General features: G+C 56.3%; 99 protein-coding genes and 1 riboswitch (1 of these 100 running past the window's edge). Of the genes, 19 read left to right on the forward strand and 80 right to left on the reverse strand.

Annotation, left to right across the window (positions count from 1 at the left end):
* Positions 1–505: 505 nt before the first annotated feature.
* Entirely contained in the window at positions 506–1,447 is a 942-nt protein-coding gene (locus AB1644_09970) for a DMT family transporter (GenBank protein MEW6051371.1), read from the reverse strand.
* 661 nt (positions 1,448–2,108) lie between these two features.
* Here AB1644_09970 and AB1644_09975 point away from each other — a divergent pair.
* From AB1644_09975 to AB1644_09990, 4 genes are all read left to right on the forward strand, one after another.
* Positions 2,109–2,594: a hypothetical protein gene (locus AB1644_09975; GenBank protein MEW6051372.1), complete on the forward strand. Its 486-nt coding sequence runs from the start codon at positions 2,109–2,111 to the stop codon at positions 2,592–2,594.
* A gap of 241 nt (positions 2,595–2,835) precedes the next feature.
* A complete protein-coding gene (locus AB1644_09980; GenBank protein ID MEW6051373.1) occupies positions 2,836–3,210 on the forward strand; it encodes an FmdB family zinc ribbon protein in 375 nt (124 codons plus the stop codon).
* 21 nt (positions 3,211–3,231) lie between these two features.
* Entirely contained in the window at positions 3,232–4,617 is a 1,386-nt protein-coding gene (locus AB1644_09985; GenBank protein MEW6051374.1) for an FAD-linked oxidase C-terminal domain-containing protein, read from the forward strand.
* Between the two features lie 150 nt (positions 4,618–4,767).
* Positions 4,768–6,069, forward strand: coding sequence for a citrate (Si)-synthase (locus tag AB1644_09990; protein MEW6051375.1), 1,302 nt, complete (start codon positions 4,768–4,770; stop codon positions 6,067–6,069).
* A gap of 1,057 nt (positions 6,070–7,126) precedes the next feature.
* Here the strand turns inward: AB1644_09990 and AB1644_09995 are convergent.
* The 5 genes from AB1644_09995 to AB1644_10015 form a co-directional block, all read right to left on the reverse strand.
* A complete protein-coding gene (locus tag AB1644_09995; GenBank protein MEW6051376.1) occupies positions 7,127–7,906 on the reverse strand; it encodes an SDR family oxidoreductase in 780 nt (259 codons plus the stop codon).
* Between the two features lie 6 nt (positions 7,907–7,912).
* Positions 7,913–9,283 (reverse strand): dipeptidase, encoded by a 1,371-nt coding sequence (locus tag AB1644_10000; protein MEW6051377.1) that lies wholly within the window; start codon positions 9,281–9,283, stop codon positions 7,913–7,915.
* A gap of 108 nt (positions 9,284–9,391) precedes the next feature.
* Complete coding sequence (locus AB1644_10005) at positions 9,392–9,907, reverse strand: ferritin family protein (protein ID MEW6051378.1); 516 nt, start codon at positions 9,905–9,907, stop codon at positions 9,392–9,394.
* A gap of 49 nt (positions 9,908–9,956) precedes the next feature.
* Positions 9,957–10,754 (reverse strand): ABC transporter permease subunit, encoded by a 798-nt coding sequence (locus AB1644_10010; protein MEW6051379.1) that lies wholly within the window; start codon positions 10,752–10,754, stop codon positions 9,957–9,959.
* A complete protein-coding gene (locus AB1644_10015) occupies positions 10,751–11,686 on the reverse strand; it encodes an ABC transporter ATP-binding protein (protein ID MEW6051380.1) in 936 nt (311 codons plus the stop codon). Before AB1644_10015 ends, AB1644_10010 begins: the two co-directional genes overlap by 4 nt.
* Positions 11,687–11,850: 164 nt before the next feature.
* Here AB1644_10015 and AB1644_10020 point away from each other — a divergent pair, with 164 nt between their 5' ends.
* The 5 genes from AB1644_10020 to AB1644_10040 all read left to right on the forward strand — a co-directional run bounded on the left by AB1644_10020 (position 11,851) and on the right by AB1644_10040 (position 15,162).
* Positions 11,851–12,552 carry a DUF1573 domain-containing protein gene (locus tag AB1644_10020; protein ID MEW6051381.1) on the forward strand — a complete coding sequence of 234 codons (702 nt, stop codon included), beginning with the start codon at positions 11,851–11,853 and terminating at the stop codon, positions 12,550–12,552.
* A gap of 74 nt (positions 12,553–12,626) precedes the next feature.
* A complete protein-coding gene (locus tag AB1644_10025) occupies positions 12,627–12,830 on the forward strand; it encodes a hypothetical protein (GenBank protein ID MEW6051382.1) in 204 nt (67 codons plus the stop codon).
* 96 nt (positions 12,831–12,926) lie between these two features.
* Positions 12,927–13,379 (forward strand): hypothetical protein, encoded by a 453-nt coding sequence (locus tag AB1644_10030; GenBank protein ID MEW6051383.1) that lies wholly within the window; start codon positions 12,927–12,929, stop codon positions 13,377–13,379.
* Between the two features lie 147 nt (positions 13,380–13,526).
* Positions 13,527–14,276, forward strand: coding sequence for a DUF1573 domain-containing protein (locus tag AB1644_10035; GenBank protein MEW6051384.1), 750 nt, complete (start codon positions 13,527–13,529; stop codon positions 14,274–14,276).
* A gap of 136 nt (positions 14,277–14,412) precedes the next feature.
* Positions 14,413–15,162, forward strand: a complete 750-nt coding sequence (locus AB1644_10040) for a DUF1573 domain-containing protein (protein ID MEW6051385.1) — start codon at positions 14,413–14,415, stop codon at positions 15,160–15,162.
* A 110-nt stretch (positions 15,163–15,272) separates the two neighbouring features.
* On the opposite strand, the gene AB1644_10045 is transcribed toward AB1644_10040, so the two are convergent.
* The 10 genes from AB1644_10045 to cobO form a co-directional block, all read right to left on the reverse strand.
* Entirely contained in the window at positions 15,273–16,697 is a 1,425-nt protein-coding gene (locus AB1644_10045) for a GWxTD domain-containing protein (protein MEW6051386.1), read from the reverse strand.
* Positions 16,698–16,707: 10 nt separating this feature from the next.
* Positions 16,708–18,048 (reverse strand): GWxTD domain-containing protein, encoded by a 1,341-nt coding sequence (locus tag AB1644_10050; protein ID MEW6051387.1) that lies wholly within the window; start codon positions 18,046–18,048, stop codon positions 16,708–16,710.
* A 99-nt stretch (positions 18,049–18,147) separates the two neighbouring features.
* The gene (locus AB1644_10055; protein MEW6051388.1) at positions 18,148–19,398 is read right to left on the reverse strand and encodes an ABC transporter permease; all 1,251 of its coding nucleotides are present in this window, start codon (positions 19,396–19,398) and stop codon (positions 18,148–18,150) included.
* Between the two features lie 6 nt (positions 19,399–19,404).
* Positions 19,405–20,625 carry an ABC transporter permease gene (locus AB1644_10060; GenBank protein MEW6051389.1) on the reverse strand — a complete coding sequence of 407 codons (1,221 nt, stop codon included), beginning with the start codon at positions 20,623–20,625 and terminating at the stop codon, positions 19,405–19,407.
* Positions 20,626–20,643: 18 nt separating this feature from the next.
* Positions 20,644–21,336: an ABC transporter ATP-binding protein gene (locus AB1644_10065; protein ID MEW6051390.1), complete on the reverse strand. Its 693-nt coding sequence runs from the start codon at positions 21,334–21,336 to the stop codon at positions 20,644–20,646.
* Between the two features lies 1 nt (position 21,337).
* A complete protein-coding gene (locus AB1644_10070) occupies positions 21,338–22,654 on the reverse strand; it encodes an efflux RND transporter periplasmic adaptor subunit (GenBank protein ID MEW6051391.1) in 1,317 nt (438 codons plus the stop codon).
* 20 nt (positions 22,655–22,674) lie between these two features.
* Entirely contained in the window at positions 22,675–24,003 is a 1,329-nt protein-coding gene (locus tag AB1644_10075; protein ID MEW6051392.1) for a TolC family protein, read from the reverse strand.
* Between the two features lie 11 nt (positions 24,004–24,014).
* On the reverse strand, positions 24,015–24,734 hold the full coding sequence (locus tag AB1644_10080; GenBank protein ID MEW6051393.1) for a YIP1 family protein: 720 nt from the start codon (positions 24,732–24,734) through the stop codon (positions 24,015–24,017).
* A 249-nt stretch (positions 24,735–24,983) separates the two neighbouring features.
* Positions 24,984–25,937 carry a thioredoxin-disulfide reductase gene (gene trxB, locus AB1644_10085; GenBank protein MEW6051394.1) on the reverse strand — a complete coding sequence of 318 codons (954 nt, stop codon included), beginning with the start codon at positions 25,935–25,937 and terminating at the stop codon, positions 24,984–24,986.
* A gap of 109 nt (positions 25,938–26,046) precedes the next feature.
* Positions 26,047–26,589: a cob(I)yrinic acid a,c-diamide adenosyltransferase gene (cobO, locus tag AB1644_10090; protein MEW6051395.1), complete on the reverse strand. Its 543-nt coding sequence runs from the start codon at positions 26,587–26,589 to the stop codon at positions 26,047–26,049.
* Between the two features lie 255 nt (positions 26,590–26,844).
* Between cobO and AB1644_10095 the strand changes: the two genes are divergently transcribed.
* The 5 genes from AB1644_10095 to AB1644_10115 all read left to right on the forward strand — a co-directional run bounded on the left by AB1644_10095 (position 26,845) and on the right by AB1644_10115 (position 33,735).
* Positions 26,845–27,276 (forward strand): Rrf2 family transcriptional regulator, encoded by a 432-nt coding sequence (locus tag AB1644_10095; protein ID MEW6051396.1) that lies wholly within the window; start codon positions 26,845–26,847, stop codon positions 27,274–27,276.
* Between the two features lie 95 nt (positions 27,277–27,371).
* Positions 27,372–27,926 (forward strand): dCTP deaminase, encoded by a 555-nt coding sequence (gene dcd, locus AB1644_10100; GenBank protein ID MEW6051397.1) that lies wholly within the window; start codon positions 27,372–27,374, stop codon positions 27,924–27,926.
* Between the two features lie 59 nt (positions 27,927–27,985).
* Positions 27,986–31,603: a pyruvate:ferredoxin (flavodoxin) oxidoreductase gene (nifJ, locus tag AB1644_10105; GenBank protein MEW6051398.1), complete on the forward strand. Its 3,618-nt coding sequence runs from the start codon at positions 27,986–27,988 to the stop codon at positions 31,601–31,603.
* 164 nt (positions 31,604–31,767) lie between these two features.
* Positions 31,768–32,610 carry a hypothetical protein gene (locus tag AB1644_10110; GenBank protein MEW6051399.1) on the forward strand — a complete coding sequence of 281 codons (843 nt, stop codon included), beginning with the start codon at positions 31,768–31,770 and terminating at the stop codon, positions 32,608–32,610.
* 99 nt (positions 32,611–32,709) lie between these two features.
* Positions 32,710–33,735: a hypothetical protein gene (locus AB1644_10115; protein MEW6051400.1), complete on the forward strand. Its 1,026-nt coding sequence runs from the start codon at positions 32,710–32,712 to the stop codon at positions 33,733–33,735.
* Between the two features lie 73 nt (positions 33,736–33,808).
* Here the strand turns inward: AB1644_10115 and AB1644_10120 are convergent, their stop codons facing one another.
* The 19 genes from AB1644_10120 to AB1644_10210 all read right to left on the reverse strand — a co-directional run bounded on the left by AB1644_10120 (position 33,809) and on the right by AB1644_10210 (position 61,506).
* The gene (locus tag AB1644_10120; GenBank protein MEW6051401.1) at positions 33,809–35,302 is read right to left on the reverse strand and encodes a leucyl aminopeptidase; all 1,494 of its coding nucleotides are present in this window, start codon (positions 35,300–35,302) and stop codon (positions 33,809–33,811) included.
* A gap of 35 nt (positions 35,303–35,337) precedes the next feature.
* Positions 35,338–36,537, reverse strand: a complete 1,200-nt coding sequence (aroC, locus tag AB1644_10125; GenBank protein MEW6051402.1) for a chorismate synthase — start codon at positions 36,535–36,537, stop codon at positions 35,338–35,340.
* Between the two features lie 44 nt (positions 36,538–36,581).
* Positions 36,582–37,928, reverse strand: coding sequence for an HDOD domain-containing protein (locus tag AB1644_10130; protein ID MEW6051403.1), 1,347 nt, complete (start codon positions 37,926–37,928; stop codon positions 36,582–36,584).
* 68 nt (positions 37,929–37,996) lie between these two features.
* On the reverse strand, positions 37,997–40,927 hold the full coding sequence (locus AB1644_10135; protein ID MEW6051404.1) for a response regulator: 2,931 nt from the start codon (positions 40,925–40,927) through the stop codon (positions 37,997–37,999).
* On the reverse strand, positions 40,924–42,249 hold the full coding sequence (gene miaB, locus AB1644_10140; protein MEW6051405.1) for a tRNA (N6-isopentenyl adenosine(37)-C2)-methylthiotransferase MiaB: 1,326 nt from the start codon (positions 42,247–42,249) through the stop codon (positions 40,924–40,926). The genes AB1644_10135 and miaB overlap by 4 nt, the downstream gene beginning before the upstream one ends.
* 206 nt (positions 42,250–42,455) lie before the next feature.
* On the reverse strand, positions 42,456–44,693 hold the full coding sequence (locus AB1644_10145; GenBank protein MEW6051406.1) for a M1 family aminopeptidase: 2,238 nt from the start codon (positions 44,691–44,693) through the stop codon (positions 42,456–42,458).
* A gap of 199 nt (positions 44,694–44,892) precedes the next feature.
* Positions 44,893–47,271 carry a hypothetical protein gene (locus AB1644_10150; protein MEW6051407.1) on the reverse strand — a complete coding sequence of 793 codons (2,379 nt, stop codon included), beginning with the start codon at positions 47,269–47,271 and terminating at the stop codon, positions 44,893–44,895.
* Positions 47,272–47,578: 307 nt separating this feature from the next.
* Complete coding sequence (lon, locus tag AB1644_10155; protein MEW6051408.1) at positions 47,579–50,053, reverse strand: endopeptidase La; 2,475 nt, start codon at positions 50,051–50,053, stop codon at positions 47,579–47,581.
* Positions 50,054–50,174: 121 nt separating this feature from the next.
* On the reverse strand, positions 50,175–52,862 hold the full coding sequence (locus AB1644_10160) for a DEAD/DEAH box helicase (protein ID MEW6051409.1): 2,688 nt from the start codon (positions 52,860–52,862) through the stop codon (positions 50,175–50,177).
* 32 nt (positions 52,863–52,894) lie between these two features.
* Positions 52,895–53,158 carry a hypothetical protein gene (locus AB1644_10165; GenBank protein ID MEW6051410.1) on the reverse strand — a complete coding sequence of 88 codons (264 nt, stop codon included), beginning with the start codon at positions 53,156–53,158 and terminating at the stop codon, positions 52,895–52,897.
* Positions 53,159–53,384: 226 nt separating this feature from the next.
* Positions 53,385–54,116 (reverse strand): TonB family protein, encoded by a 732-nt coding sequence (locus tag AB1644_10170; GenBank protein ID MEW6051411.1) that lies wholly within the window; start codon positions 54,114–54,116, stop codon positions 53,385–53,387.
* Between the two features lie 177 nt (positions 54,117–54,293).
* Positions 54,294–55,022 carry a TonB family protein gene (locus AB1644_10175; GenBank protein ID MEW6051412.1) on the reverse strand — a complete coding sequence of 243 codons (729 nt, stop codon included), beginning with the start codon at positions 55,020–55,022 and terminating at the stop codon, positions 54,294–54,296.
* Positions 55,022–55,669, reverse strand: coding sequence for a biopolymer transporter ExbD (locus AB1644_10180; GenBank protein ID MEW6051413.1), 648 nt, complete (start codon positions 55,667–55,669; stop codon positions 55,022–55,024). The genes AB1644_10175 and AB1644_10180 overlap by 1 nt, the downstream gene beginning before the upstream one ends.
* Positions 55,670–55,720: 51 nt before the next feature.
* Positions 55,721–56,188: a biopolymer transporter ExbD gene (locus AB1644_10185; protein MEW6051414.1), complete on the reverse strand. Its 468-nt coding sequence runs from the start codon at positions 56,186–56,188 to the stop codon at positions 55,721–55,723.
* Positions 56,189–56,191: 3 nt separating this feature from the next.
* On the reverse strand, positions 56,192–56,950 hold the full coding sequence (locus AB1644_10190; protein ID MEW6051415.1) for a MotA/TolQ/ExbB proton channel family protein: 759 nt from the start codon (positions 56,948–56,950) through the stop codon (positions 56,192–56,194).
* 37 nt (positions 56,951–56,987) lie between these two features.
* The gene (locus AB1644_10195; GenBank protein ID MEW6051416.1) at positions 56,988–57,818 is read right to left on the reverse strand and encodes a hypothetical protein; all 831 of its coding nucleotides are present in this window, start codon (positions 57,816–57,818) and stop codon (positions 56,988–56,990) included.
* 45 nt (positions 57,819–57,863) lie between these two features.
* Complete coding sequence (locus tag AB1644_10200; GenBank protein MEW6051417.1) at positions 57,864–59,789, reverse strand: tetratricopeptide repeat protein; 1,926 nt, start codon at positions 59,787–59,789, stop codon at positions 57,864–57,866.
* A 46-nt stretch (positions 59,790–59,835) separates the two neighbouring features.
* Positions 59,836–60,063 carry a hypothetical protein gene (locus AB1644_10205; GenBank protein ID MEW6051418.1) on the reverse strand — a complete coding sequence of 76 codons (228 nt, stop codon included), beginning with the start codon at positions 60,061–60,063 and terminating at the stop codon, positions 59,836–59,838.
* A 285-nt stretch (positions 60,064–60,348) separates the two neighbouring features.
* The gene (locus AB1644_10210; GenBank protein ID MEW6051419.1) at positions 60,349–61,506 is read right to left on the reverse strand and encodes a hypothetical protein; all 1,158 of its coding nucleotides are present in this window, start codon (positions 61,504–61,506) and stop codon (positions 60,349–60,351) included.
* A 90-nt stretch (positions 61,507–61,596) separates the two neighbouring features.
* Between AB1644_10210 and AB1644_10215 the strand changes: the two genes are divergently transcribed.
* Positions 61,597–63,117, forward strand: coding sequence for an oligosaccharide flippase family protein (locus AB1644_10215; protein ID MEW6051420.1), 1,521 nt, complete (start codon positions 61,597–61,599; stop codon positions 63,115–63,117).
* Positions 63,118–63,188: 71 nt separating this feature from the next.
* Here the strand turns inward: AB1644_10215 and AB1644_10220 are convergent, their stop codons facing one another.
* A complete protein-coding gene (locus AB1644_10220) occupies positions 63,189–65,483 on the reverse strand; it encodes a thiamine pyrophosphate-dependent enzyme (protein MEW6051421.1) in 2,295 nt (764 codons plus the stop codon).
* Between the two features lie 230 nt (positions 65,484–65,713).
* Here AB1644_10220 and AB1644_10225 point away from each other — a divergent pair, with 230 nt between their 5' ends.
* On the forward strand, positions 65,714–67,735 hold the full coding sequence (locus AB1644_10225; GenBank protein ID MEW6051422.1) for a S9 family peptidase: 2,022 nt from the start codon (positions 65,714–65,716) through the stop codon (positions 67,733–67,735).
* Between the two features lie 18 nt (positions 67,736–67,753).
* On the opposite strand, the gene AB1644_10230 is transcribed toward AB1644_10225, so the two are convergent.
* The 12 genes from AB1644_10230 to AB1644_10285 all read right to left on the reverse strand — a co-directional run bounded on the left by AB1644_10230 (position 67,754) and on the right by AB1644_10285 (position 79,790).
* Positions 67,754–68,167, reverse strand: coding sequence for a hypothetical protein (locus AB1644_10230; protein ID MEW6051423.1), 414 nt, complete (start codon positions 68,165–68,167; stop codon positions 67,754–67,756).
* Between the two features lie 191 nt (positions 68,168–68,358).
* Positions 68,359–70,416, reverse strand: coding sequence for a TonB-dependent receptor (locus tag AB1644_10235; GenBank protein ID MEW6051424.1), 2,058 nt, complete (start codon positions 70,414–70,416; stop codon positions 68,359–68,361).
* A gap of 66 nt (positions 70,417–70,482) precedes the next feature.
* Positions 70,483–70,673: riboswitch (cobalamin riboswitch) on the reverse strand.
* 48 nt (positions 70,674–70,721) lie between these two features.
* On the reverse strand, positions 70,722–71,570 hold the full coding sequence (locus tag AB1644_10240; GenBank protein MEW6051425.1) for a retropepsin-like aspartic protease: 849 nt from the start codon (positions 71,568–71,570) through the stop codon (positions 70,722–70,724).
* A 71-nt stretch (positions 71,571–71,641) separates the two neighbouring features.
* Positions 71,642–72,325: a heme exporter protein CcmB gene (locus tag AB1644_10245; protein ID MEW6051426.1), complete on the reverse strand. Its 684-nt coding sequence runs from the start codon at positions 72,323–72,325 to the stop codon at positions 71,642–71,644.
* On the reverse strand, positions 72,294–72,911 hold the full coding sequence (locus AB1644_10250) for an ABC transporter ATP-binding protein (protein MEW6051427.1): 618 nt from the start codon (positions 72,909–72,911) through the stop codon (positions 72,294–72,296). The genes AB1644_10245 and AB1644_10250 overlap by 32 nt, the downstream gene beginning before the upstream one ends.
* 54 nt (positions 72,912–72,965) lie before the next feature.
* The gene (locus AB1644_10255) at positions 72,966–73,691 is read right to left on the reverse strand and encodes a DUF1573 domain-containing protein (protein MEW6051428.1); all 726 of its coding nucleotides are present in this window, start codon (positions 73,689–73,691) and stop codon (positions 72,966–72,968) included.
* 9 nt (positions 73,692–73,700) lie between these two features.
* Complete coding sequence (gene lepB / locus AB1644_10260) at positions 73,701–74,471, reverse strand: signal peptidase I (GenBank protein ID MEW6051429.1); 771 nt, start codon at positions 74,469–74,471, stop codon at positions 73,701–73,703.
* A gap of 82 nt (positions 74,472–74,553) precedes the next feature.
* Positions 74,554–75,624 carry an RIP metalloprotease RseP gene (gene rseP / locus AB1644_10265; protein ID MEW6051430.1) on the reverse strand — a complete coding sequence of 357 codons (1,071 nt, stop codon included), beginning with the start codon at positions 75,622–75,624 and terminating at the stop codon, positions 74,554–74,556.
* Positions 75,615–76,784, reverse strand: coding sequence for a 1-deoxy-D-xylulose-5-phosphate reductoisomerase (locus AB1644_10270; GenBank protein MEW6051431.1), 1,170 nt, complete (start codon positions 76,782–76,784; stop codon positions 75,615–75,617). The genes rseP and AB1644_10270 overlap by 10 nt, the downstream gene beginning before the upstream one ends.
* Before the next feature lie 92 nt (positions 76,785–76,876).
* Positions 76,877–77,554 (reverse strand): peptidylprolyl isomerase, encoded by a 678-nt coding sequence (locus tag AB1644_10275; protein MEW6051432.1) that lies wholly within the window; start codon positions 77,552–77,554, stop codon positions 76,877–76,879.
* Between the two features lie 56 nt (positions 77,555–77,610).
* Positions 77,611–79,041 (reverse strand): hypothetical protein, encoded by a 1,431-nt coding sequence (locus tag AB1644_10280; protein MEW6051433.1) that lies wholly within the window; start codon positions 79,039–79,041, stop codon positions 77,611–77,613.
* Positions 79,042–79,115: 74 nt separating this feature from the next.
* Entirely contained in the window at positions 79,116–79,790 is a 675-nt protein-coding gene (locus tag AB1644_10285; protein MEW6051434.1) for a hypothetical protein, read from the reverse strand.
* 259 nt (positions 79,791–80,049) lie between these two features.
* Here AB1644_10285 and AB1644_10290 point away from each other — a divergent pair, with 259 nt between their 5' ends.
* Positions 80,050–80,955 carry a 3-hydroxyacyl-CoA dehydrogenase NAD-binding domain-containing protein gene (locus AB1644_10290; GenBank protein ID MEW6051435.1) on the forward strand — a complete coding sequence of 302 codons (906 nt, stop codon included), beginning with the start codon at positions 80,050–80,052 and terminating at the stop codon, positions 80,953–80,955.
* Positions 80,952–82,178 (forward strand): acetate kinase, encoded by a 1,227-nt coding sequence (locus AB1644_10295; GenBank protein MEW6051436.1) that lies wholly within the window; start codon positions 80,952–80,954, stop codon positions 82,176–82,178. The genes AB1644_10290 and AB1644_10295 overlap by 4 nt, the downstream gene beginning before the upstream one ends.
* An 89-nt stretch (positions 82,179–82,267) precedes the next feature.
* On the opposite strand, the gene icd is transcribed toward AB1644_10295, so the two are convergent.
* The 14 genes from icd to AB1644_10365 all read right to left on the reverse strand — a co-directional run bounded on the left by icd (position 82,268) and on the right by AB1644_10365 (position 96,652).
* A complete protein-coding gene (gene icd / locus AB1644_10300) occupies positions 82,268–83,512 on the reverse strand; it encodes an isocitrate dehydrogenase (NADP(+)) (protein ID MEW6051437.1) in 1,245 nt (414 codons plus the stop codon).
* A 10-nt stretch (positions 83,513–83,522) separates the two neighbouring features.
* Positions 83,523–84,449, reverse strand: a complete 927-nt coding sequence (gene mdh / locus AB1644_10305; protein MEW6051438.1) for a malate dehydrogenase — start codon at positions 84,447–84,449, stop codon at positions 83,523–83,525.
* 51 nt (positions 84,450–84,500) lie between these two features.
* Complete coding sequence (locus tag AB1644_10310; GenBank protein MEW6051439.1) at positions 84,501–85,724, reverse strand: lactate racemase domain-containing protein; 1,224 nt, start codon at positions 85,722–85,724, stop codon at positions 84,501–84,503.
* Positions 85,725–85,760: 36 nt separating this feature from the next.
* The gene (gene ndk, locus AB1644_10315; GenBank protein MEW6051440.1) at positions 85,761–86,162 is read right to left on the reverse strand and encodes a nucleoside-diphosphate kinase; all 402 of its coding nucleotides are present in this window, start codon (positions 86,160–86,162) and stop codon (positions 85,761–85,763) included.
* A 24-nt stretch (positions 86,163–86,186) separates the two neighbouring features.
* Positions 86,187–86,765, reverse strand: a complete 579-nt coding sequence (locus AB1644_10320; protein MEW6051441.1) for a 2-oxoacid:acceptor oxidoreductase family protein — start codon at positions 86,763–86,765, stop codon at positions 86,187–86,189.
* 2 nt (positions 86,766–86,767) lie between these two features.
* A complete protein-coding gene (locus tag AB1644_10325; GenBank protein MEW6051442.1) occupies positions 86,768–87,616 on the reverse strand; it encodes a 2-oxoacid:ferredoxin oxidoreductase subunit beta in 849 nt (282 codons plus the stop codon).
* The gene (locus tag AB1644_10330; GenBank protein ID MEW6051443.1) at positions 87,616–88,752 is read right to left on the reverse strand and encodes a 2-oxoacid:acceptor oxidoreductase subunit alpha; all 1,137 of its coding nucleotides are present in this window, start codon (positions 88,750–88,752) and stop codon (positions 87,616–87,618) included. Before AB1644_10330 ends, AB1644_10325 begins: the two co-directional genes overlap by 1 nt.
* A gap of 8 nt (positions 88,753–88,760) precedes the next feature.
* The gene (locus AB1644_10335) at positions 88,761–89,024 is read right to left on the reverse strand and encodes a 4Fe-4S dicluster domain-containing protein (GenBank protein ID MEW6051444.1); all 264 of its coding nucleotides are present in this window, start codon (positions 89,022–89,024) and stop codon (positions 88,761–88,763) included.
* Positions 89,025–89,073: 49 nt separating this feature from the next.
* Positions 89,074–90,054: a succinate--CoA ligase subunit alpha gene (gene sucD / locus AB1644_10340; protein ID MEW6051445.1), complete on the reverse strand. Its 981-nt coding sequence runs from the start codon at positions 90,052–90,054 to the stop codon at positions 89,074–89,076.
* 25 nt (positions 90,055–90,079) lie between these two features.
* Complete coding sequence (gene sucC / locus AB1644_10345) at positions 90,080–91,216, reverse strand: ADP-forming succinate--CoA ligase subunit beta (GenBank protein MEW6051446.1); 1,137 nt, start codon at positions 91,214–91,216, stop codon at positions 90,080–90,082.
* Positions 91,213–92,607 (reverse strand): HD domain-containing protein, encoded by a 1,395-nt coding sequence (locus AB1644_10350; protein MEW6051447.1) that lies wholly within the window; start codon positions 92,605–92,607, stop codon positions 91,213–91,215. Before AB1644_10350 ends, sucC begins: the two co-directional genes overlap by 4 nt.
* A gap of 2 nt (positions 92,608–92,609) precedes the next feature.
* Positions 92,610–93,560, reverse strand: coding sequence for a carbamate kinase (gene arcC, locus AB1644_10355; GenBank protein MEW6051448.1), 951 nt, complete (start codon positions 93,558–93,560; stop codon positions 92,610–92,612).
* 43 nt (positions 93,561–93,603) lie between these two features.
* Positions 93,604–94,980: a cyclic 2,3-diphosphoglycerate synthase gene (locus AB1644_10360; protein ID MEW6051449.1), complete on the reverse strand. Its 1,377-nt coding sequence runs from the start codon at positions 94,978–94,980 to the stop codon at positions 93,604–93,606.
* A gap of 178 nt (positions 94,981–95,158) precedes the next feature.
* Positions 95,159–96,652, reverse strand: a complete 1,494-nt coding sequence (locus tag AB1644_10365; protein MEW6051450.1) for an aldehyde dehydrogenase family protein — start codon at positions 96,650–96,652, stop codon at positions 95,159–95,161.
* Positions 96,653–97,038: 386 nt separating this feature from the next.
* Here AB1644_10365 and AB1644_10370 point away from each other — a divergent pair, with 386 nt between their 5' ends.
* Complete coding sequence (locus tag AB1644_10370) at positions 97,039–97,680, forward strand: hypothetical protein (GenBank protein MEW6051451.1); 642 nt, start codon at positions 97,039–97,041, stop codon at positions 97,678–97,680.
* A 1-nt stretch (position 97,681) separates the two neighbouring features.
* Here the strand turns inward: AB1644_10370 and AB1644_10375 are convergent, their stop codons facing one another.
* The 18 genes from AB1644_10375 to gatB all read right to left on the reverse strand — a co-directional run.
* Positions 97,682–98,290 (reverse strand): DNA-3-methyladenine glycosylase 2 family protein, encoded by a 609-nt coding sequence (locus tag AB1644_10375; protein MEW6051452.1) that lies wholly within the window; start codon positions 98,288–98,290, stop codon positions 97,682–97,684.
* A complete protein-coding gene (locus AB1644_10380) occupies positions 98,287–100,242 on the reverse strand; it encodes a glycosyltransferase family 39 protein (GenBank protein ID MEW6051453.1) in 1,956 nt (651 codons plus the stop codon). Before AB1644_10380 ends, AB1644_10375 begins: the two co-directional genes overlap by 4 nt.
* A 43-nt stretch (positions 100,243–100,285) precedes the next feature.
* Entirely contained in the window at positions 100,286–101,410 is a 1,125-nt protein-coding gene (tgt, locus tag AB1644_10385) for a tRNA guanosine(34) transglycosylase Tgt (GenBank protein MEW6051454.1), read from the reverse strand.
* Positions 101,403–102,767 carry a DNA repair protein RadA gene (radA, locus tag AB1644_10390; protein MEW6051455.1) on the reverse strand — a complete coding sequence of 455 codons (1,365 nt, stop codon included), beginning with the start codon at positions 102,765–102,767 and terminating at the stop codon, positions 101,403–101,405. Before radA ends, tgt begins: the two co-directional genes overlap by 8 nt.
* The gene (locus AB1644_10395) at positions 102,767–103,528 is read right to left on the reverse strand and encodes an ABC transporter ATP-binding protein (protein MEW6051456.1); all 762 of its coding nucleotides are present in this window, start codon (positions 103,526–103,528) and stop codon (positions 102,767–102,769) included. The genes radA and AB1644_10395 overlap by 1 nt, the downstream gene beginning before the upstream one ends.
* Position 103,529: 1 nt before the next feature.
* Positions 103,530–104,318, reverse strand: a complete 789-nt coding sequence (locus AB1644_10400) for an ABC transporter permease (GenBank protein ID MEW6051457.1) — start codon at positions 104,316–104,318, stop codon at positions 103,530–103,532.
* 8 nt (positions 104,319–104,326) lie between these two features.
* Entirely contained in the window at positions 104,327–105,757 is a 1,431-nt protein-coding gene (gene dnaB / locus AB1644_10405; protein ID MEW6051458.1) for a replicative DNA helicase, read from the reverse strand.
* A gap of 118 nt (positions 105,758–105,875) precedes the next feature.
* Complete coding sequence (locus tag AB1644_10410; GenBank protein MEW6051459.1) at positions 105,876–106,664, reverse strand: uracil-DNA glycosylase; 789 nt, start codon at positions 106,662–106,664, stop codon at positions 105,876–105,878.
* Positions 106,661–107,899 (reverse strand): bifunctional phosphopantothenoylcysteine decarboxylase/phosphopantothenate--cysteine ligase CoaBC, encoded by a 1,239-nt coding sequence (gene coaBC, locus AB1644_10415; GenBank protein ID MEW6051460.1) that lies wholly within the window; start codon positions 107,897–107,899, stop codon positions 106,661–106,663. Before coaBC ends, AB1644_10410 begins: the two co-directional genes overlap by 4 nt.
* Position 107,900: 1 nt before the next feature.
* Positions 107,901–108,374 (reverse strand): DUF494 family protein, encoded by a 474-nt coding sequence (locus AB1644_10420; protein ID MEW6051461.1) that lies wholly within the window; start codon positions 108,372–108,374, stop codon positions 107,901–107,903.
* A gap of 84 nt (positions 108,375–108,458) precedes the next feature.
* Complete coding sequence (locus AB1644_10425) at positions 108,459–109,097, reverse strand: YceI family protein (GenBank protein ID MEW6051462.1); 639 nt, start codon at positions 109,095–109,097, stop codon at positions 108,459–108,461.
* A 17-nt stretch (positions 109,098–109,114) separates the two neighbouring features.
* Positions 109,115–109,876 (reverse strand): Calx-beta domain-containing protein, encoded by a 762-nt coding sequence (locus AB1644_10430; protein ID MEW6051463.1) that lies wholly within the window; start codon positions 109,874–109,876, stop codon positions 109,115–109,117.
* A gap of 75 nt (positions 109,877–109,951) precedes the next feature.
* Positions 109,952–110,689, reverse strand: coding sequence for a Calx-beta domain-containing protein (locus AB1644_10435; GenBank protein MEW6051464.1), 738 nt, complete (start codon positions 110,687–110,689; stop codon positions 109,952–109,954).
* A complete protein-coding gene (locus AB1644_10440; GenBank protein MEW6051465.1) occupies positions 110,655–111,731 on the reverse strand; it encodes a hypothetical protein in 1,077 nt (358 codons plus the stop codon). The genes AB1644_10435 and AB1644_10440 overlap by 35 nt, the downstream gene beginning before the upstream one ends.
* Before the next feature lie 95 nt (positions 111,732–111,826).
* Positions 111,827–113,398 (reverse strand): bifunctional phosphoribosylaminoimidazolecarboxamide formyltransferase/IMP cyclohydrolase, encoded by a 1,572-nt coding sequence (gene purH / locus AB1644_10445; protein ID MEW6051466.1) that lies wholly within the window; start codon positions 113,396–113,398, stop codon positions 111,827–111,829.
* A 2-nt stretch (positions 113,399–113,400) separates the two neighbouring features.
* Positions 113,401–114,300 (reverse strand): phosphoribosylaminoimidazolesuccinocarboxamide synthase, encoded by a 900-nt coding sequence (locus AB1644_10450; GenBank protein MEW6051467.1) that lies wholly within the window; start codon positions 114,298–114,300, stop codon positions 113,401–113,403.
* Complete coding sequence (purN, locus tag AB1644_10455) at positions 114,297–114,908, reverse strand: phosphoribosylglycinamide formyltransferase (GenBank protein ID MEW6051468.1); 612 nt, start codon at positions 114,906–114,908, stop codon at positions 114,297–114,299. Before purN ends, AB1644_10450 begins: the two co-directional genes overlap by 4 nt.
* Positions 114,909–114,911: 3 nt before the next feature.
* Positions 114,912–115,343, reverse strand: the 3' end of a protein-coding gene (gene gatB, locus AB1644_10460) for an Asp-tRNA(Asn)/Glu-tRNA(Gln) amidotransferase subunit GatB (GenBank protein ID MEW6051469.1). It continues 1,017 nt past the right edge of the window; only the last 432 of its 1,449 coding nucleotides appear in the window; its start codon lies beyond the right edge, outside the window; its stop codon occupies positions 114,912–114,914.

Genomic DNA, 115,343 nt, shown 5'->3' on the forward strand with positions numbered 1-115,343 from the left:
GTGTCAGGTCCTGCCCTCCGCCGACAGGCGAAGGGTGTGACCTGACACGAGATAGGTCGGGTTCCGAGTCCGTTTCGGACGAGAAACCCGACACCACGGTATAATTCTTGTTGAATGTGCCGTCAGGCGTCCCTGCCTGACGGCATACAGAGTGCGGTTGCGATTCGTTTCCCGTTGTGTCAGGTCCTGCCCTCCGCCGACAGGCGAAGGGTGTGACCTGACACGAGATAGGTCGGGTTCCGAGTCCGTTTCGGACGAGAAACCCGACATGAGTTGGTCTCGCTGGGTGCCCCACAGCCGTCGGCCTGAGCGAAGTCGAAGGCTTGCCGTGGGGTTGTTTCAATTCGACGCGTGAGAGTCGTCTCTCAATGATGCAGACGCACGCCAAAGTGTGCGCCACCCAGCCGCTGTCCCCTGCCGTCGGTTCGAGCGAAGTCGAGAACCGCGTAGCAGCCGTAGATCGGTTTCCAAACTCGCTTCGACCCAGAAACCCGATTGCGCAAGATCACACTTCCGTCACCAGCACGCCCGCCAGCACAATCGCGCCACCGACAAGGAACGATACGCCCGGTATTTCGCCGAGGAACACCAACGCAACCAGCGTGGCAATAATCGGCTGGATATTCTGGAACACCGCCAGCCGCGATGCCTCCATGAAATTCAGGAACCAGTACCACAGGATATACGATATCACTGAGCTGCCAATCGCCATATACACTATCGAAAGCCAGGCAGCTCCGGTGGCGTGCGAATAATCGTATTGCAGCGCTCGGTAAAGCCCGAACGGAAAATAGATGACTGTTCCGGAAGCAAGCGCGTACGCGGTCACCCGAAGCGTCCCGTATTTTTCCACCAGCGGCTTGCCGTAGATCGTATACGCTGCCCAGGCCCAGACCGAAACTAAGATTATCAAATCCCCGGTCAGATACTCCGCCCCGACCTTGATTGCACCACCCGTGACGATGATGAAAGCGCCAACAAGGGCAACCGCGATCCCGACTCCCCGTCGCCAATTCAGTTTCTCTTTCAGCACCACGATCGCCAGCAGGAACACCCATATTGGCGTGGTGGCGAACAATATCGAACCATGCCCTGCCGCAGTGAGTGACTGACCCCACAGATACATGGTCTGGTTGAACGGAATGATGATTGCACCCAGCCCGACGATCTTCCAGTAGTCTCGTTTCTCAATCGGCCGACCGCCGTTTTTGAACCGTGTGAGCAGAAGCAGGATCAGCGCCGCGAGTACGAACCGGAAAAATGCAAAGGTGAACGGCTCAATGACCGCCAGACCATATTTCGAGATGGGAAAACAAAGGGCTCCCATAGTTTGCTGAAGGAGTATGAACGGCAACAGAAACCCGATGCCGTGAATTGGTTTGGCTGTGTTAGTCTCCCCCGCTACCATGGTGGTGACGACGTTATCTGAAGGAAATTGGTCGGACATAGTCTGGTGCAACAAGGAAAGGGAGCAAAGGGTTCTTGGCAAGTGTCGCGGTTGTCCGAAGCCAGGTCGCACGAGACCCGACAGAACAGGTAATTTGTCATTCCCGCGCACGCGGGAATCCAGCCGTTGCCCTATGTCTGGACTCCCGTTTACACGGGAGTGACACTGATCAAACATTGCACCATCAAGAGCATAATTGGGTTCGTTTTTTGGTCTCCTAAGGGCTAAGTGGTTGTCGTCCAACAACCGATTTTGGTTCGTTTTGTCATTTTTATTATGTTCAGCAGGCGTAGGGCAAAACCCCCTTGTGGTTCTGCCATTATGCCATTACATCGACGGCGGATCCAGAAGTGACTCCGCGCTACGGCAGCTGGACCGGCAGTTCACACCCGCCCTCGACTGCAACGGCAGTGATGAGAATGCAAGAGTTGTTTCGTCTCGGGCAGTCAAGAACTGCCGGAACGGGCGAACTATCGGTCGCCACGTGACTTGGAGCATGTCACAAAGCACTTGGCATGATCGCAGGTCGTGCGAAGTTCTGCCAGGTCTTGCGGACCGCTCTTGAACACATGTAAGCACTGATCTGTCACGCGGTTCACGACTGCCTGAGAAGGGGATTCGACGCTTGCGGTCCGTGTGACCTGGCAGTATTCTGCCGGTGATGGGACTCCGCTTTCCCGAACAGAAGAACGCCGGTTGCTTTTTCATTACCACAGTTTTCCGGGATCATCAGCCGTACGGGTCTCTCGTGGGTGTATACGAGTTTCTTGCCGAGTCACTTCGGTTCTGTTCCAGAAAATACCATGCGATGATCTCTGGTTACGTGTTCATGCCCAGCCACGTTCACCTACTGCTGTTCATTGATGGCAAACATCTTGGAGATTACATGCGCGATTTCAAGAAATTCATCTCGCAGAAAACCATCAAGGATCTCGGAGTGTCAGATTCACAGATATGGATGCCAAGGTATGACCGTGTGGTAATATATACGGAGCGAGTGTTCCTTCAGAAACTCGGATATATCCACAGCAACCCTGTTAAGGCGACATTGGCTGAAACGCCCGAGCAGTGGAAGTGGTCGAGTGCAGCAACTTACGCAGGATTGGAATCGGGGTCGATAGACATTTGGAAAGACTGGTCCGACTGAGAGACAGGAGGGTAGTGACCGGCAGTTCACTCTCACCCTCGACGAAGCTGTGTCCAGCAACTCGTGAACGTACTCCACGTCTCGGGCGAGCAAGAACTGCCGGAACAGGCGGGCGGTAGATCGAAAGTAGAAAGCCGTAGGGTGACGCAACTCCCGAACTTTTGACTTGCAGGATTGTTACATCAGTCCGATACTGGCGCGTCGGGCCGTGAAGGCCCGTTGTCGTAAGGAGTACGATTGCATGCCGACTTACCAATATCGCTGCCCAACCTGCGGGCATGAGTTCGAAGAGTTCCAGGCCATCAGCGACGAGGCAATCAGCGTCTGCCCTGCATGCCAGGGAAAAACCCATCGCGTGATAACAGGCGGTGTCGGGTTGATATTCAAGGGGACCGGGTTCTATATCACCGACTACAAAAAGAAAAGCGGCGGTGACGGCAGCGGCAAAGAGAGAACGGAAACGAAATCCGAGAAAACGGCCGCCAGATCCGAGAGTTCAGCGACGAAATCCGAGAGTTCATCATCGAGATCCGAGAGTTCATCCGCGAAGAGTGAGACTGGCTCTTCGAAGTTACCCGACAGCAAAGCAAAGCCGGCGGCGCCATCCAAAGATTGAGGCATCGATTGGAGCGGCAATATGGCGACCAGAACAACAAGTGTTGACTTCGAGCCGCTCCGAAACCGCCTTTCCTCCCCCACTCTTCTTCAAACTGACCTGACCGGTCTCGACAAGTACCTCAAAGACGCTACCGAATACGCGGGTCAGCCAACGGCCGTGCTGTTTGCAGAGAATACCGATGACGTAGTGGAGGCGGTTCGGTTCTGCCGAGGGCAGCACATAGCCATCGTGCCGAGGGGTGCGGGGACAGGGCTGTCGGGGGGCTGCGTGCCATCAAGTAACGCTTTAGTATTGTCAACGGAACGCATTAGACACCTTGAGATTAGAGAAGTCGAGTCGGTCGCGCATTGTGGGCCGGGGCTGATCACAAAAGAGCTACAGGATGCGGTGGCCAAGGTCGGTCTGGCGTATCCGCCGGACCCGGCATCGCTCGCGGAATCGACCATTGGCGGAAATGTCGCGGAGAACGCCGGGGGACTTCGGTGCAAAAGGTTTGGGGTGACCAAGGACTACGTAGTCGGGCTTGCGGCGGTGCTGGCGGACGGGAGCGTTCTGAAGACCGGTGCGTTCGGACAACGGGGCGGGTTCGGGGTCGGCGACCTTCTGATAGCTTCGGAGGGGACGCTGGGGATTATCACCGATATCGCTGTCCGGTTGGTTCCACTTACTTCCAGAGGTACGACTATCCTTGCCGCATTTGATTCGCCCGCTGACGCCGGGCGGACGGTGGCGGAGATAACGGCATCAGGCTTGATCCTGAACGTGCTGGAGTTCCTCGATGGGGACGCAGTAGATTGCTCGAACGAGTATGAGAAGACCGAGGGGCTGGAACGAGTGGGGGCATTGCTTCTGATAGAGACAACCGACGAAGACAGGGAGAAACAAACGTGTGTCATCCGACAGATCTGTGAGAAGAACAGGTGCAGCAGCCTTCGCTTGGAGCCGGATGTAGACAAGGCCGAAGCGCTCTGGAAGGTTCGGCGGAATCTGTCGAAGGCGGTCCGTGATAAGGCGAAAGCCTATATCTCCGAAGACGTTGCCGTGCCCAACACGCGGTTTGCCGAGCTCGTATCGTTTGTTGCAGAGATGCGTCGGACGAGCCGGATACGGGTCAATTCGTTCGGGCATGCCGGCGACGGCAACCTTCACGTCTATTTCGTCTCAAATAGCGGGTCGGTGGCGGAGCAACAGGAAATAAAGGCTGGTGTCACGCGTCTCATGCACAAAACGCTCGAACTCGGTGGGACACTTACGGGTGAGCATGGGATAGGCTTGGCCAAACGGGAGTACTTGGCGCTTGAGTTTGACCACCCGACGCTCGATTTGATGCATCGTGTCAAAGCGGTTTTCGATCCTGAACGGATCCTCAATCCCGACAAGATTTTCCCAACGCACGAAAAATAGTCCGTTTTGTCCGTGGTAGCGGCTTGACAAGCGCAAGGCGCGCACGTACTATTTATGCCAGATGAAATGTGAATTGTTTCACATCGCTATGAGAATCCGGGCGCGAAACCAACAGCTTATCATATACCGTTTCTCTGAGAGGAGAGCATGATGGCCAAGACACTGAAACAGAGGCTGGCCGAACAGATTCCGATGTTGCGTGAGGAGCGTTCCACGCTCGTGAAAGAACATCGGGACAAAGAGATTTCCAAAGTCACGATCGAGCAGGCGATCGGCGGCATGCGGGGTGTCCGCGGACTGGTCTGCGACACCTCGGTGGTGGAGCCGGATACCGGTCTGGTAATCCGAGGGATTCCAATCAAGGACCTTACTGAGAAGCTTCCGGAAGAGATTTTCTGGCTGCTTCTGACCAGCGAGATGCCCACCAAGGAAGAGTTGGCCGGGTTCCAGAAAGAACTTCGGAAGTACAGCAAGGTGCCGGATTACGTGTGGAAGGTTCTGAAGGCCATGCCTAAGACCTCACACCCGATGGCTATGCTGGACACGGCGATTTTAGTGATGGAGAACGAGTCAGCGTTCCGGAAACGGTACGACAAAGGGATGCCGAAGTCTGAGTATTGGGAGCCGGCGCTCGAGGACGCGATGCGAATCCTTGGGACGATTCATACGATCGCCGCGGGCATCTATCGAATCAAGTTCAAGAAGGGTCCGGTGATCAAACCCTCGGCTAAGCTCGACTGGGGTGCGGACTACGCGCGCATGCTCGGTCTTGAGAATCTCAAGCCGAACAAAGGGAAAAAAGAAGATATCTACGCCATGATGCGCCTCTACCTCGTGCTGCATTCGGACCATGAAGGTGGAAACGTGTCGGCGTTCAGCTGCCATACGGTCGGTTCGGCGCTGTCCGACCCCTATTATGCCGTCTCGGCTGGTTTGAACGGACTGGCCGGTCCTCTGCACGGACTGGCCAATCAGGAATGTCTCGGCTGGATTCTGGAGACTGTCAAGAAGTTCAAGGGTGTACCGTCCGAGGAAGAACTCAGCAAGTATGCGTGGGAAACGCTGAATGGCGGTAAGGTGGTGCCGGGCTACGGGCATGCCGTACTACGTATCACCGATCCGCGGTTTGACGCGTTCCGTGCGTTCGGACACAAGTACATGCCGGAGGACCCGGTGTTCCAGACGGTGGACCGGGTGTTCAACGTGGTACCGAAGGTACTCGCCGAACAGGGGAAGGCAAAGGACCCGTGGCCGAATGTTGATGCCGGTTCCGGCGCCATTCTGCACCATTATGGGCTGAAGGAGTTCAGCTATTACACGGTGCTGTTCTCGGTGTCGCGTGCGATGGGGATGCTGGCGCAGTTGGTGCTCAACCGCGCGCTCGGCACCGCGATCACGCGTCCGAAATCAGTCAGCACGGAGTGGCTGAAGAAGCAGGCGGCGAAAGCGTAACAGGTATCACCTGTTTCACCGCTTCGCGCGCACTCGTCCGCGGACTCATCCGCTTTACCGCTTCGCGCGGACTAGTCCGATTTGCCGCTTCGCGTCTGATGAAACATTAGTGGATGGCGGGCCACCGGGCCCGCCATTTTTGTTTGGTTTCGTAGTGCCGTCAGGCGTCCCCGCCTGACGGCCTTTACATAGCCATCCATGTCGGGTTTCTCGATCGAAGCGACTTCCGAACCACTCCTCGCTTGCTATTCGTGTTTGCGAGGCAATCGTTTCAATCGCTCTCCACGGCCGGGTATGTGTAGGTCAAGACCCCATCAGAGGCTTTCGCGGAGGGAGGGGTCTTGACATCGCGGGCATCAATTGTCAAAACCCCTTCCCAGCGGGTTTGCAGCGTGGGGGTTTTGACCTACAGCTTGCTACAAGTTACATCGTTCCTTTCGTCGCGTCGAGCGCAGACGAGACGCGTTCAGCCATGGTTCGGTTCTCGACTTCGCTCGAACCGACGCAAGAGGGCTCGAACCGACATCCGGTGGGTGCCGCACACCTCGGTGTGCGGTTGTACCATTGAGAGACAACCCTCACGCGTCGAATCGAAACCATCCCGCCGCAAGCTGCGGTGTCCCCATATCCTGGTTCCAGCATTTTCGCTACGATTTCAGTATTGTTTCCCAAAGCACAACATGTTTGTGTAAAGCGTTGTCTCTGCAACCTGGCCCACCGCGGAAGGGGCCGGTCATCTGGCAACCACCGCCAAAAACCGTCTCGGGTCTCTCCGAACGGGTCGAGGCATCCTATCGGCGCTCCGTGCTCTTGCTCGGATATCGTCCGTCGCTGAGGCGACGAACCACGATAGGCTCCGCCTGTCCGGAAATCCCGCATTCACGTGCCGATTTCCCGCCCGACAGACCTGAGTGACTTGCGCCCGTCAACAGCATGGGTGAAGTGGTATCGGACCAGTCTTGGCATTGACCGTAAGGGATGCTCGGCGTGAGGACGCCGTAAAAATCCTCAGATGACCACACTTGCAGAGACAAAACAAATGAAAGCCATAGAGGCTCTAAATCAAAAACTTGTGGGCGCCGCCGTCGACAGGGATCGAGCAGCCGGTGATGTATGCCGCTTGTTCGCTTGACAGGAATGCGATCATCGCGGCGAGTTCTTCGGGTTTGCCCAACCTTCCGGCGGGGACCCCCTGTCCGAGACCATCAAGTATCTCTTTAGCAGATTTGCCGGACTTGGCGGCCCGGTTCTCTGCCAGCTCAGATAACCGTTCGGTCGCCGTGTAACCGGGACAGACGCAATTAGCGGTGATGCCGTGTTTTGCATACGTGTTTGAAATGCTCTTACAGAAACCGGTCACTCCGGCCCGGAACGTATTCGATAAAATCAGATCGTCAACCGGCTGAAGCACAGCGACCGATGTGATGTAAATGAGTCTCCCCCATCTCTTCTGGACCATCGATGGCAGCAACGCACGGGTGAGATTGATGGCGGAATAAAGTGTGAGTTCGGCAGCCTTCAGCCATGTTTCGGGGGGATGATCCTCGAACAGTCCTTGCGGCGGTCCGCCCGCGTTGGAGACGAGAATGTCAACCGGCCCGCACTGTTGAACAAGCGACTTCAGATCACTCGCAACGGAAATATCTCCCACCAAACAGCGCACGGTGCGATCTGTGGCCGTGTGAATTTTGGCAGCAGTTGCTTCGAGCCGTTGTTTGCTTCGGGAGTTAATCGTAACATCAACACCCTCGGCTGCCAGGGCCATCGCTGCGGCGGCCCCCAAACCGGAAGAGGCGCCGGTAACCAGCGCCTTCTTCCCACGAATTCCCAAATCCATGCGAAACTACTTCTTCACTTTGGCCAGTTCGAACGGCAGCGCCGCTGCGGTTTTGCAGCCGCGCTCAAAATCGATCACGCGGAACCGCTCGTTGGGGGAATGGATGTTGTCATCGTTCTGACCGAAGCCGACAAACAGGGTGTCGATACCGAGTGAGTTTTTGAAATCGCCGGCTACCGGGATCGAGCCACCTTCTTTCATAAAGACCGGCGTCTTGCCAAAACCGGTCTTGATAGCGCGTCCGGCCGCTTCGAGCCAGGGACCATCGGTGGGAACGACCACAGCTTTAGCGCCGCCATGCTTGACCACTTTGATCCTGACCGACTTGGGGGCAATTCTCTTGAGATGCCGCTCAAGCTTGTTGCAGATGTCTTCGGGCTTCATGTCAGGCACGAGCCTCATCGTGATCTTGCAGGAAGCCTCGGACGGAATGATAGTCTTGCCTCCCTCACCCTGGTAGCCGCCTTTGATGCCGTTGATGTCGAGGGTCGGACGGACCCAGGTCCGTTCGTACGTGGAGAAACCCTTCTCGCCATGAAGGGCAGAAATCCCAAGCGCCTTTTTGTACGCGGCCTCTTTGTACGGGAGCTTCTTGAACTGCGCCCGTTCCCATTTGGTGGGGAGCTTGCAATGCTGGTAGAATCCGGGGATCGTTATCTTTCCATTCTTGTCGTGCAACTGGCCGATCATCGAGCAGAGAACGTTGACAGGATTGGCTACTGCGCCGCCGAACGTACCCGAGTGCAAGTCGCGATTCGGGCCGTACACATACAATTCGCAGAAGGCGATGCCGCGCAGGCCGAAGGTGACGGCTGGAAGGTCCTTGTTGAATTGGGCCGTATCCGAGACAACCACGATGTCGGCCGCCAGCATGGTCTTGTTTTCGCGGATAAACTTGCTCAGGTTGGCCGTACCGCCCCCTTCTTCTTCCCCTTCAATCAGCAACTTGACATTGACTGGCAGTTTCCCCTCGGCCTGCAGGATTGCCTCAAGCCCTTTGATCTGAGCAAATGTCTGCCCTTTGTCATCGCACGAACCGCGTCCATAGATGTAACCGTCACGGATCTGCGGCTCGAACGGCGGAGTGGTCCACAGGTCGAACGGCTCCGCCGGCTGGACATCGTAATGGCCGTAATACAGAATAGTCGGGGCCTTCGGATCGGTGATATACTCAGCATAGACGATCGGATGACCGGCGGTTGGGTACACCGAAGCGGTGAAGCCGACATTGTTGAGGTGGTTTTTGAGCCACTCGCCGCACGCCGCGACATCCCCCTTGTGCTCGGACTTGGCCGAGACGGACGGGAACCGCAGGAACTCGAACAGATCGGCTAATCTCTTCTCCTGAGTTTGTTCGAGATATTCGTTAGGGGTCATGCAATTATCTCCTTCGCGTAAACTTGCTTCTGTATGGCGGAAAATATAGAAAGGCGGTTGGCGGCTGTAAAGGGCCAAAGGGGCGAAAAGCGGGTCGATATTTGTGACTTACTGACGTTTCTTGAACCAGGCGGCCGGGTCGCGCGCGAACTGCACGCAGGACTGCAGGACCTTGGCGTGCATCGCCTCCTCGTTTATGAGCCAGCGGTAGAAACGCTTGATATTGACATCGGTGGCCGATTCGATCTGTCGGCTGTAAAACTCCTCGGTGCCGTTTTCGAATTTGAGCGCGGTCAGGTAGGCCTCGACATCGGAAAGCGAGGGCTTGATCTCATCTTTCAGGAGCGCCATGCGGTCGTTAAACGCCACCAGGCGACGGTCGGCGTCGCTGTCCTCGACCTCCGGTACCTGCTGGCCGCCGGTCAGCTCGAGGGACTTGTAGAACTCCTGAATCCGCTTAATGTGTTTCTCTTCTTCCCCGGCCAGAAACTCGAACGTTTGACGCGCCACGCGACCGGTGACGGTGGAGGCCGCTTCGAGAAAAAACTGCCGTCCTTCCTGTTCGAGGCGAAGCGCGATCTCAAGCGGTTCGAGAAGTTCGGATACTTTTCGTGAATCAGTCATCGTTTGGTTTCATCCTTCGTAGTCAGAACAGGTCTTCGCGCTGCAAGGTTCAATAATCATGCCGCTTGAACAGACTCACCGATGCCACCAGGAGCACAAAGGCCACCGGCAGCGTTGTCCAGAGCGGCAGCCAGTCCTTCACTTCGGCACCGTAGGCCAGGGTCAACCCGATGTTCTCGATGGCCGAGGGTTTGGGGACAATGTAGTACAAGCCATCGATCACGTATCCGGCTATCTCGGAGTTGAAGAATCCCTTGAACATCATGTGATAGGAGAGGATTGTCTGAGCGACCCAGACCAGGAAAGCCGCCATAATCGCCATGGCGGTCGACCCACTTATTACGGCCGCCAGAGCCGTTACGCTCAACCAGATCAGAAAGGCGGTAAGACTGCTCGCGAACAGATAGAGAATGTTAAGTCCGGCACTGCCGTGCGCCGCGACCAGCGCCAGGTAAACAACCGCGCCGGACAGCAGGATCATCGTTCCGTATGCCAGGGCAATCCCCGCCAGACGCGCCGTCAGTAAGCGCGTGCGCGTGATCGGTCTGGCCAGATAGAAGTCGATGCGACCCCGTTCGAGCATGTGGGGCAAATGTCCGGCTGAGCCGAGGACCGCCAGAAATATGAGAAATGACAAGTAACTCCCGATCGCCCGGGTGACCGGATTGGCGAGCGTCGCCATCATGTCATTCATCTCGGCGTCACCGGCGGTATCGATCCGGATATTAAACTCGACACCCCGGGTCAGAAACACCACCAGGAGCGAGAACGCGGTCAGCCCGACGAACAGCCAGATTATCTTGCGGTCGAACATCTCGACCACGGTGTCGCGATTGATCCCCCTCATAGCGGACTCTCCCCTCGGCGCTCGGTGACGGTCTCGAAAAACGACTGCTCGAGCGAGATTTTGAGCGGTTTGACCGACCGAATGCTGATCCGTCGAAGCCGGAGTTCATCGATGATACGGTTAATGTCGGTGTCATCCATGAGTTCAACTACCAGACGGTCGCGGGCGATAAAGAGGCGTTTGCCCATTTCAGCAGGAATTTCGATGGATTCTTCCCCGATCTCCGCCTCGATCTCGTACTGGCTCTTCCTGTTGGTGAGCGCGGCAACCGTATCGACACGAAGCAGCTTGCCTCGTACCAATATGGCCACGCGATCCGCAACCGACTCCACCTCGGACAATAGATGCGAGTTCAACAGAACCGTTTTCCCCTGCTGGCGGAGTTTTTGCAACACCTGACGGATCTCCATTTTTCCGACCGGATCGACACCATCGGTGGGTTCGTCGAGCAACAGGATATCCGGGTCACCCATCATGGCCTGGGCCAGCCCGATCCGCTGAGCCATACCTTTGGAGTACTTAGACAGCTTGGTGCTCGCCCATTTGTCCATGCCAACCGTAGCCAGAAGTCCCTCGGCCTGATGGTCTAACTCCTGTTCGGGGAGTCCCTGCAGCCTCCCGGCGAGCTCCAGAAGCCCAAGGCCGGTGAGGTGCGGAGGGAATCGGTGGTTCTCGGGCAGAAAGCCGACCTTGAGGCGGGACTCGGGGTCATGCGGCGAAAGCCCATTGACAAGGACGGTTCCGGAGTTTGAGTGGACGATGCCCAGTAGTATCTTGACGAGTGTCGTCTTGCCGGCCCCATTGGGTCCCAGAAGTCCGAAAATCTCCCCTGGTTTGATAGTGACCGAAACCTGATCGAGGGCCAGAATATTCCCTTTGCGGAATCCGGTCTGGTAGATCTTGGTAAGTTCCTGAACCTGGATACAATCCATCTCTATTATGTCCCCGCAGGTATAGTGGACGCTGTGGGAAAGTACCCTCGACCGGTCTACGACACAAGGTAAAAAAACGACATGGGGCTTGACCTTTTGGCGATGTTATGGTATATAAACAGTTAGGCTGGAACATTTTAGAGGAATGGAACTATAACCGTTACATGAGACCCCTCCTTCTTGCCGCCCTCCTGCTTCTGGTCGGTGTTTTCTCCGGTTTCGGCCAGCCAAAACTCGAGATTCCGAGTAACAAGTTCGATTTCGGCATATCGCCGCAGAACGCCTCGCTGGTCCAGTTTTTCTGGTTCAAATCCATCGGCACCGACACGGTGCGAATTACCAAGTTGACCACCGGCTGCGACTGCGCCACCATGCCGCTTCCCCAAAACTGGCTGGCCCCGGGGGACAGTATGCATGTGGGGCTGTTCTGGCATTCGGAGAGAAAAGTTGGGAATTCGGGTCGTTACCCCTACATATTCACCAATGCTTCGCCTGATCCCTATCGTATATATCTGACGGCGTTAGTGATCAGCGGTATGGACTCAGCACATCCGGTCTCGGTCAAACCGTACAAAGTGGAACTCAGCAAGCTTCCGACCATGTCACTCGATACCACGGCCATTACTTTCACCAACCATTCCAAGGACTCTTTTGCTCTGAGTGTTATTTCTTCACCCATAGCGGAGTGCGAGATCGAATTGCCGCAGGCGCTTGGGGGCAACAGAAGTTCAAACTGTGTCGTGAGGGTAAAGCCGGAGTACCGCGACCAGGAATTTGAGCGGTCGTTCACGGTGCTGTTCGAGGGGCCGGGCGAACTGCGTTACCGCTATACGGTACCGGTTCGGCGCAAGATATACGGGAACTGACAAGATTGGTCGATAGTACTAATAACATACGGATCGCAAGACAGAATTCACGATAGAGCAGAACGGAAACGAGCATGAAACATCGGACCCTTGCGGCGACCTTCCTGATCGGTGCCGCTCTGGTTGCGGGTCGGTCGTCGGCAGCGCCGCGGCTGACCATGCCGGAGACGGAATTCGATTTCGGACTGGTGCCGCAGAACTCCAAGATCTCGCATGTCTTCTGGCTGCATTCAACCGGCGAGGATTCACTGAAGATCATTCAAGTGGTCCCCGGCTGAGGATGCACAAAAGCGCCCCTGGAACGGGACGTTATTGCTGTCGGTGACAGCACCAGACTCGAGATCATTTTTGACACCAAGTCGTACACCACCCCGGTGACGAAGCGGCCGAAGATTCAGACGAACGAGGGCCCGCCGGACAAGTTCGTGCAGATTAGCTGTATCATCTCCACCCGGCCGGACTCCACGTACCCGCTCATCATCAAGCCGTACAAGCTTGATCTGACGCAATTCGGCGATAAAGTCCGAAGCGAGATCAAGTTTACGATTGAGAACGTGGCCGACAAAGACCTCGACCTGACGTCGGTGTACACGCCCAACGAGCTTCTGGACCTCACCTTGCCGAAGCTGGTCAAGGCGGGTAAGACGGCCGAAGGGATCGTCAAACTGACCAAGGCGGGGATCGACCAGGAGTTCGAGAAGGCCATCACCATCTCGGTGTCCGACGAGAAAAACACGCGATTTACTATCCCGGTCAAGCGGACCATCCGCAAGCCCGGGCAGGAGACGGCGTCGACGCCACTACCGGCCGGCAGTTCGGGACATTAACGAGCTGCAGGAGAGCTGTTGTGAGGGTCGCCGCCGTGGCGACCCTTTCCATTTCCAGGTTGCCTTATCCCGCGTGACACGGGATCGAAAACCGACTAAACGCACATAAAGGCAGCCGGTTATGACCGGACAACTCTGGAGGACGGAATGAACGGATTCAAGAAAGTAATCTTAACAACGGCAAGTTTGGTGGCGATCGCCACTTTCATTGCAGCTGCGCCCCAGCTTACCGTCCCGCAGGAGAAGCACGATTTCGGATTCGTGCCGCAAAACGCCAAAGTCTCGCACGTGTTCTGGCTTCGATCAACCGGCACCGATACGGTTCGTATCGCCAATGTCGTTCCCGGCTGCGGCTGCACCCGTACCCCTTTGGAGAAAAGCGTCCTGGCTCCGGGCGACAGCACTCGACTGGAAGTCATTTTCGACACTCGTTCCTACTCGGGCCTGGTGACCAAACGTCCTACGATCCAGTTCAGCGACGGCTCCCCGGACCAGCATGTTTCTTTCGTATGCAGTGTCATGCCCTGTCCGGACTCATCCTATCCGATAGTTGTCAGTCCCTACAAGCTCGATCTTTCTCAGTCAGGCGGCAAGCCGCGCTCGGGAATGAAGTTCACAATCTCCAATGTTGGAACCAGCGATCTGAACCTTACTCTCAGCGATCTTTACGATGACCTATTTACGGTGCAGCTTCCGCGGACTCTCAAAGCAGGCAAGAAGGCCGAGGGGGCGCTGAAATTGACCAAGGCCGGCCAGGAGGCGGAATTCGAAAAGGCGTTCACGATTGTACTGTCGGATCAGCGAAACAGCCGCTTCACTATCCCGGTGAAGCGAACTCTGCCCGGTCCTGGGGAGACAGCACCCCCCGAAACCAAGGTCGGAGCAGGGGGGCGGTGATCGGTCGGCGTAAAGGCCTCAGACCGACGCGCGAGTGTAAAGTCGGAACGAACGTGGAACCGATCCAGTAGGCAATGGGTAGATTGTCATAACTCATCGATTCTGTTATATTAGGAGCGTCGTTCAGGAGAATAGCATGATGGTTCGGAATCTGTTTCTTATTGCCACGATCACGACTTTGGTCGCAGCGAGGAGCGCGGAGGGTGGCCCGAAACTAACCATACCGGGCGACCATTTCGATTTTGGGTTCGTACCCCAGAACTGCAAGGTATCCCACATTTTCTGGCTTCATTCGACGGGCGACGACACTGTCCGGATCGCTTCGGTGATACCAGGCTGCGGCTGCACCGAAGCCCCGCTCAAGAAGACAGCGTTGGCACCGGGTGACAGCACGCCGCTTGAGGTCACGTTCTCGTCCGGCTCCTACGTGGGGGCAGTCGTCAAGGAACCTTCCATTCAGTTGAAGAATGAACTGCCGGAGAGCCATGTTCAGATCAAGTGCCGGGTGGTGGTCCGCCCGGACTCAACCGCACCCATCGTCTTCAAGCCGTATGCACTGAACCTGACCCAGTTCGGCGAGACGCCCAGGACGGAGGCGAGATTCTCGATCACCAACGTGACTGCGGAGGACGTGAGTCTGTCGATCGAGAGTATTCCTGATGATGTATTAGCGCTGGAGCTGGCCACCACCGTGAAGGCAGGCCAGACCATTCAGGGGATCGTGAGGCTGAAACCGGAGGCAATGTCGCGCGGGTTTGACAAGTCGATCACGTTCAGATTATCGGATGAGCCAAGGAGCCGATTCACGCTGCCGGTCACGCGCAAGGCGCCGCCGACCGGGCCGCTCGCACCCACTGTCTCCAAGGTGCCGGGATCTGCTAACTGATTGATCGGACGTCAGTTCACACGACCCGCGTGTGGCGTGACGCAGGAACCGACGCAACTGATTTCACGACTCTTGAGACAGCCTCGCGTACCTCTCCCCTCACCCGCGAATCAGTAGATATCGAGCATTTCATCTTTCAAGCGCTGAGCCCATTCGTCGCTGGAGCGTTCCCCCGGAACATTGGAGTGGACCAGCTTGAAATCGTGGTACCCTTCGACATCTTCAAACACGAACAACTTCCCTTCCCTCACCCCGCGATAGTACCAGATGACGAACGGGTTCCCCTTGCGAGGTGCCTGAACCTCGTCCTTCTGGTCATACGTGCCGTACGTCATGTAGATGCGACCCCGATCGGTCGACCAGCCGTTCGTGTTGTACTCATCAGTCGAGAAGTTGGCCTGCGAATAGCGGTACCGCCTGACATATTCGGAGCGTGGGTCGGCGCCGCTGTTCTTTGGACGATTGTCGTAGTCTTTCCAGTACTGGGACAGAAAATTCTGTTTGCCTGAATCGGACAAACGGTTCAAGGACGCTTTCTCGTTCGGTGTCAACAGGTAAGCGACCAGGTTTATCCGGTCCATATTCGAGAGTGAGTCATAAGGATCACGCGACAACCGCCCGGACAAAGCCATCTTGACATACTCCGGATCGACAATGCGAATCGGCAACGTGGCCGTGTCCTGTTGTCCCGATGCCGGGTCGGCGGCGATGATCCGCAGGGAGTATTTGCCGACCGGCCAGCCGCGAATATCCAAGGCTTCGGCCAGGACCGCGGACGTTCCCGGCTTCCGGCTTGTCCGAACGCCGAAATCACGGTACAGATTTCCCCTTTCGTCGAGCGCCAGGAACGCTACCTCGAACGAACTGTCAGTTGATATCGGCGACAGATTGTACAGCTCCGCATACACGAACGCGACACTATCCGCTATGCCACATACGCCAGCCGGGTTCGGCAGCACGAGATGCTGATTCTTGACCATGCGGTCGTTGGCCGCCGGCGATGAATCAGAGACATACGAGATCCGATAGGCCAAACAGGGCCCGGCGAGTTCGAGATGGTCGCGCTGCGGGGGTGCCACCGAAAAGGGTCCCAGCACCAGGTCCTCGCTGTGTTTATTGACGACATCAATAACCGTCAGTTTCGCCGTGTACACGCCCGGCCGCACGACCAGAAGGAGCTTGTTGAAGATCATGCTTGTCGATGCCCTGGCCTCCGTCATGCTGGCGGCGCGGACCGAGAAATAGGTGTTGGTCGAATCCACGGCATTCGCGGCGGCGTTCATCAATACCACCTGAGCGAAAATACGGGCGTAGAACGCAGGGTCAGCCGAGTCCGGGCGGAAGAACTCGAAATCCGAGCGGTTGAGCGCGAACGGAAACTCCACCAGTGCTGCGGTATCGAGATCGGGATTGTTATAGACGAGCGGAGTGCCGTACACAGCTATGCTCGGTTTCGCGATCGGTCCGTCAGACTGTGCGAACGACAATGCAGGCAGGGCTGCCAGTAGAGCCGACAAGATTATTCTCATGGTCATAGGGGGGCTTTCAGAAATCCGGACGTTGATTTAGTCCGTCGTACGGGTACTGCAATCGATACTCACCGTCATCATTTTCATCGACAAACGCAAATCGCTTGTAGCGGCCCTCTTTGTAGTAGTGCCAGATTTGATAGGGCGGGAGGTTTGGCGACATGGGAAAATCGTCTATCTGGTCGGGATCGCCGTAGGTGATGTAAATCCGGCCGCGATCGGTTCGCCAGCCGTCCTTACGCAGATAGCGGAAGACACGATTGGCGTAATTGACTCGCCGGTAAAATTCGCGCTTCGCTTCATTCTCAGGCGTACCTGCGGTGGGGTCTCGGGCAACCCAGAAGTCGTTGAAAGCATCGATCCGTTCCTCGAGCGTCTCAAGCTTCTTGATCTTGGAGACCTCGGAATTCGGGGCGATATAGGAAAGCTGCTCAATGGCAGCTTTGAAATCGTGCTTTAACAACCCTTCCTGTGTCCACGCGATGGTGAACGCCTCGGTGTGCTCATCCAGTGGCTTGTTACGCCGACCGCGCAGTGACGTCTCCAACTGGTAATCCCCCGGAGCGAAACTCCCAACGGCAATATCACGAAGCTGACGGACCACCGGACCGTCCAGTGTCACGTAGAGCGTATCGCGATACAACATGCCCTTGGAGAGGCTGCGCACAATCGTCTCCATGACCACCTGTGGTACGGAATCTCGCCCGCGATAGATCTCGACGTAAAACAGCAGCTTGCTGCTGTCGGTACCGCCGAAGATGCGGCTGACCGAAGGCACGACATCGACATTAGCCTTCCGAAAGACGGTAGACGCCCCGCTGTCGATACTGTTGGCCGCCTGAACAAACTCGATATCCGAAGTGATCGGCAGGTCTGAGGCGAAGCGACGGAGTTTCACCTTGAAATCGTCGCCAAAAACCGTGTTGCTCCGGCGATCACCAAGCGTTATCTGGACGCGATAATTTCCCGGCTCAAGCACGATATTCAACTGGCTGGTGCGGTAGTCGAACCGTGAGAGCGTGCTGGCATACTCTTGCGTGCGGATGGACTTCTCCTGTTCGATCGCTTTCACCTGGTCGTCATCATCGTCCATGACTTTGGCGGTCAGGGTGTATTCCGCCAGGTAACCGCCGGAGTCCTTGACGAACTGGAGTCCGAAGTTGAATATCTGGTAATAGATTTCGAGCCGGCAACGGTTGGTATCGTCGGCATTGAACACGGCATGGTCAACCACGAAAGTAGGCTGTACGCTGTGCAGCGAGTTCTCGGCGCGTCCGTCGGCGCTCACAGCCGGCACGCCCAACGACGTAACCGCCAGCACAGCGAGAATATGAGACCACACCTGCCGGGAGAACATACTTCTTATACGCTTTAACCTGCTGGTTATCATTCAGTTCCAATAAACCAGTTCAGAGATGGGAGGCAAGCAAAAAAGCGGTGTGGGAGTCCGAGTGCGTTACTCGTAACGGAGCGCTTCAATGGGATCAAGGCGGGCCGCTTTGATAGCCGGGTAAATGCCTGAGACGAGGCCGACCGACACGGCCACTGTGAAACCGAGAACAATCCAGAAAATGGATACGGCAAGCGGGAATCCCAAAAGACCGTTCACGGCCAGGCCGAGACCGATTCCGCAGATGATGCCGATCACACCGCCGGTTCCGGACAGGGTCATGGCCTCTGTCAGAAACTGCAGGATGATATTGGCCCGTTTGGCCCCGATAGCCTTGCGGACCCCAATCTCACGAGTTCGTTCGGTGACGGAAACCAGCATGATATTCATTACGCCGATGCCGCCCACCATGAGGCCAACCGACGTAATGACGATCATGGCCAGATAGATGTACTGCGTGATGTTGCCAATGAACTCTTTGAATTGCTGCTGGGTGGACAGTGCGAAGTTGTTTTCTTTATTGAAAGGCACTTTGCGGAACACCCGCAACGTCCCGATGATCTCTTCCTGAGCCTGATCGATGTCCATGTACGAAGTCGAGCGGGCCGCCAGAAACAGCTCTTTCTCCCACGGATGGATCTTCTCGAAGGTCGACAGCGGGATCGCCGCCACCCGATTCAGTTCGTCGTTACCGAAGCTCGACTTGACCTTCTCGAACACGCCTATGACCTCGAACAGGTTTCCATTCATACGAATCTCTTTGCCGACCGGCTCCTCATCCTCGTATAGAGCGGAGGCGATATCGGCGCCGATGACACAGACCATCGCCCGGAACTGCTGATCGGTTTCAGTCAGGAACCGGCCCGACGTTATGACGCGGTTGTTAACGCGGAGGAAATCCGGCCAGGTCCCCATGATAAACGGGCGGTTCGCCTTTCGATTTTTGTATTTGATTTCATTGCCGCCCGGACGGAAGTAGTAGTTCTGCGGCGAGATGCCATCCACCGAGGGACAATTCGCAAGTATGGCCCGGGCTTCGCCCGACGTGATGGGCGGACGATTCCGTTCCTCTTCGCGGCTCACTTCGTGTTCGACGCTGGGGTGGAATTTGGTGATCCAGATCACGTTGGAGCCGAGTTGGTCGATCTCCTTGTCCATGGCGCCATTCAAACCGTTGATGATCGAGGCCATGCCGATGACAGAGCTGACGCCGATCATCACGCCGAGGATGGTAAGCCCCGCGCGAAGCTTGTTGGCTCGCAATGAGGCCAGCGCCATGCCAACCGCGTCCCGAATTTCGACCAGCGTGAGAATCATGACCGACTACTCATAGCTCAGCGCCTTGACGGGGTCCAGGCGTGCCGCTTTCATGGCGGGGTAAATGCCGAAAAACAGTCCGACGCCGCTGGAGATGGACAACCCGGCCGTGATGGCGAGCGCCGAGGGATGGACATTCATGCCGATCATGCCGATCAGTGAACGCGCGATGAGGAATCCGAGGATGATCCCCACCACGCCGCCGGAAAGCGTCAGCAGCACCGACTCGAACATAAACTGCACCAGGATGTGCTTCTGTTTTGCCCCGAGCGATTTGCGGATGCCGATCTCTCTGGTGCGCTCCGTGACGGATACCATCATGATGTTCATCACGACAATACCGCCGACCACGAGGGATATCGAGGAAATACCGACCAGACCGAACCGAAGAATGCGCGTGAACGAATTAAGCAACTCGAGGATGTTGTCGGCGGTAAGCAGGTCGAAGTCGTCGGCCTTGTCGAACGGCACGTGGCGTTGTGCGCGTAGGATCATCCGGGCCTGGTCCATTGCATCGGGTAGTTTCTCGACGGACAACGCTTTGACGGCAATACCGAGGTCCCGGTCCGGCTGACCGAACTGGGTCACGAACGTCGAGAACGGAACGACCACGAAATTATCCTGGTTTTCACCGAACGCCGAGCCCTGTTTCTTGGCGACGCCTATGACGGTATATCGCTTGGGGCCGATATAGATCTCTTTTCCCATCGGGTCCAGTCCCTCAAAGAGCGATTCCCGAATCTGCTCGCCGATATAGGCGACCGGCCGGCGATACAGATCGTCTTCCGAAGAATGGTAGCGCCCCTGCGCCGCCTCAATATCGACAATGAAAATGCTGTTGTAGGTTCTTCCGAGGATATTGACGTTGCGCAGCGACTGCCCGCCGTACTTGACCTTTGCAGAGGTACTGACCCGCAGCGCCACATGCTCGCAGAGCGGGCATCCTTTTTCGAGCAGTTCACCCGTTTCGATGGTAATCGGTTTGCGTTTTATCTTCTCGAAGAACTCCTCGTCGGACATGACCGTGCCTATCCGCTCGATCACGAACGTGGCGGGACCAAGCCTGCCCAGGTCGGCGGCGATCGACTGCTGCATGCCTTCGAGTGCAGAGATGATCGTCATCACCGAGGTGACACCGATGATCACGCCCAGCAGGGTCAATCCGGACCGCAGTTTATTGGCCTTAAGGGCGTCGTACGCGATATTCAGCAGGGCGCCGGCTATCATGGGAATACCCCTTCGGGGTTATTTCTTCCTGCCGTTGGAGGAATCTCCGGCTATCTGACCATCGAGAATGTGCAGGGTCCGGTGGGCATGCTTAGCGATGTCTGCCTCGTGCGTGACGGTGATAATGGTGTTTCCCTGCTGATGCAATTCATCCAGAAGTGACATGATTTCCTGAGATGTCTTACTGTCCAGGTTTCCGGTCGGTTCATCGGCGAGTATGAGCGATGGGTTGTTCACCAGCGCTCGTGCAATGGCCACACGCTGCCGCTGACCGCCGGACAGTTCGTTCGGGCGGTGCATCATCCGGTCCGCCAGCTGCACTTTGGACAGCGCCACTTTGGCCATGTCATCGCGCTGTTTCGAGGGGGTGCCGTTGTAGATGAGAGGCAACTCGACATTGTGAAGAGCTGTTGCCCTGGGCAGCAGATTAAATGTCTGGAAGACAAAACCGATTTCACGATTACGAATAGAAGCCAGCTCGTCATCGTTCATCTTGCTGACCTGTTTTCCGTTGAGGTAATACTCTCCGGAGCTTGGCGTATCCAGGCACCCTATCAAGTTCATGAGCGTTGACTTGCCCGAACCGGATGGTCCCATGATAGCTACGTATTCCCCTTTTTCGATGACCAGATCGACTCCCCGTAGGGCGTTCACCGTGTCCGCCCCCATGGAGTAGGTCTTCCACAAACCGCGCGTTTCTATCAGGGGCATATTATGCCTGCTTCTCCTTCATCATACCCTCCCCGGTCGGCTTGACCGGGTCCCCTTCTTTGATCGTACGCAGCACCCGGTACGGGCCGGTCACCACCGAATCGCCGACCGCTACGCCGGACGTTATCTCGATGTTCTTCTGGTCGGCAATACCGGTGCCTATTTCCGTAAAGCGGACTTTGCCGTTCTTGATGACAAACACGCCTTTCAGTTCCTTCCGTTCACCGTCGGAGGAGCTCTTGAGCGTTGAATCGCCGGAGGTTTCTGCGGCGTGAACGCCGCCCGAATTTTCCGGTTCTACTTTCGGTTCCCGCATTGCCCGCTCAAGCGAGTCGCGGTCAAAGGAGCGCACCACAATCGAGGCATACGGCACCGACAGTACTTTCTCCTTCTTATGCGTGGTGATATCGACCGTGGCCGACATACCGGGGCGAATCTTGATGCCGGTATCCTTGAAGATGACCTTCACTTTGAAGTTGGTGGACTGGTCCTGCGTTCCCAGTCCTTTGAGGACGGCAGTGTTGCCAATCTCGATCACTTCACCCGCGAACGTGGTATCCGGGAACGCATCGACCGCAATCTTGGCCGGTTGATGCAGCTCGATTTTGCCGATCTCCGTTTCGTCGACTTCAACCTCGACCTCGAACACACTCAGATTGGAGATGATCATCAGGGTCTTTCCCTGGGTGAAGGCGGTCTGGGCGGCGGCGATCTCGCCTACTTCGCAGTCCACATACGTAATGATACCCGCCATGGGCGCGGTGATGCGCGCCTTATTGAAGTTCTCGATCTCTTTTTCGTAGCGCGCCTGCAACTGGCGGGCCGATGCGAGCATCGCTTCGTACGAGGACTTGGCATTCCGGAAATTGTATTGTGAATTATTGTACTGCGTCTCGGAAGTCAGTTTGTTCTCGAACAGTCGCTTCTGGCGATTGAATTCTTCATCCGCCTGGTCGAGGGTCACCTTGGCCCCCTCAACGCGGGCGTTGATCTCGTTCACGGCGAACCGGGCCTGGTCCAAGTCCGACCGAAGGCGCAGCGTGTCGAGCACGATCAGCATCTGGCCGGCCGCAACGGTGTCACCCTCTTTAGCCGGGAGAGCGATGATTTCGCCGTTCACTTCCGAGGTAATGTTGACTTTTGTCTGCGGCTGAATCCGCCCCGAGGCCGAGACAATTTCCACCAGGTCCCGTTGGGTCACCATCTCGGCGTGGACCTCCGTCCCCTTGGTGGTGCTCATCGAGAGGTTGAGAACGATTACGATCACCACAACCAGTGCGGCGCCAATGATGAGCAGCCATTTTTTCTTCTTGGACATCGCCATTGTCAATTACTCCGCTACATTTTCCCCATGGCGTTTTCAAGCTTGGCGACGGCAAGATTGAGATCAAAGTCGGCGGAGATGGATGACACCTGAGCCTCCTTCAACGACACCTGCGCGTTCAACAGATCAAGGATGGTCGCGGCGCCAAGATTGTATTTCTCCTGGGTTATTTTCAAGTCCTCTGTGGCGGCTGCCACGTTTTCGTCGGACACCTTCTTCTGCTCTTTAAGGCGGTCGATATCCAGATAGGCGGTTTTGATCTCGCTGGCCACCAGGTTCCGTTGGTCGGCCAGCGCGGCACGGGCGTTGTTGCGGGCGACGCGCGCCGAGGTGAACCCTTCTTCACGCGCGAAACCATCGAATATGTTCCACGAAACCTGAAAGCCGTACGTTAGACTGGTCAATGACGAAGTTCTGGCGGAATAATCGAAGGGATTAATACCAGTAGACTTGGAGTATCCGTACGACGCGTACGGGCTGAATTTCGGCAAATACTGCAGTTTGGCAACTGTCAGCCGATGGTCGGATGCCTTGACACTTTTTTGTGACGACAACACACTCGGACGGCGGTTCATGCCGAATTCAATGGCATCCGTAAGGGAGCCGTCGTACTGGCGCACGATATATTGAGTGGCGAACGACCATTCTTGTCTTGGGTCAAGTCCTACCGTGTAGGCCAATGCCGCCATCGTACTTGTCACGGCGTTACGGGCGCGCAGCAGCGACAACACATCGTTTCCGGACTGGACCTTTTGCTTGAGCACGTCAGACTTGGCGGCCGAGCCGAGGTCGAATTTCGATTGTATGAGCTTGAGCTGTTCGTCGGAACGTTTGACTGCCTCTTCCTGCACGGACACATTTTGTACGGCCGCAAGGTAGGCGTAGAATGAAGATTTGACGGCATAGATCAAGTCCTGTTCGGATGCGATGACATCAAGACTGGCTCGTTCATGATCCACTCGCGCCGCCAGGTAACTGTGTAACGTCTGAGGAAGCGGGAAACCGATACTGGCGGAGATATTGGTCGATTTGTTGTAATAGTCGATATTCGGCAGACTCGACTTGATCGTTCCGGTATCGGTCTGCACCTCGAGCTTTCGGTCACGGTCTTTGGTCTTTGCGTATTCATAGGTGGCCGATGCCTGGGGCAGGAATGCGCCCAGCGCGGCCCGTTCGCTTGCTTTGGCCAAATCCTCGGCGCCCCGAGCGGCTATAATTGCGGCGCGGTGTTTCAAGGCCAGTTCGATGCAGTCGTCCAGTGTCAGATCGGCAGCGCGTGCCGGCACGGCTGCTGCGAGCGCCATAACCGTAGCACCAAAGATTACGGTTGCAAACCGCGTCATGAATATCTCCTTCATGATATGAGTTTCCAAATACCTACGCCGAGGACATGGAGAATTGACAGCATTCCCATCGACAGGATCGACAGCACAATGCCCCGGCTTCGCGTTACGTTATACAGGACCGAAAGGCCGATGCCTATGACGGCCAGCTCGAAAAACAGGAAAACGTCAAATTTCGACAACAACGTAAAGAGAAAACTGTCGTACCCCTGGCTCGCTCCGAGGATACCAAGTCCAAACGGCGGTACCATCGTCCCCTTAGCCAGCATAATGGGCAAACCCACGAGCATCCCGACAGTGGCAATCACCGTACCGTAGGTCATGACAGCCATGAGTTGCTTGAAGCTTGCTTTGCCCGCGAATACGAAGTTGCCCCAGAACAAACCAAGCGCCGCCGCAATCAGCGGAATCAGCACCTGTGCGATAACGCCAAATGCGACAGTCTGAATCTTGATTATCTGTTGCATGCCCGGTGTCAGCGCCTGCCCGCGCATCCGCTCTTGGAACTCCGGCGTATTCACCTGCAAGTCGTAAATGATGTCCTTCATCAACGCGAAAAAGATCGCTGAGAGGAGCACGACGACCACGAGCGCGACGAGAACTGCCGGCCTCTCCCGCAACTCGGTCATAAACTGTGTTGGTTTGAAGAAGACTTCCCAGAGACCGCGCAACGACAGCCCCTTGCTCCCGGTATCAGGAACAGCATTCTCTGCAGCGTGTGGCTCTGCCATACTTGTTTCCCTCATGGTTCCCATTAACGAATGGGTGACACAAAAGTTTCATTCCGCTTACCCGGTCGGATTATGCTTGCGCAGATCGCTCCGGACAGCACTTTGGTGATCGTGGACTTGACACAAGATTCAGTGCGGTGACGCCAAAGTCAAGCGCCACCGACGGTCGCACGGTGGAAGTGATGTCAGTGAGAAGAAACCCCGCATACGCGGGGTCATTGATCGTATCCGGGATGCCAACGACTGCGTTCATACTCTGTGAGCATGCCGGTCTTCAAGCTGCTCGATGTATTTCTCGGCAGCCACAGCCGCGGTGGTACCGTCGCCGACCGCGTTGGTCACCTGCCGCACCAGTTGTGAGCGAACATCGCCGCAGGCAAAAATCCCCTTAATGGAGGTCTCCATGCGGTCATCGGTGATGACATAGCCGCCGGCATCGACCCGCAACTCTCCACGCACCAGTCCGGCGTTGGGTCTGAAACCGACATAGATGAAAATAGCGCCGATGTCGAGAGTGGATTTGGCTCCGGTCTTCACGTTCTTGAGTGAGAGATTGGACACGCGGTTATTGTCGCCGTTGATCGACTCCACCACCGTATCCCAGATGACGTTCACCTTCGGATTGTCGAATGCCCGCTTCTGGATGATCTTCTGAGCGCGGAATTGATCACGACGATGGATAAGATGAACTTTCGAGCCAAACTTGGTCAAAAAAGTCCCCTCTTCGACGGCCGCATCCCCGCCTCCCACCACCGCAATCACTTTGTCGCGAAAGAAAGCGCCGTCGCAGATAGCACAGTAGGAAACCCCTTTGCCTGAGTATTCCTTCTCGCCCGGCACGCCGAGCTTGAGCGGCGTTCCACCCGTGGAGAGAATCAGCGCTTTGCCGCGAAAGATATTGCCGGATGCACACCTGGCGACCCGGTCCTCGCCATCGGCGTATACTTCCACGACTTCCTCAAGCTCGATCTCGAGACCAAACTTCTTGGCGTGGTCTGTGAATTTCATGCCCAGTTCAGCCCCCGAGATATGTTCAAAGCCCGGATAATCCTCCACCTCGCCGGTGACGGCGATCTGGCCACCGGGAAGATATTTTTCCAGGCAGACGGTTTTCCGCCGAGCGCGGGCCGAATACATGCCCGCGCAGAGCCCTCCCGGGCCGCCGCCGACTATCACCACATCATACGTACGCTCGTTTGCCATTCTCGTTCCTTGTCATCTGTCGGGCGACATTGCGAAGCTGGTCAACAAACAACCGCTGTCGCACATCCCGTTATTAGAGTGCGTCTCGTGTCAAAAAGATTAAGACGATCTACCAGTCCACGCCTTTCTGCGCCATGATCCCCTTTTGATATGGGTGTTTGATCTCCCGCATCTCGGTGACCAGGTCAGCATGCTCTTTGAGCCATTCCCCGGCGCCGCGACCGGTTATGACGAGGTTCTGCTCCCCCGTTCGTGCTGCCACGATCTGTTCCAGTTCCTCCTGGGTTACCAACCCGAGACTGCAAGCGACATTCAACTCATCGAGGATAACCAGCTGATAACGTCCTGAGTTGAGTTTCTCCAGAGCCAGCTGAACCCCCTTGCGTGCGGCTGCGCGATGTTCTTCGAACGATTTGGTGTCATCCACGATGCCTACAAAACCTTCGCCGATGACGTGTAGTTCCACGTTCGGCTCAAGCCGTTTGACCCCTTTCAGTTCGCCGTACTTCCAACTCCCTTTCACGAACTGAATGAGGCAAATAGTCCAATCGTAGCCAATAGCGCGGACGCACATACCCAGAGCGGCGGTGGTTTTGCCCTTACCGTCGCCGGTGTAAACTATTAAGAGACCTTTTGTTACCGTTTTTGTCATCCCGTACAGACCTTTCCTGAGGCAATCTATGATGGCCGGCGGAGCCGGGAAAGCACTTTTTGGCACAATTGGGCTGCCAAACAGGACCCAACCTGTTTTATAGAGAATTTGTGAAAAATGTAACAAAAGTAGTTGACTTAAAGGTCTATGTTCCGTACCATTTGTATATACATACTGAAAGTGTCGAATATGTGGCGTTTTCAGATAACAAACAATCGTGTCTCTCACAGAAGCCTTATCCCAAGGTAGGAGAGTATGCAATTCACAAAGGCCGAAGAGTATGGCATGTTCGGGGTGCTGTACTTGGCCGAAAAGGACCGCTCGGTGATCACACCTTTATCCGAGATTTCCGAAGCGCAGAACATACCTGAGAAGTTTCTCGCCAAGATCTTTCAATCCTTGTCTAAGAACGGGATCGTGCGCTCCCATCGGGGGGTTCGCGGTGGGTTTACCCTGGCGAAGGACCCCAGGGAAATTACGCTTAAGGAAGTGCTGGAGACGATTCAGGGGCCCTACCATCTGATGAAGTGCATCAAAGACATACGGAATTGCGATAACAACGGGCAGGGGTTTTGTGCCCTGCGTGAAGTTATCCTGATCGCCGAAGAGCAACTCTGTGCCGTATTCGAAAAGTATACCATTGCGGATCTGATTGAATGGCAGCGTCGCAAGGAGATCGTCCGCTGAATTGCAACCGGAAACGGAGCGGGCATTTTAGTTTACTTTGAGAAAAAAATCACGTATCTTACGTTGATTTGGCAAACAACGGAGGATACGACGACGTGGCCGCAATGTCAGACCGCTGGATCATCGAGATGGCCCGATCCGGGCCGATGATCGAGCCGTTCGAGGAACAGCAGATTCGCAAGGGGATCAGTTTCGGTGTCTCCTCTTATGGCTATGACTTTCGCCTGGCCGACGAATTCAAGATACTCAACCCCACAGGTATAACAGAGCTCGACCCCAAAGCCGACACGGCCGGATGTTTTGTCGACATCAAGGCCGATTCGGTGCTCATTCCGGCGAATTCGTTCATTCTGGGGAGGTCGGTTGAGTACTTCAGAATACCACGGCATATCGTCACGGTCTGCTTCGGCAAATCTACCTACGCGCGCTCCGGAGTGATTGTCAATGTCACCCCGTTTGAGCCGGAGTGGGAAGGGTACGCGACAGTGAGCCTGGCCAACAGCGGACCGCGACCGGTGCGCGTGTACGCCAACGAGGGGATCGCACAGATATTGTTTCTGGCCGGCAATGAACCGTGTCAGACATCGTATAAAGACAAGAAGGGCAAGTACCAGGCCCAAAAGAAAATAACGTTGTCAAAATCGGAGTGACCGTACCGATACAGGTATACAACGGGCACGCCGGAGAGAATAGAGGTAGGAGCAATTTGATGTTACAGGAAGCTGTAGAGATAAAAGAGAAGACCGCGCATAAACCGGTCAAGCGGCGCATGGTGACGATAGACGGCAACACTGCCGCAGCACATGTCGCCCATGCCACGAACGAAGTGATCGCGATCTACCCCATTACGCCGTCATCGAACATGGGTGAGATCAGCGACGCCAAATCGGCTGCAGGCGACCGGAATATCTGGAATACTATTCCGATCGTAGTGGAGATGCAATCGGAGGGGGGAGCTTCCGGCGCCGTGCATGGAGCTCTGACCACCGGGGCCCTGACGACCACGTTTACGGCTTCCCAAGGGCTGCTTCTCATGATCCCCAACATGTTCAAGATCGCCGGTGAGCTGACGCCGACCGTCTTCCATGTTTCGGCACGTGCAGTGGCAACACACGCGTTGTCGATTTTCGGCGACCATTCCGACGTCATGGCGTGCCGCTCTACCGGGTTCGGCCTGATTGCTTCCGGTTCCGTGCAGGAGGTCATGGACTTCGCGCTGATCTCACAGGCGGCGGCGCTGGCCAGCCGGGTGCCGTTCGTGCATTTCTTCGACGGCTTCCGCACATCGCATGAAGTACAGAAGATCGAAGAATTGACTTTTGAGGACATGCGTGCTCTGATTGACGAGCCTCTGGTTTCCAAGCATCGTCAGCGCTCCCTCTCCCCCGACCGTCCGACCATCAAGGGGACATCGCAGAACCCGGACGTGTTCTTCCAGGGACGGGAGACGGTGAACAAGTATTATCTCGCAGCACCCGGCATTGTCCAGCAGATGATGGACAAGTTCGCCTCGGTCGTGGGCCGCACGTATCGCCTGTTCGATTACTACGGCCATCCCGAAGCGGATCGCGTGGTTGTCATCATGGGAACCGGCTCCGAAGTAGTGCACGAGACGGTGGATACCCTGGCCGCTCGTGGCGAAAAAGTTGGTCTTATCAAGGTCCGGCTTTACCGGCCCTTCTCACTTGAAGCTTTCGCCCAGGCGCTGCCGGCTTCGGTCAAGCGGATCGCCGTGCTCGACCGGACGAAAGAGGCTGGTTCAGTTGGTGAACCGTTGTACACCGACATCCAGGCAGCCGTCAACGAAGCCATGGACAAGGGGCTGGCAAGGTTCAAAGATCGCCCGCTGGTTGTGGGGGGCCGATATGGGCTCGGCTCGAAGGAATTCAATCCGCCGATGGCCAAGGCCGTGTTCGACAATCTCAAGCTCCATACCCCGAAAAGCCACTTCACGGTCGGCATCACCGATGATGTTACGTTTACGTCGCTCGACCCGGACTATTCATTCGATATTGAGGGGGACAATTTCCGAGGGTTGTTTTACGGGCTTGGCTCCGACGGCACCGTTGGCGCCAACAAGAACTCGATCAAGATCATCGGTGAAAACACGGATTACTGGGCGCAAGGGTATTTCGTGTACGACTCCAAAAAGGCCGGAGCGGTGACCGTCTCTCACGTGCGGTTCGGCAAAGAACCGATTCGCAAACCGTACCTCATCAATCGGGCACAGTTCGTGGCCTGCCACAACTTCTCGTTTCTGGAGAAGTACGATATGGTTGAGCAGTTGATCGAAGGAGGGACGTTCCTTCTGAACTCTCCATACGGACCGGCTGAGGTCTGGGACAAGATGCCCCGAGAGGTCCAGCAGACAATCATTGACAAGAAGGCCCGGTTCTGGGTGATCGATGCCATCAGTCTTGGCAAGAAGCTCGGCCTTGGCGCCCGGATCAATATGATCATGCAGACGGCATTCTTCTCGATCGCGGAGGTGTTGCCAAAAGACAAGGCGATCGAGGCGATCAAGAAGGCCATCGTCAAAACGTACGGCAGCAAGGGCGAGAAGGTAGTCAATATGAACTTCGCGGCGGTGGATGCCTCGGTGGCCGCTCTCAATGAAGTGAAATATCCGAACCGGGTGACATCAAAGCTCACGAGGCCGCCGGTAGTACCGGACTTCGCGCCCGATTTTGTTAAAACCGTGACGGCCGATATAATTGCCGGACATGGTGACCGAGTTCCGGTCTCGGCGTTTCCGGACGACGGCACCTACATTACCGGCACCACCCAGTACGAAAAGCGGAATATCGCGGTGGACATACCGGTCTGGGAGCCGGATATCTGCATCCAGTGTAACATCTGTTCCCTGGTCTGCCCGCATGCCGCCATCAGGCCCAAAGTGTTTTCGGCGGACCATATCGACAAGCTGCCCGAAGGATTTAAGTACATCAAGGCGATGACGAAGCAGTTCGACGGGATGTACTACGTCCTTCAGGTGGCGCCCGAGGACTGCACCGGCTGCGTTGTCTGCGTGAACGCCTGTCCGGCGGTGAAAAAGAATCCGGACGGCACCAAATCTGAAGTGAAGGCGATCAATATGGCCCGGCAGGCGCCGCTTCGCGAAAAGGAGAAACGGAACTGGGAGTTCTTCCTGAACGAGCTTCCGGACACCGACCCGAAACTGTTCAATGTCGAGACACCTAAGGGTTCGCAGTTTGTCAAGCCATTGTTTGAATTCTCCGGCGCCTGTGCCGGATGCGGCGAGACACCATACGTCAAGCTGATGACGCAGTTGTTCGGCGATCGTGCGCTATGCGCCAACGCCACCGGCTGCAGCTCCATTTATGGCGGGAACCTGCCGACGACACCGTATTGCCAGCGGTCTGATGGTCGCGGACCGGCCTGGTCGAACTCGTTGTTTGAGGATAATGCCGAGTTTGGTTTCGGCATGCGTCTGACCGCCGACAAGCTGAAAGAGTACGCGCTGGAACTCGTGCATGAACTGGTTCCGGAGATGTATGACGAGATCAAAAACGCCGATCAGCGGTCTCAGGAAGGGATCGAAAAACAGCGCGAACGGGTGGCGCTCCTGGTACAGCGGTTGGATCGCATGGACGGAAGCAGCCGCGTGATGTCACTGAAGAATATCGCCAACTTCCTCGTCAACAAGTCGGTCTGGATCATCGGCGGCGACGGCTGGGCGTATGACATCGGATTTGGTGGGCTTGACCACGTGCTGGCGTCGGGCATGAATGTCAACGTGCTGGTTCTGGATACCGAAGTGTATTCCAACACCGGCGGCCAGATGTCCAAGGCGACGCCACGGGGTTCGACGGCTCAGTTTGCCGCTGCCGGCAAGCCGACCCCCAAGAAGGACCTCGGCCTGATGATGATGTCCTATGGGAATGTCTATGTGGCGCAGGTGGCGATCGGCGCCAGTCACAACCAGGCGGTGAAGGCGTTCGTGGAAGCCGAGAAGTACAATGGTCCCTCGATCATCATATCCTATGGCCATTGTATCGCCCACGGCATCGATATGTCTCATGGTCTCGACCGCGAGGAGGCAGCGGTGAAGTCCGGCCACTGGCTTCTTTACCGGTATAATCCTGATTTGGTCCAGCTGGGCAAGAACCCCTTGCAACTGGATTCCAAGGAACCTTCGATCAAGTTCGAGGAGTATGCTTACAAGGAGAACCGGTACCGGACCCTCCAGGCCAAGGACCCGGAGAGGGCCAAAATGCTCCTTGAACTGGGACAGAAAGACTGTGACCGCCGCTGGAACCTCTACCGGCAGTTGGCAGGGATGGATTACTCGAAGGCGGCCGAATAGCCCCCTACGTCAGGCCGCTAACTGCGTACGATGGGCGGGTCCCGGACCCGCCCTTTTCTTTATCCCGGAAAGGGACCTTCCGGGGCATTGGGGTTATCAAGGACGGGGCCTGGAGCGCCGATAATGGGTCAATAGAACAGAAAGTCGGAAACCAGGAGGAATACATGCGTCGGAATGTCGTAGTACTGACACTCTTTGCCCTGCTGCTGTCTATCGGCGGCGCTGTCTCCGCCCAGGAGACGGAACAGGAGATACTGCAGCGGTATCTCTCCAAGGCAGAGAAGAAACAGATCAAGCACCAGGGGTGGTTCGCGCTGAACTTCGCCATGAACCGCATCAATCGCCACAATGACTACAATAGTTTTGCCGACTATGAGTCCCAGCGGTTCACCGGCACCAATTTTTCGTGGCTGAACATGGCCAAGACGTTCGGCGCTGAATTCGGGATGATGATGAGCCGCCGCATGGCTTTCTCGCTGGGCGGCGAATACTGGCTCAAGATGGGCGAGACAGTCAGCGGCTCGTACTTGTATCAGCCGATCAGCGCGTCGGTCTCCGATCCCGCGTCTGAGATCAAGGTGTATGGCGGGTCAGCATCGCTTCTGTACTATTTCGCCAATCCGCCTACCCCGCAGGATGGTCTCAAAGCACTGGCGTTGCGGTCGAGGGTTACGGTCGGCTATTACCGGGCGAACTGGAGTCTCTGGGCCGACTATCAGAATCTAAACTTGTCTACCTCGCTGCCCGAGCAGTCCAATCTGACGTTCAAAGGCACCGCGCCGGCGTTGACCATGACGTTCGGCGGCGATTATCCGATTGGCACCCACGGGTTTTCTCTGGGAGCAGAGTTCGGTTACCAATACCTGAACTTCAACAACGTCTCATGGTATAATGATCAAGACCAGGAGGTTGTTGTGACCTATGCCGGGACTCCGGAGACACGTGTTGATCTTGGCTTTTCCGGATTCATCGGCAAAGTGGAGTTGAAGAAGCTCTTCACCTGGTGATGAGTAGTTGTTTTAGGAGCGCGGAGGGGGTTGACAGAACCCTCTCCGCGTTTATCTTGGATCGGAATTCAGTACAACATACAATTGGAGTGTCCTTAGTTGAAGAAAACCGCCCTCTTTCTTAAGACTCTGGCGTTTTGTCTGCCGATTCTCGGCATGTCGGGCGCCCCGACCGCGCAGACCCCCAAACTCTCCGCCTTGCAGGCGGGCACGATAAGCCAACCAACCGGTAGAATCGCTTTTATCCGTGAGAAAGCGATCTGGGTCATGGATGCCACCGGCGCCAACCAGATGAAAGTGGTGTCAGCTCAGAACGCCGACGGCCGCATGAGCTGGTCGCCTGACGGCCGCCGGATCGCCTTTACGCGTTCGGGGAGTATTGATTATGCGGAGCCGGACGGCACAGGCGGAGGCAAGCACAAACTCTATGACATTTTCATCGCGTATATCGATTCCGCGCAGGTTGGTAACACATTCTTCTGGCGGCGGCTGACCGATGATCTCGGCAGTCGGGATCCTGATTGGTCGCTCGATGGCAACACGATCATTTTCACGAAGGATGTCAACGCCAACGCCATAAACGCACAGATGCCGAACTACCAGCTCTGCGTCATGAATCCGGAGGGGGGGGATTTTCAGCTGCTTCGCAAAGACTGGGCGAATATGCCGGAGTTTCTGATGTCGCCGTCGATGAACGCCAAGGGAGAGATCGCGTTTGTCCATTTCTTCAACCAGCGGCCGCAAGGACTCGCCGTACTCCCGAGAGAGAGGATCATGACTCCGCTCGATTCTATCGGGAAACAATCGGCGAAAATGCTGACCTGCCTGGTGCCGTCCTGGTCCCCGGACGGCAAGTGGATCGCGTATGTCAAGAATGATCCGGCCAAGCCGGGTATCTACATCGCCACGCCCGACCTTGCCAAGTCGTATCTCGTGTACGAGCCTCCGGCGGGAGTTGGGTTGATAACAATCGCATCGTCGTTCTCTCCCGATTCCAAATGGCTGACATTTTCATCGAGTGATGGCTCGATCTGGATAAGCGACATAACGGGCAGCCAGGTGAAACGTCTGTCGGGACCGGGGCTCGACTTTGCTCCGGCCTGGTCGAAGCAGGTCAAACGTTAGTCTGTCAGGCACATTGAATATCACAAAGCCGGACCTGTTGTCCGGCTTTTTTTATGCAGATAGTCGAGATTGACTACAGCGTTTTCCACTGGGAGAGCATTTCGACCAGCAGCCGCAGACCGAAACCGGTGGCCCCTTTGGGCATGTACGGTTTGCCCGCCTTCTCCAGATCGACATAGGCGATATCGATATGCGCCCAGGGCCAATCGCCGATGAAATTCCCAAGAAAGGCGGAAGCTGTCAGCGTGCCGGCGGGACGTCCACCTGAGTTGACCAGATCGGCCACCGTTCCTTTCATGGCTTCACGGAAGTCATCCCACATCGGCATTTCCCATACCCGCTCGGCCGTAGCGGCGGCGGCCTGACGGAGCCGGTCCATAAGTTCCGGATTGTTTCCCACGATGGGTGCTCCGGCATATCCCAGCACGTACAAGGCGGCGCCGGTGAGGGTCGCAATATCGACCACTGCCTGCGGCTTGAACGTATTCGCGAAATCGAGAGCATCGGCCAAAATGAGTCTCCCCTCTGCGTCTGTGTTGACGATGTCGATCGTCAGCCCCTTACGCGATGTAACGACATCCCCCGGCTTCAGAGCGGTTCCCGACGGCATGTTCTCAGTCAAGGGCATGAGCGCTACCAGATTGACGGGGAGCTTAAGTCGAGACGCGGTTACGAGAGCTGACAGGACGATGGCCGAGCCGGTCATGTCCCCTTTCATCTCGTGCATATCCTGGGCAGGTTTGAGGGAGATGCCGCCGGCATCGAATGTCACCCCTTTGCCGACGAGAAGGACCGGCTTCTGGTTGTCGCGCCTTCCCTTGTAATGGAGGATTGCAAAGCGGGGTGGCTCGGCAGATCCCCTGGCGACCGCCTGAAGGCAGCGCATTCTCTCGCGGGCGATCCCGTTCTCATCGAGTATCCGGCAGGTCAGCCGATGTTTTTTGGCCAGCTCCTGTATCCTTCGAACATAAAGGCGAGGAGTCAGCTTGTTGGATGGTGTGAAGGCCAGCGCGCGAACGAGATTCTGCCCGTCGGCGATGATCTGCCCGCGTTGTGCACTCTGCCGACAGGCCGGGAGTTGGGACCAATTCGTCACGCTCACCGTGATCTCGGAAGGTTCCTGCTTGTCCTTCTTGCCGTCCAAGGTTTTGAAATTCACTTGTACGTATGAGCCGAGGAGATACCCTTCGACCAGTGCCTGCGCATAGGCAGGTTTCAATTCGAAACAGGCGTGAAAGACGGCGCGTTCTCCGGCTGCCAGACTTTTGTGGCGCGAGACAACTCCCGCGGCGCGACGGAAACAATCAGCATCTACCTTCGAACTGTCACCAAGTCCGGCCAGCAGGACGCGACCGGCGCGGAACCCCTGTGGCTTCAGCAGGACCGCCGTCTCCCCTTCCTTGCCATGGAATTCTTTTGAGGCTGCCAATATCGTCAGGGCGCCTCGCGTCGCCCGATCAAGGGCCTTGAGGGTACGATCAGTAATCTTCTCAAAGGACGGTGTAAAGACAACTATCGTGTCGGCGCGAAATTCCTCCAGACGTCCGGAGGTACATATAAAACGCATGGCTGCTCCTCGTTCAATCGATCTACAGGGATAATTCAATACGGCGTGTCAAGAAACGCCCGGTAATTACGCTCCGTTTCGCTCAGGTTGTCGGCGCCGAATTTCTCCAGAAAAGCATCGGCCAGCACCAGGGCGGCCACGGCTTCGCACACAACACCCAGCGCCGGTACAACGCAATGGTCCGTGCGCTCGACCATTGCTTTGCTGGGGCGCTTGGTCTTTACATCGACACTGTCGAGCGGCCGATTCAAGGTCGAGAGCGGTTTCGATGCTACCCTAACAACAATATCTTCCCCATTCGTGACACCGGCCTCCAACCCGCCGGCATTATTGGTACGTCGATAGAACCCCTTTTTCGGCGCGTGCTGCTTGATCGAGTAGTAGATCTGGTCATGCACCTGGGAGCCGTACCGGCGCGCAGATTCAAAACCGAGGCCGATCTCCACTCCTTTGACGGAGTGGACCGCCATGAGAGCCCCGGCGAGGCGGCCATCGAGCCTGTGATGCCACTGCGAAAATCCCCCAAGTCCTACCGGCAGGCCACGAACAATCAACTCCACGACACCGCCGAGCGAGTCACGCCTCTTTCTGGCGTCTCTGATTGCCTGCATCATTTTGCGGCTCGTCTGGTCGTCGATACAGCGGACGTCGGACTGCTCGGCTACCGCAACAAGGCTGTCGAGATCAGCGCGCGACAGTCGCCGGGGCAGCGAAACTTTGCCGATAGCCACAACATGCGAGGCGATTCGGATATCGAAGTGTTGGAGAAGCTGGCAGGCCAGAGAGCCGATGGCAGTGCGTGCGGCGGTCTCGCGGGCGGAAGCGCGTTCGAGCACGTTCCGCAGATCGTAATGGTGCCACTTGATCCCCCCTGCAAGATCGGCGTGGCCGGGCCGAGGAGTGGTAGTATCGAGCGCCAGGTGCTTCTGCCTGAGATTCAACTCGACCGGCAGCGGACTGATCGGGTCCATAATAGCCGACCAGTTGGGCCAGTCTTTGTTGCGCACCGCCAGCGTGACAGGTCCTCCCATGGTCATGCTATGCCGGACGCCGCTCAGTATCTCCGCACGATCTTGTTCGATCTTCATACGGCCACCCCTGCCGTACCCTTTCTGTCGGCGCGCCAGATGATGATTGATCTGTTCGATGGAAACGGACATGCCGGCCGGTAATCCGTCGAGAATAGCCGTCACCTGCGGGCCGTGCGACTCGCCGGCCGTAAGATAGGTCAACATTAACAGAAGGTAACAGGCGGAGGCAAGCCGGTCAACTGTCCGGTTCAGCCGGATATCTGCTCGACATCCGGCAGCACCAGCCCGGATTCGTGCTCCATGGCCGTCAGGCGACGCTCGATTCGGTCATCGATCTTCATCGCCTGAGACATATTATAGAACGAGACCTCATCGATGGGCGAGATCTCTTTGATCTCGGCCAGCACCGCGACGATCTTCTTGATACTCCTATCGATAACGTCGAGACTGGCTGGCAGAAGCTTCTGCAGCTTCTGAGCGTCGCCGCCGGTCATCACCTGACGCAACAGTTGTGACCGCCCGTAGACGGCCATAGTGGCATTGTTCACATAATGGGAGAGTGTTGCGATAGCGATGTTTTTGGACTCGATCGCACCCCTGGCGTGCTCTTCGGCCAGCAGTTTCTGGCTCAACTCCTGGCGCTGTTTGAACAAGTTCTCGAGCATAAGGTAGGTCCGCCACAGCTCGCTGTTGGCCCGCGTGAGTATCTCCTCGATAGAGCCAATGTCGATGTTCAGATAGTTCGCCGTGGTGACGGTCCAACTGAGCAGTGACGACGAAATAGAATCGATCTTCTCCTTGGAGAGATTCATTGCTGATGCCAGCTGATTGATGCGGCAGAGACGGTCTTCCAGTTCGATGAAGCGCGTGGCAGCCATATCCTCGTTCAGGAGGCACGCCAGCCGCAGGATATTGCTGACCGAGGGGCCCGGTTTCACTTCACCGAACGAATGATGGTCGGAGATCGCTTCGCAGATCGAGTGCGGCAGTCGCCATCTCTTGGCCAGCAGATATCCGGCCTCACAGTGGTCGAGACCGAACACTACCTTCTCGGCTTTCAACAGGTCGTGCAACTCTTCGTAGGTGTGCCGCACCTGGCGATACTGCTGGGGGTGATGGTGCACGAAATACAGCGTGCCGATCTCGTGCAACAGACCGGCAATAAACACTTCTTCGATATCCTTGAACGCGACCAATTGGGCAATTTTCTCAGAGGCCGCGCCGACCGACAGCACATAAGCGAACAACTGTTTGGAGTTCACTCCTGTAGTAGCGTCGAGCCTGCCGGCATCGAACACTGAAGTCGAAAGGGCCAGGCATTTGACCGTGGTGACACCCAGAATCTGAACCGCCTGATGAACGGTCGTTATTTCCGTGCGGCGATGATAAAACGATGAATTGGCGACTTTGAGAATTCGGCTGGTCAGCGCCGGGTCTTTGAGGATGATCTTGGCCAGACTGTCGAAATTGAAATTCGGTTTCTCGATCTCCTTGAGAATCTCGGTAAGCGCTTGTGGGAGCGACAGCAGGTCGTCATGACGTTGTATTTCATCCGCAACTGATAGCCGCGTATTCGGGGAGATAGTTGTAGCCATACTGCGGTTATCGGCTGTTCGGCGAAGGTCTTTAATCGCTTGAACTTGCGCCGACCAATATGAGACTGCTACTTGGATTTAGCGGCCGCCGTAATGAGGTCGGTCAACTGCTCGATGCGAAAAGGTTTGTAGAGTACGTCGGAAATCCCGCTGGACGTGAGGGCGGCGCGATCCAGATTCGCTTCCCATCCGGTCACGAGCACGATGGGCGTATCGGAATGAAGCTTGCGGATCTGACGCGCCACTTCGATTCCGGACATATCCGGCATGGCCAGGTCGGTGAGTACGATGTCGAATCTGCCGGACACTGCCCGGCGAATTCCTTCCTGCCCGGACTGTGCCGTCACGACGGCATATCCGAGCGACTGACACATAGCGGCGATCAAGTCAAGTATAACCGGCTGATCATCGATGGCCAGTACTCGAACGGCAGACTCGCTGCCGGATCTTTCAGCCGTTGATGACTCCGATACCGCCGGGAACTTGAATGACAGATAAGCAGGCGACGGGGAAACGCGGTCGGCTGCAAAGTAGCAGACACCCTGGGCAACATGTCGCAGAAAGACATCCCCCGGGTGATCGCGGAACGCCTGCTCGGCGATCTGATATTGACCGAAATCGGCTACTCGCTCGACCGGAGGGAAATTGCGCCGATGGCGCGAGATGTCGAGATAGACGTACTCTTCTTTTGCATAGGTGGCAATGGTGATGATATCGTCATCCGCTGAGACCGCCGCAAATCGATTGAGTAGTTCCTCGAAGAATTCCGTCAGAGCCTCCTCCGCAAACGGCACGGGCCCGATCTGAGACGTTCTCCGGCTGATCTCGCGCGCTTTCCCGCCCGCCAGGTAGAGCCCCGCGGAGACATGGAGACGGCCGAGCACGGCCGAAACGATGTCATTCAGTGTTGGAGTTGGATGAGCACCGGCGGCGCCGGGACTCCCACCCGAATGCAGCGGTGTCACAGCTTCTTTCACAATAGCGGCCGCTCGCTCAGCTTCATCGACAATACTCACCAGCTGCAGACGTACATCACCGGCGAGGTCCTCCCGTTGCGAGGCAAGGTCCGCCGTGCCTATTACTGCCGACAGATGATTGTTGAGTTCGTTCACTGCCTGAGCCAGCCGATCATCGACCGGCATCTCGGACACAAGTGCCATTGACCTCTTCCTGGTCGCCTCAACCGAAAGCAGGAACGAATAGAGATAGACCGCCAGCGTCAGCAATCGCTCCCACTCCATTCGCTCGGCATCGCCGATCCCCCGAATGAAGACGACCAGGAGCCCGACTGTTTTATTGTCATGCGTGACCGGGCAGACAGCCGCAAAATCGGCCGGCCCCTCTTCACCGAACAACTGCTCAAAGACATTTCGGTTGGTTTGGTCCATGCCGGCAAGTCCGGATTCGACGCTCTTGCGTCCGCCGGCGAACTGTGGTTGACGGTTGACCGCGGCCTGGCCGATCAAGCTCTCGCCGGGCTGAACGCACAGGTCCCCCATATCGATTCCGGCCAGAGCAGGGACGGCCGAATGGTAACTTCCCTTGTCATTACGGACGAGCATCAGCAGCAATGACCCGATTGGAAGCAGGTCGGACAGATGACGGGACAAAAAGGTGGGATCGGTGTCAAAGGAGAGCACCCGGTCACCGGCGCGGAGCAACTGCAGCACCTTTTCCAGACCAACACGGCGCGCAAGATCCCGTCGCGCCATGGTCTGCTGCCCCATGATCAGTTTGCCCAGCGACGCCATCAAGCTGAGTGTCTGCAGGTCCTTTTCATCGACTGAGAACGGTCCAGCCTCGCGCCGGAGCATCAGGGCGTCGATGAGGTCATCGCCACCGATCGGAAACAGCAGGGTTGAGCGCGTCACACGACTTCTTCCCCCGCTGTCCACCGCCTCCTGATTGATCACGAGGGGCTTCCTGCGCTCCAGCGCTTCAAGAAGCGCCACGCGGTAGTTTTCGGTTAAGTCGTCAATCGCTTCGCTGCCGCCATGAAACACCAGCCGGGCGTCGCGAACACCACCCAGGAATACTTCGGAACTCCCGAACATGCCCACGATCGATCGACAGAACTGGACGATGGGGTCGATACTGCCGTAGGCTCGCGAGGCGGCCTGCAGTCTTTGCACGAGCTCCTGGTTATTCAGGGTGGCGGTCTCGCTATCCTGCCTGAGAAGCGACATCTCTCGCACCAGGCGTGCCGAGTGAATTTTCTCGGACAACCAATCCGCCACCGGGGCGAGTGAACGCACGTCACTCCTTCCGAACCGATCGGCCTGCTCTGACAACAGCAACAGGACGCCAATGTTCTCAATGCCGGATGAAAGGGGCAGAATCAGCGTCGACCTGAAACGTATCAGCTCTGAGTTGCCCGGTGCGGCGCCGCCGTCAATGGAGCCGGCAATGGCCGGGTCCCCGAGTTCTATAGACTGGCGCACCATGGGAATGTCCAGTGAAAGATGCTCCAACGCGGCGATTTCCGCTTTGGAGAGTCCGTGCCAGGCGCCGAGGATCAATTGTCGCTTCGTGCGATTCATCAGGAATATCGCACCGACGCAATTCGGCAATGGAACAAGAACCTCCTTGAGTGTCATATTCAACAGTTCAAGCAACTGGTGGCGGTGGCGGCCATCCTGCTGAAGGTTGGTGAGCACACTGAGGTGTGTTTCTCGAAGCTGCAACTCCTGTTCTTTGTCCCGGTGCAGGGTTTCCCGCCGGCTCAGGGCCATGGCGATCAGGGCAAGAGCTATCGCCGCTATCAGGAACTGGGCCAGGTCGATCAAGGGATATGCGGTGACTACAAACCATGTCCGATAGTCTTTCACCGCCTCCGCCCATTGCCACGACGCCGCCAGGAAAAGCAACAGTGCACCCACCACGTACAGCACTCGTCCGGCCAGGTCAATTGTGGCAGCTATCCGCAACCGCCAGGCTATATAAGCGAGAAGAAGCAGTACCAGCAGTGGTGCCAGTATATTGGGAAGTGCCGCCGTCATGAATTCGATGCCACCAAGTCGCCGTGCAGGGTGAACGCGTCAGCAGCCGTGATCTTGATCCGAACGATATCGCCGGGTTTCGTTCCATTGGAGGACCGAAAGAGGGCCGTCTTGTTCCCCTCGGTGCGCGCCCGCAGATACTCCTGCGACCGGCGCGAGAACCCTTCCACCAAACCGTACCTGGTTTGAGCCAGTTCGCGCTGGTTCCGCTTATAGCTGATTTGCTGCTGAAGTGCAATGAGCTTGTTGAGCCGACGGATCTTGTCCGCTTCGGGTACGTCGTCCTCATATCGCGCTGCAGTTGTTCCGGGTCGGACCGAATAGCGAAACATGAAGGCGCTATCATATTGCACAGCCCGTACGGCTGCCAGAGTCTGCTCGAACTCGTTCTCCGTTTCCGTTGGAAAACCGACGATCAAGTCGGTCGTAATAGCCACGTAATCGAGCTTTTTGCGGATGTATTCGATGATCTTCAGGTAGTGCTCGACGGTGTACAGCCGGCCCATCTTGCTCAGTACGCGGTTGTTTCCGGACTGCAACGGCAGATGGATGTGCGGCAGCAGTTTGGGCTCATCGGCCATGACTTCGACCAGCCGTTTGGACAAGTCCTTCGGATGGGACGTCATAAATCGGATTCGTCGGATCGGCGTTTCGCCGGCCACTCGAAGGAGCAGGCCGGGGAAATCGAGGTCATGGTATCGATAGCTGTTGACATTCTGCCCGAGCAGAGTGATCTCAACCACGCCCTCATCCGCCATTCGCCTGACGGCATCGACGATATAATCCGCCGAATGCGCCCGCTCTTTGCCCCGCACATACGGTACTATGCAGTAGGTGCAGTAGTTGTCGCAGCCACGGGAGATGGTCACAAATCCGGAGAACGGTGTCTCTTTGATGGGTTGAATCTGATCCAGGTTTTCGTGACCGAACGCGGTCATGACGGCCGACGTCCCCTCGATTCCTTCGATGGCATCGGGCAACTCGAACAGCCGGTCAGTCCCCAGTACAAAGTCCACGTGCGGTGCTCTCCGCATCAGCTCCGATCCCAGGCGCTGCGCCATGCAGCCAACCACCGCGACTTTGAGCCCGGGCCGAGACTTCTTGTAGTGGTACAATTCCCCAAGCCGTCCGAATACTCTCTCCTCCGCCTTCTCACGCACCGAACAGGTGTTCAGGATAACGAGATCCGCCTGGGATTCGTCCTCCACCCGGCGGTACCCGCGGGTGGTTAGAGTAGAAGCAAGAGTGGACGAGTCCGCCAGGTTCATCTGGCAGCCGTATGTCGAGATATGGAATGTCTCAGGACGAGAACTGTTGTTCATCGCAAAATCCCTTGGCAAGTATCCTGTCGCGCCCGGCAACTGGGTCCAATGAAAGGGGATTTGGCCAACCGCGCAACATAATTTGAAGCCGCACCAAGACCCAGCGGTTCGGCTCCGAGGCCGCCCAAAAAAACAGGGCCCTCGATTCATCGAGGGCCCATACAGGCACTTCGCCAGTCAGCCAATAATAGACGTGCCCGACATTTTCACGGCACGCAGCCGATCACCGGCGGCGGTCCGGAAAAGAAGAGGTAATCCACAAGGAGTGTCAAATCGGCGATGTCGACCGCGCAACTGGCATCCATGTCCGCCAGGTCAATCACCACGGGCGCCGGCCCGGAGAAGAACAGATAGTCGATCATCATTTGAAGATCTGAGATGTCCGTGGTGCCGTCCATATTCACGTCACCCGGCACCAACACCCGGGGCTCGATCCGGATCGTGAACTGCGATGAATCGGACGCTCCGCTGTTGTTGTCCGTTACCCTCACCAGGAATGTGAAATTGCCGCTGTCGGCGGTCGTGCCCGAGAGTATTCCCGTGGAACTGAAGGTGATGCCCGATGGAATAGAGCCGGAAGCGATCACAAACGAGCGGTTAGCCGAGCCGCCGCGCGCCAGCACGGTATCGTTGTACGCGGTATACTGAAGGCCATCGGTCAATTCCGAGTCGAGCGTCACGATATGCAGAGTCCAGCTCGCCATGCCTGCATTCTTGAGCACCCACCCGGCGGGATCAAGCGAGACGTTGGTAACGCTGTTGGCCACGATGTATTTGAACAGTTGCTGGCGCTGGTTGATATCGGCGACCACCGTATCCGATGACGCCGCCGCGTGGTCCACGGCAAAATCAACCGGCATCCGAAACACCTGCGGGTTGGAGGTCTGTGTCTGCTTGACGAAGATATACACGTAGTAGCCGCCGCCGATCCTCGCCTCGCTGTACCACTGATACTGATAGGTTGGGCGGAGCGTACCGTATATCCAGTCCTGGATGAAATTGTGGATATTGACGCCGGTCGCGGCCTCAACCACGTCACGGAATTCTTCAGTGGTAGCAGAGCCGTGCTGATACGGCGAGTTGTACCACGCGGTCATGGCATCAGCGAATTCGGCTTCGCCCAAAATGCCGCGCAGCATGTGCACCACCCAGGCGCCTTTGTCATAGACAATTGAACCAAAGATGTTGTTCACTGAGCTGGTGTCACTGATGTAAATGGTGCCTCCGCCGCTATAGGCCATGCCGTTCATGTAGGTGTGGTAGGCCGACCAGCCGTCGCGATTCAGATAATACACTGCCTCGCCATACGAGGCGAACCCTTCGTTCAGCCAAATATGCCCCCATGACTTACAGGTGATCATGTCCCCCCACCATTGATGCGTGAGTTCATGCACCACAACCGGCTCGGAGAACCCGAATGACGAACCGGTCATGGAGGTCATGGTCTGGTGCTCCATCCCACCACCCCATTCGAAATTGGAATGGCCGTATTTCTCGGTCAGGAATGGGTACGGTCCGAAAGTCTGTGATAGCAGACTAATTGCCTGAGGGGTAATACCGTAACGCGGCAGAGAATACGTGTACTGCGCGGGGTACACAGCATGCGTGAGCAGCATGGAATCCTGGTTGCCGTTGTAGCGGTACCAGTCATGCCATACCGTGTAGCGGGAGATAGCCACCGAAAACAGATAGGTGACCATGGGATAATGGACCGAGTAATAGTAGGTCTTCGTATTGGCGCTGGTGGCAATAGTCGAATCGAGTGACCCGTTGGATCCGCAGTAGAAGCCGCTGTCGACTTCGATTGCGATCTTGTAGGAATCAACCTTGTCGTCCGGACGGTCCTTGCATGGCCACCAGGTACGCGCGAAGTACGGCTCCGAAAGCGAGCTGATCACCTTGGATCCATAAATGTTGATGTCGAACGAGAAAGCCTGAAAGCCCCCCTCAATCGGATGCCCCTGATAATAGAAGTCGAATTCGAACTGCTGGCCGGTGTTATACGTCTGGTCCAGGGTAACTGTCACCACGTTCCCGAGGCGAGTATAGGCAAGCTGACCCGTGGGCGCCACGATTGAATCGATCACCATGTTGGAATACAGATCGACTTCCACCTGCGACACCCCGTTCTGGGCGGCCTCGGCCACGAATTTCACCCGGCCGTAAAGAATCTCGGTCGTATCGTTCACGCGGATGTAAATGTCATGGAATTTGACATCGTAATTGGTTTGCGTGCTGGCCGGCACCGCCTGTACGGCCTGTTCGGCGTATTGCTTGTTCAGAAGCGCACGCGACTTGGCTTCCCACATCTGCTGGTGGAGCTGGGCAGGCGTGGCGCTGCTCCAGTCACCCGCGGATTCGGACGGCTGTGACAAGGGGATATCAAACGTGAGGAACAAAAGAATTGTGAGGGTGAGGAGAATACGAAGCCTTCCGGCGATCATGCTCACCGAGTACCTCCAGGGTGTCATAGGTTTACGCCCAGCCTGTTGTCTTGTACATCGGGCGCTCTGAAGTAATCCTGAATAAGATAACGAAATTCCCGATTCTGTCAACCATTCGATACGTCGGTCGGCTGACCGGACAAAACGAGCGCGCCCGAGGTATCCCCGGGCGCGCTTTGTTTCATTCTGACTGAGCAACTCAGTATGGGTTGCCGCAGGGAATCGGACCGCCCTCCCACAGGTACAGCACCATGTAGGTCAGGTCGGCAATATCCACCACGCCATCACAGTTGCAGTCACCGACAATGTACTCCGGGCGCGGCGGTGACTGGTTGCTGAAGAGGTACGACACATACTGCGTTATGTCACTAATATCGAGCACGCCATCCCAGTCCATGTCGCCGTGGAACCGCCAAATGCGCAGTTCCAACACCATCTTCTGCGGACTGTTGGATGCGGTCGGCGCCTCGACGTAGAACGAATCACGATAGGTGCCGAGAGTCAAACTACCCGGGCTCACAAGCCCACCTATAGACCCACGCACGTTACCGGACGTCGCGGTGGGTTCGAACCAGGGTATAGTCTCAACGAAACTCCACGGCATGCATCCGGGATACACATTCTGGATGTCGGTCGCAATTGGGAACGGTCCCGAGTCTTCCTGACGCGGCGTGATAATGGTGGTGCGTGTTATCGACATGACCGGTGTCTGATCGCCGGGTATCTTGTTGTATTCGACTATGACATATTGCGGCGAATTGATGGCATTCAGGGCCGAGAACATGATCGTGTCGTAGTAGGTACCAAGCGGCAGGTTGGTAACTCTGGCCGTCGCATAAAACGTAAACGGTGCGTTGACCTGAGTGGCGTTTAGGAAAAACAGGCTCGATTCGTAGGTGGCGGTCACGGTCAGCGGATTATCCGCACCGAAATTGGCGAGGACGGTGAAATCCGAGGGCACGCTTGTCGAATCGGAACATTCATAGACATTCAAATGGATCGTGTCTCGACTAAAGTGCATGATCGCCGGATTATTGACCACGTGGAACTGGAATACGACCGGGAACGGAGAATTGCTCGCTTCGTTGGAGACGACCCAGAGCGTGTCGTACAGGTTCTGGCCGGCGAGCGCACCGGTCAGGTCGAATGACACCTGCACCGTCTGCGGTTGCGTACCCGACGACGGCACTGCGCCAACGATGCGCGACGAACTCTCCTGGATGGTGAAGTCATACGTACCGCCACCGGCATTGTGCACATAAATGTCCCGCGGAGGGGGCGTGGTCGACGGCAGATCGACGATGATGTAATTGAACGCCGAGTCGACGGCGATAAGCGGCAAGTCAGAGGCTATCGTCAGCCTCACCGGCACTTTGACCGAATCGTTGGTCGCGTTTGGATCCGTGACCAGGATCGTGTCATAGTAGATGCCGATCGGCAGACCGGTGATGTCGGTAGTCACCACCACCTCGCCGGAATTCACGCCTGAGGTCGGATTGAGCGACAACCAGCTTTCGGTATGCGTTACCGACCAGTTCAGGGTCCCTCCCGCACCGTTACTGATCGCCAGCGTGTCGGGGGCAGGATTGGCACCATTGACCAGCGCGTTGAAGAAAAAGGCCGTTGGATTCACAACGATAAGCGACGGCGGCGGCGTAACAGTGAGTTTAACGTACACGAATTGCGGGCTGTTCAGCGCCGGCGGCGCATCGACCTGGATGGAGTCAAAATAGACCCCTGTAGTCAGACCAGTGATGTTTATCGTCACCAGGATATTTCTCGGAGTTGTTCCCTGTATTGGTGCCTTGGACATCCATGTGGCGTTCTCGGTTAGCGTGAAGTTGAGCGGCCCGGCGCTTGATGTGATGTCGAAATTCTGGCTGGCCGGATTCGAGCCGCCTTGAATGGCCGAGAATACGAGCGTATCTTCGGACAAGACAATGTTGGCCGGCGGCACGTAACCGGTGTCGAAGATCAAATAGCAGTGCGGGCCGTCCCACTCCGGAAACCTGTTGATTCCGCCGGAAGCCACCCATTTCCAGGTGCCGCCGGGGCGGAAAAAGGAGGAATCGATACATAGATGGAGATTGTGGGACGCCGTATGAACTTTGTGGGCCGTCACCGCCCAGGCGGTGTCGTTGAATCCGGGCGGCAGACCCGGCGAGGAGATCTTCGCACCGAGAAAGGCGATCGTGTCCGCATCCAGCCCGTCGTTGCTGAATCGATTGATCACATATTGCAGGTCGAAATTCGCCTTGCTCAGGATCGCCTGGCCCGGCGTGGGGTCACCGGGGCGCCAGCCCAGGGTGTCGCCGGTGCTGCTGTCCCATACCGCGCCATCCGGCGAATAGACGCGGAATCCGTTACTGACGGCAAAGTTGAAGCTGTCGTTCCTAAGGCGGAGTATCCACCGGACATCGTTGCCGGCCAAAATCGTATCAGGCCCCTTCAAACCGTAGACGCGGTCGAGCGAGATCGTAAAATAGGGTGAGGCGGGACTCGGACCGGATTGTCCGGACACGGATGCCACCGCCAGCACGAGGACGCCGACCACGGCACACAGCACGTGCGACTTCATATCATTGCCTCCATGCGCAGTATGGTTCTTGCACTGTTTATCGTATGGCGTTTTCTCATACAGTTGGCGAGTCATTCATCGCGCCGTCACCACCCGCCACCGTCAACGATTGCGATGTACGATCTCCCGGACCGGAGCTCACACGCTCTGGGGTGTGACTGCCGCTTACGTAACAAGAAAGTAGTCTGTAGGACACAGGGACCCTATACGTCGTCCTGTTAAATATACCCTGCATAGAGGGCGTATGTCAAGCCTTTATTGACTGTGCTGTGTCAGAGAATCGTTAGCGTGACAGGTGTAAAGTGGATCAGCGTTTTCGTTGCGACCCCGCAGCGACGCTGCGGTTCTTGTGCGTGCGGGTCCGGCGGCGGCGCGCCCGCGCGATCTCGCGCGCGAATATTTTTTCGAGCGTATAGGTAGACGGCGTGTAGTTAAGCAAACACAACTCAAACAGTTGATCCACCCGTTCGATGAAATGGAACTTTGTTTTGCGAACAATATCGCGAGGAAGTTCTTTAATGTCCTTCTGGTTCTCTCTCGGCATCACGACATTAGTAATTCCGGCGCGGTAGGCGGCCGAGACTTTTTCCTTGATTCCGGCCACCGGCAACACCCGTCCCCGCAGAGTTACTTCACCGGTCATGGCGATATCGTTGCGGATGGGACGTTCGGCCATAACCGACGCGATCACCAGACACACGGTCACACCTGCAGATGGTCCGTCCTTGGGGATTGCTCCCGAAGGAAAATGAATGTGAATGTCAAACTCGTTGAAATCATTAGAATCGATACCGAGTACATCAGCTTTAGATCGAACGTAGGAATGGGCCGCTTGAATCGACTCGCGCATGACTTCGCCCAGTGAACCGGTGGTGATGATCTGCCCCTCCCCTTTCATCTTGAGCCCCTCGATGAACATTAACTCCCCACCCGCCCCCGTCCAGGCCAGGCCCGCCACGTACCCGATCTCCGGCTGCTTTTCGATTTTTTCTGGAATGAACGTCGGCGTGCCGAGGTACGATTCGAGGTTCTTTTCGGTGATGTGCCAGGAATTCTTCTTCTTGTCCGCTTTCTCCAGAGCGATCTTGCGGCAGATCTTCTCGATCTGTTGCGAGAACCCCAGCAGGCCCGCTTCCTGGGTGTAGCTGTTGATGATCCGAGCCAGAACCTTCTCGTTCACCTTGAACTCGGATTTCACCAGCCCATGTTTCTTGAGCAGACTCGGGATGATATACCGCTTGGCGATGACGATCTTCTCGCGCTCAATATATCCGGGCAGATCGATGATTTCGAGACGGGGAACGAACTGCTCCGGGATCTCTTCGAACGAGCGCACCGAGCAGATGAAAAACACCTTGCTCAGGTCGAAGGGGATGCCGATGTAGCTGTCGAGAAACCGGGCGTTCCGACGCGGGTCGATTACTTCGAGAAGGGCCATGTTGACCGATGAATCATTGTCAACATTGAAGTAGTCGATGTCCTCGATCAAAATGACGGGGTCGCAGGTGCCGGCTTCGCGCAGCGTGCGAAGGATCTTCCCCGGACTCGCGCCGAGGTACGTGCGGCCCGACCCCTTAATCTCGGCAACGTCGGTGATACCGCCGGCGGAAATGCGAATGAACTCCTTACCGAGTGCGCGGGCGATCGCTTTCGCCAGCGAGGCTTTGCCGGTGCCGGGAGCGCCTATCAGACAGAGAGTCGGACCTTCATCAACACCGCCAAGAAGCTTTCGTACCGACAGCCGCTGGAGAATCTGCTCTTTGAGCGCCACCGGGCCAAAGTAATCCGATGACAGGATCCGTTCGACGTCAGATATCTGGTACTCCTCGGCAGAACATTTCCCCCATGGCAGGTTCAAAAGCCAATCAAGATATCCCTTCGTAGCGCCGTATTCGGCTGAGGCCGGCGACAGCTGCCCAAGGCGGTCGATCTCGATACGGGCGCGCGCGATGACTTCGGCCGGAAGATCGGCGGCATTCTTGACAATATGTCTGAATCGGGCGGCGTCTTTTTCCTCGGTCGGGTCTTCCCCAAGCTGGCGCCGGATCTCATACAACTGCTGTCGCAGGAAATATCGTTGCTGCTCCTCGGCGATCCGCTTCTTTGTGTTCTCGTTGATGTTCAACACTGTGGCCACGCGGTTCAATTCGCCGTTCAGATAGAACAGGAGCCGCTCATAGCGTAGTTCGAGTGTGGCCGCCTCCAGTAGTTCCTGTTTGGCCCCGAGCGAGAAATGGAACAGCGCCGCTACGCGATCCGCCAGAAGCGACGGTTCTTCAGCGTTCACTTTGAGGACATTTGACAACTCCGGAGAGTAGATCGGGTCGAGGTGCGTGATCTCGGTGACGATCGAAATGACCTCCTCCACTCGTGCTTTGATATTCTTGGCCACGTACGGCGGGTCATCGATACCGTACACGGTCCCCTTCATGAACGGCGTGGTGCCGGTGATCTGATTGATCGAGGCGCGGCGGATCCCTTCAAGAGTCACCATTTTGGAGCCGCGCGGACCATCCTTGACGTCACGAATCGCGGCAAACACGCCCACCTGCTGGATCGGTGACTGGTCGGGTGTGGCTACCTCGGCATGAGAATAGGAAGCAACAAACTCCCTGGCACCGTTTGAACAGTGGGCAACAAGTTCAAGGTTCTCAGGTCGACTGACCTGAACGGCCAGAATCATCCCCGGAAACAAAACCCCGGTCATCAGGGGCAGAATCGGGTATTCCGCCTCGACATCCGAAGTGACGATCGGCAACTGGTTGCGGCTGCGAATGATCATACTGGTGCCTTAGCCATCTGTATCGGCTAAGTGACGCTATTTCAACAGCAAAGATCGTCCCGCCGGTCCGGTTGTCAATCGGAATTCTGCCCGTCAATGGTCAGTTGCAACCGACCTGTCGTCAGAGACTTACCTGCGCATTCGAACGACTCTCGGATACCCGTGTCGCCGGAACCAGTTGCCGTAGTTCATAGTCGAAGTGGTTCCGCAGATTCTCGAAGTTGATGACGATCTTGTCCGGTTCGACATCCAGCCGGTAATAGCCAAGCCGGTTGTTTTCGAACACGGGCCAGCTTGAGCGCAGACCAGTGTACAGTTCGCTTTTCATCCGGTACAAATACCGCGCCTGGTTGAATCCGGACTCGATATCCTCTTTGTATATCCAGCCGCCATCGCGGTTGGCGCGGGCCCAGGCCAGCTTGGTGAAGTACTTAAACGATTTGCCAGTTAAACGAAGCGGCACGCCGTTGATTTTCACCAGATACCGGTCGCCGGTCATGCCACCATCGATCTCAATCGAGTCCGGCTTGGAACCGATCATCTCGCACGAGGTCATGTAGGGTGCAGTCATGGGGAGTTCCTCCTTGATTGATTTGAGTAGTTCTTTAATTATGTCTGCTTTGCTATTGGATGATAAAAGCTTCGTAAGTTCGTCGCTTGAAAGCTCCGCGAGCGCTGAGAGTTCCTCAATCCCCGCGGCGTGGAGTTTTGCGAAATCGCCGCGCCGAAGAACACGGCCAAGCTGAACGTGCATCTCCTCCATTGAGACCGGCAGCCCGTGTTGCAGACTGAAGGCATGCTGGCGGAGCGACAGAATGATGGGGTCACTCCGGTCGACCGTTTCGAGGAGTGCGGCAACGCCGCGAACCAAATGCGCGGCGGTCTCGCCAAGATTGGTCAGTTGCCCCAGATGCAGTTGATACCGTTCTTCCAGACGCTGGACCGGGACAAGACGACACCAATCGTCGAGCGCCAGAGTTGCCTTGAGCATAGCGGCGGCCCGGTACGAAAGCGGCTGGCGACGGTGGCTGCCCGGCAAAAACTCGCCGATCTCTTCAACCGCATGGTCGAAACGCTGGTAGAGCGTTTTCACGGCACTGTTGTCCACCAGTTCCCGTCGTGTCAGTATGCCGGCCGGAATGGTCCAGTCCGGCGAACCGAGCGCCAGCGCAGTCCAGCCGAACGGCGTGGACGGGCGATTGTTCGCCATTCCCATCAGAAGGTGCAACCCCTCGCGGCAACTAAGTCCGTTTCGCGCGATGGCGGCACCGACAGGAGTTGCCGCAATGTCACCGTCGTCGCCATGCCGGACGACAAGGCCGTGTTCAGCCAGACGCTCCAGCACGGATAACCAGGAAATGGTGAGCGGCTCACCCCCTCTGTTCCGGAAGGTGTGCACCAGTAGCCGCTCGCAGTCATTTGTCCGTCTCACGAGGCCGGAGACAATCATCGAGAGGAGCCAATCCTCCTGCGGCATCGAATCAAATGCCGAAGACAGCGTGCCGGTTGACTGGTCATCGATATAGTGCCGCCAGAGCAGTTCCTGATCGAAGACCGATTCGGCCAGCACGACTGCGCGTCCGGGTCCGGAAACGGCCATGCCGAGACGCCCGGCGCGACCGGTCATGTTGTCGAATTCCGCCCGCGAAATCGGTATCAACCCGGGGCGTTCGCCGTAAACGCCGGAAGTGAACTTGACTGTCTCCAGAAAGACGGTGTCGGCCGGAAGGTTGACGCCCAGTGCCAAAGTGGTCGTGGAGAACAGCACTTTGATCTCTTTGCGTATAAACGCCTGCTCTATGGCCGCGCGCTGGTCCGCCGACAAATCGGCATTGTGAAAGGCCACCCCGTGTGACAGGGTTGAATGTAAAGAACGAATCAGGAACGACGGTTCTTCATCGAGCAAGGAACTCAACGCGCTCTCAGCCGATGGCCAGTCCACCATAGCGGCCAGACGGAACGCCAGATCGATAGTCTCCCGCCGCGATTTCACGAACACCAGCGTGGAGCCGGGCTGTTCTTTGATCTGTCTCAGGATCGCCGCGTCTGAGTTCTCCCCGCGTTCGGTTTTCAGAAACGGCTCCATTCCATCGCTGCCGTCGTTGTATGAGCGGTATTTGAACTCCCCGTTGGTGGCAACACCCCGGATAAGGTCGACCGGCCGGGTCGTCTCGGCAACCACCTCGGCATTGAGCCAATCTGCCAAACGTGCCGCCGAGAGATCACCGATAACCGCTGAAAGCCCCAGCAGCGTTGGCCGGTAGGTAGCAGCGACGATCTTGGTGAGAAGTCGCTCCAGGAGCGCCCCGCGGCCCGGCTCGGCGATCATCTGAAGTTCATCGACCGCCACCAGCGCCACGTTGCGGAGCGCGTCCAACGAGGCGGTAAGCAGCAGATCGAGCTTTTCGTAAATGGCAATCGCAAGTTGATAGTCACCATCAGCGAAACGCCGATCGTTCTCCGGGTGGTCGCCGGTGACGATGAGGCAATCGACCCCCAGCGATCCAAACACGGTGCTTGCACGGCGGAATTTTTCTTCCGCGAGCGATTTCAGCGGATACAGCAGGATAGCCTTCTGCCGCGACGCAATTGCCCTGGCTGCCGCCAATTCGGCACAGAACGACTTGCCCGACGAAGTAGGCGCAGTGACGATCAAGCTTCTCCCCGGGCCGGTCTCGCCGGGGTTCCCCAAAAGTCCTTTGCGCACCGCTTGCCGCTGAACCGGCAACAGGGTCTCCCCTTGCAGCTCCTTCCATACAGCCAGCAGTCGAGCCGGAATACCGTATCGCTCAAGATCACTCAGTCTCATATCCGCGCCTTTTCTGACCCCGCCTCATTTCTTCATCCACCACAGGTCCCGAACCCGCACGACGGGCAACTGAAACAGAGCCCAGACCGGATCAAACCGCTGCCGCAATCCGGGCAGGTGCCGGCATTGTGAAAGCAGAAGTCCTCATCGTGGTAGGCGGGCGCCGCCTCTATTTCATTGTCCAACGCCACCAGATACCGGCCAATCATCGTTTTGCCCGGAGCCGAATACACAACCGAACCTCTCAGCCCCTGCCCGGAGAACGAACTCCCTGTGTCCATGCTGAAATCCATCATGGCCTTCTTCCTTTTCGCCTAATGCTCGCTGATTATATCGACTTGAACGAAGAATACTGCACACTTGTGCAGTTGTCAAGAGGAAAATGTTGGATTCTCCCGGCCCAGAAATCGCCCCTTGGCGGACAACGAGTTACCGATGCTGCCCGGGAAAAAAAACGGCGCCGATTGTCTGAAACCGGCGCCGTCGTGCTGAAAAGTGGATTGAATCAGAGGCTCGAAAGGATCACTCTGTCAGCACAAACTTCACCCGATAGGATACCCAGCATTTGACGGGATACCCGTTCTGAATCCCGGGCTTGAACTTGTTCTGATGCGCGACTCCAAGCGCCGCGTCGTCCAACACCACGCTTCCAGAGGTGCGATAAACAAATGCATCTGCAACATTCCCCTGTTTGTCGACAAGCGCCCTTATCCAGACTGTCCCGCTTATGCCGGCCAGCCGAGCCATCCGGGGATATTCGGGCTGAACCTCCAAAACGAACTCCGGTTCGATCTCAAGGATGATGAGTGATTCCGGCGATGGAAACGCGTCGGCGGCGGCCCCCGGGACAACAACACTGCCCGCCCCAAAGTCAGAATCCAATCCTGTCCCAATAAGAGCCCGCAATTCCAATTGGCTCGGAATCTGCCCCAGGTCATCTGAAAGCAGATCATCATCGACAGGAACCGGAATGCCTCCTTCGACCACCGGTCTGGCTGGATTTATGGGCTGTACTTCCGGCTTTTCCAGAATCACGGTCGGCGTGGGTAATATCCACGCGGAGACTGTGTCAGCGGTTTTGAGAGGCTGAATCACGAGCGGAGCCTCCTTTGTCATGACCAGACCTGATACGCCTACGATCAGTGCGGTGAAGAGAATCACGAGCCCTTCTGCCAGGATCATGTTTTTCTGATACGCCGCTTTGAGTTCGTATGCACCGTAGGCGAGATACAGTGTCGAGTTGGATGATGTCATAGCCTCAGACCTCCTTTCTGCCCTCGGACCAAAACAGTCCTTTCAAGAGGATGACGTTGAAGCACTCTACTTTGATTAGTGACTGGACGAAGATTCCTTCCCGAAAAACGGAAAATGAAAGCGGCATCGCTGGTGATAGCGACGCCGCTGAAATTGGCGAATTGCGAATAGCGGGGGTCAGTCGGTCAGTTTGAACTCCACTTTGTACGTGACCCAACAGATTACCGGACGGCCGTTCTGAATACCTGGTTTGAACTTGTTCTGGAAGGCCGTCTTCACGGCCGCCTCGTCCAGCGATGGCGTGCCGGAGGATTTGCCCACTTGAGCGTCACGTACATTCCCATCCTTGTCGATCAGAGCCTTTACCCACACTGTACCGGCGAGACCAGCCTGTTTGGCAAGCCGAGGAAACTCCGGTATAACTTCGTGAATCATCTCAGGCTGGATTTCGACCGGCACAAACTCATCCGGTCGTGGAATGTACTCTTCCTCCTGGATGTCCACTACGACATCGCTCCCCTGCGAGGCGCTGATATCGGGCGCCACAATCTCTGCCAGTTCTTCTTTGGTTGCCAGCGTGACATCCTCATCCGCCACCTCTTCGTCGGCCACCGGTTTCGGGATACCGATCTTGGGAGCGGCGACGTTTGCCTCAGGCACCTTCACTTGCGGGGGCCGTTGCGTAATGGTCGGCGGCGGACCCAGTTCAGCTATGGTCTTGATGACCGTCGGTGCGCCATATACCTTTTCACCGGACCGGATGGCCGTTACGACCCAGACTACTATTAGAACCAACACGACCAGCGCAATAACCGAGCCGGTCCCCAACATGAAGTTCTTCTGGTACCTCGATTTCAGTTCATACGCACCGTAAGGCGAGTACAGGGCTTGGTTTGCGTGTGCCATTACATCTCACCTCGATTCCGCGCGGCCGCCTGTGCCTCAAGCATAATGTTGTCGTCCCGCTCTTCCCACTCTCCCATAGCATAACGATAGGAGAATTTCTGGTCCGACGGAATCTGGTCTACTTTTACGCCAAGCTGCTTGGCCGTATAGGCGTTCCAGGAACGCTCGATCAAGTCAATCTCATCCAGAATATTCACCATATCGTTATAGGTGGCCTTTCTGTTAATTAGAACAAGCGTGCTGAGCTTGGAGTTCTCCCGGTTGAGATTGACCAGAAGGTGCTGCAGCGAATCCGAGTTCAACTGGTAGATAACCGAATCAGGCTTGTTCCGGTCGCTCGGAATCAGCTTTGGTAAATTCTCCGGAGTAGCCCGCCTAAGATGCCACCAGTATCTGCCCTGTTCGTCAACACGAAGGGTCAGTAGATTCGACTCTGCGATGTCAATGACTGTATCATCCTTGGGCGGCAGGTTGATTTCCATCGCCTGCGGCATTGCGAACACCGTGGAGACCATATAAAATATCAGAAGCAGAAAGGCGATATCGACCATCGGCGTCATGTCGATACGGATGGCGACACGGCGTTTGGGACGCCTGAGTCCCTTCTTTCCACCTTTTTTCTCTCTCTGTACTACTTCGCCGGCCATGCGGCACTCACACTCCTTTCAATCCGCCTAAGGCGGACGACACCGTTCCTCTTACCCCACCTCATTGTCGGTGATGATCAGGAATCGCTCCAGAGCGTTTTCCTGCATCTGCTTCATGACGTCCTGCATGACCCCGAATTTCGCCCGGCGGTCCGCCTTGATCACCACAAGCGCCTTGTAATTCTTGGCGCGGGCGCGAAGAATCTGCTCGGCCACACGCGAAGGCGGGGTCGTGATCACCTTACGGACGTTCGACGCCACATTCTGACCGTCGATATTGATGGTGTCCTTTTCGACGTAGTCGACATAGATCGAGTCGTACTTGGTGACGGTGATATTGATGATATCCTTGTCGGGCAACTCAATCTGCGAGTGCGACTGGGGCAGTTCGACCGCCCGCGCTTCCGGCGGTTTGAACTGCGTCGTCGCCATATAGAAAATCAGCAGCAGGAATGCAATATCGACCATGGGGGTCATATCGATCCTAATGCCGACGCGACGCTTGCCTTTACCCGACATAGTTTAGATACCCTCTTTCGACTTCAGTATCTGCATCACCTCAAACGTGGCCTCGTCGGTGGTGTAGTTGAAGGCGTCTACCTTATTTACAAAGAAGTTATAGAAGAAGATCCCCAGGATACCGGAGATGAGACCGCCGGCCGTGTTCACCAGTGCTTCGGAGATTCCAACCGCGAGCTGTGAGGCATCGATAACACCGCCCTCGACGTTGCCGGTAGCTGCAAAGGCGCGAATCATACCGATCGTGGTTCCCAAGAGCCCGATCATAGTGGCGATGGAGGCGATGGTCGAGAGGGCGATCAAGTTGCGCTCAAGGAGCGGCCCTTCTAGGGCGTTGGCCTCTTCGATAGCCGCCTGCGTGAGCTGGATGCGCTTCTCGGCGTTCATGGATTTGTCGGTTTTCACTTCACGATACCGCTCGATACCGGCCCGGAGGACGTTGGCGGTGGTGCCGCGCTGCTTGTCACAGGCCGCCAAGGCGCCGTCGAAATCGTCTCCCTGAAGCAGGGTGACCAGCTTCTTGAAGAACACCTGAACGGAGCTCTTACCTTTGGCGTTGCCGTAGAGCGACAGATACCGCTCCACCACGAACACAATCAGCATACACAGGGTCATGATGAGAATGATGACCAGCGGGCCGCCTTTGTAGATCGAATGGACGATGGGGTTGGTGGCGGTACGGAACACGCCGTAGTAGAGGCCGATACCGATCAGAAAGGCCACCAGTGCATTGAGAGTCACGAAAAGCGTTTGTTTAACCATGGGAATTAGCCCTCCAGGCTAAAAGAGACATACACCGTTATATTTCGATACCCTTCGTCGCCAGGACGAGAAAGCCACCCAACGACACCAACATCCCCCACGACAGCGATCCGAGGAAAACCCCCGGGCCATAGCTGGAACCAAGGCTGGTATACAGTGCCTTGGCCGAGAAGCCGTAGTCACCGCCGATAAACGACACGACGAACGCCAGCGCCAGGAGAATCACCGGCAGCCAGTTCAACCGCAGCAGGTATTTGAGTTGCAACGCCAGGTCATCGCCAGTCTTTTTGGACTTCCACATGCCCATGAGCGCCCGGAACGGAAGCCAGACGCAGAGCAGTGTGTAGGCCAGCATGATGACGGCAGTCAGCATCAGGGATAATCCCGAAGAGAACATCTTGCCCGCGACATCGCCGATCGCAATGAGCGAACCGAAACCTGAAAGCTGCGCATACTCGCGGTGGGTCTTCCGGGACGCTCGCGCGGTCGTGATCACTTCTTCCTTCGGCTGACCGGTATCCTCACCGGTGACAGCCTGGGTCGCGGCCGGCGCCGCCGATTCCTCGACAATCTCCTTGTAGGCCGAGTACCACGGCAGGAAGAGCGACAGAAAGACGAGCGCCGCTGCTATGCTCAGGACGATCCGCTCTCGACCGGAGACGCGTTCCTCCAGCAGTTTGCACTCATCGCGCAGCAGGTCTCCCTGCGCTCGTTTAGCCTCGACCTTCCGTACCAACTCCGTTTTCTCAGCGTCATTTCGAAACAGGTCCTTCGGTTTCCCCGGATATACCTCGAAACCGATGTAGTGGAACCGTTCGTCCTGGCTGATCTGGCGCCCGGACGGCGTTTGTTTATCTTGATTTGCCATTCACACCCCGCATAAACGAATCAACCAACCCTTCACTCAAACGAATCAGAATTCAAACTGCGTGTCGTTCTGGCCCTTTTTGGCAACCGCGTTGCCGGGCTGACACTTGAGCACTTTGCCGTACCATTCATTGGCTGCTTTGAAATCGGCCTTGGAGCCGGCCTTGTCACTGGCGGCGCGGTCGGCCGCGCGCGAGTGGTAGGTCTGTGCGATCCACAGTATCAGGTCAACATCGCCGCAGGCCCCTTTGGCTTTAACCGTACAATCGTGCGCTGCCAGGAGAAAATCCAGCGCGCGCGAATAATTTTTCTGACACAAACCACCAAAGTAGGCAAAACCCAGGGACCGCTTGGCCTCGCAGTTATTCGGCTCGACGGTCAACACTTTCTCGAACATCTTCGAGCCGTTCGCACAGTCCTTCAATTGGAACAAGTAGGTGGTGCCGGCCAAGGAGAGCGCCTTGACATCGTTCGGCATGCACACCAGATACTTCTGGAGATACTCGACCGCGACCTCGTAGTAGTTCTTGTTCGGGTCAAGGCCGTTGGATGATACGGCCGCCACCGTGTCGGAACCCGTGGCACCGTCGATATTCATCTCGTCATCGACATTGGTGTTACCGGCGAGGTTCAGCGCGCAGAAACCGGCATTTTTGTAGATGTTGCAGCGTGAAGAATCGATACCGAGTTCGATCCGCTTGTCGTAATAGGTCAACGCTTGCGCGAAACTCTTCAGACTGTGGTATGAGACGGCCAGGTTCTCCAGCACCCGCTTTTGCGTGCTGTCGAACTCCAGCGACTTTTTGTAATATGTTACCGCATTGACATAGTCCCTGGCCTCCCGGTAATAATAACAGTCCCCGAGCAACTGATAGACCTCGCCGGTGGAAATGGTCGGCGTGTACTCCGGCCCCTGCTTGGCAACCCAGTCCAGGTGTTTGAGCAGCGTCTGCGCCGCTTCGTCGAATTTCTTGAGCCCCCAAAGCGCCTTGCCATAATTAAAGTAGATATCGCGCGGCTCGTACGGAATCGACAGCACTTGTTGGAAATAATTGGCGGCCTCTTCATACCCGCCCAAGTTGGAGTAAGCCATGGCGGTTTCGAAATAGGCGCGAACAGTGGAGGAATCCGACTTGGCGTGCGACAATTCAAGATACCGTTTGTACGAACCAATAGTCTCTTTGAAGCGGTTAGCCCGTTCCTCGCGGTTGGTGGTCGAGAGGGCTGCTTTGAAGTAGATACCGCCAGCCCGCATCCAGGCGGGAGCATGTGTAGAGTCCTTGGTGAGCACGATGCGGAGTTTCTCGATCGCGCATGAATAGTCTTTCATCTCGAGGCAGGCTTCCGCCCAATGAAAATAGACCTCGGTAGAACCGGTGTCGGTTTCGAGCGCCTTCTGGTATTCACCGGCTGCCAATGAGGGCACGCCAGAAGCGAGGTTGGCGTCGCCGAGATGGATGTGGAACAGCGCGTTCTTTTCGTCAATCACCAGCGCCTGGCGAAACGCCTTATCGGCCGCCTGGTAATCCTTCTTGGCCATCATCACCAACCCGAAGCCATCCTCGAACATGGCGCGCCCATCTTTGGACTTCTTGCGACCATCCTCCATGGTCTTCTCTGCATTCACCAGATCGCCAAGGTGCAGGTAGCAAAGACCGAGGAAGTACTGCGACTCATAGTCCTTCTTCTTCTTCTCCAGAGCGATCTCAAATTGCTGCCTGGCTTGTTCGTACTGACCCCGCTGATAGTGGATCCGTCCCAGCGTGTAGTAATTGACATTGTAGGCCGGGTCGACGGCAATATCCTTGTTGATAAGATCGATGGCCAAGGTCGTATCGCCGGCATCGAGGGCCTGTCTAATGGGGAGTTTGACATCCTGGGAGATCGCGGCCACAGTCAGAAGCAGCGCCGGCACGCAGGCCAGCCAAGTGGCGGGGCGATTCGAGCGAATTCGGTGCGTTTTATCTTTCATTTCTGTCCCAACAAAGACCATCAAGTTATGGTTCACTCAGTCAAAGTCAAGCGCTAATTTCCTTCGGATGTATGCGCGTAGCACGAACATACGCCCACGACACACGGCGCCCCATCTGGCGAATCCAGAGTGCAAGAAAGACGATGCCGAGGCAGCCGAGTCCCAGCACAAGCGCCAGTGCCAGGATGTCCCAGAACACGACTCCAAGGTAAGCGCATGCCGTCAGTTGCGAGATCGCCGATACCATATCCAGCCACCATATCAGTTTCGCCATCTCCTTCTTCCTTTCATTTATACTGACCAGTCGCCGGCTTCTTTCAGATTACCAATTACTATCAGCAGGCTGGACACGTGGTCACGCGAATATGGAGGTCATGGGGCATGCCTGCCTGGCCAAGAACTTCGCAACTTTTTACAAGACAATTGGTTGGCTGTTGGTCGCGCGCCCCCTCGGAATGTCACTCGGCCGAAAAGCGCAGAAACTGCGGACATGGCTATGGGAAGTCATACGCGAAATGCCCGACAACCAATTGTCGGACAATATGATAGAATCTGGAAACTACATTTCGGAGAACGGCATGAAGAGGTAGTCGATTCGTATGGTCTTAACGCCTGATGGCCTGATTCTGGCAAGCCCGGAGTATTTGATCGGCGAACCATCGAACTTCTGCGCCGGATAAAAGCGCAACTGTCTGGCCAACGCCTGCGCGAATTCGAGCAGTTTTCCAGTGTATGGCTGAATCTGACGAAAGGTAGCCCGCCCCAAGGTGTCGATTTCAAAACGTACTGACATGGAATCCATCGCCGGTACGATCCGCCCCCCCACAGAAAGCTCATCCGTCGAAGCGAGCCGTGGTATCGGGAGCGAGAGGAGGACATTGGTATCTACGACCGTTCGCACTAACAGACGGCGCAGAAGAGGAATGGTGTCGGGGGCATCGGCTGACCAGGTCTGGGACGGATACGACAGCTCTGGGAAAAACGAGATAAGCACCAGACAGTCCGATCGCACGGGGGTGCCATCGACACGAGCAGGGTCATAGCGGGCGTAGTTCGCCGCTGACGCGATCTGCTGGGTGAATGCTGGATAGGTCGAACGAACTGTTTCGATCTCTTCGGGGTGACCAAGGCTGTCGAGCGACACCCTCAGCAGGACGTATCGGTAGACCGCCGAAGTATCCCAGGGTTTCAGGTCGGCATGAAACCAGGGGAATGAAATGAGAGAAGGCGGATCGAATCCGTTTTGCCGAAGTGTTTCCAGATACAGATCGGGATGCGCCACCTGCCCGGTCGAATCAACCGGATAGAGAACGATAGGAAACGGAACACGTGGCTGCACACGAATCCCGATGGACAGGTTCTGGGCTTTCTGAATGCCGGAGACAAGCCCAGGGGCAAAATCGAGTTGGCGGAAATAGTCGTTGAAAGTTGCTACGAGGGCAGAATCGGCGCTGTCACGAGCAATCGGAGGGAAAACGCACCCGGAACTGTCGACTGGAAGAATTGCCGGCAGGATGCGCTCGATGGTAGGCGGCTGCGCCGGTTTCCGGGCAAAGTAGACCTCTTGATTGATGGGATACGCGAGAATACATCCCCGATAATCAACCCGGGAAGCCGCTGCCGGTGGCGTGCAGAGTGCGAGCAGGGCGAGACTAAGACCTGGTTGAGCGCAAAGACGGAAAAGGGCCATCGATGCGTTGACGATTCGTAATGACATGTATCCAGTATGAACGTTTTTCACAGGTTGCAGCGACCAATAGTACCGATTATACTCGACCGGATGCCACACTCAAAGGATTTTTGATCGATGGGATTCTGGCGGCAACTCATCCGCAACGCCACCGCGTTCTGGGGAAGTCTGGCTGTAAGAACCGTCGTCGCGTTCTTCTTCACTCCGTTTATTGCGGCCAGTTTGGGTAGCGCCGTCTATGGCCTGTGGGTCGTCATCTTCCAAACCATCACCTATTGTACGCTCTTCGATTTTGGTCTCGAAAAAGCGCTCACACGTTTCATCGGGTGGTCGGAGTCCGTCTCTGACTACCGTGAGACGAATCGAATACTCAATTCTGCCTTCATACTGTACGGCACCGCCGGGTTTCTGGTGCTGGTGGTCACGCCGATCCTGGTGCAGTTGGTCATACGGTCGATTGCGATGTCAGTGCCCGGGGCAGGAGAGCAACCCGTATACGCATTCTACATAATCGGAGCTTACCTAGCTGTGCGGTTCTGGTTGACCCCGTTTGCCGGGTCACTCGGCGGCTTTCAGCGGTTTGATATCGCGAATGGGCTTGAGATCGGCGAGGAGCTTATCCGCACGCTCCTCATGGTCGCGGCGCTCATCGCCGGCTTTGGCCTGGTGGCACTGGCCTCGATCATCTTTGGCGCGAGTCTGATCCGGCAGGTGGCGGCTATCGTGTGGCTTAGGCGTATTCGTCCCCATACGCGGCTTGACCTGCATCTGGCCGATCGCCGCACCGCCAGAAATCTGGTGGATTACTCCGCTATCGCCTTTGGTATTTCGATTGCGTGGCTGGTGATATTTAACACCGATTCGATTCTCCTCGGTCTGTTGCTCGGTCCGGCGGCAGCCGGCGTCTACGCCCCGGGCGCTCAGATGATGCTATACCTTCGGCAGATCGTCAACGCGGTCGGCAATCCACTCATGCCGGCGATCTCGCAGCTCGAAGGTCGGAGACAAGACGAAAAGATCCGCCAGGTCTATTTTCGTATCAGCGGGTACATGACGTTCGCGGCGGTGTTCGCGTGTGCCGGCGTAGTGTTGTATGCGCACCCGTTCGTGCGTCTGTGGTTGCCACAGGAATTTGCGGCCAGCGGGTCTGTCATGGTTGTTCTGGCGGCAGGTTCGGCGTTTTACCTTCCTCATATCATCGGCAACGCCATGCTGTTCGGCCTTGGCAGACACAAGTTCCTGTTCTATACCCTGGCGTTCGAGGGGAGTCTCAAGCTCGCTCTATCGTTCGTGCTGATTCCACGGTACGGCGTGACGGGAATGGCGCTCGCCGCGGCCGTCCCGCAAGTCGTGACCTATGTTGCGTTCTTCCCCTGGATGATGTCCCGCCAACTTGCTTTTCCGCTCCGGCACCTGGCAGTTTCAATGATCCGCAGCGGTTCGCTGGCTTTGCTTGTGTCGGTGCCGACGGCACTTATCCTGCGATATCTCCTTGGCGTTCAGAATTGGTTCGATTTCGGGTTGAACGTCGGCGTGGTCACCGCCGTTGCCCTTGTCGCCGCGTGGTACGTGCTCATAGACAAGCCCGACAGGGAGCGGCTGACGGCTTATCTACGCGGCGCCTTCCCCAGATCGTAGTCTACGTGCCACGGTCAAAAAAAAGCCGGCCGTGGAAGTCCGGCCGGCGGCAAGTTCAAACGAGAGTTGGCTCAGTATCGATCGTGGATGTCTTCTACAGCCGCTACGATCTTGTCGACATTCGGCAGGCAGGCGGCATCGCCATCCATGCCGTAGGCTACGCGAGAGTCGATTGCCGTCACCAGCTTGACCGGGGCCTCGAGATGGAACAGCCCTTCGCCACCAGTGATAATTGCCGATATGGTGGCCGCAGCGCCACCCGGGAAACGGTCTTCCGTGATCACGATCACTTTGCCGCAATCTTTGGCGGTCTGAACAATAGCTTCTTCATCGATCGGTTTCACGGTGCGAAGATCGACTATGCGGACGTGAATACCGCGTTCCTTGAGGATCTCCGCCGCCTTGCGGCACATCTGGAAAGTGGCGCCATAGGTGATAATGCCGACATCCGTATGCTCAGGGTAGTAAACCTTGGCTACGCCGAAGGGAATAAGCTCGTCAATGTCCGGTACGGATGCCTCCATGGGGACCCCCTCCCAGTCGCGGCGATTATAGAGTGCGACCGATTCGCAGAAGAGCACCGGGTTGTCGGTCGCCCAGGCGGTTTTAAGCAGCCCGGCAGCGTCGTAGGCATTCGACGGTGCAGCGATGAGCAGACCCGGGATATTCATCCAAGTACCGAGGTTTCCTTCGGAATGCCAGAACGCTCCCGCACCCTGCTTATAGCCGCCATACGTGGTGCGAATCACCATCGGCATCGTGAAGAGGCCGCCGGAACGCTGATAGGTCGTGGCGATACGATCTTTGAGCACCTGATATGCGGGTGACATGTAATCCAGAAACTGGATCTCCGGCATAGGTCGTCTACCCTGATAGCAGTGTCCCGCCGCACGCCCCAGAATCCCCACTTCATCGAGCGGGGTGTTGAAACAGCGGTGATTGCCGAACTCGCGTTGGAGATTCTTACTCACCAGAAAAACGCCCCCCTTCCCTTTCAGCTTGGCCTGTTTTTCTTTTTCCTCGATCATGTGGCCACTGAAATCGGCGACATCCTCGCCAAACATGAGAACATCCTCGGTCAGATGGAACAGGTCGAACAGGGTGTAGTTGATGGCAAAGCGCATGGTCATGGGGCCGACATGTTCGGGCAGCTCAGGCGTGGTGAAATATCCCTTCTCATGATACTCCCGGAACTTCTCCGCGCGGTCGAATCGGCAGGCCTGCCGATATTTCTTCCAGGTTTCCCTGGCCTGCTCAAAGTCATAGTGATAGACGAGATTCTTGACAGCCTCGGTAGTTTTCGGCTGAAACGTGGCCACCGCCTCAGTTGAAAGCTCGGTGATCTTCTTGTCGAGCTCGTCCCAAATTTCGGCGATCTCTTTGGGTGTGATAACACCGTCTTCGATAAACGCATTGGATGTTTTGAGAATGCAGTCGTTGTAGGTATGCCAGTCCTGTTCCACTGGATCCATATAGAACGACTGGTCGTCCGAACCGGAGTGCGACCCTTCACGGGTGACCCGGATGTTCATGAGGACCGGACCCTTGCCGGACCGGGCATAATCCACGGCCTCGGCTGCCTTGGCGAGCGCATCCTTGACATCGGTCCCGTCGACATGAAGAATTTTCAGGCCGAAACGCTGGTACCCCTCGAAGGGTGTCGTGGGATCCCCTTCGGGAAACTGCTCTTCGACCGAGACCGAAATAGCCCACCCGCAGTTGTAGATTGCGTACACCGCTTTGGATTTGTAAAAGACGGAATAAAATACGGCACGGGCGAACTCGGCCTCGGAGGTTGATCCCTCACCGATGCAGCACAGCGTGACGGCATCTGCGGGATACCGCCCGCCCGGATACTGTGAGAGCTGCGAGATAGGCACCGGATGTCCGATCGCCTCGGCGATACCGGCCGCTTCGATCGCATGTGACCCGGTCGGTGACGCCTGCGGGATGATCGCCAAATCGGGATAGCCCGGATGGGCCGGAATCTGCTGGCCCTTGTTGGGGGCGCGATAGTCTCCGATGGCCTCAAGCATTTTGTCCCATAAGGACGACCCGCGGTGAATATCAAACGCCTTGTTGCGATAATAGCCGACGAACGGGTCGTTGGGGCGAAGATTTTCGGCGAACGCGACATCCATGAGTTCCTTGCCGCCGCAGCCGATGAAGAACCGGTTGTACCCTTTCCGCAGGAGCAGTTTTTCCTCGCGCTCGACGCGTCGGGCGGTGAGCATCGTGCGCAGCATGCGCTTCAATTCGGCCGGGGTCTTGCCGGAGTACCCTTCCAACGGCTGATTGTCTTTAGCACGGCTCGGCAGTTTGCCGTCATAGTGTTTTAACTTGTCTATAAGTGCCAGGACTTCCAACGAACTACCTCCTGCGGGCCGGATGCACCGACCATCGTACTATATATGGACCGTCATTCTTGACTATAACAGAAGCCTATCGGAAAGGCTCCCGCAAAGATATAGGCAACCCCGAAAAAAAGGCAATCCGATTTTTGGGCCGCGCGAGCGCCTTTTTTCACTTGTCGGATCGTCATATCGGCGGCAGATTGCCTTAGTTATCATACGGTTAGAGAGACGTGAGGAACCCAATGTACCATACCAAAACCAGAGGGCATGTGCGAAAACCGCTCGAAGCCAAGGACCTGTTCAAACTTCAGATCATGACCTCAATCACTATATCGCCGGATGAACGACGCGTTGCCTACACGGTTGAGAGGATCGATGCCGAAGAGAACAAGTACTACTGCAACCTGTTCGTCCGTGACATTGTGAACAAATCGGACCGGCAGTTTACGTTCGGGAAGCAACAAGACGGCAAGCCGTCCTGGTCACCCGATGGCAGCACACTGGCATTTGTCTCCACTCGGGAGAAAAAGACCGGCATCTACCTCATGCCGGCCGCCGGCGGGGCCGAGAACAAGCTGATCGAACTCGACGCCACCATTGGGGAGCTGCTGTGGAGTCCCGACGGTCGCACGCTCATTTTTCCTCTGCGGTACAAAGATTCCCACTTCATCGCCGACGAGAAGAAAAAGACCGAGCCGCCGGTGTACCGTCATGTTACCCGGCTGCTTTACCGGTTGGACGGGGTCGGATTCCTGCCGAAAGACAAGTTCCAGTTATACGCGCTCGAAGTTGCCACCGCAAAGCTGAGACGTATCACCAGTGGTAACCGGGACAACCACTCCCCTGCCCTGTCGCCCGATGGCAAATGGGTGGTTTATGTTTCCAACCGGTCAAAAGACCCGGACCTCGAAAGCCTTCGCGACGATCTGTTCGTCATACCGTTCAAAGGAGGAAAGGAGCGGCTGATCCCCACACCGGCGGGGCCAAAAGGGTCGCCTCGCTTCTCACCTGACGGAAAGCTGATCGCGTATATCGGTCATGCGAATCCACGAGATCCGTGGGGTGTCACCAACCACCATGTCTGGCTGGTGGGTCTGAACGGCACCCCCAGGGCGCATGACCTGATGCCGAAATTCGACCGCATGGTGTACGACCAATCGATCGGGGACCTTGAGGACGTGCACGAACGGCTGCTTCTGGAATGGTCACGCGATGGGAAGCGGTTGTTCTTCCTGTCATCAGACACCGGCACGACCAACTTCTATTACATTCCCAGGGCAGGCGGCAGGCCGACCCGGATATTCAAGGGGAAATGCCATATCAAGAGCTTCAGTGTCGGCAACTACACTGAAACCGCCGCACTCCTGTACGCTGATCTGGAAACACCGTGTGACCTGGTGACCTGCCCCACCGTTTACGGAGGAGAGAAGCGGATGATGGAACACACCCGGCTAAACCGGTTCCTGCGTACCGAACGGAAGCTAGGACGGACGCGGGAGGTACTGTTCCAGTCATTCGATGGCACTGAAGTGCAGGGATGGCTCGTCACACCTCCGAATTTCAAACCGGGTCGCAAGTACCCATCGATCCTTGAGATCCATGGTGGCCCCCGAGTTCAGTATGCGTTCACGTTTTTCCATGAGATGCAGTTCCTTGCGGCCCAGGGCTACGTGGTGTTCTACACCAATCCGCGAGGTGGTTCCGGTCGAGGCGAGACCTGGGCAGACGCTATTTCCGGCGGGTGGGGGGACCTTGACTACAAAGACTGCATGGCGGCGGCCAACTGGCTGGAGAAACAGAGCTTCATCAACAAGAAGCGCATGGGGGTTACCGGCGGCTCTTATGGTGGCTATATGGCCAACTGGATAGTTGGACACACCGACCGTTTCAAAGCAGCCGTCACACAGCGATCGGTTGTGGAGTTGTTGTCCTTTTTCGGGTCATCAGACATCGGATGGTCCTTGGAACGAGAATTTGGCGGCTGGCCGTGGAAAAACAAAGAGAACTACGAACACTCCTCACCGATCAACTACTGTCACCGGGTGAAAACACCCCTTTTGATCCTGCACAATGAGCGCGACCACCGCTGTAACATCGAACAGGCAGAGCAACTGTTCACCCGACTCAAGGTGCTTGGTAAAACCGTCGAGATGGTACGATTTCCGGACGAATTTCACGGGCTGTCGCGCCACGGCCGACCGGACCGGAGGATCGCGCGCCTCGAGTGGATGCTGAAGTGGTTTGACCGGTATCTGAAGAGATAACGCAGCACAGGGAGCCGTTCAGGCTCCCTTCTTCGTCTTGCCGATCCAGTTCTCTTTCAGGTACTGCTCGGCCTCTGCCACGGTACGGAAAATAAGTGATATTTCCTTGGTACCCCCAGCTTCGAACATTTGGTTCAACTGGCGAAACGTACTGGGGTTGTTGAGGACATAGATCGACAGGACGCCGTTATGCTGCCGAGACCACTCCATGTGTTCGCCGATAACATCGACAACGTCAGGAAACGATGTTTTCCAGTTGCTGAGGTCGATCAGTTTGGCCCAGGGTTTGTTGATGATAGGCGCCACCTCGACCTTAAAGTCCTCGTGGTAGCTCCGCGCCGTCTCCCCTTTCCAGATACCGTGCACCTTGGCATAGATGATGCGATTCTTCTTGTCGAGATTGAAGGAATATTCCAGACTCCAGCTTGCCATGGTAAGCAACCCTCTTGCGTTACGGACCGTGACACGCACTCACGGCGTGTTGTCTTTTCGCGAAAGAAGCCCGGAACTCGTGAGGAAAGGCTTCCCGCGTGGGTCTCACCTTTCCCGCCCGGAGAGATGTCACGTGATGCACTTATGGTAACGCACCAACAACGTAAGAGCAAGCAAAAACTGCTGATTCCTCAAAACAGCCCAGCGCGAAGTTCCAATACGAATCGCCGCCCGGGGGACGGATAGTCGCCGTCGGTTAGCGTAAAACCGAACTGGTCTGGGCGCCGCTGGTCAGTGAGGTCAAATCCGGATAAAGTCAACCGAATATGGGCATTAACGACCCATGAGAACCCGACGCCCAATTCGTACACTTGATGGAGGGTCTTGGTTGCCCCGCCCATGCGATTCACCCGATCGGAGGTGTATGCGCAATTCACGTTGGCAGCCATTCGGCTGTTGAGATCGGTGTCAAAATCCAATCGCCATTTCATGCTGGGCACATAAACAGCCTTGGCAAACTGATTGTCACCACCCAAAGTCTGATCCGCATGCTGAACCACGGCCCCAAAAGTGACCCGGTAGGTTTCCGCAGGACTTGCCTGGACAGAAAGGTCAAGACCATCGCTTCTGAACCGGTCGACATTCCGGGGTACCCACCGGAAACTGGTCGGATCCGGACGGTACTGAATCAGTGAATCGACACGTTGGCGGAATACGGTTAGCTCAATTGTCAGTCTGTCGTTCACGGGTTCCCATAGGAGACCGGCGGTGAGAGTTCGCGAGGTCTCAGGATGGAGGGCGCTATTGCCACCGGTATATGGCTCGTTGGCAAACTGTTCGGCAATGGTCGGCAGCCGGAATGCGTATCCATAAGCGGACTTCAGCCGAAGGTCGGAAGTGACACCGTAGATGAGACCGAGATTGTAGCTGGGTTGGGTCTGCCTCCCCCTGACGAGTTGAAGACGCCCGCTCCATTCCAATTGCAGCGCCGAACCGCTCTGCACCAAAAGGCCTGACCAGAGGTCAAGCTGGTTCTGGCCGTCAGCCCAGTAGTTGTAAGCAGCATATTCATAACCGAACGGGCTGGTCGAACCAACGGTACTGGTTACGACATTCCGGTCGGAGCTGGTGGCCCGAAGGTATCCGGAAAGCCAGTCGGCCCCTGCTGAAACGGACAGATGCGAGAACTCGCGCAGAAACCGCGCGCTGACACCCGATGAACGCTTGTTGTAGATGTAGCGCGTGGAGACATCGACCGAATCGACCGTCAGGACGCTGTCGCCGGGGGACGACGGATCGGGGACATAGTATGCCGCCATGTAATTGTAGAGCTGGTGATAATCGAGGTTCTTTTTTTCCCAGAACAGGTCAACTTGAATCTCCCCCACCGTGCGGTCATAAAATCGGTAGCCGGCATCGACTGAGTAATTCTCGTCCTTCTGGTGATCGTACAGACTGTAGGACTCCCGGCTGCCATAGGCAGGTATATAGGCTACGTCCGGGACCGGTCCCGGCACACCCAGCGAATCCGTGAAGTATCGTGCCGAGAGAGTCCATCGGTGATGATTGTCGCGTGACAGATAGTCGGAACGTATGCCGAATAGTGCTCTTTTGGAGCCGGCGTTGGGACGGTGATTATCGGCCTGCCCGTACTCGCCGGACGTCCCCACCCCGAGTGCACCCAACCGGCGGGAGAGATCAACGCGGTATTGCCGGAGTCCGAACGCGCCAAAGCGAGTAGTGGCGTCGATCCGGTCGGCGAGGGCGCTTCGTGAGATGAGGTTGAGAACGCCACCTACGGCATCGGATCCATACAGCACCGATTGTGGCCCCTTCACCAATTCCACCCGCTCCAGTTCATCCGGGCTGAAGTCCGAGAGATTAAAACCGCCGAGAGAGTAGTCTTTCACCACCCGGCCGTTATACAACAGGAGCATGCTTCGGTTGAAGACTCCCCAGTTGGACAGCGTGGCCACTGAACCAACTCCATTATATTGTCGTGTGTCGATCCCGAACCGGCCATCCAGAAGTTCCGGTAAGGACACCGAAACTCCGGATTGCTGCACCTGGACGACCCCAGTCGGCCAAACCGACTGCCCGGCTGTGGCGCCGAAACGATTAGCGGTGACAATGATGGAGTCTTTGAGGAGGCGGGGGTTATCCCGGCTGCTGAGGGTGTCGACTTCCGCGCGGGTTCCCGTCGCTCCCGCGAGCAGAAGCACCACCGGCAAAACAAACGCGTGCCGCATGGCAATCTCCTTTGAAGCTGCCGATGGCGCACGCCGAGATTGTAGTCAGCCCGCGCTGACGGCAGAACAGTGTTATTGGGCCTCGGCAGGTTTCCTGGCTCGCGGCGTCAAACCTCCGTCAGGCGCCTTCCCCGTTTCGACAACGAGTGGCATCCGGCCTGCGGAGTAGCCGACACAGTAGCGGGGCTGCGACGGATTCGCACCGTCTTCCCTATTACCCATCCACTTTGGACGGCACCGAAGCGATGTAACAGGAATTAAGCTTGCGTGTCGCCGGTTGTCAAGCGATCAGACTTTGACAGACATCATTGATGCACGTAGATGACCTTACGTCGGTAATCGATGGTAATGGTGTGATCGACAAGAAATGTTCCGCCCAGTATCCCTTCAAACGAAGCCTGCGGGGCTGCTTTCTTGAATGAATCGAGATTGGACACGACCGCCCGTACCCCGGCGCTTCGTGCGCTCTCGCCAAGCTGGACGGAATCAAGCGTGACCAGATTGCGTTCATCGGGAGTCAAGTGGAGCTTCGATGCCAGCTGTTCGGAAACGGCAGTGTAGCTGGCACAGTAATCGAGAATCATGGGCACGGTCGTGTCCCCATTGAGCGACACGTCGACCAGCACCAGATGCCGCAATTGCCGGAACTGGATCGTCTCGTACCGTTTACCGGCAAGCGAATGAGGCATGTCAGATCGAAGCTCGATCGACTTTTGGGGATAGTCCACGGTCACGAAATACTGCTGAAGTATGTTCTGCCCAATCAGCCCGTCAGGGTGATCCTCTTTCCCCTCTTTGCTTAAGGCGGCAATATCAATCATCGTTGCCGGCACGCTGACCATCATTGGCAGATCGGCGATCTCAAGGGAGCGAAGCGCAATGGTTCGTGCCTCGCTGCTGCCGTCGATGCCGGTCACTTTTCGTTCGGGCGCTCCTGCCTCACCTTTGAGGCCATACTTCTCGGCAAATGACTTGTCGATGTACAGATGGTCGGCACCGGTATCCAGTCCGAACCGGGCAGTGATGTTCCCGTTAATGGTCACTTCCACAATGACCAGCCCGCGCGATGGATCGAATGGGATGACGGCACCCACTAGGTGGCTTGCCAGGGTTACCAGAAATCCCGTTACGAAGGACACAAGTGATAGTCTCATAGTATGAATTCCCATAGCATCAATATCGACGTCGCTAAAACAGTATACAGCGGAATTTTGAGCACGGCCGGCTATTCCAGCCAGACGAAACGAAACAGGAGGATTGAGAGCGTGATCATCACCACCGAGTAGGCAACCAGCCCTTGCAGGTACATCCAAACCTCGCCGAACGATCTGCCATCCATTACCTGGGCTGTCCCCCCTACCAGCAGGAGGAGTATCGGGATAAGAATAGGGAACGAAAGTACAGCGAAGAGCGCTCCTTTCACCGCTGCTTTGGCGATAATTGCCCCGACCAGGGTTGTCGCGGCACAGAGACCGATCACGCCAAGGACCAGAATGACAATGATTACGCCAATTCCAGTTATGGGAGCATCGGTGAACATAAAAAACAGCGGCGTGATGATGGCCGTCATGGCGGACAAGAGCGAGAGGTTAAAGAACAGCTTGCCGAGATAAATAGCGGTTGGGTCGGCGCGCAGTTTGAGCACCAGCGCCGTACCGGTCTCTTCCTCGCGCACGAACGCCTGCGCCAGACCGGACATAGCGGAGAAGAAAATGATGGTCCATAAGAGGGCAGCAAGAAGTTTGGGCGGCAGCCCGGCCTGTCCCAGCGAATACGACACCACCGCCAGCGTGGTTATGCCGAACATGAGGATGGCGTTCAGCGCGTATCGCGTGCGGAGCTCCTGCCGGAGATCCTTGGCGAACACCGCGAACGCTTTACTGGCCAACCCGACAGAGTTGTCCGGCAAGACCCTGCTCCTCCGTTTCGTTGGTGGCGATTATGATGATCGCTTTCGACCGTTGCTCTTCCACCAGGTCAAACACGATCCGCTTCCCGGCATCATCCAGATTGGCGGTCGGTTCATCGATAAACAGAAACGCCGGCTTGTTGAGGAGCGCCACCGCATATTTCAATCGCTGCTTCATTCCCGATGAGTACGCCCCCACAAGATCATCCCCCCGCCCCTCCAGACCGACTCGACCTAACAGGGCGTTGATCTCCTTGCCGGTGATGTTTCCGCCGGAGACGGCTGCAAAGAACGTCAAATTTTCTTCCGCCGTGAGACTGTCATACAAGTTGAGGTATGGGGACACCAGCGATGTCCGCGCACGGATTTCGGCGTCATCAAGCGCCCGGTCGCCATCGGTGTATTCGATCCGCCCCCTGGTCGCTCTCAGGCCGGCCAGAAGAACCATCAGCAGCGTTGACTTGCCGGAACCATTCGGCCCCACCACCGCAAGTGACTGACCGGTAGTCAATTGAAATGAAATGTCGGAGAACACTTTCCGCGGACCAAATCGCTTGGCCAGCCCCTCGACCGTCAGCTTGTACATGGGTGGGAATAAATACCGGGGTTCGGCAAAATCAAATCAAAAACGACGACGCGGCTACTTGTTCGTCGACGCCGCGGTTCCGTCCGTGGGCCGATACAACCTACCCACAAAGACCGATATTCGTGTCCGGTCCTCGCCATCGAACTCGATCGTGATCGACTCCTCAAAGTTCTTCTCGATCGCATTTTCATGGACCATGATCTGGCCTTCGATCGAACTGTTTGCTTTGAGTTTTGGCGGCAGGGTAACATCGAAACTCTTGTGAGACGAATCTACTACCATGACGTTTTGATCGACGTTGGAGTGATTCGTGATTGTGAATTTGGCTTTGCGGCGCAGTTTGTTGAACTGGGAGACATCGACACGGGAAGGCGTGATTGAGATCGGCTGCAGGCTGTCGGTCGCTTTGACGATATCGGCGAACAATTTGAGATAAATCTTCTCGGGGTTAGAGCTGGTGACGAAATAGGGTCGTTTGGCAATACGTCCCACGAATCCCTTGGTTGAAAGGGTGATGTCGAGCCGGGTGCTGTCGCCAGGCGCGAGGACCGAATCGAGCAGCGGCGCTTTGGTACATCCACAGCCCGGTTCCACCTCGACTATGCGGACCGTTTGGTCCCCGACCGACTTGATCCAGAAGGCGTGAGTGAGAATAGTACCCTGAGCCGTCATTCCGAAGTCAAAACTGTCGTCGGTGAACTTTGCCTTGGGACCACCAAACACCTGGCTGGCACAGACAGCAACGAACAGTATGAGCGATGAGAGTATACGCATGCTCATGCGAAATCGTCAGGAGATCAGGTGAAACAGCCTGTTCCAGCGGACCTTTTCGAAGAAATGCACCGCATTGTAGATGAACACCCTCGGCACCGAGAGCGGATCGGACACCGATACCGGCGGCGATTCGTACTTGCTGTCGTCCCATGACCAGTGGATAAGGATCGCTTTGCCGAGGATCATCTCCTTGGAGACGGCCGACCAGTAACGGGAATCATACGAGTTGTCCCGATTGTCCCCCATCATAAAATAGTGGTCGCGCGGCACGATATAGGGGCCGAAATTATCGCGACTGTTCTGTCCGCCGATCGTTCGCGGCATGATGTTCTGGGCGCCGGAGATGGTGGTGTCGATGAACTTCGAATGGGGCGGATTAGGGAATATTTGGCGATTCACGTACAGAACCTTGTCCTTCACCTCAATAGTGTCGCCCGGTTGGCCCACGCACCGCTTGATGTACTTGGTGACACCGTCGCCGGGGAAAATGAAGATCACGACATCGCCGCGCTTTGGCTCCGTGAACCCGGGCAGCCGCCAGTCCACCAATGGGATGCGCGCACCGTACACGAACTTGTTGGCCAGGAGAAAATCCCCGATCAGCAGTGTGTCTTCCATAGAGGAGGTCGGGATTTTATAGGCCTCGACCACTGAGGTCTTGATGATAAGGGCAAGCACGACGGCGATACCGATCTGCTTGACGTTTTCCCAAAGGGACTCGGTTACGGACGGTTTCCGGGGCCGTTCTATCGACTGTCTGCGGGAGTCGGTCCTGGTACTACTCATGCTCGCTTTCACTCCTTTGGCCAACCACATACCGGCGCCAATTATCCACAAATCATTGTACGCGCAACTGGCCGCCGAGTTGTCAGAACCCTCGGATAATTCTCAGGACATCATTATAGGTTACGAAAATGATCAGGCCAAACAAAAAGATGATACCGACCTGCTGCGCCAACGCACGCGCCCGGATAGACAACGGGACACCTCTGATCTTCTCGATCAGCAGGAACAGCAGGTGGCCGCCATCGAGGATCGGGATCGGCAGGACATTGAGTACCGCCAGATTGACGGACAACAGCGCCATGAAGAAGAACAGACTTGATGCCCCCTTCTCCGCTTCCTTGCCCGACTGCTGAGCTATAAAGAGCGGGCCGCCGATCATTTTCGCCGAAACCTGGCCGGAAATCGCTTTCTTGACGAATTTGATCGTCTCCCAGACGATCACGTGCGTGGTGACAAAGCCGCGCTGAATGGATTCGACGACACCGTAGCTCTGGTATCCGAGAACTTTCTGCGTGAACCCGATTATGCCGATCGAGTCTACGCCCCCTTCGATATTGGGAACCTCTTCGACTTTAGTAGTGATGGCGGCACGAATGGTATCGCCGCTGCGGAGCCAGGCCAGCTCAATGGGCGTGGCCAGATGACTGTTAATGCGCGTCCGGAGCGAATCGAAATTGTTGACAACGGCGCCATCGGCCATGATGATCTGATCACCTTCGGCCAAACCGGCCTGGGAGGCAGGACTATCCTTGGCCACCGTGCCAACCAGCACCCGTGTATCATCAAAAAGGGGACGGCCGCCAAACAGGAATATGCCGATCAGGAGCGCGATCGCCAGAACATAGTTCATGAAAGGGCCGGCGAAGATCACGGCTGCGCGCTGGACAATGGTTTTGGACATGAACTCGTATGGTGCACCGCTGGCTTCATCATCCGGGTTTTCTCCGGTCATCTTGACGAATCCACCGAGCGGAATCACCCCAATGCAATAGGTGGTTTCGCCAACCTGTTTTGAGAAAATGTTCGGCGGAAACCCTAATGAAAATTTCTCGACCTTGATTCCCACCTTCTTAGCCACTAGAAAGTGGCCAAGCTCGTGGATGAAGATCAGGATCCCGAGAACGAAGATGAACGATACGATGGTCAACAACATGCCGTATTCTCCACTTGTCGGCGGGCCATGTCCCGCGCTTGTTCATCCACCCGGAGGATATCCTCCAGCGACGGTTCCTGTAACACCGAAACCTGTCCGACCGTTTCCGTAACAATATCGGTTATTTCGGTAAAGCGAATACGCCGTTCCAGGAACGCACCAACCGCTATTTCGTTGGCGGCGTTGTACACGGCCGGCGCGGTACCGCCGGTACGGGCCACCTCGTAGGCGAGCCGAAGGAGCGGGAATTTTTCATAGTCGGCCAATTCGAAGGTCAGTGACTTCAGCATTCTCCAGTTCACCTGTCCAAACTCCGACTGCACACGCTCCGGCCAGAATAACGCATAGCTGATTGGTAGACGCATGTCCGGCTGCGAAAGTTGCGCCATGACCGATGAATCCACAAACTCGACCATCGAGTGGATGACCGACTGCGGGTGCACCAACACGTTCACCTTGTCTACAGATACGCCGAACAGGGTCACTGCTTCGATCACTTCCAGCCCTTTGTTGACCAGGGTGGACGAGTCGATGGTGATTTTTGGACCCATTTTCCAGGTCGGATGCGCGAGAGCCTGCTCCACCGTAATCTGCGCGAATTGCTCAATAGGTAACTGCCGGAACGGTCCGCCGGAGGCGGTCAGAATGAGAGACCTGATCTCGTTCACGCGACCGGCACTGAGCGCCTGCCAGATGGCGGAATGCTCGGAGTCGATGGGAAGCACGTGCGCGCCGCTCTCTTTGATGAGCGAAGGGAAAAGCGGCCCGCCCGCCACCAGTGATTCCTTGTTGGCCAAGGCAAGGTTTTTCCTTTGTCGCAGCGTTTCCAGCGAGACTCGCAGACCGGCAGCCCCAACGACGGCATTCACCACGATCTCGGTTTCCGGAAGCCGCGTCAATCCTATGAGGCCCTCTTCACCTTCGAGGATACGGACCTGCTCTCCGGCGAGGCGGTGTTTGAGAATTGGAACTTGCGAGGAATCGACGATGCAAAGCGTTGAGGGGCGAAACTCGTGATACTGCTCGACCAGCATGGTGGCGTTGTGGTGTGCGGCAAGCGCCGAAACAACGAACCGGCCCGGGTGCCGACGGACCACATCCAGAGTCGACCGCCCAATCGATCCGGTTGAGCCAAGGATGACGATTTGCTTAGGTATCATCCGATCTCACCACTGGGAATCTGTTCGGCCAAAAAGGCGGAGGAGAACCTCCGCCTTGCCGGCGCATTTAATTGATCGAGGAAATCCGTTTGTCAGAGCTTGTTCCCTTCGGCATCGGATGGGTACGCCCGCAGAACTTTGACCGGCACTTTGGGCTTGGATTTCTCTCCGTGTGGTGACGTAACCACTTCCGCCGAGCCGATCTTGTGAAGGACGTCATAGCCTTTAATCAAATGGCCAAAATTCGTGTACTGGCCATCAAGTGCAGCGGCACGCCCAAGACAAATGAAGAACTGCGTGGAAGCCGAGTTCGGGTCAACCGCACGCGCCATAGAGAGTGTCCCTTCGACATGCGGCAGCTTGTTGAACTCCGCTTTGAGTTTGTACGCGGCACCGCCGGTGCCGTCTCCGTTCGGATCGCCCCCCTGAATCATGAAGCCATCGATCACCCGATGAAATATCGTATTGACGTAAAATCCGTCCTTGCAGCGGGCCGCGAACGAATCGGCATGATTCGGGGCGACATCATGGTACAGTTCCAGCACCAACTTCCCTGCATCGGTTTCAAGCGTGGCGAACTTGTTGGCTTTGTCGCGTATCGGATAGCGGAACGTCGCCTGCCCGGCGGCATCTTTGGGTACAGTCACTTTCTTCTCCGTGGCGGGTTGGGATTTAGACTTGACGGAATCGTTCTTCTCGGTTTGGGCCCTGATCCCAGCGGCCGCTATCATTAGTGCGGCTGCCACCGAGAATATCATCGTCCTTTTCATGTTGTTCCTTTCCATTCTGATAATCATAGAGTAGAATCCACACGCGATTATGTCAACTAAAAGCCCGGCGTGCCGGACGACTTCCTCACGTACCGCTCACTCCTGACTCCGCGAAGGATCGATGAGATCGTGGAAGCAGAGGACGCCATGGGGGGACCTGACACCTGATCCAGGTGAATTTCCGCTACGACGGTGTCCAAATTCGTTCCACAATAGAAAGTCAGACCCAGCGATCCATAGTAGATGACCAGAGTATCAGGAGTTGGGTCGTTTATCATACTATCTGCCACTCCATAGGCTTGCACTATAGAGCGGAAATTAGAGCCTATGCCTATTCCTCCCGCAGTCGTTCCGGCATACACTGTATTCACTATGACTGTCCACACCGAATCCGCATCATCGGCCACGTACTCAGTGTTCTGATCAAACAAGACAAACACGACTCCGAGCGAAGCCTCGTAATTGGCAACAATGATGTAATAGTTTGAGTCCGGAATGTCTATCTTCGGGGCAGCTCCATTGAACGCCTTCACCATGCTGTATGTGTCCTTCAACAACACATATTGTCCCTGCACCTTGGGTATCAACGTATTGGCGCGGACATACACATCGACCGAATCGTATCCGGTCACCACGCCGCGAACTACGGCGTGTCCCATAGAACTGCTGAAATTGTACAAGATAGTCACGGTCCCAGACGCATCCACACGCAGCGAGTCGTTCGGCCCGACCGACAGAGCGCCGTCCCCTTCGATAACACGGAACTTCATCCAAGCCTTGCGGGCGATCTGCCCAGAGACATCGCGCACCCAAAACTGCATACTGGGATTGGAGGAATTTGAACCCATCGCTCCTTTGTAGTAGAGTCCGTTGGACGCAATAATCTGCGATGGAATCTCGACTCGGACGTTCAGGGACGCTGTGTCCCGTCCGTACACACCGAACGCAATTGCCGTGTAGGCCGCACTTGAAGTCGGCTTGAGTTGTGTCGCACCGGCGCCTGCCGATGGAAACTTGAGAATCCGCGTGAGTGTCGGCTGGCCGATGTAGAGAACCACGGAATCTGCGCGGACGGCTGTCCAGTTGAGGAGTGTGCTGTCATTGATGACAATCGTATCCTGACTGACGTCGAACAGCGTGAACTGCGCGGCGACCGAAGACATGGTGATTGTCAGTTTAGCCGAATCTCTGCCGTCTTTGTTGTAACCGGTCAGTGTGTAGCCGGTCGGAACGGCAGGCTTGATCCAGACTGTCCCCGATTGCGCACTTGGCAGACGGCTGCCGGGGGACAACACCAGTGAGTCGGCATCAGCGGCGGCATAGGTGATAAGCGATGAATCACCGGGTGCGATGTCGGTCGGTGCCGCGCTGAATTGGGTGATACGAGGCAGTATCTTGGGTGCGGTAGACTTCTTGCTGCAGGTGACGAGCAGTGACATGCTGAAGACAGCCGCAGAAGATATGAGTGCAAGTTCTTTGTAGTTCATTGGTTCAACGTTGATATCAACATAACAATGCAACGCGGTCAGAGTTCATCGCGAATTTGAATCCGAAGAGTCTGCTATGGCCGTAAATAGAACTTGAGGGCCGCGCCAAGATTCAGGTACCTGGGTCGGTAGCCAGAGGCAAGAAACTCGATACTGTTGACCGAGGCAACGGTAACGAAGGAAGAATTGTCCGCGGCTTGCCATATTTTTGCCTCGGCACCGAAATTGGCGCTGGCGGCAACATTCGCTTCGTATTCGGATTCAATCCCTCTGCCGCTGTAGCCGGTCAGGCCGCCAATGATGCCAAGCCCGATGTATGGGGACCAAGGAGAGGTCTGAAGACTGCTCAGGTGGAAGTTCATGTTGAACCTGACATCGAACTGGTGGAAATTCGGAATGAGGGCATACTGATCGTCAAACGTCTGCCTGGCGTATTCTGCCAGTTCGGCCTTGGTGTACGAGAAGCCGATCGAGTACATGAGACGCTCGGCTCTCAGTGTCCCGAACGTGAAGCCGAGGTGAAAGGTGTTGTCCCAGAGGCTGTCAGCGCCAATATCAACCGGGCGGTCCTGCTGATCGACAAAGCTAAGGGGGCCGATCTGGTCGTAACTCCCAACCGGGCTGGAATAACCGCCGTAGATTTCGAGGACATTAAACCGCCTGGCCACCCGCCCGATAGCAAACACGTCTGAGGTGAGAGTAAGCAGCATCAAAGGGGTGACGGTCAATATCCAGAATTTCCTGTTCATACTTGTCTCCCAATATGTTGAAGGAGCCACGAAGCTCTCGTTATATAGCCCGATTTGACCGTTTTGTCAAACGGAACTACCGGCACGATTCCATATATCTTTGTACAATTCTGTCAGCCGGGCGTCGAGATTTTCTATACGAATAAGGGCCATTACCGCTTGTTTATTTATCACTTGCACTGATAAGATTACTGGATATATTGGTCGGGTTATAGAAGACGCTTGTTACTGATTTCACAAACGGGCAGTTGACACATATATGGCAAAGACTAAGATCGTCATTATTGGAGCAGGTGTTATGGGCCAGGGGCTTGCCGAAACCATCTCCGAAGCGGGCCACGAGGTCACCATGATCGACCGAAATATCAAGCTCGCCGAGCGAGGGCTGAAGAAGATCGGCGAGGCTATCGACCGCGAAATCGGTCGATGGGGGTATACCAAGTCCGACAAGAAGGCGATCCTTGCCAGGATCTACCCGTCCGCCGATATGTCGGAAATGGATGGCGCGGAACTGGTACTGGAAGCGATCTGGGAGAATCTTGACGAGAAGCGGGCGCTGCTCCGCGAACTCGATGCGGTCTGTGATCCCGAGTCGGTTTTGATCACGACAACAGCCACCCTATCCATATCGGAGATTGCCTCGGCCACCAATCATCCGCAGAAAGTAATCGGCATTCATTTTCTAACGCCGGTCACCAAGGTGCCGCTGGTGGAGGTTGTGAAAGGACTCAAGACCGATGACGCAACCTTCCGCAAAGCGGTGGAATTCGCCCAGATGCTGGACAAAAAGTGGATCACGGTCAACGAATATCCCGGGTACGTGACGACTCGCATTATCGTGCCGATGCTCAACGAGGCCATGCACGTATTGATGGAAGGAACCGCCAGCGCAGAAGATATTGACGAAGCCATGAAGCTAGGGTTCGGATTCAACGTGGGACCGCTGGCGCTGGCTGATATGATGGGGCTGGACGTGGTCATGTCGTGGATGATGAACCTATTGGGAGAGCTGGCGGACAACAAATACAGTCCCTGCCCGCTCCTGCGCAAGCTGGTCCGCGCCGGCAACCTCGGCGTCAAGACAGGCAAGGGATTTTTTGAATATGACGTGGAGGGGAATCGTCTGGATGCGCGCGTCAACGGCGCACGGGAGGCAACAACATGAAAATCCTGGTCCTCAACTGCGGTTCATCATCGGTAAAGTACCAACTGATCGATATGGAATCACAGGTGGCGTTAGCCAAAGGGCTGGTGTCACGTATCGGCATGTCTGAATCGGTCCTGACACACAAGCCGTTCGACCGGCCCGAGGTCAAAGTCTCGGCAGAGATTCTGGATCATATCGTGGCGGTTGAATACGTGGTATCGATCCTCCTGTCATCGAATCATGGCGTCATCAAGGACAAGAACGAGATCAACGCCATCGGGCACCGCGTCGTCCATGGCGGCGAGGAATTCACCGATTCTATTCTCATCACGCCGGAATTGATGTCTACTCTCCGCCAGCTCATCGAGTTGGCGCCGCTGCATAATCCACATAACATTCGAGGCATTAACGCCTGCTCCAAGACACTGCCCAATGTCCCGCAGGTGGCCGTATTCGATACGGCGTTCCACTATCAGATGCCTCCGTTCGCCTATATCTATGGCATTCCGTATCTGTTCTACAAGAAGTACGGCATCCGGCGTTACGGCTTCCACGGCACCTCACACAAGTATGTCAGCGAGCGAGCCGCGAAGATGCTCGGGCGGCCGCTGTCGGAACTCAAAATCATCACCTGTCATCTTGGCAACGGAGCTTCGATGGCGGCAGTGGACCGGGGAGTTTCCGTTGACACCTCGATGGGGTTTACGCCGCTCGAAGGGCTTCTTATGGGGACCCGATCCGGCGATATCGACCCCGCCATTATCCTGCATATCATGGCACGAGAAGAGCTGTCGCTGCACGAAGCAAGCACGCTTCTGAACAAGCATTCCGGATTGGCCGGCATCTCCGGTGTTTCATCGGATATGCGGGAGATCATATCGGCCGCCGGCTCAGGAAATGCCAATGCCAAACTATCGCTCGAAGTGTTCTGTTATCGTATACGCAAGTATCTTGGGGGGTATGCCGCAGCAATGGGGGGGCTGGACTGCATCGTATTCACCGCCGGCGTGGGAGAGAACTCCCCGATCGTGCGGCAACTGAGCTGCCAACACCTGGAGTTCCTCGGTGTACTGATCGACGACACCCGCAACAAAGCGGCTATCGGCAAAGAAGTTGATATCTCCGCTGATGGCGCCAGAGTGCGCGTCCTGTCAATTCCGACCAATGAAGAGCTGGTGATCGCCCGCGATACACAGCGGATAGTGGAGGAAAGGGCCAAAGTCCCTGCCGCAAAGACGTGAGTCTCCACACCGATAATTCGCACAAAAACATATCGGCCCGCCGATCTCAGATCGACGGGCCGTTTTGTAACAAACTGAAATGTCTGATGTCACAGGTTGTTGATGATGTGAGTGGCGAATTGCGAGGTACTCACTCGTGTCGCCCCCTCCATCTGCCGCTCCAGGTCGTAGGTGACGGTCTTCTGTTGAATCGTTTTCTCCAGTGCCCTCTCAATACTCACGGCCGCTTCATCCCAGCCGAGATACTGTAGCATCAGGACCGCCGACAGCAACAGCGAACCGGGATTCACCATGTCCTTGTCGGCATACTTCGGCGCGGTGCCGTGGGTAGCCTCGAACATGCCTATGAAGTCTCCAATGTTGGCTCCAGGAGCCATCCCCAGACCGCCAACCTGCGCCGCCAGAGCATCGGAGAGATAGTCGCCGTTCAGATTGGGTGTTGCGACGACATCGTATTCGTCGGCACGCGTCAGCACCTGTTGGAACATTGAGTCCGCGATGCGATCTTTGATGACGATCTTCCCTGCCGGCACGGTGCCACCGTGCTTGGAGGTCACGTCTTCCTCGGTAACGAATCGGTCTCCGAACTCCTTCGTCGCAACTTCGTATCCCCAGTCACGAAATGCCCCCTCGGTGTATTTCATAATGTTCCCTTTGTGCACGAGCGTGACGGATTTGCGGTTCTTGTCGATCGCAAACTGAACTGCCTTACGCACAAGCCGTTTCGATCCGGTGGCGGACATCGGCTTGATACCGACACCGGAATCAGGCCTGATGCTCGTTTTCATACTCTTATTAAGCCAGGCGATGACCTTTTTGGCTTCGGCAGACCCTTTCTTCCATTCGATGCCGGCGTAGACATCCTCGGTGTTCTCACGGAAGATCACCACGTTGACTCTTTCCGGATGAACGACCGGCGAGCCGACACCGGGGAAATACCGAACCGGCCGCACGCAGGCGTACAGGTTCATCACCTGCCGAATCGTGACATTGAGTGACCGGAACCCACCGCCGATTGGCGTGGTGAGCGGTCCCTTGATGCCGACATAGTATTTCTTGACGGCATCGATAGTTTCCTTGGGCAGCCACTCATCATACAGCTCGTTGGCTTTCTCGCCGGCGTAGACATCCATCCAGGCGATCCGCTTTTTACCACCGTATGCTTTGGCAACAGCCGCATCGACCACCCGACGAGTCGCTTTCATGATGTCACGGCCGATGCCGTCACCTTCGATGCAGGGAATGATCGGGTTGTCCGGAACCACGAGCTTTTTATTCTTGACCGTGATGGGAGCGCCGCCGGCAGGGACGACGATATGTTTGTATTTGGCCATAACAACTCCTTTAGTAGCCAAGGATCTTAAGATGCTCTTTGTAGGTGGCGGCGGATTTTTGCAGCGCACCCAGTTCGTCCTTGTCGAGCTTTAGCTCCAGGACCTTTTCAAGTCCCTTGGCGCCCAGCACCACTGGCACGCCGATGTAGATATCTTTGATGCCGTACTGTCCGGTGAGATGAGCAGAGGCCGCCAGCACTCGCTTCTCATCAGCAAAGACAGATTTCACCATATCGACTGAAGCTGCCGCCGGGGCATAGTACGCCGAACCAGATTTGAGCAGACGGACAATTTCGCCGCCGCCGTCGGCGGTGCGGTCGCAGATCGCCTTGATGCGTTCAGCCGAGATGAGCTCGGAGATCGGCACACCGGAAACGGTGGTATAACGCGGCAGCGGCACCATGGTATCACCATGCCCGCCCAGCACCATCGCCTGCGTATCGGTGACCGCTACGCCGAGTTCCATGGCCACGAAGGTGCGGAATCGGATCGAATCCAGCACGCCCGCCTGACCGAACACACGATTAGTCGGGAACCCAGTGACTTTCTGCATGTGGAAAGTCATCAGGTCGAGCGGGTTGGAGACCACGATTACGAATGCCTTCGGCGCGTGCTTTTTGATGTTCTCAGCCGCCGAGCCGACAATCTCGGCGTTCTTAGTGAGCAGGTCCTCGCGCGTCATGCCGGGCTTGCGGGCGAGACCGGCGGTCATGACGACAATATCGGCGCCAGCGATATCTTTGTAGTCGATGCTGCCGGTAACACGCGAGTTATACCCGCGAACCGGTCCCGCTTGGGTCAGGTCGAGCGCCTTTCCCTGCGGAATACCGTCAATGATATCCACCAGCACGATATCGGCCAGGTTGGCTTCGGCCAGGTATTGGGCGCACGCAGCGCCGACATTACCGGCGCCGATAACTGCGATCTTCTTGTTCATCGTTCCATCCTCTACGTTACAATTCCCATATAAGACACGTAACTCGAATGTCTACGTAACCAACACGGTGTGACCGGCGTCATGGACAACCGCAACTCGGGCGCCACTTCTCCCCTTCGTCCTGTCACGCACGAACGCGGTGACATCGCGAACCGGCTCAAAATACACTTTGCGAACAACATCATCGTCAAGCTCGGAGTGGATGCATACGTCGATGCGCCGGCTCAGGGCATTGACCCTCGATAGCTTATGGGAGCCAAAGCGCGGGACTCCATCAACCGGCGCATTAGTCTGTCTGTCCCATGTCTCCGCCAGGTGAAAGAAGTAACCGGAGCCAATGCCTTCAAGACACGGCGATATCACAATTGCGGCGCCGCCATTGGCGACCGCCAACTGGCAATTCTCGAGCGCTTTCTGCGCCTGATACAGATTCTTGTTTAGCGGTGAGAGCAACTCGCACAGCGCGATATCGTAGCGGGTCTTGACCTTGCGCGAATATATCTGTTCTGCCAGACCAACCGCCTGTGCGAAGCTTTCGCGGATATCGCCGATGAAAGCGCCCGCAAGTCCGCCGTGTGCATCAGCCACCAACTGGATGGACACGATGTTGTCTATCGGCAGCAGATCGAGCAGCGCATCGAGATGCTCGGAGACAGGGTTCCCTTTCAGTTTGAGGGGCGCCGCATCCAGTGAATTTGCGAGGTTGTGATTTCGCTCTATGGAGGCCAGATCCATGAGCCCTGGGAAGATAGATTTTCGCCCGCCGGTGAACCCGGCAAAGAAATGCGGCTCAACGGAACCGATGACGAGGACCTTCTCGAATTCGAAAAGGCGTTGGTCGCCATACACGGCTGCACCGAAAGAATCGGTGCCGAGACAGCGCATCGAACTCTGGTCGGTGGCGTCATGTGAAGTCACACGCGAATAAACAGAATCATGATGTCGTTCGAAGATTGACCGAAGTTGCTCATGGTTCGGTGGCTTGTGTGAGCCGGTGGCTATGATGAAATGAGCCCGATTCAGCACGCCCGGCGACAGGTTTTCCAACCAAGTCAGAACGGTCGCTGTCGGCGTGTGACGGTAGGCATCGTTGACCACTACCAGCAGCGAGTCACCATCGAGATGGGCATCGAGATTCGCTGCCAGTGCCCGTTCGCAAAACTCGACAGGTCCGAAATTCATTGGCGCCCTCGCGGCATCGAAACTGTCGACGATCACGCCTTCCGGAATCTCAACCTCAAGGCGCACGTCACCGTATGCCAGCGACACAGTCATAAACTCCAGCGTCCGGCCGATGCCCGCACAGCGTCATCAGCCCGGGAAGAAGAACGCGATCTCCTTGGCGGCATTATCGTCCGAGTCGGACGCATGCACCGAATTTTTCTCTATATCACGGCCGATCTCGTTGCGGATCGTGCCGCAGGCCGCCTTCGCAGGATCAGTGGCGCCCACCAACTCACGGAGTGCCAAGACGGCGTTGTCTCTTTCAAGTGCCATGGTCACGATGGGTCCCGCACTCATGTACTTCACCAAGCTGTTCAAGAACGGTTTCCCCTCGTGAACAGCGTAGAAGCGGCGTGCCTCGGCTTCGCTCAGCCGCACCAGCCGCATCGCTACGATCCGGAAGCGGGCAGCTTCGAGCCGCGCTATGACATGGCCGATCAGATTCCGTTCGGTTGCGTCCGGTTTTATCATCAGTAATGTCTTGCTCATCGATCCTTCCCTGTGTAGCAGGTATCATGCCTTCTTGATTTTCAATGCCTCGCGGAAGCCGATCTCGATAGCCTTCCGGTTTTTCTCTTCAGTACCGCGAGGCGCGCGAGCCAAAACGGAGTTCGTCAGCGATTCGCGACTGACGATCCCGGTCAGAGCCGCAATCGCCGCCAGTGCGATGACATTGGCCACCATGACATGCCCCGCCTCCTCGCGGGCCAGCCGAGTAAACGGCAGGCCGTAGTAACTCTCGGTGGGGATCTCGGTTACTAACGTTGTGTCCACTATCAGCGTGCCGTCTGGCTTCAAGTCGCAATAGTATTTGTCCATTGACTCCTGCGTCATGGCCAGGAGCAGGTCCAGCTTGATCGCCTTGGGGTAAAAGATCTCATTGGAGGAGATCACGACGTCTGACTTGGAGGCACCGCCGCGCGCCTCCGGTCCGTACGACTGGGACTGTGTGACATTGCGTCCGTCGCCGCCACCGATCGCCTCGCCCAAAATAACCGAAGCGAGGATCATCCCCTGACCACCCGAACCGGAGAGCCGAAGCTCGAACCGATCCTGCGGAATCTGTATCTTGTCAAGGAGCTTGTGCGACACGATCACTTGCCTCCTCTCACGGATTCGACAGTCCGCTGGTACTCGTCGCAGAACTCTGTCTTGTCGTTTTCGTGAAGAACACCGATAACGAATTTATCCTTCAGTTCCTCCGCCGACATTTCCCTCGACTTGGCCAGCGTGACTGTCCGTTCTTTGAACGTTTGCAGCATGGCGACGGCGTCACCGAGGCGGTTGAGCCGTCCAAAATAGGTGTGGCAGTTGGAGATCGCCTCGACCACCGAGAAACCACGGTGCTGAATGGCCTGTTGGATTACCTTTTCAAGCTGCGGTGCATGATACACCGTACCGCGGGCAACAAAGGAAGCTCCGGCTGCCTGGGCCAGACTGCAGGGGTCAAACGACTTTTCGGCGTTGCCATACGGCGTGGTCGTGGAGAAGGCGTTCGCCGGCGTGGTCGGAGACCCCTGACCGCCGGTCATGCCATAGATATGGTTGTTGATCAAGATTGTTGTGATATCGATGTTGCGGCGGCAGGCATGGATGAAGTGATTGCCTCCGATCGCAAGAGCGTCGCCGTCGCCGGTCACCACGATCACTTTCATGTGCGGCTGGGCGAATTTGACGCCGGTGGCAAACGGCAGCGCGCGCCCGTGGGTTGTGTGCAGGGAGTTGAAGTCCATGTAGACCGGCATCCGGCTGGTGCAGCCGATACCGGAAACCATGGCCACCTCGTCCTTGGACAGGTGGAGATTGTCGATTGCGCGGATAAGTGCGCTCATCACCACGCCGTTACCGCAGCCGGCGCACCAGACCGAGGGAAACTTCTTGCGTGGCCTGAGGTACTGGAGGATCACGTCGGATTTCTGTTTTTCGACAGTTGCGGTTGCCATCACAGCACCTCGTCAAGCTTCTCCAGCAACTGATGCGGCGTCAGTATTTCGCCGTCATAGCGCTGGATGGTGTGAATTTCGACATCGCGTGGCAGCACCCGCTGTACCTCGTGCACGATCTGTCCCATGTTTAATTCGCCTACAATGACCTTTCGGCAACGGGCGCACAACTCGATGAGCTGCTGGTCGGGGAACGGCCAGATAGTGAACAACTGAATGCTTCCCACTTTGAATCCGGCCTGGCGGGCGATCAATGCCGCCTGCTGGGCCGTCCGCGCGACCGTGCCGTAGGCGATGAAGGCCACCTCGGCGTCATCCATCATGTCAACCCGGATCTTCGCCAACTCATCGCGATAATTCTCGATCTTGAATTTGAGTTTGTCGAGTTTGGGGGCGATCTCATCGGCCCGATTGGTCGAGAACCCCATGATGTCGTGGGTGAGGCCGGTGACATTATAGCGGTACCCTTGACCATAGGCCGGCATGGGTGAAACCATATTGGGAGTCATGACGAACGGCACAAACTGTTCCGGCGGGACGGTCGGCGCCACTCGATTGATAATCGGATACTCGCCCGGTTCGGGAATCGTGACCATCTCACGCATGTGGCCGATCACCTCATCGAGAAGCACAGTGACGGGCGTCCGAAATCGTTCCGACAGATTGAAGGCCCGGATCGTCTCGGTGATGGTATCACCGACTGATGATGGTGCGACGGCGATGGCTGTATAATCACCGTGTGTTCCCCAGCGGGCCTGCATGGTATCGGACTGGCTGACTTTGGTAGGCAAACCGGTCGACGGACCGCCGCGCTGGACGTTGACAATCACGCAGGGCGTTTCCGTCATGTAAGCGTAACCGATATTCTCAAGCATCAGCGAGTACCCCGGCCCCGAGGTCGCGGTCATCGCTTTTAGACCAGAGACGGAAGCTCCGACCACTGCCGCAATGGAAGCGATCTCGTCTTCCATCTGGATGAACCGTCCCCCGATTTTCGGAAGTTCGCGGGCGCACCCTTCGGCAACTTCGGTGGAAGGAGTGATGGGATAACCGGCATAGAATCGCATACCGGCGTAGATCGCCCCCTGCACGCAGGCGGCGTTTCCCTGCATCAAACGTCGTTTTCTTTCTGCCATTCTCGCGCTCACTTGTAGTTTGAGGTTATGGCAAAATCCGGGCAATGCTGCCAGCAGATGGCGCACTGAATGCAGTCATTCGCACGCGCCAGGACCGGTTTGCCGTCGCGGTCCGGCTCAAACACCTGCGTGGGGCAAAGCGCGATACAGATATTGCACGCTTTACACCACGTGAGATTGATATTCAAAGGGGCTGGCCCTTTGGAATAATCATACTTGCTCTTGGGGGCCGGTTTGGCACCGGACCCCGCAACCTGACCGGAGTCAGACATGAGTCACCTCGATCTATTTCTCCAAAAACATTTTTGACCGCATCTACAACTACTTACGTTTGCCGGCCGACTTTCCCGACGAACTCTTAACCTTGGTCGCCTTCCCTTTTGTCGCGGGCTTTTTTGCGGCCGGCTTCTTCGGCGCACCCTTCGACGGCTTTTTCTTCATGAGGTCACCAAGGAGTTGCGGAATTTCGAGCGGCGAACCGGCCACCGGCACGCCCACTTTGTTCAGGGCTTCTATCTTCTCCTTAGCGGTACCGGAGCCGCCGGCAATGATGGCACCGGCGTGTCCCATCCGTTTGCCGGGCGGGGCAGTCTGGCCGGCTATAAACGACACCACCGGTTTGGTCACATGCTTTTTGATGAATTCGGCTGCCATCTCTTCGTCGGAGCCACCGATCTCGCCTATCATCACGATAGCCTTGGTCAGCGGGTCGGCTTGGAATGCTTCGAGGCAATCGATGAAGTTGGTGCCGATCACCTGGTCGCCGCCGATGCCGATACACGTCGTCTGACCCATCCCTTCCAGCGTAAGCGCCCAGATCGCTTCGTACGTGAGCGTACCGGAACGGGAGACGACACCGACATACCCTTTTTTGACGATTGAACCGGGCAGAATGCCAACCTTGGACAGTTCCGGCGATATCAGTCCGGGGCAGTTGGGGCCAATCAGCCGTGCGCCGTGCGCCTTTACGTATGGCACGACCTTCATCATGTCATTTGCCGGGACTCCCTCGGTTATACAGACCACCAACTTGATACCAGCATCGACTGCCTCGTATATCGCATCGACAGCGAACGACGGCGGCACGTAAACGACCGACGTGTTCGCGCCGGTCGCTTTGACCGCTTCTTCCATCGTGTTGAACACCGGAATGCCGTTGACTTTGGTGCCCCCTTTGCCGGGAGTCACGCCGGCGACCACGTCGGTGCCGTATTTTCTCATCTGGTCCGCATGAAATGACCCATCACGTCCGGTGATCCCCTGTACGACCAGCTTTGTCTTTTTGTCTATGAATATTGCCATATCAGTATCGTTCCTTCTACACCAGTCACACTTCACCGGCCAGAGAAATTGCCTTCTTGACCCCTTCATCGAGCGTCTCAGCCGTCGGCAGTTTGATCGAGGCAAGGATCCGCTGCCCCTCCTTTTCGTTCGTTCCGGTCAGTCGCACCACCACCGGAACGGTCGGCTTGAATTCGGCGAATGCGGTGACAATGCCGGTGGCGACATCATCGCACCGAGTGATCCCGCCGAAAATATTGATAAGAATGGCGCGGACATTCTGGTCGGACAGGATGATCTGCATGGCGGTAACCACCTTCTGCGGATTGGATGAACCGCCGATATCCAGAAAATTGGCCGGTTCGCCACCATAGCGCTTCACGAGGTCCATCGTCGCCATCGCGAGCCCGGCACCGTTGACGATGCATCCGATATTGCCGTCAAGTTTGACGAACGACAAGTCCGCCTCGCGCGCTTTTACTTCGGCAGGATTTTCGGCGTCCAGATCACGCATGGTGGCGATCGCCGGTTGGCGATAGAGAGCGTTGTCGTCGATGTTCAGCTTGGCGTCCAGCGCGATCACCGATCCGTTTTGGGTGGTCACCAGCGGGTTGATCTCGATAAGGGAGGCATCACATTTCCAGAACAGGCCGTACAGTTTCATGATGATATCCGCCGCCTGACGCACCTGGTTGATATCACGATAGAGTTTGTAGGCCAGGTTGCGCGCTTCAAAGGCACGCAGTCCGACTGCCGGATCAACAAACAGCTTGTAGATCTTCTGCGGAGTTTTGGCCGCAACCTCTTCGATATCAATACCTCCGGCCGCAGACACCATGATCACGGGACGTTTGGTAACCCGATCCAGAATGATGCCAACATACGCCTCTGACAATATGTCCTCAGCAATCGTCACCAGCACTTTCTTGACGGTGAGCCCTTTGATATCCATACCGATAATGGTCTGCGCCAGTACACGGGCTGCTTCGGCGTTTTCCGCATATTTGACGCCGCCGGCTTTGCCGCGGCCACCGACATGCACTTGCGCCTTCACCATCACCGGTTTGTTGATCTTTTCAGCGATCGCAAACGCATCCGCCGCAGTGGTGGCAACTTCTCCCGGCGGGACCGGGATACCGGCCTCAGCGAAGATCTGCTTGGCCTGATATTCGTGAACCTTCATGCATCTATATCCTTGCCGCCATCCGGGAGGCGGCCTGATGTGAGAGTTTGATGATATTCTTTGGCGTATGTTTCAAGTTGCTCGCGCGTGTTATCCTGTGGCTGATCGAGCACTTTTTCCAGCAAGTAATCCAGGACTTGCCCCACCACCGGACCGGGATCAACCCCAAGCAGCGCCATAATATCGCGGCCATCGAGTGCCAGATCCCCCACGCCGAGCGGCGGTTTATGCGACAGTTCTTCACGGATGGCAGCTTCGAGTTCATCAACGTCGACAGTACTACCACCCATCCCCTGGGCGACAACGTCGGCCCGGCGCAGGTCAAGCAGCTCGAAAATAAGGTCTACGCCGACACGACGTATGAGTCGCCGCAGCCCCTTCTCCGTCACGGGGGTCGTGTACATGTGGCGCTCGACAAGCGTGGCTACCTGCTGGGCAAGTTCCCTGGGATAGCGGAGGCGATTCATGGCGGTCACAGCCGCACGTGCGCCGGTGATTTCGTGTCCGTAGAAAGTCGCGCCGGTCTCGGTGAGACGGCGTGCCTGCGGCTTGCGAATGTCGTGAAACAGCGCGGCCAGCCGCAGTCGCAGTGACTGCGGACAAGCATCGACCGTACGGATCGTATGCTCGAATACGTCGTACTTGTGGTACGGTCCCGGCTGGGTCACCTCCACACAGGCTTCCAGTTCCGGCAAGATGTGACCAAGAAGCGTGCTTGTATGCATCACGCGAAAGCCATCCGATGGCCTCTCCGCATGTACGAGGAGCTTGGTCAGTTCTTCGGATATTCTCTCAGCCGACACGCTGGCGATAAACGCAGCATGCTGTTGCAGGGCTTGGAACGTGGCCGGCTCGATATCGAACTGGAACCGGGCTGCGAACTGGATCGCCCGGAGCATCCGCAGGGGGTCCTCGGGGAACGAATCTGGCGACGTCATTCGCAGCCGGCGATTCTTAAGATCGGCGAGCCCTTGCAGGGGGTCGATCAGTTCGTCATTGTCGAGTGCCAGCGCCATGGCGTTGATGGTGAAATCGCGCCGCAACAGGTCCTGCTCGACCGGGATCGCCGGGTCAAAGTCGACCGCAAAGTCAGTGTGTCCAGGTCCGGTGGAATGTTCTTTGCGGGGGAGCGAGATGTCGAACGTGTGCGTCTTTCCCTTGCGCTGCTGAGTGAATTTGATAACACCAAAGCTCCGCCCTACGAGGTCGACCCGTCCATAGTCTCTCAGAATGGAGGTCAGTTCGTCATACGTGACACCGGTGACGAGATAGTCCCGGTCCTTGACCACCTGTCCATGACTCAGGTAACGGTCGCGCACGGCGCCTCCAACCTCGAATATGCGGCCCCGTTTGAGAATCGCGCGGACCGGCTCCTCCGACATCGTGCACATGATCACCCGGCCAGTATCCTCGTGCCCGCCTCGCCATACACCGCTTTACGAGCATCCTTGAATGAGGAGATTGTCACCATTTCGCCGCCGTTCTCAAGGAACTTGACCGCGGCAAGTATCTTGGGACCCATCGAACCGGCCGGGAAATGACCGTCGCCATAATACTGCTTGATCTCACCAGCGGTACAGGCATCAAGCGCCTGCTGATTTGGCTTCCCGTAGTTGATGGCCACCTTGTCGACCGACGTCAGTATGGAAAGAATGTTGGCGCCGATCTCACGCCCGATGACGGCAGAGCCGAGATCCTTGTCGATAACGGCATCCATTCCCTCGAGCAGACCGCGATGGTCAACGTACACCGGGATCCCGCCGCCGCCCCCAGCTATGACGATCACGCCCGAATCGACCAGTCCCTTGATGGTCTCCCCTTCAATAACTTTGAGCGGCGTTGGCGATGGCACCACCCGTCGCCAGCCACGATCGGCGTCTTTCTTCATCTGCCAGTCGCGTGTTTCCGTGAACAATCGCGCTTCATCTTCATTGTAGAACTGCCCGATGAACTTGGTGGGATTCTTGACCGCCGGGTCATGCTCGTCGACCAGCATTTGGGTGATGATCGTGATGACTGGCCGGTTAATCTTCTCCTGCTGAAGCCGGTTCTGCAACGACTGTTCTATCATATACCCCATGCCGCCCTCGGTGTCCGCCACCAGCACGCCCAGCGGCAGGATTGGCGCCTTGCCACGCGCCAGCTCCACCCGCAGCAGCGCGTTTCCAACCTGGGGTCCATTGCCATGAGTGACCACCAGGTTGAAACCGTCGCGTGCCAACTCGACAATTCCATCAAGCGAGGCCCGTGTGTTGGCAAACTGGTTGGCAATCGTATCCTCCTGGCCGGGCTGGGTGATGGCGTTGCCGCCGAGTGCAATCACCGCCGTCTTGTTCTTCACCATATGCGCGTACGCTTCCACGCTCCATCTGTGGGGAACCTGCCGCTTACGCCCGGACCGCCTTTCGAGTCGAACGCTTCGACCTGGCCTTAGGCGTCGATGCGCCGAACTTCTCCGACAGTACCGTGGTAAGATTGGGAGAACCGATCTCCTGGAGACTGTAGAAGACCCGGACCGTCGGCTTGTTGAACTTGACCAGGCGAGACAGATCGATCGGCGTAGCGATCATCACCAGATCACACTTGGTGCGATTGATGGTGGTCTCCAGATCCCTGACCTGAGCATCGCCGTAACCCATGGCCGGAAGCAGCGTGCCGATGTTCGGATACTTTTTGTAGGTCTCCGTGATCGACTGCACCGTGTACGGGCGCGGGTCAACCAATTCCGCAGCGCCGAACTTGTGCGCCGCCACCACACCGGCCCCGTATTTCATTTCGCCGTGCGTGAGTGTTGGACCATCCTCGACCACCAACACGCTTTTTCCTTTGATCAGCTCCGGCTTGTCGACCTCGATCGGCGAGGCGGCATCGATCACGAGCGCGTCGGGGTTGTACTTATGTATATTGGCCCGCACCAGCGACACATTCTCAGGTGCGGCCGAATCGATCTTATTGATGACGATTACATCGGCCATAAGCAGGTTGTTCTGACCCGGATAATAACTGATCTCGTGCCCGGGTCGGTGCGGGTCCACGACCGTTATGTAGATGTCGGGGCGATAAAACGGCATATCGTTGTTGCCGCCATCCCACAGGATGACATCGGCTTCTTTCTCCGCTTCGCGCAGGATGATCTCGTAATCGACACCGGCGAAAACGGTGATGCCGCGAACGATGTGCGGTTCGTATTCTTCCCGCTCTTCGATTGTGCAATCGTGTTTGTCCAGGTCGGCCAGCGAACCGAACCGCTGGCAAACCTGCTTGGTCAGGTCGCCGTACGGCATGGGGTGACGAATGGCCACCACGCGCTTACCCATGCCCTGAAGAATCTCCGCCACTTTGCGCGAGGTTTGCGACTTACCGGAGCCGGTGCGCACTGCACAAACCGCAACGACCGGCTTGGAAGACGCGAGCATAGTCGGCGTGCCTCCCTCGACGCAAAAACGCGCCCCGGCCGCCATTACGTGTGCCGCTTTCTCCATGACGTATTGGTAGGAGACATCCGAATACGAGAATATCACCTCATCGACGCCATGTTTGGCGATCAAACCCAGCAATTCCGATTCATCGTGTATCGGTATCCCTTTTGGGTAGAGCTTGCCGGCCAGCGCAGCCGGATAACGGCGCCCCTCGATATCGGGGATCTGAGTGGCGGTAAACGCCATCACTTCCACGGCGTCGTTATTACGGTAAAGGGTGTTGAAGTTGTGGAAATCGCGCCCGGCCGCGCCCATGATTATCACTTTTCTTTTCTTGCTCAGCATGCCTATCTCCAGAACTCGGTGTGACTGATTGTTGCCATCCATTCTCCTGATCTCCGCCGGGCAGTCAGATCGAGGAGGACAACCAGATATAGAGTATCAGAAACCTGGAGTGATATCCCGGTCTCTGAGGAATTGTCTGTTGCTGTCTTGGCACGCTCTCGGTTCCTTCGTGGTATGCTTATTCGGCGTTGTCGATCTGCGCTCGCTGAATCGTCCCGCTGAAATCGACATAAACCGACTTCCACTCACTGAACACATCCAGCGCCGCGGTGGCCGCCTCGCGGTGACCGTTGCCGGTTTCTTTGGTGCCGCCAAACGGAAGATGCGTTTCGGCGCCAATGGTTGGTGCGTTCACGTAAAAAATACCCGTATAGACATCGCGCATCGCGGTGTATGCCTTGTTGACATCGCGCGTGTACAGCGACGCCGACAAACCGTAGACTGTGTCGTTGGCCAATTCAATCGCCTCATCGAATGTTCTGAAGGTCCCCACCGAAAGGACCGGCCCGAAGATTTCTTCTTTCCAGATGCGCATGGTCCGAGTGACACCGGTGAAAATGGTTGGCTGGACGAAGAATCCTTTGTTGTAATTGCCGCCGGTAAGCCGTTCGCCGCCGCAAGCGAGCCTGGCACCATCTTTCTTGCCGATCTCGATATAGCTGAGCACGGTGTTCATTTGCGATTCGTTGATGCATGGTCCCATGTTGACCGACTCATCGAGACCGTTGCCAACTTTCAGTTTCCGCGCCCGCTCGACCAGCATATCGGTGAATTTGGCGGCGATCGACTCATGCAATATGAGGCGGCTCGTGGCGGTGCAGCGCTGACCGGTGGTGCCGAACGCACCCCACAGCGCTCCTTCGAGCGCCAGCGACAGGTCGGCGTCATCCATAACTATCTGCACGTTCTTTCCTCCCATCTCGAGACAGGAGTGCTTGAACTTGGGGGCACAGGCCACCGAGACCTTGCGTCCGATCTCTGTGGAGCCGGTAAATGACACGACTTTTACCCGATCGTCACTGATCAACGCATCGCCGAGTGCTCCGCCGGAACCGGTCACCATATTGACGACACCCGCCGGCACCCCCTCGGCCTCAAGCGCCCTGAACAGGTTCACGACCGATATCGGTGTATCCGTGGCCGGCTTAATCACCACGGTATTGCCGCAGATAAGCGCCGGCATCATCTTCCACGACGGGATCGCCATCGGAAAATTCCACGGCGTTATGAACGCGCAAACGCCGAGCGGCTGACGAACAGTCATATTAAATTTGTTGGGAAGCTCCGATGGGGTCGTCATGCCGAACAGACGCCGTCCTTCGCCCGCCATGTAATAGGTCATGTCGATCGCTTCCTGAACATCACCACGCGTCTCGATAAGGATCTTCCCCATTTCGCGAGTCATGTCACGGGAGTTCGCCTCTTTAGCGGCCGTCAAACGAGCGGCCACGCGGTACAAGATCTCACCCCGCTTTGGCGCCGGTACGAGACGCCATTTTTTGTACGCCTCGGCGGCGGCATCGATGGCCGCTTTGACATCTTCGACCGAAGACTTCTGGAACAGTCCTACCACGTCATCGATGTTGGCGGGGTTACGGTTTTCAAACGTCTGTCCCGAGCGGGACGCAACCCATTGTCCGTTTATATAGTTCTTATGAACTTCAGCGCACATCGCGTTCTCCCTTCAAAATTCCATCACACCACCGTCGACCAATGGGCGCCCGGTTGTGAAATAATTCACCCTTGGCCGACTAAAAGGTGGTAATATACCTCTTAGATGAATGAAGTCAACGCCTTTCGCGATTGCGAATACCGCTGCATCTTACTGTCCGACACGGCGTTGTGAAAGAACAACCATCCTATTCTGTTTGACCGCGCTATACGCCCGCGGATGGCGTGAAGCGATGCGGCCCGATGATTTCAGTGCCGGCCCCTTCGTGCCCTCCACAGCCGGACGGGTTCACGGCTCGTGCAGCATGTATGCAACGGTTATTCGCCGATTTCTCTTAACTGATTGGAAGGTCACTCGTTTATATTAGTGGAGAATATGGAGAAGTCGTGTACAGTTTAGTCATGGCATCATGGCTCTGTTTGCCGCTTGCGCCTCTCAACCCACTGGAGCAGGACACACTGCCGGTGATGAGCTTCCACCTCACCGCCGGAATTACAGCCCCTACAGATATCAGTTCGAGCGGTCCCGAGCTTACCGCCAAATACGAAATGCTGGCCACCCATCCGGTGGTAGTTCGAGGGACGGTTGAGTACAGGTTCAGTCATATACGGGCAAACGTCTATCCCCAGCGCGATTCGAGGTATGTTCGGCTGAGAGGTGATCTGCACGGGTTCACGGCCGGGGCCGATGTCCTGTACTATCGCGGCACGAACCGGTTGACCGGATACCTTGGGCTTGGCGCGGTCTATTCACTGCATTCACTTATCACCGACGAAGCGGCTTCGGCGAGCATGGCGAGGACATTTGATATCGATAAGATCGAGATCGCTCCCGCGGTGGGATACCGTGTGACGATGGGGCTACGGTATCATCGAGTGTACTCACTGGAGATAACCATCACGGAACTCCGACCAAAATTTCTATACACTCGTTACATGGATACCGGTTATGCCCGGAGCGACGATCCGACCCGCCTGAGCGGTTTCCGTGTTTCGGTAGGCCACTTGTGGACTATCCGCCAGTGGTGAACTACTCCGTGGCCAGGCTGCGCCATAAATACCAGCAAGCCACGGTACGGTGTGGACGCCATCGTTCGCTGAACGACTCCAGATCAACCTCCTCCTGCGTCACTCCATACAGCTTGTGAATAGCTGTTTGGATGCCGTTGTCTCCAGCCGAAAATACATCGGGCCGTCCCAGCACGAACATGAGATACATCTCCGCGCTCCAGCGCCCGATTCCTTTTATCGTAGTCAATTCGGCGACCACCTTCTCATCCGACAAGTGCCCCAATCCGTGCAGCTTGACAGAACCATCGAGCACCTTCGCGGTAAGGTCCCGCAGGTATTTCAATTTCTGCGGCGACACGCCGGCGGCCCGGAGTTGTTTGTCTGTCAGCCTGCCAAGCGAAGCGGCGCTCAGCCGCTTAACACCTGCCGCTACACGAATTCGTTTGAAAATAGCTCTGGCCACTTTGCCGGACAATTGCTGATACACAATGATCTCCGCCAACGCATGAACGGCACCGCGTTTCAGTTTGATTTGCGGCGGGCCGACTTTACGGATAACCCGGCCCAGAACCGGGTCGACGGTAGCTATATGACGTTCAGGCGACGTCGGCCGCTTCGGATGCTTCATTTCTGTCTAATGTCCTTCTTGAACGGCCCATAGACATAACCTGTCCGATAGAAATAGGAACCGAGCACGTGTCCCCGGTGTGTTATTTCAAAACTGCGAATCTCCGTCAGACTATCGAACCGATTGGTTGCTATAGGCTCGCTGAGAAACCAAGGGTCATCGGCTATCATAATGACATTTCGTCCGTATTGTTCCTTTTCATTGAACCAGTACCGATACGACAAGCCATTCTTGCCGAACAAATGCTGGCCACCGGTCAGCGCGGGGCCATCGAATCGACTGTAGAACGCCATCTCGCTTGACATGCTGTATTTATCCAGGCCGACAGCAAGCGGTTCGACACCAAATCTGTGCAGAAGGTCGGCGCGGACAGTATCCACCGATGCGGCCAGTTGTTTCCATCCGACAGCGCCCAGTGTTCCTTTTGGATATGGTACCCCGGGCAATCCAAGCACCAGGTAATAGAGCGCGAGTCCGTATATTACCGCAATCACATTTGCGGTCGGCAGCCACCATGGGCGCATGCGCACGAGAAATGGCCTGCGATCCTTTTGGCCGCGACCCGGGCTCATCGAGACGGCAATGACAGGCAGCAACGCCAGCCAGAGAGGTCCGGTCCAGTTGAGCTTTGGTTCGTGGGTCAAACTGAAGAGAAGAAAAACCGCCAGCGGCACCGTTGTGAGCCAGAGGACGAATCGCCGGGAACGAACAAGTTGTTCGTTCCGGATCTCGTTTTCGACAATGACAGGCTTAACCAATACCGCCATGGCCGCCACCAGTCCGACCGGGCTTAAGAGCACAATAGCCGAACCGAGTAGAAGATGTGGCGAGAAGCGGAATGACTCGCTCAACCGGCGGCCTGTCTGAAATACGAACGACGCCCACTCGTGGGTGGCATTCCAGTAGATAACCGGCGCGAAGAGCACGGCAGCGATGGCAAGCGCCATGTACGGTTGAGGTTTGGTCAGCCAGTGGCGTCGCTTTCCCTCTGTAATGACAAACAGAACGACAGCCGGGACAAGGAGCGCGATCGTGTACTTTGACAGGAGTCCGAGTCCGATACAAATGCCGGCGCCGAACCATGACGATGACCTGCCGGCAAGTAATGCACGCCCCAGAAAGAACAGCGCACCGGCCCAACACGCAGTGAGCGGCGCATCTGGTGTGGCTATCAGACCAGTACCAAAGAAAAATGGAAGTGTGGACATCAGAAGCAGCATCGCGAAGGCAGGTCGCCGACCAAACAGCTCGCGCGTAAGCGCCATCCCGAAATACGCGGCGATCAGCCAACTCGCCAGAGTCCCGATTCGCACGCCGAACTCGCTCTTGCCGAATAACGCTGTGCCGACACCGATAAGCCAGGCGACCATGGGTGGATGATCGAGATAACCGGGCGACGGATGCTGACTGTAGTTCCAGTAGTACGCCTCCTCGGGAAGGAGTTCAGGCACGCCGAGATACACGAGACGCACCAGGAAAAGATATGCAACCAGCGACAGCGTGCTGCCTATCCATAAGCGGTTAAGACTCTTCGATTTGTCGCTAAGCGAGCCGCGAATCAGCGCGATCCCTATACCGATAGTCAGTGATGACACGAGGGCCGCAGGGAGCAGCGCGGCCATGGCAGGCCACTCAAACTTGTCAGACAGCAGCGCGAAAAGTCCACCGCGAAGGCAGAATGCCAGCAGGAATACCGAGGCCAGCCGAAGGCTTTTGCGAACATCATGCCCGGTATCGGTTCGGGGCCACAGTAGCGAATAAACTGCCAGATACAGTATGGCTGACGTTATGAGGAAACTCCATAAGTCGGCAAATTGCGAAACCGATTCGTGTGTGTTGAAAATGGCGAACAAGCCAATATCAATGACAAGCTGAGCCGACATCAGGAGCACGAGTGTGCTCGAATTACCACGTCTGATAGTCCCCCACGTCAGTTGAACCGCTCGCCGCATGTATGCCAACATTGTAACCGCTGATCGCTGCCCGTTTCGACCGTCACATCCGCTGCTGATACCTGGCGAGGAAATCGCGACGAAACGCTTCGAACCGACCTCGCTCGATAGCTTCGCGAATGTCGCGCATCAGCTTCTGGAAAAAATATGTCGAATGATACGAACTGAGCACCATCCCCACTATCTCTGATTGGTTGAACAAATGACGCAGATAGGCGCGGCTGTATCGCCGGCAGACGCGGCAGTCACAGTGCGGGTCAAGCGGGCGGTTGTCATCGGTGAAATCGGCATTGCGATAAACGAGCGGCCCCTCCGATGTAAAGACGCAGCCGGTCCTGGCGTTCCGGGTAGGAAGCACACAGTCGAACATGTCGATGCCGTGTGATACCGCCATGAGGATATCCTCGGGGTACCCTACTCCCATCAAATATCGAGGTTTGTGAGACGGCAAATATTGAATGGTATGAGCTAATACCGATTCCATCTCCTGCTTGCTCTCTCCTACCGAAAGCCCGCCTATGGCGTTGCCGGGGAAATCAAGCCCGACGATCTGCTCAGCCGATTGTGTGCGCAGATGGGGATAGGTCGAGCCCTGCACGATACCGAAGAGAGTGATATCTGGGTCATTGAGTTCCCGATGCCGTTTCAGGCCCCGCTTTGCCCAGTCGTGCGTCCGTCGTACGCCGAATGCGGCCGTGGCTTCGTCACACGGATACGGCACGCACTGGTCGAACGCCATGATGATATCGGCGCCGATATCGTGTTGAATCTCAATCACTTTCTCGGAAGTGAAAAAATGACGCGAGCCATCAAGGTGAGATTGAAACTCCACGCCGTCATCGGTGACTTTCGAAATGTCTTTAAGTGAGAACACCTGGAAACCGCCGCTGTCGGTGAGTGTCGGCTTGTTCCAGCCGGTGAATTGCGCCAATCCCCCTTGTCGTTTGATCACGCCGGTGCCGGGTCGAAGGTACAGATGGTAGGTGTTGCCAAGGACTATCTCGGCACCACAGCTTTCGAGGTCCTCGGCGGTCAGAGCCTTTACCGCACCGGAGGTCCCAACCGGCATGAAGGCCGGGGTCTGCACGTTTCCGTGCGGCGTTTCGAGCACGCCGCGTCGTGCCGACTGGTCGGTGCCATGCAGGCTGAATGAAAACGGCTTACCCAAGCGCGATATCCAGAGCTGACTGAATCTCGGACACCGCCGATACTTGAATCCCGCCCGTCGTGACCTGCGCCCGGTTAGGTTCCGGCAGCAGAATAGTCTCGAAACCAAGTTTGGCAGCTTCGGCCACCCGGCGGTCAATCATCGTGATCCCTCGGACTTCGCCCGACAGCCCCACCTCACCCACGGCCATCAGTTTGCTGTCGACTGGTTTGTTGAGAAGAGAAGACGCAATCGCGATCAAGATTGGCAGATCGAGTGCCGGCTCGGACAATCTCAGACCGCCGGCGACCGAGACAAACACATCGTGGGTAGCCATCGAGTACTCGCACCGTTTTTCCAGAATGGCGAGCAACAGCGCCAGTTTCCGATGATCGATCCCGCCCGCGACCCGTTGCGGATTGCCGTAACTGGCGCGCGTCACCAGCGCTTGTACTTCTACCAGTAGCGGGCGGTTCCCTTCGCAGATACCGGCCACGACGGCACCCGTGCGCGGTTGGCCGGCGTGCGATGACAGAAAGAAGGATGACGGATTGCTGACCTCGGTCAGCCCCTGCGATGTCATTTGAAACAGGCCGATTTCGGCCACTGAGCCGAACCGGTTCTTGTTGGCGCGGAGGATCCGGTAGAGATGTGACGAATCCCCTTCGAAATACAGCACAGTATCGACCATATGTTCGAGCACCTTGGGGCCGGCCACCAATCCGTCTTTGGTGACATGGCCGACCAAAAAGAGCGCGAAACCTTTGGCCTTGGCGAGATTGATCAACGTTCCGGCCGCTTCGCGGATCTGACCCACTGTTCCGGGTGGCGAATCGAACTGCGCGCAGGAGACTGTCTGGATCGAATCGACCAGAACCACGCCGTAGTCGTTGGCGCTCAGCAGTTCGACAATCTCTTCGAGTTGCGTGGCTGTCACAACAGTGACCCCTTCTCCTCGAATACCGAGCCGGTTGGCACGAATCCTGATCTGTGAGAGGGATTCCTCGCCGGTGATATACAACACCGGAATACCTTGCCGCGAATAAGCGTCGGCTGCCTGCAGGATGAGTGTCGATTTGCCGATGCCGGGGTCGCCGCCGATAAGCACGGTCATACCAGAAAGCAACTGCCCGCCCAGGACGCGGTCAAACTCCTCGAATCCGGACTCGTGGCCGGTGAGCCGTTCACTTGAGATATGGGCGAGCGAGACCGATTCGACACGGGATTCTTGCCGGCGGGATTTTTTCTTGTCCGGGACCCGCTCTTCGATCAGGCTGTTCCAGGCGGCACATTCCCTGCATTGGCCCTGCCATTTGGTATGTTCGGCGCCACATTGGGAACAGTAATACGCGGTCTTGATCCTGCGGACATCAACCATCAGCGCACCTGGATTGGTCCGGCGGCGCTGCCGGTTATGAATTGATGCACGACCGGGTCGGTGGCGTGGCGGACATCATCCGGGGTACCGTCGAACGCGATCTTCCCCTGGTACAGCATGACGATCCGGTCGGCGATCTTGAACGCAGAGCTCATGTCATGGGTAACGGCAACGGAAGTAACGTTGAGTTTGTGGTTCAATTCAAGAATCAGGTCATTGATAACATCGGCCGTGATCGGGTCGAGGCCGGTGGTCGGCTCGTCGTACAGCAGCACTTCCGGGCCGGCGGCTATAGCCCGCGCCAGCCCGACCCGTTTTCGCATACCGCCGGACAACTCAGCCGGGTATTTCTCAGCAGCGTCGGACAGCCCCACCATTTCGAGTTTGGACATCACGATCTCGTCGATCTCTTCCGAACGATAGGTGCGCGATTCAACCAACCCAAGCCCCACGTTCTCCGCCACGGTCATGGAATCGAACAGCGCCGCCGATTGAAACAGAAGCCCGAAACGCCGACGCATGGCCGTGAGCTCATCGCTTTTTAGTTCGCCGATATTACGGCCATCAAAGAAGATGCTCCCTTCGTCCGGCTCCATCAGGCGCACCAGATGTTTCAACAGAACCGACTTGCCGGTACCCGACTGGCCGATTACCACGATCGATTCCCCCTTGCGTATCTCCAGCGTGACACCGTCAAGCACCGCCTGCTTTCGGAATGATTTTCTCAGATTCTCGATATACAGATAATGGTTGTCTGGCATATCAGATCCGGAATAACAAGATGGCAAAAATGAAATTGAAAATCAGGATCAGGACCGATGATATGACCACCGCTGTCGTAGTGGCGCGTCCGACACCCTGAGCTCCTCCCTCGGTGTGAAATCCCTCGTAGCAACCGGTGATACCGATTAACAGGCCAAACACGGCTGCTTTGGTGAGACCGTTGACGAAATCGGTAAGTTTGAAGGACGCGCGAAAGCCGTTGAGGAACGTTTCGAATGAAACATCGACCCCAATTACCGCAACGACCAGGCCGCCGAGGATGGCGATGAAATTGGCAAACACCACCAACAGCGGCACCATAAAGATGCACGCGAGCACCCGCGGCATGATCAGATAGCGCGTAGGACTGATTCCCATTACTTCAAGGGCATCGATCTGCTCGGTGACACGCATGGTGCCGAGTTCGGCAGAGATGCCGGCCCCCACTCGCCCGGCGAACACCAGCGCCGACAACACCGGCGCAAGTTCGATCACAACGGCTTTGCCAACCGCCTGGCCGAGATAGCGAAGCGGCGCGCCTATGAATTTGAACTGATACGCCGCCTGCCAGGCGGAGACAGCGCCTACGAATACCGAGATGACTATGATCAGCGGCAGGGACTTGACGCCGATGGAGTACAGTTGCTCAAAGATGAGCCCTATGGAACGCGGAACGTCCTTGAGGGAAACGATGAATTTCCCCAGCATGATACAGCCGCCGCCAAGTCGATTGACGAAATTGATGCCACGGCGGCCAAGCGTTACCACACCATAGTCGACGTAATCCATCCCTGTCCCTAAAACGGTACATCCGGTCCGACCGGCTCCACTCCGGGCGGCAGGTCGCGGCGGAATTCCGGATTTTCAAATCGAGCCAGTTCTTTGCGGAAAGTCAGATTCACACTGCCGGTGGGGCCGTTACGCTGTTTGGCTACAATGATCTCCGCACGTCCGAGCTTGTCCTGGTTCTTCGGGTCGCGCTTGTCGTCTTCGGAAAGATACGCTTCCGGTCGATAGACAAACAGCACCAAGTCGGCATCCTGTTCGATAGCGCCGGACTCCCGTAGGTCGGCCAGTTGCGGCCGTTTCTCGCCACCGCGTTGTTCTACGGCTCGCGATAACTGCGACACACCCAGCACCGGCACGGCCAGTTCCTTGGCCAGGACCTTGAGATTGCGCGAGATTACAGAGATTTCCTGCTGTCGGTTCTCCGCCCGTCCGGACGCGTGCATCATCTGAAGATAGTCGACAATTATCAGCGCCAGATCGTTGTGCTGCTGCTTGAGTCGGCGTGACTTGGCACGCATTTCAAGCGAGGTGAGGGTGGCGGAATCGTCGATGTAGATATTCGCCGGTGCCAGCAGATTGGCGGCGCGAGTGAGATGCATCCACTGTTCGTGGCTGAGCTTTCGGGAGCGCAGCGTGTGCTGGCTGATACCCGAGCGGCCGCACAGCATGCGAAGTGCAAGCTGTTCCTTGGACATTTCTACCGAAAAGATCGCGACCGGTTTCTTGAGATTGATCGACACATGCTCGGCGATATTGACAGCCAGCGCCGATTTCCCCATCGACGGACGCCCGGCCACCACTACAAAGTCACCATTATGCAGCCCCTGCGTCATGGCGTCCAACTCGCCAAACCCGGTTTTGATCCCCTCGAACTCAGCTTCCCCTGACTGAAAACTCTCAATCTGCGAGACCGAATCATTGATAAGCTGTTTGAGCGGCACGAACGCCTGACGGAGTCGACTCTCGGAAATATTAAAAATGCTCGCTTCGGCCTCGTCGAGCAGCGTATCCACCGGCTGTTCAAGGTTATAACAACTTCGGGCAATCTCAGTGGTAGTCGAGATAAGGCGGCGAAGCAACGACTTCTCGAGAACGATATTCGCGTACGATGCGATGTGTGCTGTAGATGCCACTCCCTCGACCAGGTCGACCAGATACACTCGCCCGCCCGCCTTCTCAAGCTCACCATCTCTGAGCAGAGCGTTGGCTATCGTGGTGATATCGCACGGCTCGGAGCGAGCGTACAATTCCAGGGCAGAGTGATAAATAGCCTGATGTTTCGGAAAATAGAAATGCGTCTCATTGTCAAGGATCTCGACGGCGCGGTTGAGCGCGTCGGGGTCTTTAAGGATCGCCCCAAGCACCGCCTGCTCGGCATCAAGCGATTGCGGCGGCTGCAAGCGGTCAAGCTCTCTGTCTGTTCGTGTCTGGAAGGCCATAACAACAATTATACGTCAACGAAGCCGGCGCCACAAGCGGACAGCCACAGTATGTAACGGAGTCAGTTTTGCTATTTCAATGTGCCCCTACGGATCAACCGATCAGATCGGGCGCGGTTCACGTCAAAGTGTCGAAGCGCGCCTTGAGCAGTTGCATATCGGCCCAGGTGTCTTTCTTGTACTCAGGGAAGCGCAGAAGCGCCGCCGGATGGTAAGTCACCCACAGCGGTATTCCCTCAAACTCATGCCACTTGTTCCGGAGCTTACCCAGCGGCGTTGTGGTGCTCAGCAAATACTGGGCGGCGATGCGACCAAGCGCGCACAGCAATTTTGGCTTGATAATGCGGATCTGCTCGCGTAGATACGGCGTGCACTTGGCGGCTTCGTCGGGCTGCGGGTCGCGGTTCCCCGGCGGACGGCATTTGAGTATATTCGCAATATAGACTTCCTGGCGGCTGAGCTGCATGGCGGCAAGGATACGGTCGAGCAACTGACCGGCGCGCCCTACGAACGGTTCCCCTTTCATATCTTCATCGGCGCCGGGCGCTTCTCCGATGAACATCAATCTCGCGTTTGGATTACCAACTCCGTACACGAATTTGTTGCGCGTCTGCCCCAGCGGACAGAGTTGGCAATTGCATATAGCTCGGTAGTGCTCATCCACCGATTTGAACTGCGAATAGGCCATAAACTCCAATCCTGATTGGAACGCTGAGGCCGCAGGAACCACCAGGGCCGGCGGCTCCACAGACGGCATAACCGTCTCTGACGGCGCGATCACACCGACCGGTTCGGCGGACGGAATTGTGCCGCGTTTACCCAGTACAACTTCATGGTACCCCAAATCCATCTGTGCGGCAAGAGCCCGTCGAAGAAGCTCTCTGGGATCAAGCGGGGGCCGGCTCATGGTCGTTTTCCCGAAGCGATAGCGTTCGAGAACATCAGGTCAACTATCCGGTCGATCAACCTGGACGCAACGTCGCGTTTGGACATGAGCGGCCATGGTTCCGGCTTTTGACCCGCTTGTATCAGTGTGACGCGGTTGGTGTCATATTCGAACCCTGCCCCTGCTTCGGTAGGGTTGTTAACAACAATAAGGTCCAGGTTCTTTCGTTCCAGCTTGGCTTGGGCGTTGGCGATATCGTTGTCGGTTTCGAGAGCAAAACCGACCACCACCTGGCCGGCGCGCTTGTCCGACGCGACATCCTGGAGAATATCGTCGACAGGACAAAGCGACAGCGTCACGTTCTTATCGGTCCGTTTGATCTTTTGTGACGCAACATCGCTGACCGTGAAATCAGCCGGCGCCGCGGCCATAATCAGGCAGTCGCACGATGCAAATTGCTGTTTCACTGCCTCGTGGAGTTGACGGGTGGTTTCGATTGCCACAAAGCGAACACCGTGCGGCGCTGCCAATGGTGTCGGACCGGAGATCAAGGTGACATCGGCGCCGAGTGCAACCGCAGCTTCGGCCAATGCATAACCCATTTTCCCCGAAGAACGATTTGAGAGATAACGAACCGGGTCGATCGGCTCACGACACGGACCGGCGGTAACCAGGATGCGCTTTCCGGTCAGCGCTTTTTTTTTTGAGCCTCCCTCGAAGAATTCAAGTACGGCCCGATAGAGCTCATCCGGCTCAACCATCCGTCCGACGCCAAACTGCTTTTCCGCCATTTCCCCTTCAGCCGGTCCGATGAACAGGTAGCCAAGCTGTTTGAGATACTCGTAGTTTCGTACCGTTACGGGGTTTGACCACATATGTGGATTCATGGCCGGCGCAATCAGGACCGGGCTCTTGGTCGCACACACGGTAGTGGTCAGCAGATCATCGGAGATGCCGTTGGCAATCTTACCAAGAAAGTTGGCGGTAGCTGGGGCGATCACAAACAGATCTCCCCAATCTGCCAAGTTGATATGGCGTGTGGAGACGAACTCGTGCTCTGGGAATAAGTCAATGCACACGGGATTTCGGGAGACGGTCTCCATGGTCAGCGGCGTGATGAATTTGGTGGCGGCCTGCGTCATGATGACCTGCACTTCGGCACCGGCTTTGACCATCGCTCGAACGAAATACGGCACCTTGTAGCAGGCGATGCCGCCGGTCAGACCGACCACAACTCTTTTGCCCGTGACGGACATGTCAGTTGATTCTCAGTGTCGGATCAATATGGGGATCGAACAGCGAAACCTCGCCGACATCCCCGAAATCTCGAAACAGCACGACCGACGTGATCATCTTGATCTGGTCCAGTGTCACCAGACGCGGGCCGAACATGGTGGCGCGTTCCAGAATCGACTCCAGTTGCTCGTCGTCGATCACGCACAGGTTGAGCAGATGAACCAAGAAGCCATACGCATCAGTCGTCAACTGGCTCCGCTCGTAGGCGGTGAGGACCCGATTCGAGGAGTGCTCGGATGGGAAATTCGAATAGAAGGTCTCGTGCGAGTTCTCGTACCGCTCCATCACCCAGGTGTAGGCCGAGGAGATCTCGTTATCGGAATACCCCATGCCCCGGAGGTCCGGCGATAGGTCATCGACACTCGGGAGCATCCCCTGATTCTCACGCATGTGGTCCATGAGATACACCACTATTTCAAGTATTCTGTTACCCATGCGGTTTTCCGATGCTGTCCTTTTGATGAAGATACCATCGATGCGCCGAAGGGTCAAGATTCAACTGGAAAGGGCGCGAAGATTCTATTTGAACTCGGGCCAGTCCGGCAGTTCAAGCTTAGGGATAGCTAAGTTGTTGTAGGCGGTGAAAATAACCTCCACGTCAATGGTCTCCGCCAGCTTCAGGAAGAGCGCTTTGGGACGGGGGATCTTGTATTCATCCAGGTTGAGCGAGAATCGCGTCCGCACCATGATGGCATCGGCGCCAGAGTCACCAGGTTTGCGACGGAGTTCGAGCTTGGCTTCGATTTTGCGTTTGTGGCCATGGATATAGAAGAAGCCATTGGCCGTCAGATTGTACGTAGAATCCACCGCCAGCGTGCTTGGAAGTCCACTGACGGAATCGAGTTCGAAATACGCGTGCGGGTATTTATCGGTGTGCAGGTGCCGCTCCCGCATGTGCCCGTCGCGCATATCGATGCCGGTCTTGAGAGTGCGAAGATCAACCCGCAACTGCCCCGTCACCGGGGCAGTTGGGTTTTGGGGGTCAAATGAGAAGCCGCCATCGATGTTGTTCGTTTTCCCCTCGATAAACTCGAGCTTGGCAGTAGAGCGGAAGTAGACGGTGTCCCTTGCCGGGTCGGTAACGACGCCGTACTCGGCCGCGCATGCTACCGAGCCTGCAAAGCCAACGAACAGTAACAGAGATAAGAGACGGCTCATAATCATGTCGACCCTGATCAGTTGTTCGGAGCTCCCTGAGCGATCCAGTCTCGTATCTTGGCCTGTTGGGTCAGATCAAGGTACGGCGGACCATTGGCCGGCATCCGGCTACCAAATGGAGGAGTGTCAGTTGTCTTGAGATAGAGATTGCTCTGAGCCGCCTGAAAGAAGATCACGATCCGGCCGTTATTACCTACTGCCCACCGAACCGTATCGGAAGCCACAATGCCACTAGCATTCTGCATGGTGAATCCACCCGCTCGCGTGGCATTAACGTGACACCCGGTCAGTGCACAGTTCGCTTCGAGGATCGGCTTCACTTCATTGATGAAGCTCACACCGGTAGTCGCTCCGTCATTCAGATTGATCGTGCCGACACCGAGTCCGTCCTGTATGGTCGCGCCCGAGGCATTACTCAGATTGAGATTAAACGTGTCCGCCTGTTCAAGAATGTCATCATCGATGATAGCAACATTGATTGTGTCCTTGGTATCACCGGCGACAATGGTGTCCGTACCGGATACCGCCACGTAGTCGGCTCCGGCAATGGCTGTTACATTCTGGGTAGCGTAGCTGAAAATGACGTTTGATGTCGATGCCGCACTCAACGTGACCACGAATTTCATCGGTGAAATGTCTTCGTTCTGCGCCACATCGTTCACCGACAATGTAGGTCCGGTGTTCACGGGGGGTGCACTCGGGGAGTTCGAGGAGCAACCAAGCACGAGCGCAATGACAAGACTCAGTGCGGCGGCTCCGATGATTATTCTGCCTATCATTCCATCACCTCTTTGGAAAAAGTATGTCATCCAACTCCCAATATACGCAATATCTACAAAATAATCCCTGCTTTGTCAGTTATTCTGCGCTCCCTGGTCGATCCAGTCTTTGATGGACTGCTGTTGTTGTGTTGACAGATACGGCCCGTCCTTCGGCATTTGGTCAATGTCGACTGAACTGGAAGTGGTTCCGTAGTACAGACGGCTGCCTTGACCGTTGCCTGGAATCACGTTTGGTGCTCGTAATCCTGATGTCAGCACATCGCTGTAGCTAATTACGCGAAAATTGGATTGGGGTGACTGCAAACCGTGGCAGCTCAAACAGCGCGAGTCCAGCAACGGCTTGATATCGGTGGTAAAGCTCACCCCGACAAAGTCACTGGCGGCAATCGTGCAGGTACCTGTCCCCTTAACAATTGTCGCATTCACCGGAGTGCTAATCGTTAGCGTGAAGTTTTCGGCAGGTTCGACTATGGCATCTTCGGTGACCACAACGCGAATGGCCAGGTTGGTACTCCCAGGGTGGATCGTGTCAAATCCGGTGACAGGAATGAAATCGAGATTTTCATCGGCGGTTCCAGCGGCGGTCGCATACGTGAAGATGACCGATACGGTATCTGCGATGCCGCTTGATATGACAAAAACTGCGGTGTCCCCCTCGTTCACAGTCACATCGGACACCGAGAGCTCGGGGGAACTCGGTGGAGCTTTGGTAGGGATCGTATCTCCCATATCAACGCAGCCGCCGATGGTGATACCGAGCGCAACCACTGTCAGACTAATAGCCGAAATGTATCTGCAGGAAGTATTCATCACGAGTATTGAACTCTCCACGGAGATAGTCGGTGAACGACGGGCGTATTTGCACGAACGGCAACGGATACAGCTCAATCGAATAGCGAATATACTCATTGACGCCGCTCTTGAGGTGACGGTCGGCATCATAAAAATTGTACTCTGCCACTGCGTACAAGCCATAGACAACTCGCCCATACAGGGCCGCATAGGTGGCATACGAGCTGTTGTCCTCTCCGATCAGGTCGAACTCGCCGAGGGCGGTGAACCGATCATACGACAGGCCGGCGAACGCCGCCTTGGCATGCGGGACCCCTTGATACGAGCCATTCACCTTCTCACTCAAACGGTACATGAGGCCGGCGTAGTATCCAAATGTCTTAAAAGTGCCGGTCCGTGTCACTTGTGCGCCATATACCCCCTGGCCGAACCGGTCCATAACCTCGGCGACCAATTCGGTACCATACAACTCGGCGCCGATGGAAAGTCCATCCAGATAGTAGTTCGGCGGGTGACCGGTACGGGTGCGGATATATGAATTGTGATCGTCGGGATGGAGTCCGAAAGCCGGATAGAACCGTCCGGCTTTCAACGAGTATTTCTGGTCCTTCACCTGTAGCAGAGCGTAGTTCTCGGTGACGCCACGTTCAGTGAATCTGGCGTGATAGTAGAATCCCTTAAACGGCTCGACCGTAAGGTAGCCGTCAGTCTGCATCCAGAACAGACTTCCGTCCCTCAAAACCAGATGACGGGAGTCAAAACCGACGATCAACGCATCGCCGATACGCGGTTTCTTATAGTGCGCCGCGACCAGTTTTTTGGTCCAGGGAAGCGAGAGTTCGTTGAATGCGGTCGTGAAGTTGCCGTATTCCGAGCGCGCGCCTGAGCCGGTCGGATTGATGTGACAGTTTTTACAGCTTTCGGCATGTTCGACGGTCAATCGCGGGAATCCCCACGCTGACGTGATTCCGAAAACCAGCAGCGTCAAGACCGGCAACCAGAGACTGGCTCGCGCTCCGACACTGTAGTTCTGACCGATTCTGGACCCCATTCGATTCATGTTCAATCGCTTTCCCGATTATACACCAATTGCGGCCTCTTCAAAGACAGAGCTATTTGGTCCAGTTTTCGTACAGACGTCGGTGCTGCCGGCTATCAATGCCTGAAATGCCGGATACCGGTGAATACCATTGCCACCCCAGCCTTGTCCGCCGCCGCAATTACGTCGGGGTCCCCCTTGGAACCGCCGGGTTGTATGAAAGCCGTTACCCCGGCGTTGGCGGCCACTTCAAGACCATCCGGCATCGGAAAGAAGGCATCAGAGGCACAAACCGCGCCTTTAGCTCGTTCCCCGGCACGTTTGACCGCCAAAAAGCTGGAGTCCACGCGGGAAGTCTGGCCCATCCCGATGCCAACTGTCGCACCACTCTTGGCCAGAACAATGGCGTTGGATTTGGTTTGCTTGACGACCTTCCAGGCAAACAGCAAATCGCCGATCTCCTCTTTGGTCGGTTGGCGCCTGGTCACAACCTGGAGCGAGACCTTGGTCGTGATGGCGTCGTCGGCAGTCTGGGCGAGAAGTCCGCCCTGAAGGAAGCGATAGACGATCTGGTCCTTGCCTCGCCCCCGAGCGATTTCTTTGAGTGCCAGCAGACGGCGGGTCTTTTTCTTTCGCAGCAGATCAAGTGCCTCGGCTGTAAACGAGGGCGCCAGCATGCACTCGACAAAGGGGGTCTCGTGAAGAATCTGCGCGCAGGTCATGTCGACTTCCTGATTGAGACCGATGATCGAGCCGTATGCGGACAGCGGGTCGCTATCGTACGCTTTCTGGTATGCCTCGGCAATAGTCTCCCCCACCGCCGCGCCGCACGGGTTGGCATGTTTGACTACACATGCAAACGGCTCGGTGAAATCCAACACCATCTCGAGGCAGGCGTCAAGATCACCATAGTTGTTGAACGAGAGTTCCTTGCCGGAGAGAATCTCCGCACGCACCAGTGAGGGGGCGCGATAGGTGGGATCGGCATACAGGGCCGCTTTCTGGTGAGGGTTTTCGCCATAGCGGAGTTCATCACGTTTCGTGAACTGGAGACTCAGTTTGTCCGGAAAGCCAGTCCTGACACCGACGGATCGCTGTGAGAAATAGGCTGCGATTGCCGTTTCGTAGTCGGCAGAGATGGCAAAGGCACGGGCTGCGCAGCGCTCGCGGAACTCCGGACTCGTGTTCCCCTTGTGATGGTGCAGCTCGTCGAGCAGCAAGGCGTAGTCGCCTGGGTCAACGAGTACCGTCACACTTTCATAGTTCTTAGCAGCGGCACGGATCATCGAAGGACCGCCGATGTCGATGTTCTCAACGATTTCATCGTGCGTCGAACCGGGCCTGGCCAGGGTTTCCTTGAATGGGTAGAGGTTGACGATAACCAGATCAATCCCCTTGTACTCGCACTCCTGCATCTGATCGATATGTTCCTGCAGGTTGCGGCGATAGAGAATGCCGGCGTGAATTCTCGGATGTAGCGTTTTGACACGGCCATCAAGGATTTCCGGCGAACCGGTGTACGTCGAAACTGAGACCACGTGCACGCCGGCATCGCGCAGGGCGCGCATGGTGCCGCCGGTGGAAATAATCTCAATCCCTTGTTTTTCAAGCTCGCGGCAGAGTTCGACCAGCCCGGTCTTGTCCGAGACGGAAACGAGCGCCCGTTTTATCTTCGATGTGTGCGGCATGCTTATACTTTTCCTGTCAGGAGGCGCTGCGCCTCGCGGTAACGCGCCGACGATGCCTCAACCACTTCGTCAGGCAGGCGCGGCGCCGGCGGTTTCTTGTTCCATTTGATCGACTCGAGATAATCGCGAATCGGCTGCTTGTCGAACGACGGCTGCGAACCCCCCACGCGGTATCCGTTCACCGGCCAGAAGCGGCTGGAATCCGGCGAGAGAACCTCATCGATCAGGATGAACGCACCGTCGTTATAACCAAATTCAAATTTCGTGTCGGCGATGATGATCCCCCGGGTCAGTGCATAATCGGCTGCTTTGGTGTAAACCGCCAGCGATTTCTCGCGGCACAGTTTCGCCGTATCGTCGCCTACAAGTTTCACGAGAGTTTCATAACTTATGTTCTCATCGTGACCGGCATCGTTTTTGGACGACGGGGTGAAAATTGGCTGAGGCAGTTTCTCAGATTCACGCAGGCTGACCGGGAACGCGAATCCATGTACAGAGTGAGAGCCGTGCGTCCTCGCTTCATTGAGCTCTTTCCACATGGATCCGGAGATGTAGCCTCGCACAATACACTCCGCCTCGACCCGCTCGGCCTTGACCACTATCATCGACCGACCCTCAAGCTGGGCGCGGTATTTCCGCAGCGGTTCGGGGTATTTGTCGATATCCGCAGTTACGAGATGATTGGCGACGACATCGGAGAGAAAGTCGAACCAGAAGAGTGACATTTGGGTAAGCACTCTCCCTTTGCCGGGGATACCGTTCGGCATGACGACATCGAATGCCGAGATCCGGTCGCTGGCAACAAACAGGAGCGTGTCGCCGAGGTCGTATATATCGCGCACCTTGCCGCGGCGCAGGAGCGGGTATTCCTTGATATCGGTAGTGAGAACGAGCGAGTTCATGCGAGTTTGTACTCTCCTCTGATCAGTTTGTCCAACGCGCGGGTGTACAGTTGGTGCTCAACTGCCTGCACGCGGGCAGCAAGCATATCCGGCGTGTCACCGGACATGATCGGCACCCGCACTTGTTCGAGGATACGACCGTGGTCGTACACTTCGTCCGCCAGATGCACGGTGGCGCCGCTCTCTGTGTCACCCGAGGCCAGCACTGCTTCGTGCACAAAATGACCATACATTCCTTTGCCTCCATACTTCGGAAGCAACGCTGGATGGATATTGGTAACGCGCTTTGGAAATGCGCGCAAGACGGCGGTCGGCATCATCTTAAGATACCCTGCCATAGCGATGAATTCAACCGACTGGTCGCGAAGTTTTGAAAGAAGAGTCGACGCAGCCTTATCGGGCGAATCGTACTGCCTCTCCTTGAACACAAATGTGGGTATACCGGCGTTGAGCGCTCGCACCAGACCGTATGCCTTGTCGTTGCTGGAAACCACCAGCACGATGTCGCCGTGAAGCGAGCCATCGCGGCTCGCATCGATCAACGATTGAAGCCCCGTGCCACTTCCGGAAATGAACACGGCTATGCGAGCCCGTTTCTGGTCATTCACGAATCAGACTCCCAGCCGTTCTTTGAGCAATCGATTCACCAGTTCCGGATTAGCCTGACCATTGGTAGCTTTCATTACCTGCCCTACGAAGAAGCCAAATACGTTGGTCTTGCCTGACTTGAGTTTCGCGACATTATCCGGGTTGTCTGCAATAACTCGCTCGACAATCGGAATGAGCGCCTTGTCATCCGAAATCTGCACGAGTCCTCTTTCGGCGATGATTGATGCCGGTGTCTTTCCTGATACCAGCATTTCTTCCCAGACTGTCTTGGCTATCTTGCCGGAGATCTCCTTAGCGCCGATCTTGTTCAACAGTTCGGCCAGCATGGCGGGGCGCACGCGGAACGATGCAATATCTTCGCCGGTCTCGTTAATAATGCCAAGCAGTTCGGTCTGTATCCAGTTCGATGCGGCGAATTTGTCAGCGCAGGCTGC

Source organism: Candidatus Zixiibacteriota bacterium, assembly GCA_040753875.1.
GTDB lineage: Bacteria > Zixibacteria > MSB-5A5 > GN15 > FEB-12 > DATKJY01.

Coding starts and splice junctions, on each gene's coding strand:
- AB1644_09970 (MEW6051371.1), bottom strand. CDS start 1,447: ATGTCCGACCAATTTCCTTCAGATAACGTCGTCACCACCATGGTAGCG.
- AB1644_09975 (MEW6051372.1), top strand. CDS start 2,109: ATGGGACTCCGCTTTCCCGAACAGAAGAACGCCGGTTGCTTTTTCATT.
- AB1644_09980 (MEW6051373.1), top strand. CDS start 2,836: ATGCCGACTTACCAATATCGCTGCCCAACCTGCGGGCATGAGTTCGAA.
- AB1644_09985 (MEW6051374.1), top strand. CDS start 3,232: ATGGCGACCAGAACAACAAGTGTTGACTTCGAGCCGCTCCGAAACCGC.
- AB1644_09990 (MEW6051375.1), top strand. CDS start 4,768: ATGGCCAAGACACTGAAACAGAGGCTGGCCGAACAGATTCCGATGTTG.
- AB1644_09995 (MEW6051376.1), bottom strand. CDS start 7,906: ATGGATTTGGGAATTCGTGGGAAGAAGGCGCTGGTTACCGGCGCCTCT.
- AB1644_10000 (MEW6051377.1), bottom strand. CDS start 9,283: ATGACCCCTAACGAATATCTCGAACAAACTCAGGAGAAGAGATTAGCC.
- AB1644_10005 (MEW6051378.1), bottom strand. CDS start 9,907: ATGACTGATTCACGAAAAGTATCCGAACTTCTCGAACCGCTTGAGATC.
- AB1644_10010 (MEW6051379.1), bottom strand. CDS start 10,754: ATGAGGGGGATCAATCGCGACACCGTGGTCGAGATGTTCGACCGCAAG.
- AB1644_10015 (MEW6051380.1), bottom strand. CDS start 11,686: ATGGATTGTATCCAGGTTCAGGAACTTACCAAGATCTACCAGACCGGA.
- AB1644_10020 (MEW6051381.1), top strand. CDS start 11,851: ATGAGACCCCTCCTTCTTGCCGCCCTCCTGCTTCTGGTCGGTGTTTTC.
- AB1644_10025 (MEW6051382.1), top strand. CDS start 12,627: ATGAAACATCGGACCCTTGCGGCGACCTTCCTGATCGGTGCCGCTCTG.
- AB1644_10035 (MEW6051384.1), top strand. CDS start 13,527: ATGAACGGATTCAAGAAAGTAATCTTAACAACGGCAAGTTTGGTGGCG.
- AB1644_10040 (MEW6051385.1), top strand. CDS start 14,413: ATGATGGTTCGGAATCTGTTTCTTATTGCCACGATCACGACTTTGGTC.
- AB1644_10045 (MEW6051386.1), bottom strand. CDS start 16,697: ATGACCATGAGAATAATCTTGTCGGCTCTACTGGCAGCCCTGCCTGCA.
- AB1644_10050 (MEW6051387.1), bottom strand. CDS start 18,048: ATGTTCTCCCGGCAGGTGTGGTCTCATATTCTCGCTGTGCTGGCGGTT.
- AB1644_10055 (MEW6051388.1), bottom strand. CDS start 19,398: ATGATTCTCACGCTGGTCGAAATTCGGGACGCGGTTGGCATGGCGCTG.
- AB1644_10060 (MEW6051389.1), bottom strand. CDS start 20,625: ATGATAGCCGGCGCCCTGCTGAATATCGCGTACGACGCCCTTAAGGCC.
- AB1644_10065 (MEW6051390.1), bottom strand. CDS start 21,336: ATGCCCCTGATAGAAACGCGCGGTTTGTGGAAGACCTACTCCATGGGG.
- AB1644_10070 (MEW6051391.1), bottom strand. CDS start 22,654: ATGTCCAAGAAGAAAAAATGGCTGCTCATCATTGGCGCCGCACTGGTT.
- AB1644_10075 (MEW6051392.1), bottom strand. CDS start 24,003: ATGACGCGGTTTGCAACCGTAATCTTTGGTGCTACGGTTATGGCGCTC.
- AB1644_10080 (MEW6051393.1), bottom strand. CDS start 24,734: ATGGCAGAGCCACACGCTGCAGAGAATGCTGTTCCTGATACCGGGAGC.
- trxB (MEW6051394.1), bottom strand. CDS start 25,937: ATGGCAAACGAGCGTACGTATGATGTGGTGATAGTCGGCGGCGGCCCG.
- cobO (MEW6051395.1), bottom strand. CDS start 26,589: ATGACAAAAACGGTAACAAAAGGTCTCTTAATAGTTTACACCGGCGAC.
- AB1644_10095 (MEW6051396.1), top strand. CDS start 26,845: ATGCAATTCACAAAGGCCGAAGAGTATGGCATGTTCGGGGTGCTGTAC.
- nifJ (MEW6051398.1), top strand. CDS start 27,986: ATGTTACAGGAAGCTGTAGAGATAAAAGAGAAGACCGCGCATAAACCG.
- AB1644_10110 (MEW6051399.1), top strand. CDS start 31,768: ATGCGTCGGAATGTCGTAGTACTGACACTCTTTGCCCTGCTGCTGTCT.
- AB1644_10120 (MEW6051401.1), bottom strand. CDS start 35,302: ATGCGTTTTATATGTACCTCCGGACGTCTGGAGGAATTTCGCGCCGAC.
- aroC (MEW6051402.1), bottom strand. CDS start 36,537: ATGTTGACCTATCTTACGGCCGGCGAGTCGCACGGCCCGCAGGTGACG.
- AB1644_10130 (MEW6051403.1), bottom strand. CDS start 37,928: ATGGCTACAACTATCTCCCCGAATACGCGGCTATCAGTTGCGGATGAA.
- AB1644_10135 (MEW6051404.1), bottom strand. CDS start 40,927: ATGACGGCGGCACTTCCCAATATACTGGCACCACTGCTGGTACTGCTT.
- miaB (MEW6051405.1), bottom strand. CDS start 42,249: ATGAACAACAGTTCTCGTCCTGAGACATTCCATATCTCGACATACGGC.
- AB1644_10145 (MEW6051406.1), bottom strand. CDS start 44,693: ATGATCGCCGGAAGGCTTCGTATTCTCCTCACCCTCACAATTCTTTTG.
- AB1644_10150 (MEW6051407.1), bottom strand. CDS start 47,271: ATGAAGTCGCACGTGCTGTGTGCCGTGGTCGGCGTCCTCGTGCTGGCG.
- lon (MEW6051408.1), bottom strand. CDS start 50,053: ATGATCATTCGCAGCCGCAACCAGTTGCCGATCGTCACTTCGGATGTC.
- AB1644_10160 (MEW6051409.1), bottom strand. CDS start 52,862: ATGAGACTGAGTGATCTTGAGCGATACGGTATTCCGGCTCGACTGCTG.
- AB1644_10165 (MEW6051410.1), bottom strand. CDS start 53,158: ATGATGGATTTCAGCATGGACACAGGGAGTTCGTTCTCCGGGCAGGGG.
- AB1644_10170 (MEW6051411.1), bottom strand. CDS start 54,116: ATGACATCATCCAACTCGACACTGTATCTCGCCTACGGTGCATACGAA.
- AB1644_10175 (MEW6051412.1), bottom strand. CDS start 55,022: ATGGCACACGCAAACCAAGCCCTGTACTCGCCTTACGGTGCGTATGAA.
- AB1644_10180 (MEW6051413.1), bottom strand. CDS start 55,669: ATGGCCGGCGAAGTAGTACAGAGAGAGAAAAAAGGTGGAAAGAAGGGA.
- AB1644_10185 (MEW6051414.1), bottom strand. CDS start 56,188: ATGTCGGGTAAAGGCAAGCGTCGCGTCGGCATTAGGATCGATATGACC.
- AB1644_10190 (MEW6051415.1), bottom strand. CDS start 56,950: ATGGTTAAACAAACGCTTTTCGTGACTCTCAATGCACTGGTGGCCTTT.
- AB1644_10195 (MEW6051416.1), bottom strand. CDS start 57,818: ATGGCAAATCAAGATAAACAAACGCCGTCCGGGCGCCAGATCAGCCAG.
- AB1644_10200 (MEW6051417.1), bottom strand. CDS start 59,789: ATGAAAGATAAAACGCACCGAATTCGCTCGAATCGCCCCGCCACTTGG.
- AB1644_10205 (MEW6051418.1), bottom strand. CDS start 60,063: ATGGCGAAACTGATATGGTGGCTGGATATGGTATCGGCGATCTCGCAA.
- AB1644_10210 (MEW6051419.1), bottom strand. CDS start 61,506: ATGTCATTACGAATCGTCAACGCATCGATGGCCCTTTTCCGTCTTTGC.
- AB1644_10215 (MEW6051420.1), top strand. CDS start 61,597: ATGGGATTCTGGCGGCAACTCATCCGCAACGCCACCGCGTTCTGGGGA.
- AB1644_10225 (MEW6051422.1), top strand. CDS start 65,714: ATGTACCATACCAAAACCAGAGGGCATGTGCGAAAACCGCTCGAAGCC.
- AB1644_10230 (MEW6051423.1), bottom strand. CDS start 68,167: ATGGCAAGCTGGAGTCTGGAATATTCCTTCAATCTCGACAAGAAGAAT.
- AB1644_10235 (MEW6051424.1), bottom strand. CDS start 70,416: ATGCGGCACGCGTTTGTTTTGCCGGTGGTGCTTCTGCTCGCGGGAGCG.
- AB1644_10240 (MEW6051425.1), bottom strand. CDS start 71,570: ATGAGACTATCACTTGTGTCCTTCGTAACGGGATTTCTGGTAACCCTG.
- AB1644_10250 (MEW6051427.1), bottom strand. CDS start 72,911: ATGTACAAGCTGACGGTCGAGGGGCTGGCCAAGCGATTTGGTCCGCGG.
- AB1644_10255 (MEW6051428.1), bottom strand. CDS start 73,691: ATGAGCATGCGTATACTCTCATCGCTCATACTGTTCGTTGCTGTCTGT.
- lepB (MEW6051429.1), bottom strand. CDS start 74,471: ATGAGTAGTACCAGGACCGACTCCCGCAGACAGTCGATAGAACGGCCC.
- rseP (MEW6051430.1), bottom strand. CDS start 75,624: ATGTTGTTGACCATCGTATCGTTCATCTTCGTTCTCGGGATCCTGATC.
- AB1644_10270 (MEW6051431.1), bottom strand. CDS start 76,784: ATGATACCTAAGCAAATCGTCATCCTTGGCTCAACCGGATCGATTGGG.
- AB1644_10275 (MEW6051432.1), bottom strand. CDS start 77,554: ATGAAAAGGACGATGATATTCTCGGTGGCAGCCGCACTAATGATAGCG.
- AB1644_10280 (MEW6051433.1), bottom strand. CDS start 79,041: ATGAACTACAAAGAACTTGCACTCATATCTTCTGCGGCTGTCTTCAGC.
- AB1644_10285 (MEW6051434.1), bottom strand. CDS start 79,790: ATGAACAGGAAATTCTGGATATTGACCGTCACCCCTTTGATGCTGCTT.
- AB1644_10290 (MEW6051435.1), top strand. CDS start 80,050: ATGGCAAAGACTAAGATCGTCATTATTGGAGCAGGTGTTATGGGCCAG.
- AB1644_10295 (MEW6051436.1), top strand. CDS start 80,952: ATGAAAATCCTGGTCCTCAACTGCGGTTCATCATCGGTAAAGTACCAA.
- icd (MEW6051437.1), bottom strand. CDS start 83,512: ATGGCCAAATACAAACATATCGTCGTCCCTGCCGGCGGCGCTCCCATC.
- mdh (MEW6051438.1), bottom strand. CDS start 84,449: ATGAACAAGAAGATCGCAGTTATCGGCGCCGGTAATGTCGGCGCTGCG.
- AB1644_10310 (MEW6051439.1), bottom strand. CDS start 85,724: ATGACTGTGTCGCTGGCATACGGTGACGTGCGCCTTGAGGTTGAGATT.
- ndk (MEW6051440.1), bottom strand. CDS start 86,162: ATGAGCAAGACATTACTGATGATAAAACCGGACGCAACCGAACGGAAT.
- AB1644_10325 (MEW6051442.1), bottom strand. CDS start 87,616: ATGGCAACCGCAACTGTCGAAAAACAGAAATCCGACGTGATCCTCCAG.
- AB1644_10330 (MEW6051443.1), bottom strand. CDS start 88,752: ATGGCAGAAAGAAAACGACGTTTGATGCAGGGAAACGCCGCCTGCGTG.
- AB1644_10335 (MEW6051444.1), bottom strand. CDS start 89,024: ATGTCTGACTCCGGTCAGGTTGCGGGGTCCGGTGCCAAACCGGCCCCC.
- sucD (MEW6051445.1), bottom strand. CDS start 90,054: ATGGCAATATTCATAGACAAAAAGACAAAGCTGGTCGTACAGGGGATC.
- sucC (MEW6051446.1), bottom strand. CDS start 91,216: ATGAAGGTTCACGAATATCAGGCCAAGCAGATCTTCGCTGAGGCCGGT.
- AB1644_10350 (MEW6051447.1), bottom strand. CDS start 92,607: ATGTGCACGATGTCGGAGGAGCCGGTCCGCGCGATTCTCAAACGGGGC.
- arcC (MEW6051448.1), bottom strand. CDS start 93,560: ATGGTGAAGAACAAGACGGCGGTGATTGCACTCGGCGGCAACGCCATC.
- AB1644_10360 (MEW6051449.1), bottom strand. CDS start 94,980: ATGCTGAGCAAGAAAAGAAAAGTGATAATCATGGGCGCGGCCGGGCGC.
- AB1644_10365 (MEW6051450.1), bottom strand. CDS start 96,652: ATGTGCGCTGAAGTTCATAAGAACTATATAAACGGACAATGGGTTGCG.
- AB1644_10375 (MEW6051452.1), bottom strand. CDS start 98,290: ATGAAGCATCCGAAGCGGCCGACGTCGCCTGAACGTCATATAGCTACC.
- AB1644_10380 (MEW6051453.1), bottom strand. CDS start 100,242: ATGCGGCGAGCGGTTCAACTGACGTGGGGGACTATCAGACGTGGTAAT.
- radA (MEW6051455.1), bottom strand. CDS start 102,767: ATGGTTGATGTCCGCAGGATCAAGACCGCGTATTACTGTTCCCAATGT.
- AB1644_10395 (MEW6051456.1), bottom strand. CDS start 103,528: ATGCCAGACAACCATTATCTGTATATCGAGAATCTGAGAAAATCATTC.
- AB1644_10400 (MEW6051457.1), bottom strand. CDS start 104,318: ATGGATTACGTCGACTATGGTGTGGTAACGCTTGGCCGCCGTGGCATC.
- dnaB (MEW6051458.1), bottom strand. CDS start 105,757: ATGGCCTTCCAGACACGAACAGACAGAGAGCTTGACCGCTTGCAGCCG.
- AB1644_10410 (MEW6051459.1), bottom strand. CDS start 106,664: ATGAGCCGGCCCCCGCTTGATCCCAGAGAGCTTCTTCGACGGGCTCTT.
- coaBC (MEW6051460.1), bottom strand. CDS start 107,899: ATGTCCGTCACGGGCAAAAGAGTTGTGGTCGGTCTGACCGGCGGCATC.
- AB1644_10420 (MEW6051461.1), bottom strand. CDS start 108,374: ATGGGTAACAGAATACTTGAAATAGTGGTGTATCTCATGGACCACATG.
- AB1644_10425 (MEW6051462.1), bottom strand. CDS start 109,097: ATGAGCCGTCTCTTATCTCTGTTACTGTTCGTTGGCTTTGCAGGCTCG.
- AB1644_10430 (MEW6051463.1), bottom strand. CDS start 109,876: ATGATAGGCAGAATAATCATCGGAGCCGCCGCACTGAGTCTTGTCATT.
- AB1644_10435 (MEW6051464.1), bottom strand. CDS start 110,689: ATGAATACTTCCTGCAGATACATTTCGGCTATTAGTCTGACAGTGGTT.
- AB1644_10440 (MEW6051465.1), bottom strand. CDS start 111,731: ATGAATCGAATGGGGTCCAGAATCGGTCAGAACTACAGTGTCGGAGCG.
- purH (MEW6051466.1), bottom strand. CDS start 113,398: ATGCCGCACACATCGAAGATAAAACGGGCGCTCGTTTCCGTCTCGGAC.
- AB1644_10450 (MEW6051467.1), bottom strand. CDS start 114,300: ATGAACTCGCTCGTTCTCACTACCGATATCAAGGAATACCCGCTCCTG.